This is a genomic window from Pseudoalteromonas sp. CO109Y (assembly GCF_004208935.1).
In the GTDB taxonomy this organism is placed as follows: Bacteria; Pseudomonadota; Gammaproteobacteria; order Enterobacterales; family Alteromonadaceae; genus Pseudoalteromonas; species Pseudoalteromonas shioyasakiensis.
This window is the reverse complement of sequence record NZ_SGPD01000024.1, coordinates 1-115,343: the sequence shown is the minus strand read 5'-3', so window position 1 is coordinate 115,343 and position 115,343 is coordinate 1. Positions and strand designations below refer to the sequence as shown.

Annotated in this window: 108 protein-coding genes and 2 pseudogenes (1 of these 110 running past the window's edge); 46 read left to right on the top strand and 64 right to left on the bottom strand. The window is 40.7% G+C overall.

The genetic code is table 11. The annotated features are described in order from the left end of the window. The 4 genes from rsmE to ruvX form a co-directional block, all read left to right on the top strand. On the top strand, positions 1-727 hold the 3' portion of the coding sequence (gene rsmE / locus EXT43_RS09225; RefSeq protein WP_130166815.1) for a 16S rRNA (uracil(1498)-N(3))-methyltransferase. The gene continues 8 nt to the left of window position 1, outside the view; 727 of the gene's 735 nt are visible here — the last part of the coding sequence; the start codon falls outside the window, past its left edge; the stop codon is at positions 725-727. A 68-nt stretch (positions 728-795) separates the two neighbouring features. After that, on the top strand, positions 796-1,749 hold the full coding sequence (gene gshB / locus EXT43_RS09220) for a glutathione synthase (RefSeq protein ID WP_062566130.1): 954 nt from the start codon (positions 796-798) through the stop codon (positions 1,747-1,749). A gap of 24 nt (positions 1,750-1,773) precedes the next feature. After that, positions 1,774-2,331, top strand: coding sequence for a YqgE/AlgH family protein (locus tag EXT43_RS09215; protein WP_054562737.1), 558 nt, complete (start codon positions 1,774-1,776; stop codon positions 2,329-2,331). 20 nt (positions 2,332-2,351) lie between these two features. Next, positions 2,352-2,801: a Holliday junction resolvase RuvX gene (gene ruvX / locus EXT43_RS09210; RefSeq protein ID WP_054562738.1), complete on the top strand. Its 450-nt coding sequence runs from the start codon at positions 2,352-2,354 to the stop codon at positions 2,799-2,801. Here ruvX and EXT43_RS09205 read toward each other — a convergent pair. Genes EXT43_RS09205 through EXT43_RS09195 form a run of 3 tightly spaced genes read right to left on the bottom strand, consistent with a single transcriptional unit; the run spans position 2,798 to position 5,859 of the window. Then, positions 2,798-3,670, bottom strand: a complete 873-nt coding sequence (locus EXT43_RS09205; protein ID WP_240701483.1) for a hypothetical protein — start codon at positions 3,668-3,670, stop codon at positions 2,798-2,800. The two genes, ruvX and EXT43_RS09205, sit on opposite strands and share 4 nt — an antisense overlap. Next, on the bottom strand, positions 3,671-4,804 hold the full coding sequence (locus EXT43_RS09200; RefSeq protein WP_054562739.1) for a PilT/PilU family type 4a pilus ATPase: 1,134 nt from the start codon (positions 4,802-4,804) through the stop codon (positions 3,671-3,673). A 14-nt stretch (positions 4,805-4,818) separates the two neighbouring features. Next, positions 4,819-5,859, bottom strand: a complete 1,041-nt coding sequence (locus tag EXT43_RS09195; RefSeq protein ID WP_054562740.1) for a type IV pilus twitching motility protein PilT — start codon at positions 5,857-5,859, stop codon at positions 4,819-4,821. Positions 5,860-5,861: 2 nt separating this feature from the next. Between EXT43_RS09195 and EXT43_RS09190 the strand changes: the two genes are divergently transcribed. The 9 genes from EXT43_RS09190 to EXT43_RS09150 all read left to right on the top strand — a co-directional run bounded on the left by EXT43_RS09190 (position 5,862) and on the right by EXT43_RS09150 (position 14,127). Then, positions 5,862-6,575 carry a YggS family pyridoxal phosphate-dependent enzyme gene (locus EXT43_RS09190; RefSeq protein ID WP_130166814.1) on the top strand — a complete coding sequence of 238 codons (714 nt, stop codon included), beginning with the start codon at positions 5,862-5,864 and terminating at the stop codon, positions 6,573-6,575. Between the two features lie 17 nt (positions 6,576-6,592). After that, a complete protein-coding gene (gene proC, locus EXT43_RS09185; RefSeq protein WP_062566131.1) occupies positions 6,593-7,414 on the top strand; it encodes a pyrroline-5-carboxylate reductase in 822 nt (273 codons plus the stop codon). Between the two features lie 23 nt (positions 7,415-7,437). Next, complete coding sequence (locus EXT43_RS09180) at positions 7,438-7,971, top strand: YggT family protein (RefSeq protein ID WP_058586592.1); 534 nt, start codon at positions 7,438-7,440, stop codon at positions 7,969-7,971. 58 nt (positions 7,972-8,029) lie between these two features. Then, complete coding sequence (locus tag EXT43_RS09175) at positions 8,030-8,470, top strand: DUF4426 domain-containing protein (protein WP_062566132.1); 441 nt, start codon at positions 8,030-8,032, stop codon at positions 8,468-8,470. Positions 8,471-8,477: 7 nt separating this feature from the next. Further along, complete coding sequence (locus tag EXT43_RS09170; RefSeq protein WP_055021188.1) at positions 8,478-9,077, top strand: XTP/dITP diphosphatase; 600 nt, start codon at positions 8,478-8,480, stop codon at positions 9,075-9,077. Further along, positions 9,074-10,207, top strand: coding sequence for a radical SAM family heme chaperone HemW (gene hemW / locus EXT43_RS09165; RefSeq protein ID WP_130166813.1), 1,134 nt, complete (start codon positions 9,074-9,076; stop codon positions 10,205-10,207). Before EXT43_RS09170 ends, hemW begins: the two co-directional genes overlap by 4 nt. 40 nt (positions 10,208-10,247) lie before the next feature. Further along, positions 10,248-12,083: a DUF885 family protein gene (locus EXT43_RS09160; protein WP_062566135.1), complete on the top strand. Its 1,836-nt coding sequence runs from the start codon at positions 10,248-10,250 to the stop codon at positions 12,081-12,083. A gap of 99 nt (positions 12,084-12,182) precedes the next feature. Beyond that, positions 12,183-12,866 (top strand): hypothetical protein, encoded by a 684-nt coding sequence (locus tag EXT43_RS09155; RefSeq protein ID WP_130166812.1) that lies wholly within the window; start codon positions 12,183-12,185, stop codon positions 12,864-12,866. 4 nt (positions 12,867-12,870) lie between these two features. Further along, the gene (locus EXT43_RS09150) at positions 12,871-14,127 is read left to right on the top strand and encodes an oligosaccharide flippase family protein (RefSeq protein WP_130166811.1); all 1,257 of its coding nucleotides are present in this window, start codon (positions 12,871-12,873) and stop codon (positions 14,125-14,127) included. Here the strand turns inward: EXT43_RS09150 and EXT43_RS09145 are convergent. After that, positions 14,116-14,832, bottom strand: a complete 717-nt coding sequence (locus tag EXT43_RS09145; RefSeq protein WP_054562750.1) for an SIMPL domain-containing protein — start codon at positions 14,830-14,832, stop codon at positions 14,116-14,118. The genes EXT43_RS09150 and EXT43_RS09145 overlap by 12 nt on opposite strands. 169 nt (positions 14,833-15,001) lie before the next feature. Between EXT43_RS09145 and EXT43_RS09140 the strand changes: the two genes are divergently transcribed. Continuing rightward, a complete protein-coding gene (locus tag EXT43_RS09140) occupies positions 15,002-17,671 on the top strand; it encodes a bifunctional acetate--CoA ligase family protein/GNAT family N-acetyltransferase (RefSeq protein WP_130166810.1) in 2,670 nt (889 codons plus the stop codon). Between the two features lie 9 nt (positions 17,672-17,680). Then, positions 17,681-18,634, top strand: a complete 954-nt coding sequence (locus EXT43_RS09135; protein WP_062566139.1) for an ion transporter — start codon at positions 17,681-17,683, stop codon at positions 18,632-18,634. Between the two features lie 22 nt (positions 18,635-18,656). On the opposite strand, the gene EXT43_RS09130 is transcribed toward EXT43_RS09135, so the two are convergent. From EXT43_RS09130 to EXT43_RS09120, 3 genes are read right to left on the bottom strand one after another with little or no spacing between them, the layout of a single operon-like run. Continuing rightward, entirely contained in the window at positions 18,657-23,162 is a 4,506-nt protein-coding gene (locus EXT43_RS09130) for an EAL domain-containing protein (protein WP_063527267.1), read from the bottom strand. Positions 23,163-23,177: 15 nt separating this feature from the next. Further along, complete coding sequence (locus EXT43_RS09125) at positions 23,178-23,603, bottom strand: GNAT family N-acetyltransferase (RefSeq protein ID WP_054562753.1); 426 nt, start codon at positions 23,601-23,603, stop codon at positions 23,178-23,180. Between the two features lie 2 nt (positions 23,604-23,605). Continuing rightward, a complete protein-coding gene (locus EXT43_RS09120) occupies positions 23,606-23,806 on the bottom strand; it encodes a DUF3283 family protein (RefSeq protein WP_036966037.1) in 201 nt (66 codons plus the stop codon). A 153-nt stretch (positions 23,807-23,959) separates the two neighbouring features. Here EXT43_RS09120 and EXT43_RS09115 point away from each other — a divergent pair, with 153 nt between their 5' ends. Then, a complete protein-coding gene (locus EXT43_RS09115) occupies positions 23,960-24,661 on the top strand; it encodes a transporter substrate-binding domain-containing protein (protein WP_240701482.1) in 702 nt (233 codons plus the stop codon). On the opposite strand, the gene EXT43_RS09110 is transcribed toward EXT43_RS09115, so the two are convergent. The 4 genes from EXT43_RS09110 to zntR all read right to left on the bottom strand — a co-directional run bounded on the left by EXT43_RS09110 (position 24,658) and on the right by zntR (position 27,966). Beyond that, a complete protein-coding gene (locus EXT43_RS09110; RefSeq protein WP_130166809.1) occupies positions 24,658-24,903 on the bottom strand; it encodes a DUF1289 domain-containing protein in 246 nt (81 codons plus the stop codon). The two genes, EXT43_RS09115 and EXT43_RS09110, sit on opposite strands and share 4 nt — an antisense overlap. 99 nt (positions 24,904-25,002) lie before the next feature. Next, on the bottom strand, positions 25,003-26,133 hold the full coding sequence (locus tag EXT43_RS09105) for a 1-acyl-sn-glycerol-3-phosphate acyltransferase (protein WP_054562756.1): 1,131 nt from the start codon (positions 26,131-26,133) through the stop codon (positions 25,003-25,005). 155 nt (positions 26,134-26,288) lie between these two features. Next, positions 26,289-27,569, bottom strand: a complete 1,281-nt coding sequence (locus tag EXT43_RS09100) for an SO_0444 family Cu/Zn efflux transporter (RefSeq protein WP_062566141.1) — start codon at positions 27,567-27,569, stop codon at positions 26,289-26,291. Continuing rightward, on the bottom strand, positions 27,553-27,966 hold the full coding sequence (gene zntR, locus EXT43_RS09095) for a Zn(2+)-responsive transcriptional regulator (protein WP_082401639.1): 414 nt from the start codon (positions 27,964-27,966) through the stop codon (positions 27,553-27,555). Before zntR ends, EXT43_RS09100 begins: the two co-directional genes overlap by 17 nt. Before the next feature lie 94 nt (positions 27,967-28,060). Between zntR and EXT43_RS09090 the strand changes: the two genes are divergently transcribed. Both EXT43_RS09090 and EXT43_RS09085 read left to right on the top strand, forming a co-directional pair. Beyond that, positions 28,061-29,005 (top strand): D-2-hydroxyacid dehydrogenase, encoded by a 945-nt coding sequence (locus EXT43_RS09090; RefSeq protein ID WP_062566142.1) that lies wholly within the window; start codon positions 28,061-28,063, stop codon positions 29,003-29,005. Positions 29,006-29,168: 163 nt separating this feature from the next. Then, a complete protein-coding gene (locus EXT43_RS09085) occupies positions 29,169-29,549 on the top strand; it encodes a DUF3192 domain-containing protein (RefSeq protein WP_054562759.1) in 381 nt (126 codons plus the stop codon). Positions 29,550-29,586: 37 nt separating this feature from the next. Here the strand turns inward: EXT43_RS09085 and EXT43_RS09080 are convergent, their stop codons facing one another. The 3 genes and pseudogenes from EXT43_RS09080 to EXT43_RS09070 form a co-directional block, all read right to left on the bottom strand. Beyond that, positions 29,587-30,510 carry a diguanylate cyclase gene (locus EXT43_RS09080; RefSeq protein ID WP_062566143.1) on the bottom strand — a complete coding sequence of 308 codons (924 nt, stop codon included), beginning with the start codon at positions 30,508-30,510 and terminating at the stop codon, positions 29,587-29,589. Further along, positions 30,479-33,907 (bottom strand): response regulator, encoded by a 3,429-nt coding sequence (locus EXT43_RS09075; protein WP_062566144.1) that lies wholly within the window; start codon positions 33,905-33,907, stop codon positions 30,479-30,481. Before EXT43_RS09075 ends, EXT43_RS09080 begins: the two co-directional genes overlap by 32 nt. Positions 33,908-33,969: 62 nt before the next feature. Next, positions 33,970-34,227, bottom strand: a pseudogene (locus EXT43_RS09070) (PhoH family protein); the annotation flags it as partial. 85 nt (positions 34,228-34,312) lie between these two features. On the opposite strand from EXT43_RS09070, the gene EXT43_RS09065 reads away from it, so the two are divergent. The 7 genes from EXT43_RS09065 (at position 34,313) to EXT43_RS09035 (ending at position 42,356) form a co-directional block, all read left to right on the top strand. Further along, complete coding sequence (locus EXT43_RS09065) at positions 34,313-35,803, top strand: site-specific integrase (RefSeq protein ID WP_016708217.1); 1,491 nt, start codon at positions 34,313-34,315, stop codon at positions 35,801-35,803. After that, entirely contained in the window at positions 35,787-38,558 is a 2,772-nt protein-coding gene (locus EXT43_RS09060; RefSeq protein WP_074988938.1) for a hypothetical protein, read from the top strand. Before EXT43_RS09065 ends, EXT43_RS09060 begins: the two co-directional genes overlap by 17 nt. After that, complete coding sequence (locus EXT43_RS09055; protein ID WP_130049666.1) at positions 38,555-40,639, top strand: hypothetical protein; 2,085 nt, start codon at positions 38,555-38,557, stop codon at positions 40,637-40,639. Before EXT43_RS09060 ends, EXT43_RS09055 begins: the two co-directional genes overlap by 4 nt. Next, positions 40,636-41,100: a hypothetical protein gene (locus EXT43_RS09050; RefSeq protein WP_016708220.1), complete on the top strand. Its 465-nt coding sequence runs from the start codon at positions 40,636-40,638 to the stop codon at positions 41,098-41,100. The genes EXT43_RS09055 and EXT43_RS09050 overlap by 4 nt, the downstream gene beginning before the upstream one ends. A gap of 222 nt (positions 41,101-41,322) precedes the next feature. Continuing rightward, positions 41,323-41,700 carry a MerR family transcriptional regulator gene (locus EXT43_RS09045; RefSeq protein WP_016708221.1) on the top strand — a complete coding sequence of 126 codons (378 nt, stop codon included), beginning with the start codon at positions 41,323-41,325 and terminating at the stop codon, positions 41,698-41,700. Between the two features lie 60 nt (positions 41,701-41,760). Continuing rightward, positions 41,761-42,150, top strand: coding sequence for an organomercurial transporter MerC (gene merC, locus EXT43_RS09040; protein ID WP_016708222.1), 390 nt, complete (start codon positions 41,761-41,763; stop codon positions 42,148-42,150). After that, the gene (locus tag EXT43_RS09035) at positions 42,138-42,356 is read left to right on the top strand and encodes a GDCCVxC domain-containing (seleno)protein (RefSeq protein ID WP_062566147.1); all 219 of its coding nucleotides are present in this window, start codon (positions 42,138-42,140) and stop codon (positions 42,354-42,356) included. The genes merC and EXT43_RS09035 overlap by 13 nt, the downstream gene beginning before the upstream one ends. Position 42,357: 1 nt before the next feature. On the opposite strand, the pseudogene EXT43_RS09030 reads toward EXT43_RS09035, so the two are convergent. The 7 genes and pseudogenes from EXT43_RS09030 to cadR form a co-directional block, all read right to left on the bottom strand. Further along, a pseudogene (locus EXT43_RS09030) lies at positions 42,358-42,919 on the bottom strand (manganese efflux pump MntP family protein). 51 nt (positions 42,920-42,970) lie between these two features. Next, on the bottom strand, positions 42,971-43,702 hold the full coding sequence (gene qatD / locus EXT43_RS09025) for a Qat anti-phage system TatD family nuclease QatD (RefSeq protein ID WP_062566148.1): 732 nt from the start codon (positions 43,700-43,702) through the stop codon (positions 42,971-42,973). Further along, the gene (qatC, locus tag EXT43_RS09020) at positions 43,699-45,033 is read right to left on the bottom strand and encodes a Qat anti-phage system QueC-like protein QatC (RefSeq protein ID WP_063702034.1); all 1,335 of its coding nucleotides are present in this window, start codon (positions 45,031-45,033) and stop codon (positions 43,699-43,701) included. Before qatC ends, qatD begins: the two co-directional genes overlap by 4 nt. After that, complete coding sequence (locus tag EXT43_RS09015) at positions 45,026-45,913, bottom strand: hypothetical protein (protein ID WP_016708226.1); 888 nt, start codon at positions 45,911-45,913, stop codon at positions 45,026-45,028. Before EXT43_RS09015 ends, qatC begins: the two co-directional genes overlap by 8 nt. Before the next feature lies 1 nt (position 45,914). Continuing rightward, the gene (locus EXT43_RS09010; protein WP_130166808.1) at positions 45,915-47,675 is read right to left on the bottom strand and encodes a P-loop NTPase fold protein; all 1,761 of its coding nucleotides are present in this window, start codon (positions 47,673-47,675) and stop codon (positions 45,915-45,917) included. 11 nt (positions 47,676-47,686) lie between these two features. Then, positions 47,687-48,262, bottom strand: coding sequence for a recombinase family protein (locus tag EXT43_RS09005; RefSeq protein WP_062566150.1), 576 nt, complete (start codon positions 48,260-48,262; stop codon positions 47,687-47,689). 131 nt (positions 48,263-48,393) lie between these two features. After that, positions 48,394-48,783 carry a Cd(II)/Pb(II)-responsive transcriptional regulator gene (gene cadR, locus EXT43_RS09000; RefSeq protein WP_016708229.1) on the bottom strand — a complete coding sequence of 130 codons (390 nt, stop codon included), beginning with the start codon at positions 48,781-48,783 and terminating at the stop codon, positions 48,394-48,396. An 82-nt stretch (positions 48,784-48,865) separates the two neighbouring features. Here cadR and EXT43_RS08995 point away from each other — a divergent pair, with 82 nt between their 5' ends. The 7 genes from EXT43_RS08995 (at position 48,866) to EXT43_RS08965 (ending at position 57,040) form a co-directional block, all read left to right on the top strand. Beyond that, the gene (locus EXT43_RS08995) at positions 48,866-49,519 is read left to right on the top strand and encodes a cation transporter (RefSeq protein WP_016708230.1); all 654 of its coding nucleotides are present in this window, start codon (positions 48,866-48,868) and stop codon (positions 49,517-49,519) included. 12 nt (positions 49,520-49,531) lie between these two features. Beyond that, positions 49,532-50,260 (top strand): transglutaminase family protein, encoded by a 729-nt coding sequence (locus EXT43_RS08990; RefSeq protein WP_016708231.1) that lies wholly within the window; start codon positions 49,532-49,534, stop codon positions 50,258-50,260. After that, positions 50,253-51,152, top strand: coding sequence for a cation diffusion facilitator family transporter (locus EXT43_RS08985; RefSeq protein WP_016708232.1), 900 nt, complete (start codon positions 50,253-50,255; stop codon positions 51,150-51,152). Before EXT43_RS08990 ends, EXT43_RS08985 begins: the two co-directional genes overlap by 8 nt. Positions 51,153-51,197: 45 nt before the next feature. Further along, the gene (locus EXT43_RS08980; RefSeq protein WP_016708233.1) at positions 51,198-51,560 is read left to right on the top strand and encodes a hypothetical protein; all 363 of its coding nucleotides are present in this window, start codon (positions 51,198-51,200) and stop codon (positions 51,558-51,560) included. 69 nt (positions 51,561-51,629) lie between these two features. Next, complete coding sequence (locus EXT43_RS08975) at positions 51,630-52,958, top strand: TolC family protein (protein WP_240701481.1); 1,329 nt, start codon at positions 51,630-51,632, stop codon at positions 52,956-52,958. Between the two features lie 2 nt (positions 52,959-52,960). Next, the gene (locus EXT43_RS08970) at positions 52,961-53,875 is read left to right on the top strand and encodes an efflux RND transporter periplasmic adaptor subunit (RefSeq protein ID WP_016708235.1); all 915 of its coding nucleotides are present in this window, start codon (positions 52,961-52,963) and stop codon (positions 53,873-53,875) included. A gap of 54 nt (positions 53,876-53,929) precedes the next feature. After that, positions 53,930-57,040 (top strand): CusA/CzcA family heavy metal efflux RND transporter, encoded by a 3,111-nt coding sequence (locus EXT43_RS08965; protein WP_016708236.1) that lies wholly within the window; start codon positions 53,930-53,932, stop codon positions 57,038-57,040. A 91-nt stretch (positions 57,041-57,131) separates the two neighbouring features. On the opposite strand, the gene EXT43_RS08960 is transcribed toward EXT43_RS08965, so the two are convergent. Continuing rightward, positions 57,132-57,272 (bottom strand): cupredoxin domain-containing protein, encoded by a 141-nt coding sequence (locus tag EXT43_RS08960; protein ID WP_229677580.1) that lies wholly within the window; start codon positions 57,270-57,272, stop codon positions 57,132-57,134. 874 nt (positions 57,273-58,146) lie between these two features. On the opposite strand from EXT43_RS08960, the gene EXT43_RS08955 reads away from it, so the two are divergent. Both EXT43_RS08955 and EXT43_RS08950 read left to right on the top strand, forming a co-directional pair. Beyond that, complete coding sequence (locus tag EXT43_RS08955; RefSeq protein WP_008109672.1) at positions 58,147-58,668, top strand: DUF305 domain-containing protein; 522 nt, start codon at positions 58,147-58,149, stop codon at positions 58,666-58,668. Position 58,669: 1 nt separating this feature from the next. Then, the gene (locus EXT43_RS08950; RefSeq protein ID WP_016708238.1) at positions 58,670-59,401 is read left to right on the top strand and encodes a glutaredoxin; all 732 of its coding nucleotides are present in this window, start codon (positions 58,670-58,672) and stop codon (positions 59,399-59,401) included. Between the two features lie 216 nt (positions 59,402-59,617). On the opposite strand, the gene EXT43_RS08945 is transcribed toward EXT43_RS08950, so the two are convergent. The 27 genes from EXT43_RS08945 to EXT43_RS08810 all read right to left on the bottom strand — a co-directional run bounded on the left by EXT43_RS08945 (position 59,618) and on the right by EXT43_RS08810 (position 85,975). Further along, positions 59,618-59,968 (bottom strand): hypothetical protein, encoded by a 351-nt coding sequence (locus EXT43_RS08945; RefSeq protein ID WP_062566151.1) that lies wholly within the window; start codon positions 59,966-59,968, stop codon positions 59,618-59,620. 50 nt (positions 59,969-60,018) lie between these two features. Next, positions 60,019-60,390, bottom strand: a complete 372-nt coding sequence (locus EXT43_RS08940) for a hypothetical protein (RefSeq protein WP_019677951.1) — start codon at positions 60,388-60,390, stop codon at positions 60,019-60,021. Positions 60,391-60,400: 10 nt separating this feature from the next. Beyond that, the gene (locus tag EXT43_RS08935; protein WP_062566152.1) at positions 60,401-60,823 is read right to left on the bottom strand and encodes a hypothetical protein; all 423 of its coding nucleotides are present in this window, start codon (positions 60,821-60,823) and stop codon (positions 60,401-60,403) included. Beyond that, entirely contained in the window at positions 60,807-61,472 is a 666-nt protein-coding gene (locus EXT43_RS08930) for an isoprenylcysteine carboxylmethyltransferase family protein (RefSeq protein WP_016708241.1), read from the bottom strand. Before EXT43_RS08930 ends, EXT43_RS08935 begins: the two co-directional genes overlap by 17 nt. Further along, entirely contained in the window at positions 61,465-61,800 is a 336-nt protein-coding gene (locus tag EXT43_RS08925; protein WP_016708242.1) for a DUF2933 domain-containing protein, read from the bottom strand. The genes EXT43_RS08930 and EXT43_RS08925 overlap by 8 nt, the downstream gene beginning before the upstream one ends. Before the next feature lie 9 nt (positions 61,801-61,809). After that, positions 61,810-62,163, bottom strand: a complete 354-nt coding sequence (locus EXT43_RS08920) for a cupredoxin domain-containing protein (protein ID WP_045979597.1) — start codon at positions 62,161-62,163, stop codon at positions 61,810-61,812. An 11-nt stretch (positions 62,164-62,174) separates the two neighbouring features. Next, on the bottom strand, positions 62,175-64,418 hold the full coding sequence (locus tag EXT43_RS08915) for a heavy metal translocating P-type ATPase (RefSeq protein ID WP_045979598.1): 2,244 nt from the start codon (positions 64,416-64,418) through the stop codon (positions 62,175-62,177). 101 nt (positions 64,419-64,519) lie between these two features. Beyond that, the gene (locus EXT43_RS08910) at positions 64,520-64,933 is read right to left on the bottom strand and encodes a MerR family transcriptional regulator (RefSeq protein WP_045979599.1); all 414 of its coding nucleotides are present in this window, start codon (positions 64,931-64,933) and stop codon (positions 64,520-64,522) included. 297 nt (positions 64,934-65,230) lie between these two features. After that, complete coding sequence (locus EXT43_RS08905) at positions 65,231-65,653, bottom strand: hypothetical protein (protein ID WP_045979600.1); 423 nt, start codon at positions 65,651-65,653, stop codon at positions 65,231-65,233. Positions 65,654-66,262: 609 nt separating this feature from the next. Beyond that, the gene (locus EXT43_RS08895; protein WP_045979601.1) at positions 66,263-67,123 is read right to left on the bottom strand and encodes a copper resistance protein B; all 861 of its coding nucleotides are present in this window, start codon (positions 67,121-67,123) and stop codon (positions 66,263-66,265) included. After that, positions 67,120-68,943 (bottom strand): copper resistance system multicopper oxidase, encoded by a 1,824-nt coding sequence (locus EXT43_RS08890; protein ID WP_045979602.1) that lies wholly within the window; start codon positions 68,941-68,943, stop codon positions 67,120-67,122. The genes EXT43_RS08895 and EXT43_RS08890 overlap by 4 nt, the downstream gene beginning before the upstream one ends. A 27-nt stretch (positions 68,944-68,970) precedes the next feature. Then, on the bottom strand, positions 68,971-69,441 hold the full coding sequence (locus EXT43_RS08885; protein ID WP_008467847.1) for a nuclear transport factor 2 family protein: 471 nt from the start codon (positions 69,439-69,441) through the stop codon (positions 68,971-68,973). Between the two features lie 15 nt (positions 69,442-69,456). Continuing rightward, complete coding sequence (locus tag EXT43_RS08880) at positions 69,457-70,344, bottom strand: CopD family protein (RefSeq protein WP_045979603.1); 888 nt, start codon at positions 70,342-70,344, stop codon at positions 69,457-69,459. 18 nt (positions 70,345-70,362) lie between these two features. Beyond that, the gene (locus tag EXT43_RS08875; protein ID WP_016708251.1) at positions 70,363-70,710 is read right to left on the bottom strand and encodes a copper resistance CopC family protein; all 348 of its coding nucleotides are present in this window, start codon (positions 70,708-70,710) and stop codon (positions 70,363-70,365) included. Between the two features lie 24 nt (positions 70,711-70,734). Then, positions 70,735-72,567 carry a 2Fe-2S iron-sulfur cluster-binding protein gene (locus EXT43_RS08870; protein ID WP_045979604.1) on the bottom strand — a complete coding sequence of 611 codons (1,833 nt, stop codon included), beginning with the start codon at positions 72,565-72,567 and terminating at the stop codon, positions 70,735-70,737. Further along, the gene (locus tag EXT43_RS08865) at positions 72,567-73,178 is read right to left on the bottom strand and encodes a PepSY domain-containing protein (RefSeq protein ID WP_226899251.1); all 612 of its coding nucleotides are present in this window, start codon (positions 73,176-73,178) and stop codon (positions 72,567-72,569) included. The genes EXT43_RS08870 and EXT43_RS08865 overlap by 1 nt, the downstream gene beginning before the upstream one ends. 88 nt (positions 73,179-73,266) lie before the next feature. After that, positions 73,267-76,431, bottom strand: coding sequence for an efflux RND transporter permease subunit (locus EXT43_RS08860; RefSeq protein ID WP_130166807.1), 3,165 nt, complete (start codon positions 76,429-76,431; stop codon positions 73,267-73,269). Positions 76,432-76,445: 14 nt separating this feature from the next. Then, on the bottom strand, positions 76,446-78,203 hold the full coding sequence (locus tag EXT43_RS08855; protein WP_055022008.1) for an efflux RND transporter periplasmic adaptor subunit: 1,758 nt from the start codon (positions 78,201-78,203) through the stop codon (positions 76,446-76,448). Beyond that, positions 78,203-79,630, bottom strand: a complete 1,428-nt coding sequence (locus EXT43_RS08850) for a TolC family protein (protein ID WP_062566153.1) — start codon at positions 79,628-79,630, stop codon at positions 78,203-78,205. Before EXT43_RS08850 ends, EXT43_RS08855 begins: the two co-directional genes overlap by 1 nt. Next, entirely contained in the window at positions 79,630-80,127 is a 498-nt protein-coding gene (locus tag EXT43_RS08845) for a DUF411 domain-containing protein (protein WP_016708256.1), read from the bottom strand. Before EXT43_RS08845 ends, EXT43_RS08850 begins: the two co-directional genes overlap by 1 nt. 107 nt (positions 80,128-80,234) lie before the next feature. Then, positions 80,235-80,594, bottom strand: a complete 360-nt coding sequence (locus EXT43_RS08840) for a hypothetical protein (protein ID WP_062566154.1) — start codon at positions 80,592-80,594, stop codon at positions 80,235-80,237. A 156-nt stretch (positions 80,595-80,750) separates the two neighbouring features. Next, positions 80,751-81,098: a hypothetical protein gene (locus EXT43_RS08835; protein ID WP_045979609.1), complete on the bottom strand. Its 348-nt coding sequence runs from the start codon at positions 81,096-81,098 to the stop codon at positions 80,751-80,753. 13 nt (positions 81,099-81,111) lie between these two features. Further along, the gene (locus EXT43_RS08830) at positions 81,112-81,429 is read right to left on the bottom strand and encodes a hypothetical protein (protein ID WP_045979610.1); all 318 of its coding nucleotides are present in this window, start codon (positions 81,427-81,429) and stop codon (positions 81,112-81,114) included. Next, on the bottom strand, positions 81,426-82,463 hold the full coding sequence (locus tag EXT43_RS08825) for a hypothetical protein (RefSeq protein WP_016708260.1): 1,038 nt from the start codon (positions 82,461-82,463) through the stop codon (positions 81,426-81,428). Before EXT43_RS08825 ends, EXT43_RS08830 begins: the two co-directional genes overlap by 4 nt. A gap of 208 nt (positions 82,464-82,671) precedes the next feature. Further along, the gene (locus tag EXT43_RS08820) at positions 82,672-83,034 is read right to left on the bottom strand and encodes a hypothetical protein (RefSeq protein WP_016708261.1); all 363 of its coding nucleotides are present in this window, start codon (positions 83,032-83,034) and stop codon (positions 82,672-82,674) included. Positions 83,035-83,228: 194 nt separating this feature from the next. Then, positions 83,229-84,611 carry a PhoH family protein gene (locus EXT43_RS08815; protein ID WP_130166806.1) on the bottom strand — a complete coding sequence of 461 codons (1,383 nt, stop codon included), beginning with the start codon at positions 84,609-84,611 and terminating at the stop codon, positions 83,229-83,231. Beyond that, on the bottom strand, positions 84,611-85,975 hold the full coding sequence (locus EXT43_RS08810) for a PIN domain-containing protein (RefSeq protein WP_130166805.1): 1,365 nt from the start codon (positions 85,973-85,975) through the stop codon (positions 84,611-84,613). Before EXT43_RS08810 ends, EXT43_RS08815 begins: the two co-directional genes overlap by 1 nt. Positions 85,976-86,274: 299 nt before the next feature. Here EXT43_RS08810 and rapA point away from each other — a divergent pair, with 299 nt between their 5' ends. After that, complete coding sequence (gene rapA / locus EXT43_RS08805) at positions 86,275-89,169, top strand: RNA polymerase-associated protein RapA (protein ID WP_062566159.1); 2,895 nt, start codon at positions 86,275-86,277, stop codon at positions 89,167-89,169. A gap of 56 nt (positions 89,170-89,225) precedes the next feature. On the opposite strand, the gene EXT43_RS08800 is transcribed toward rapA, so the two are convergent. Then, the gene (locus tag EXT43_RS08800) at positions 89,226-89,456 is read right to left on the bottom strand and encodes a hypothetical protein (RefSeq protein ID WP_130166804.1); all 231 of its coding nucleotides are present in this window, start codon (positions 89,454-89,456) and stop codon (positions 89,226-89,228) included. Between the two features lie 133 nt (positions 89,457-89,589). Between EXT43_RS08800 and rluA the strand changes: the two genes are divergently transcribed. Together rluA and EXT43_RS08790 are read left to right on the top strand one after the other, a co-directional pair. Next, positions 89,590-90,243, top strand: coding sequence for a bifunctional tRNA pseudouridine(32) synthase/23S rRNA pseudouridine(746) synthase RluA (rluA, locus tag EXT43_RS08795; RefSeq protein WP_082401641.1), 654 nt, complete (start codon positions 89,590-89,592; stop codon positions 90,241-90,243). Between the two features lie 80 nt (positions 90,244-90,323). Continuing rightward, positions 90,324-91,259 carry a DUF3530 family protein gene (locus tag EXT43_RS08790; protein WP_130166803.1) on the top strand — a complete coding sequence of 312 codons (936 nt, stop codon included), beginning with the start codon at positions 90,324-90,326 and terminating at the stop codon, positions 91,257-91,259. On the opposite strand, the gene djlA is transcribed toward EXT43_RS08790, so the two are convergent. The 3 genes from djlA to EXT43_RS08775 are packed head-to-tail and all read right to left on the bottom strand — an operon-like array spanning position 91,242 to position 93,792. Next, complete coding sequence (gene djlA / locus EXT43_RS08785) at positions 91,242-92,114, bottom strand: co-chaperone DjlA (RefSeq protein WP_054562767.1); 873 nt, start codon at positions 92,112-92,114, stop codon at positions 91,242-91,244. The genes EXT43_RS08790 and djlA overlap by 18 nt on opposite strands. A 23-nt stretch (positions 92,115-92,137) precedes the next feature. Continuing rightward, complete coding sequence (gene murU / locus EXT43_RS08780; RefSeq protein WP_063528268.1) at positions 92,138-92,794, bottom strand: N-acetylmuramate alpha-1-phosphate uridylyltransferase MurU; 657 nt, start codon at positions 92,792-92,794, stop codon at positions 92,138-92,140. Next, positions 92,791-93,792 carry a phosphotransferase gene (locus EXT43_RS08775; RefSeq protein ID WP_054562769.1) on the bottom strand — a complete coding sequence of 334 codons (1,002 nt, stop codon included), beginning with the start codon at positions 93,790-93,792 and terminating at the stop codon, positions 92,791-92,793. Before EXT43_RS08775 ends, murU begins: the two co-directional genes overlap by 4 nt. A 103-nt stretch (positions 93,793-93,895) precedes the next feature. On the opposite strand from EXT43_RS08775, the gene lptD reads away from it, so the two are divergent. From lptD to EXT43_RS08740, 7 genes are all read left to right on the top strand, one after another. Beyond that, positions 93,896-96,142, top strand: a complete 2,247-nt coding sequence (gene lptD / locus EXT43_RS08770; protein WP_054562770.1) for an LPS assembly protein LptD — start codon at positions 93,896-93,898, stop codon at positions 96,140-96,142. A gap of 36 nt (positions 96,143-96,178) precedes the next feature. Continuing rightward, positions 96,179-97,471 (top strand): peptidylprolyl isomerase SurA, encoded by a 1,293-nt coding sequence (surA, locus tag EXT43_RS08765; protein WP_055021167.1) that lies wholly within the window; start codon positions 96,179-96,181, stop codon positions 97,469-97,471. Positions 97,472-97,476: 5 nt separating this feature from the next. Beyond that, the gene (pdxA, locus tag EXT43_RS08760; protein ID WP_054562772.1) at positions 97,477-98,469 is read left to right on the top strand and encodes a 4-hydroxythreonine-4-phosphate dehydrogenase PdxA; all 993 of its coding nucleotides are present in this window, start codon (positions 97,477-97,479) and stop codon (positions 98,467-98,469) included. After that, positions 98,466-99,272: a 16S rRNA (adenine(1518)-N(6)/adenine(1519)-N(6))-dimethyltransferase RsmA gene (gene rsmA / locus EXT43_RS08755; RefSeq protein WP_054550997.1), complete on the top strand. Its 807-nt coding sequence runs from the start codon at positions 98,466-98,468 to the stop codon at positions 99,270-99,272. The genes pdxA and rsmA overlap by 4 nt, the downstream gene beginning before the upstream one ends. Further along, positions 99,256-99,645 carry a Co2+/Mg2+ efflux protein ApaG gene (apaG, locus tag EXT43_RS08750; protein WP_054550996.1) on the top strand — a complete coding sequence of 130 codons (390 nt, stop codon included), beginning with the start codon at positions 99,256-99,258 and terminating at the stop codon, positions 99,643-99,645. Before rsmA ends, apaG begins: the two co-directional genes overlap by 17 nt. 6 nt (positions 99,646-99,651) lie before the next feature. Continuing rightward, entirely contained in the window at positions 99,652-100,467 is an 816-nt protein-coding gene (locus EXT43_RS08745; RefSeq protein ID WP_062566164.1) for a symmetrical bis(5'-nucleosyl)-tetraphosphatase, read from the top strand. Positions 100,468-100,608: 141 nt separating this feature from the next. Continuing rightward, positions 100,609-102,624 (top strand): methyl-accepting chemotaxis protein, encoded by a 2,016-nt coding sequence (locus EXT43_RS08740; protein ID WP_063528039.1) that lies wholly within the window; start codon positions 100,609-100,611, stop codon positions 102,622-102,624. A gap of 367 nt (positions 102,625-102,991) precedes the next feature. Here EXT43_RS08740 and EXT43_RS08735 read toward each other — a convergent pair whose 3' ends face one another. From EXT43_RS08735 to rplU, 5 genes are all read right to left on the bottom strand, one after another. Next, complete coding sequence (locus tag EXT43_RS08735) at positions 102,992-103,369, bottom strand: DUF3718 domain-containing protein (protein WP_062566166.1); 378 nt, start codon at positions 103,367-103,369, stop codon at positions 102,992-102,994. A gap of 79 nt (positions 103,370-103,448) precedes the next feature. After that, positions 103,449-103,940: a type 3 dihydrofolate reductase gene (folA, locus tag EXT43_RS08730; protein WP_054562813.1), complete on the bottom strand. Its 492-nt coding sequence runs from the start codon at positions 103,938-103,940 to the stop codon at positions 103,449-103,451. Positions 103,941-104,007: 67 nt separating this feature from the next. Then, positions 104,008-105,162: an Obg family GTPase CgtA gene (cgtA, locus tag EXT43_RS08725; protein ID WP_054551016.1), complete on the bottom strand. Its 1,155-nt coding sequence runs from the start codon at positions 105,160-105,162 to the stop codon at positions 104,008-104,010. Between the two features lie 162 nt (positions 105,163-105,324). Continuing rightward, positions 105,325-105,582, bottom strand: coding sequence for a 50S ribosomal protein L27 (gene rpmA, locus EXT43_RS08720; protein ID WP_054551015.1), 258 nt, complete (start codon positions 105,580-105,582; stop codon positions 105,325-105,327). A gap of 16 nt (positions 105,583-105,598) precedes the next feature. Further along, complete coding sequence (gene rplU / locus EXT43_RS08715) at positions 105,599-105,910, bottom strand: 50S ribosomal protein L21 (protein WP_036965957.1); 312 nt, start codon at positions 105,908-105,910, stop codon at positions 105,599-105,601. Positions 105,911-106,320: 410 nt separating this feature from the next. Here rplU and ispB point away from each other — a divergent pair, with 410 nt between their 5' ends. Next, positions 106,321-107,292: an octaprenyl diphosphate synthase gene (ispB, locus tag EXT43_RS08710; RefSeq protein WP_054562777.1), complete on the top strand. Its 972-nt coding sequence runs from the start codon at positions 106,321-106,323 to the stop codon at positions 107,290-107,292. A 90-nt stretch (positions 107,293-107,382) separates the two neighbouring features. Here the strand turns inward: ispB and mdh are convergent, their stop codons facing one another. Next, positions 107,383-108,318 (bottom strand): malate dehydrogenase, encoded by a 936-nt coding sequence (gene mdh, locus EXT43_RS08705; protein WP_054562778.1) that lies wholly within the window; start codon positions 108,316-108,318, stop codon positions 107,383-107,385. Between the two features lie 225 nt (positions 108,319-108,543). On the opposite strand from mdh, the gene argR reads away from it, so the two are divergent. Next, positions 108,544-109,011 carry a transcriptional regulator ArgR gene (gene argR, locus EXT43_RS08695; RefSeq protein ID WP_054551012.1) on the top strand — a complete coding sequence of 156 codons (468 nt, stop codon included), beginning with the start codon at positions 108,544-108,546 and terminating at the stop codon, positions 109,009-109,011. Here argR and EXT43_RS08690 read toward each other — a convergent pair. From EXT43_RS08690 to EXT43_RS08670, 5 genes are all read right to left on the bottom strand, one after another. Next, positions 109,008-109,907 (bottom strand): Dyp-type peroxidase, encoded by a 900-nt coding sequence (locus EXT43_RS08690; protein ID WP_054562779.1) that lies wholly within the window; start codon positions 109,905-109,907, stop codon positions 109,008-109,010. The genes argR and EXT43_RS08690 overlap by 4 nt on opposite strands. Positions 109,908-109,968: 61 nt before the next feature. Further along, a complete protein-coding gene (locus tag EXT43_RS08685) occupies positions 109,969-111,012 on the bottom strand; it encodes an ABC transporter ATP-binding protein (protein WP_062566168.1) in 1,044 nt (347 codons plus the stop codon). Then, positions 111,009-112,643: an iron ABC transporter permease gene (locus tag EXT43_RS08680; RefSeq protein WP_062566169.1), complete on the bottom strand. Its 1,635-nt coding sequence runs from the start codon at positions 112,641-112,643 to the stop codon at positions 111,009-111,011. Before EXT43_RS08680 ends, EXT43_RS08685 begins: the two co-directional genes overlap by 4 nt. A gap of 77 nt (positions 112,644-112,720) precedes the next feature. Further along, positions 112,721-113,725: a Fe(3+) ABC transporter substrate-binding protein gene (locus tag EXT43_RS08675; RefSeq protein WP_062566170.1), complete on the bottom strand. Its 1,005-nt coding sequence runs from the start codon at positions 113,723-113,725 to the stop codon at positions 112,721-112,723. A gap of 785 nt (positions 113,726-114,510) precedes the next feature. Then, positions 114,511-115,170, bottom strand: coding sequence for a tRNA-uridine aminocarboxypropyltransferase (locus tag EXT43_RS08670; RefSeq protein ID WP_062566192.1), 660 nt, complete (start codon positions 115,168-115,170; stop codon positions 114,511-114,513). Positions 115,171-115,343: the final 173 nt, after the last annotated feature.

Sequence of the window (115,343 nt, the reverse complement as noted above, 5' to 3'; positions counted from 1 at the left end):
TCCACATATTTACCAACCTTCAGCGATTTCTTTAAACACCCCAGTAGCACTTGATGATGATGCAGCAGGTCATGTTGGCCGTGTATTGCGTATGCAAGTCGGTGATAAGGTTTCGATTTTTAATGGTGAAGGAGGTGAATACCTCAGTGAAATTATTGAAGTCAGCAAAAAAAATGTCGTCGTTGAGCCTCAGGAATTTGTTGATCATGATGTTGAATCGCCTTTAAAAATTCACTTGGGCCAAGGCATTTCTCGTGGCGATAAAATGGATTTCACTATTCAAAAATCTGTTGAACTGGGTATCACAGAAATCACCCCAATTTTTAGCCAACGTTGTGGCGTAAAACTAAGTGGCGATCGCCTTGCTAAAAAACATCAACAATGGCAAAAAATTGCAATTGCCGCTGCAGAGCAATCAGGCCGTAATTTTGTGCCTGTTGTACACCCTCCTATCGATATAAAAGAGTGGCTAGAACAAGCAAGTGAGGCGATTAAACTTACTTTGCACCCGCGTGCTGAGCACAGTATTAAAACTATTCAAGTACCAAACGAAGGAGTGCGCTTTTTAGTCGGCCCAGAAGGTGGATTTACCGATGCAGAAATTGACATTGCTAAACAGCAAAACTTTGTTGATATTCGCTTAGGCCCACGTGTTCTAAGAACAGAAACAGCCGCTCTGACGGTATTGAGCGCTTTACAATTACAGTTTGGCGATTTAGCGAATTGAAAACCGTAAAAATACCCATATATCAAAGTAACAAAACATAGTATGGCATACGATTCTAAGGCAAAAATATGGCAATTAAGCTAGGCATAATCTCTGATCCAATTAGTGGCTTTAATATTAAAAAAGACACTGGCTTTGCAATGATGATGGAAGCGCAAAAGCGCGGTTACGAAATTTACTACATGGAAATGGATGACCTTTCTCTGCGTCAAGGTCAAGGCTTTGCAACAGCCGCCAAAGCCCGTGTGTTTGATGATGTAAATCACTGGTATGAATTAGAAGAAAAAGCCACCATTGCTTTAGCAGATTTAGACGTTATTTTAATGCGTAAAGATCCGCCTTTTGATACTGAGTACATCTACGCTACCTATATTTTAGAGCGTGCTGAGCAAGCTGGCACGCTTATAATCAATAAGCCGCAAAGCTTACGCGATGCTAACGAAAAGCTATTCACAGCTTGGTTTAGCGAACATACGCCAGATACTTTAGTAACACGTAGCCAAGCTGACATTCGTGCATTTTTAGCTGAGCATAAAGATATTATTTTAAAACCGCTAGATGGTATGGGTGGTGCATCTATCTTTAGAGTTAAAGAAGATGATGCCAATATTGGTGTGATCTGCGAAACGCTAACCGAACATGGTAGTCGTTTTGCAATGGCACAAAACTATATTCCTGAAATCAAGCAAGGCGATAAACGCGTACTTGTGGTTGATGGTGAAGTAATGCCGTATTGCCTAGCTCGTATCCCACAAAATGGCGAAACGCGCGGTAACTTGGCAGCAGGTGGTAGAGGTGAAGCACGCCCGATTAGCGATTCAGACCGTAAAATTGCAGAGGCTGTAGCACCTACACTGAAAGAAAAAGGCCTTATTTTTGTTGGTCTAGATATCATTGGCGACCGTTTAACTGAAATCAATGTCACTGCGCCAACGTGTGTAAAAGAGATTGAAGCCGCTTATGACATTTCAATCACTGGTCACTTATTTGATGCCATTGAAAGAAAACTGAGCCATACTTAAATTAAACAACAAAAGGGGCGACCTATGCAGTCATTAGAGAATCACTTCTTAATCGCAATGCCGAGCATGCAAGACCCTTTTTTTAAGCGTGCTGTCACTTACATTTGTGAGCACAATCAAGATGGTGCGATGGGCTTGGTAATTAACCAGCCTATCAATATCACCGTGGGCGAGCTACTCGATAAAATCGAAATTGATAACGACAAAAGCAAGCAAGCTGCAGGTTTAGCTGTGTACGCAGGCGGACCTGTAAAAACCGATCGCGGATTTGTTTTGCACTCACCAAAACCAGGTTATGCAGCGAGTCAAAAACTTAGTAGTGATATTATGATCACCACTTCAAAAGATGTGTTAGCAAGCCTAACCACGAGTGAAGCACCTGAACAATTTATTATCACACTGGGTTATGCTGGTTGGGATCAAGGACAGCTAGAGCAAGAACTGCTAGAGAATTCATGGTTAATTATCAAAGCAGATCCTGAGATCATCTTTAACACACCCGTTGAAAAACGCTGGGAAAAAGCCGTTTCTATGCTGGGTTTTGATATCGGGCAATTAAGCTCTGAAGCTGGCCACGCTTAACATTTATAAATTTTAAGACTATGACAAAACGAACTTTTAAGCCACTCGGTGAACGCACCGTAATGGGTTTTGACTTTGGCACCAAAAGTATTGGTATTGCCATTGGTCAAGAACTCACTGGAACAGCATCAAGCTTACAAGCTGTAAAAGCGAGAGATGGGATCCCTGATTGGCAACTTATTAAAAAACAGGTGGATGAGTGGCAACCAGATTTAATGGTGGTTGGTTTACCGCTTAATATGGACGGCACCAATCAAGAAGTTACCTTTAAAGCTAAGAAGTTCGCTAACCGCTTACATAACCACTTTGCTATACCGGTTGAAACGCAGGACGAACGACTAACAACAGCAGATGCCAAAGCCCGTTTATTTGAACAAGGTGGCTACCGAAACCTTGGTAAAGGTAATGTTGATAATATGTCAGCGGTGATCATCTTAGAAAGCTTTTTTGAGCAGTTTTATGGCGACTAAGGCGCTTTATTAATCACCGTATAGTTGTTTAAATCTGGAATAAAGCCTGCCTCTCGGTAGGCTTTTTCAATTGCGCCTGTTTTACGAAGCTGCGCAAGCCCTTTTTGAATTGCAACAAAGGCCGCTTTTCCATCGGGGTGACTCTTCGAAATAATAAAATGACGGCTATCATTAAGCTGGAGCACTAGGTTTGGCACAGCTACCAGTTCAATGTTTTCTAATGTGTATCGATTATTGAGGCTAGGCATTAAGGGCATCATCATAAAATCAACCCACTGCATCGATACAGTGCGGACTTGCCCAAGCCACTCATCTTCTCTGAGCAACTCTTTTAAGGGCAGAGCAGATAACGTTTGCCAATCGGTTTGCCAGCGTGGCGTTGACACTGCGGTTAATTGTTTAAAGTCAGCAAGCTGTTTTACTTGCTGCACTTTCTTATTGTTCGGTGAAGTAAATATGCCCGCGTAATACTCACCATTTCGAATCACAGGGTCAGAGATATATACCGAATCAATAAGCTGCTTTGCATCAACAGACCAAACACTATCGAAGCTTAATAGTAGCTGGCCATCTTCTAACAGCTTGGTATTGCGATAATTAACATTGCCTTTGTGATAACGAAATGGCTTGGTAAAACCGCCTAAACTCAGTGCTTGTTGAGCTATGATCATATCGACCACATCACGGCGAATGTAAGCACCACTGAAGTCTTTAACTTCAAGAGGTTTGCGACCATTCAAAAAGCGACTGTAATCGTCATAAACATCATCGCGAATAAAAATAACCACACTTTTATTATCATTGCCATATACCTGAAAGGTACTCAGCAATAAAAATAACCAACCGATTAAATTTACTCGCAAACACATTTATTCGTCACTCTTTCCATCAAGACCATCGATAGTCACGCCTTGTAAGAAGCCCGCACCACTTTGTTCATTGTTTTGCAGCTTAATCATTAGGCGTAAGTCATTTGGCGAGTCAGCATGGTGTAACGCATCAGCGTAGTTAATACGGCGCTGTTTATAAAGCTCAAATAAGGCTTGATCAAAGGTTTGCATGCCCATTTCTTTCGATTTAGCCATGGTTTCTTTGATAGAGCCAATATCACCACGCTTGATGAGCTCTGCCACCATGGGGGAATTAAGCAAAATCTCGATAGCAGCAACACGCCCTTCCCCATCGGAAGTTGGCACCAACTGCTGCGCAACAATGGCGCGAAGGTTAAGTGCTAAGTCGTACTTTAACTTATCGTGCTTTTCTTTTGGTACTAAGTGCATGATACGGTCAATGGCTTGGTTGGCATTATTCGCATGCAGTGTCGCCACACACAAGTGACCCGTTTCGGCAAAGCTGAGTGCGTATTCCATGGTTTCTTGTGAACGGATCTCACCAATTAAGATCACATCAGGTGCTTGACGTAACGAGCTTTTTAGAGCTGATTCAAAGCTTTCAGTATCCAAACCAACTTCACGTTGGGTAATGATGCTTTTACGATGCTCGTGAACAAATTCGATAGGATCTTCAATGGTAAGAATATGACCACGCTGATTGCGGTTACGATAACCTAACAGCGCAGCAAGCGAGGTTGATTTACCTGTGCCTGTACCACCTACAAACAGCACTAAACCACGTTTTGCCATAATCACGTCTGTTAATGTTGATGGCAAACCTAGTTCGTTGACATCTGGGATTTGCGTCACGATACGGCGAATAACCATACCCGCTCTATCACGCTGCCAAAAAGCAGAAACACGGAAACGGCCTTCATCAGTCGCAATTGCAAAGTTACATTCTTTACTGTCATGAAATTCTTTGCGCTGTTTGTCGTTCATTGCTGACTCGACCAAAGCGAGTGAATCCTCATCAGAGAGTTTTTCATCGCTTAAAGGTATTAATTCACCGTTTACTTTTGCACTGACAGGCAGCTGGCTCGAAACAAACAAGTCTGAGCCTTTTTTGTCGATCATAACTTGTAAAAAATGATTTAAAGGTAAAGACATTTTAAATAGCTCCGTTAACCACCAAATTGGGTTTTATCTTGCGCTTTAGCTCGCGCATCATTGGTTGTAATAATGCCGTAGTTAACTAAGTTTGCTAAACATTGATCCATGGTCTGCATACCATGCGATGCACCGGTTTGAATTGATGAATACATTTGTGCAATTTTATCTTCACGGATCAGATTTCGGATTGCAGGAATACCTATCATGATCTCGTGAGCTGCAACTCGGCCACCGCCCACTTTTTTAAGTAAAGTTTGCGAGATTACGGCACGTAATGATTCTGACAACATTGAACGTACCATGTCTTTTTCTTCACCTGGGAATACGTCAATGATACGGTCGATAGTTTTTGGTGCAGAGGTAGTATGCAAGGTACCAAAAACCAAGTGACCTGTTTCTGCCGCAGTCATCGCTAAGCGAATTGTTTCAAGGTCACGCAGCTCACCCACTAAGATTACATCCGGATCTTCACGTAGTGCACTTCTAAGCGCATTAGAGAAGCTATGCGTATCACGATGTACTTCACGCTGGTTAATAAGGCTCAGCTTATTCTCGTGTACGAATTCGATTGGATCTTCGATAGTTAAAATATGGTGATGCTTATTTTGGTTAATATAATCAACCATCGCCGCTAATGTGGTTGATTTACCAGAACCCGTTGGCCCGGTGACTAGCACCAAACCACGTGGATTATCGGAAATAGTTTTAAAAATATCAGGCGCACCTAAATCATCCAGCGTTAAAACATCACTTGGGATAGTACGAAACACCGCCGCAGGGCCACGGTTTGAATTAAATGCGTTAACACGAAAACGCGCAAGGTTTGGTACTTCGAAAGAAAAATCCACTTCGAGATTTTGTTCGTAGTCCTTACGCTGATTATCGTTCATAATATCGTATACCAGACTATTTACATCTTTTTGTTCTAATGCTGGAATATTAATACGACGCACATCACCATCAACACGTATCATAGGTGATACGCCTGATGACAAGTGTAAATCCGAGGCTTTGTGTTGCACACTAAAGGCCAATAATTCGGTAATATCCATTTATGACTCCACAACCAACTGATAATTATATGGTTACAATAGCAGAACGACTTACATCCGCCTACGCAAGAATTGCTCAAGCTGCAAAAAATAATCACCGCGATGAGCAATCAATCAACCTATTGGCTGTTTCAAAAACAAAACCTGCCGACGATATTATTGCTGCCTATAAGCATGGTCAACGCCAGTTTGGCGAATCATACGTTCAAGAAGCGGTAACAAAAGTCACAGCATTGGCTGATTATAAAGACATTGTTTGGCACTTTATCGGCCCTATTCAATCAAATAAAAGTGCCCAAGTAGCCACGCATTTTGATTGGGTGCAAAGCGTTGACCGCACTAAAATTGCAAAACGTCTTAACGAGCAACGACCAGCCGACAAAGCCCCGCTCAATGTATTAATTCAAATTAATATTAGTTTAGAAGAGGCTAAGTCAGGCTGCCACCCAGACGAGCTAATGGCATTGGCCGAATTCGTCAATCAATGTCCTAATTTATGCCTGCGCGGTGTGATGGCGATTCCTGCCAAAACCGACGATGCCCAGCTACAATTACAATATTTTGAGCAATTAAGCGCTTGCTTTGATAAACTAAAGGCCCAATATCCCCAAGTAGACACCTTGTCGATGGGTATGAGTAACGATGTTGAAGCGGCGATTGCAGCAGGTTCAACCATGGTACGCATTGGCACGGATATATTTGGCCAACGAAATTAAAAGGTGATAACAGACATATGTCAGACAAAAAAATCGCATTTATAGGCACGGGTAACATGAGCTACGCCATCATTGGCGGCATGGTAAAGAACGGTTTTGCAGCAAAAAACATCATTGCAACCAATCGCAACCAAGAAAAATTAGCTAAGGTTGCTGCTGATTTCGGGGTGCAAACTACCGCGGATAACAACGCGGCACTTCGCGATGCAGATGTGATTGTCTTATCTGTTAAACCACAAATGATGGGCGATCTTTGCCAATCATTCCAAGATTCAGGCGTTGATTTTAGCGACAAGCTATTTATTTCAGTGGCCGCTGGCCTTACCGTTAGCCGTTTACGTGAAATGCTAGGTCAAGATGTGAAAATGGTACGTTGTATGCCAAATACACCATCATTACTAGGCCGTGGTGTTTCAGGTCTTTATGGCGCTGGCGAAACCGCTGAAGAGCACGAGTTTGTACAACAAGTTTTTGAGTGTACAGGCATTGTAGTTTGGGTTGAGCAAGAGTCACAAATCAACGACATCATTGCTGTTACAGGCTCATCACCTGCTTACTTCTTCCTATTTATGGAAGCTATTGAAGAAAAAGCGAAAGCACTTGGCTTTAGCGATGAAGATGCGCGCCGTTTAGTGCAACAAACCGCACTGGGTGCTGCCGAAATGGCTCTTTCGCAACCAGACATCAGTATTTCTCAGCTACGTGCAAACGTAACCTCTAAAGGGGGTACGACTCACGAAGCTGTTGAGCATCTTAAATCACAAGGTTTAGTCGGCACAGTTGCAGATGCAATGGATGCCTGTATTGCTCGCGCTGAAGCGATGGAAAAAGAACTTTAAGCTTACTTTTTGAAGGTAAAACTATGCAAGCCATGCACTTTTTAGTTGGGATTATTTTTGATCTCTTTTTAATGGTGGTCCTTTTACGCTTTTGGTTACAAGCGGCAAAAGCTGACTTTTACAACCCTATGAGCCAGTTTGTGGTAAAAGCCACTTCGTTCGCAGTGAACCCACTTCGTAAAATCATCCCAGGAGTGGGTGGCTTTGATATTGCCTCGTTAGTGCTTGCTTATTTAGTTGCTGTAGCAAAACTCAGTGTTATTTTTCTGATGTTTTATAACGCTTGGGCGCCTGGTCCGGTATTTATTCAAGCGTTAATTACGGTAGTTAAAGAAGGCCTAAACTTACTATTTTGGGTATTAATTATTCGTGCTTTACTAAGTTGGGTAAGCCAAGGCTACAACCCTATTGAGGCTGTATTCCACCAGCTAACTGAGCCGATGTTGCGCCCTATTCGTAAGATTATCCCACCACTAGGTGGTCTAGACCTATCAATCTTAGTGTTGATTATTGGTCTACAGTTTTTACAGTTTTTAGTAATGGATTTAATTGGCTAAGCGTTTAACGTTAAGCAGTAAGGGGCCGAAAGGCCTCTTTTGTTAAGTGAGATATACCATGAAGCAATTTATTTATTTTTCTTTGATTGTATTGAGTTTATTTACAACCTTTGCCAAAGCTGATGAACAAGCAGGCGCCCAGTACAAGATTCTTGGCCCTTGGGAAGTTCATTACATTGCATTTCCATCGACTTTTATTCAGCCAAACATTGCTAAAAACTATGATTTAGAGCGTAGCCCTAGCAAAGGGATTATTAATATTTCGGTATTAAAAAACAGCGATAAAACAGCGCAGACTGCAACTTTAACTGGCACTGCACGTAACCTACTTGGTAATAAAAAACAGCTTACATTTAAAGAAGTTGTGGAAGGCGATGCGATTTATTACCTCGCGCAAATCGATTACAGCAACGAAGAAATTTACCGTTTTGATATCGAAATTAATCAAAATGGCAAAGTACAAACGCTGAAGTTTCAGCAAAAATTTTACGTAGATTAATAGACCTATGAACAACACCTTGGTTTTAGCCACGGGTAACCCTGGCAAAGTAAAAGAGCTGGCTAGTATGCTCAGCCCACTTAATATTAACGTAGTTCCACAAAGCGATTTTCAAGTGCCAGACGTGCCAGAAACAGGCACCACATTTGTTGAAAACGCCATTATTAAAGCGCGCCATGCAGCAAAGATCACAGGCTTGCCTGCGATTGCTGATGACTCAGGTCTTGAAGTAGACGGCCTAAATGGAGCACCTGGTGTGTACTCTGCACGTTTTGCCGGAGCGGGTGCCAGCGATCAAGATAATATCGACAAGCTACTAAAAGAGCTTGCTGATAACCCAGTTCGCAGTGCGCGTTTTTGGTGTGTGTTAGTATTAATGCGCCACGCCGACGACCCTACACCACTTATTTGTAGTGCCAGTTGGGAAGGTGAAATCACCTATAGCCAAGATGGTCAGGGTGGTTTTGGTTATGATCCTGTTTTTTACGTACCGTCTGAGCAATGCACTAGCGCTCAGTTAACTAAGGAGCAAAAAAATGCCCTTAGCCATCGCGGCCAAGCTTTAAAACAATTACTTGCGCAATTGCAGCAAAAAGGCGGCCTGTGAGTTTACCGCCTTTAAGTTTATATGTGCACGTGCCTTGGTGCGTGCAAAAGTGCCCATACTGTGACTTTAATAGCCATGGCCAAAAAGGCACGATCCCCGAAAAAGAATACGTTCAGCATCTAATTGATGATCTCAAGGCCGATTTGCACTTAGTGCAAGGGCGTAAAATCCATAGCATCTTTATTGGCGGCGGCACCCCAAGCTTATTAACTGGTGACGCTTATACTCGCCTACTTGGTGAAGTCGACAGATTAATTGGCCTAACTGATGACTGTGAAATTACCCTAGAGGCAAACCCAGGTACCGTCGAAACAGGTCGCTTTAAAGAATATGTTGCCGCTGGCATCAATCGTATTTCGATTGGTGTGCAAAGCATGCAAAATGACAAGCTAAAAGCCCTTGGCCGTATTCATGGTGCTGATGAAGCAAGTTATGCGGCTAAACAGGCGCATCAAGCGGGGCTAAACAGCTTTAACCTTGATTTAATGCATGGCTTACCTGGGCAATCTGTTGCAGACGCCTTGGGTGACCTTGAAAAAATTATCGCCCTTAATCCACCTCATATCTCGTGGTATCAGCTAACAATTGAGCCAAATACTCAGTTTGCTTCTAAGCCACCGACCTTACCTCATGACGACACCCTTTGGGATATTCAAGAACAAGGTCAAGCGTTACTAGCCGCAGCAGGTTATGAGCAATACGAGATCTCAGGCTACGCGAAGCCCGGTTACCAATGCCGTCATAACTTGAATTATTGGCGATTTGGCGATTATCTCGGTATCGGCTGCGGTGCCCATGGTAAAATTACTGATGAAAATAAAGTCATCACCCGTACGGTGAAAGTAAAACACCCTCGAGGTTATATGGATCTTGCCAAACCGTATTTATACGAACAATGGCAAGTAGCAGAAGACGACTTAGCTTTTGAATTCTTTATGAATCGTTTTCGTTTAGTTGAACCCTGCCCCAAAGCTGATTTACCTTTGCTTACAAGTTTGTCACTGCAAAGTCAGGAACAAGCCTTGACTGATGCAATTGCAAAAGGCTTACTAATTGATGATAAAGATAACTGGCTGGTAAGCCAAAAAGGCCATCGCTTTTTAAATGACCTGCTAGAATTATTCGTTTAAGAATTATAATTAAATTTCTAACAACTACAAAGGAACGATAATGCGTAAACTGACCTTCATCGCTGCGGCGGTAAGTGTTGCATTACTTGGCGGCTGCCAACAAATGCAAGAGCAACCGAAGCCTGCACCAAGTGTACAAAGCCAACCTGTACAAAGTGAAATCGATAAAGCTAATGCCTTCTTCGAAGATACTTTTAACCGTGATGTAATGAAAAGCCCTATCTATCAAACATACATGGGCATCAAAAAAGATTACGACAAATGGGACGATGGCAGCGAAGAGCGCGTTTTAGAAGACTTTGAACAAACTAAAGCTGACCTAGTTGCGCTTAACGCAATTAACCGTGACCTATTAGATGACGCAACAAAAGTAAGCTACGACCTTAAAAAGCAAGATTTAGAAAACGAAATTGCTGATTTCAAATGGCGTCATTACAACTACCCTGTGAACCAAATGTTTGGTGTTCACTCGATGATCCCTGCGTTTTTAATCAACCAACATCAAATTGCCGATGTATCTGATGCTAAAGCGTATATCTCACGTTTAAATGGTGTTACAACGGTTATTGATCAGCTAATCAAAGACCTTGAAGTACGTGCAGATAAAGGCATTATCGCGCCTAAGTTTGTTTTCCCACACGTAATTGATTCAAGCAATAATATCTTACGCGGCGCACCATTCCATGACGGTGAAGACTCAACGTTACTAGCTGACTTTAAACGTAAAGTTAATGCGTTAGAGATTGCTGATAGCGAAAAATCAGCACTTATCAGCGATGCTGAAAAAGCCCTAAAAGCAGCAGTAAAACCTTCTTACACTAAGCTAATTAACTTCTTAGCTCAGTTAGAAAAACGCGCTGATGACCGTGATGGTGCTTGGAAATTCCCTGACGGTGAAGCGTTCTACAATAATGCTTTAGCACGTACCACAACAACTGATTTAACAGCAAAAGAAATCCACACAATCGGTTTAGCTGAAGTCGCGCGTATTCACGACGAAATGCGTGAGATTAAGGACAAAGTAGGCTTTAAAGGTGACCTTAAAGCATTCATGCAATTCATGAAAACTGATAAGCAGTTCTACTACCCTAACACAGCTGAAGGTAAACAACGTTACCTTGATGAGGCAACAGCGCTTATCGATAACATGAAATCTCGTCTAGACGAGCTATTCATTGTTAAGCCAAAAGCTGACCTTAAAGTTAAAGCTGTTGAAGCATTCCGTGAAAAAGCAGCTGGTAAAGCGTTCTACCAACAACCTGCACCAGATGGTTCACGCCCAGGTATTTACTACGCAAACCTTTACGATATGGAAGCAATGCCAACATACCAAATGGAAGCACTTGCATACCACGAAGGTATTCCGGGTCACCACATGCAAATTGCTATCGCGCAAGAGCTTGAAGGCGTACCTAAGTTCCGTAAGTTTGGCGGCTATACAGCATATGTTGAAGGTTGGGGTTTATACTCTGAGCTAGTACCAAAAGAAATGGGCTTATACGAAGACCCATATTCAGATTTTGGCCGTCTTGCGATGGAATTATGGCGTGCATGTCGCCTTGTAGTAGATACAGGTATCCATGCTATGAAGTGGACACGTCAAGAAGGTATCGACTACTACGTAAATAACACACCAAATGCGACGTCTGATGGCGTTAAAATGGTTGAGCGTCACATTGTAATGCCTTCACAAGCAACGGCATACAAAGTGGGCATGCTGAAAATTTTAGAGCTTCGTGAAGCGGCTAAAGAAAAACTAGGCGATAAATTCGATATTCGTGAATTCCACGATGTAGTACTTAAAAATGGTGCAGTACCGTTAAATGTACTAGAGAAGTTTGTTGACCAATGGGTTGCTAAGAAACAAGCAGCTTAACCAATAAAGACTTGAAAAAGGCCGCTCAGCGGCCTTTTTTATTTATTTAAACAACTAGTTGAGCTATAAATGTATAAATAATAAAAAACGAGTATTTTCATGCAAAGCGCGATTGAGCAATTGAACAGCCGACTTCAACATCATCAGTTAAAAGAACTCATTGCCGATTACCAAAGTTTATCGGGAGTTTTGCAAGCGGCACAATTACAACATATCTATCAATTAGCGTGCAGTAGTGAAGTTAAATACTTGTTTTTACAAAATGTGGCAGCGCATTTACTCGAAGCAAGCCCGCTGCCAAGTGAAGCTGTAGCCTTAATTGATGATATCGATAAACTGAGCTTTTTCACGCCTGGTCTTAAATTTCAAAATGCTTTTTGTGTAACAGACAATCAGGGCAATACCTTACTACATCATTTATTTACGCAGTGTCAGGCTGATAACCTACCCTTTAATTACTTGCGTTCGTTAATGTTATTTGAAAGCAATGAAAGCTTAGGCATAGCATTAAAAACATTAAATAAGCAGCAGCTCACTCCTATTGGTTGCTTTATAGCGCTAAACAGCACGACTCAAATGCTAGCCAAACATGAGTTCTCTGCATTATTAGCCATGATGGAAGTCGACCAAAGCCACAGCCCTAGGGCAGTCAGCGCCTTGGTAAATACCCTTAAGCAATTTTATGGTGCCAATCAATCAACGAGTAGCGACAGTAAAGTGCTGCTTTGCGCGGCCTATTTGCAAGTGCCAACGGCGCAGTTATTAAACGCGCTCAATCAATAACTTCATGAATAAGGATGTTGTTAAAGCGTTTTTATCGCTCAGTAGTTTTACCGCCCTTAACCATGGTAGCCGTATTGTGCTTACCTTGTGCCTTGCAAGGTTATTAAGTACTGATGAGTTTGGTACTTTCGCGGCGTTACTCGCACTGTGTGAAATTCTGTTATTACCCGCGAGTATGGGTTTTGCATCATCTTTAATGCGTATTAGCTACCCGCTCTACAAAGCTCAGCAACATGATTTACTACGCGGCTTAAAACATGTTTATTTAGCGGCATCGTGTTTATTCGGGGTGATTTTTGTCGCTGCTGTGGTAATTAGCTTTCAAGCTATTTCACCGCACCAAAGCGCTCAAGAGCATGTGGTCTATTTACTATTACTGGTGCCGATTGGCGCCATTATGCAAAGCCAATCGGCCTTTTTAGTGGCTTTGAATAAACCTAAAGTTGGCCTAATAACACAGCAGTGTATCTTTGAATTGCTAACAGCTGGGTTTTGCTTTTTCGTGTACTTGATACGTGGCGACTTATCTTTAGTCGAGATTTGTATCTTGTTGTTTTGTAGCATCTTGTGCGTAGTCATTTATCAATATTGGTTAATCAAAAAAATGATCGTCGCAAGCACTGCCCGCTACCAAACCAAGCAATGGTGTAAAGACTCCTTGATCATGCTCGCCAGTGGCGCAGGCACCGTGTTGGTAGCAAAACTCGATGTATTACTGGTGCATCACTGGTTTGGTGCACAAGGCGTGAGTATCTTCTTTCCTGCGGTAGTGATCGCTGGCTTACTGACTATTTTAGGCAATGCCGCCAACCAATATTTAAAACCCATTTTAATGGCAGATGAAACGACCGAGCAGCAACTTAGCGAATTAATGAAAGTGGTATGGCGTTTTAACTTTGCCGCTATTTTGCTACTTGCCCTGCTCGCAAAGCCACTACTCACTCTCTATGGCGAAAGCCAATTGCAGGAAGGGTTTTGGATTTTAATGCTGCTGTTACTCGGGCAACTGTTATTACCAGCAAGAATTTTAGCCAGTAGTATGATCAAATTAAAAGGCAACCCGCTTATTAACTTGTACGTATTACTTGGCGCAACCAGTGTCACGGTTTTAATGGCAATACTGTTAAAAGATCAGTTTGGCTTATTGGGGGTGGCTGTGGCATTTAGTGGTGGCTTTATGCTTGGAGCGCTTTGCCGCATGGTGATTGTATGTACACGCATGCGGCTGCCTTTATCTGTGGTATTGGGTTTAGTCAGATAGATAATATTCAACACTGGTAACAACACGCACTTTTTTCAGCTGAGGTGTGTTTGAATCTCTATCAGAAATTGAAAACTGCCCCTGACGCGCAGTTTTAATTTTACCTAATTTAGACTGTGAATCTTTGGCAAATTTCATTGCCACTTCACGGGCTTTTTCGGTTGCTTCTTGAATCATATTTGGCTTAATTTCATTTAAACCATTAAATAAATATTGAATACGCGTTTCGTAATTGTCTTGTACTATCGCAATGCCTTGCTTGGCTAATTGGCTTACAGCGCCTAAGGCATGTTGCACTTTTTCGATGTCATTTGAATAAACAATGACATTATTACGGGCGATATAACGAAACTGCTGATTCTCGCCGCCATATTCGCGGGCTTGTTTATCAATAATTGACTGACTACCAAGGCTGATTTCTTCATCACTAAAGCCATGTAGCTTTAAAAAGGCAACGACTGCATCGCTTTTTTCTTCAACTCGACCAACTAGTTTTTCAAGGTTGTTATCGGCATCAGAAAACTGTAACGGCCATATAACAGTGTCTGCTGGCACTTCCATTTCAGCTAACCCTTTAACGTGAACAGTGCGCTCCATGCCTTTCACATCAAGGGCTGCACTTTTCAAAATAAAACCTAATCCGAGCAAACCAACCGCCAATGCACACGCTGCAATAACGATATTAAATGGTTGCGCTTTATTCATGCTTTTCTCCTTGATGTAGGTCACTGTTTTTGACTCGAAAAGTAGTTATAAACAGGTTATCTTATGAGTATAACTTTTAATACTTTAGAAGCGTGTCGGTTCTAGTTTGGGTGTATTAAACTTAACAGACCCTGAAGTTTTAACAAACAGCGCAAGCGAAGGAAACAGCATGAGCGTTAAACGTATTAGCCAATTTTTTAACCCTAAATCAGTCGCGGTCATTGGCGCCTCAAATTCTCCTAATCGAGCGGGGTTTGTGGTTATGCGCAACCTTTTACAAGGGGGCTTTAAAGGCCCAATCATGCCTGTTAGTTTAAATCACAGCGCTGTACACGGCGTACTAGCCTATCCGAGCATTGCTGCACTTCCAAAAGTACCTGACCTTGCGGTTATTTGTACTAATAAAAACACCTTAATCAACATCATTAACGAGCTTGGAGAGCTTGGCTGTAAACATGCAGTGGTGATTGCAGCCGGCTTAAACGCCGACCAAAAGCACGCATTAAAAAAAGCTGCTGCTGAGGCAAATGTCTCTTTACTTGGGCCTAATTGTTTGGGCTTGCTTATTCCTCACATTGGCTTAAATGCTAGTTTTTCGCACACAGTTGCAAGCCCTGGAAAGCTCGCCTTTGTATCGCAATCAGCGGCGGTTTGCTCAACCATTCTTGATTGGGCGAAAAACAAAGAGATTGGTTTTTCATATTTTGTGTCTGTGGGTGATTGCCTTGATATCGACTTTGATGAGTTACTCGACTTTTTAGGTCGGGATGCAAAAACCAAGGCTATTTTATTGTATATCGATAATATAGAAGATATTCGCAGCTTTATTTCTGCAGCACGAGCCGCTGCGTTTAGTAAACCCGTAATAGCCATTAAAACCGGTAAAACCAGCGCCGGAGCCCTTGCCGCAGAAATACACACTGGTGGCAAACAAAGCTCTGATGCGGTCTATGATGCGCTATTCCAGCGAGCGGGTATGCTAAGGGTAAATGACTTACGAGAGCTTTTTGCTGCGACACAAACACTGGCAATGCACCCCAAACTACTTAAAGTCGAACAGCTGACTATTTTAACCAATGGCGGCGGCCCAGGTGTAATGGCGGTTGATACGCTTTTGCAAAGCTCAGGGAAACTGGCAGAGCTTAGCGACGAGACCAGAGCAGCACTGAATAAAGTGATCCCACAATCAGAAATGACCTCGAATCCGGTGGATATTTTTGGTGATTCAGCACCGAGGCGATATCAACAAGCCTTAGAAATCTTGCTGCAAGCCAAAGAAGTTAAAAACCTGCTGATCATTCATACCCCTTCTGCGCTTGCACCGAGTGAAGACTACGCTGAGATTATTGTCGAAACCTTAGAAAAAATCCCGAAGATGGCTCGCCCTTATGTTATGACGAACTTTATGGGTGAAGATGCCGCGTATGCTGCGCGAAAGGTCTGCGCTAATAATGCCATTCCGACCTACCGTACACCTGAAGGTGCGGTTGGTGCGTTTATGCACTTGGTAAGTTATCGCCGTAACCAAAAGCATTTAACGCAAACGCCAGAATCAAACACCGATGATGCAAAGATAAATAAAGACGCAGCACGCACTGTTGTGAATGAGTTTTTAGCCGAAGAGCAAAGCTATTTATCAACCCATGAAGCAAGCCAAATTCTCACTCATTATGGTATTGATTGTATTCAAACTGAGGTTGCTTACACACCAACAGAAGCCAAAGAACAAGCCATTGAACTAGGCTTTCCGGTAGCGTTAAAACTAATTAGCCCAAGTATTCCTTCTAAATCAGAAGTCGGTGGTGTGGTCCTTAATTTAAATGATGCACAAGAAGTTGAGCAAACAGCCTTTGCCATGCTGCTACGAATCAAAAACACCTACCCTGACGCCCATATTGAAGGCTTTTCATTGCAAAAGATGGCGCCACGAGCGGGTGCTAATGAGCTACGAATCGCTATTAAAACAGAGCCTAACTTTGGCCCGGTTATCTTACTTGGTGAAGCAGGCACCGGACTTGAATTCGCTCAAGCTGCAGTGGCATTACCACCACTGAACATGAACTTGGCAAAATACCTGATTGCTGCAGCGCACGATAAAGGCGTACTTAAAGACCGCGTACTACCAGAAAAAGTCGATAAATACCGTTTATGCGCCCTACTCACCCGAATTTCGCAGCTTGTTATCGACCAACCTGACATTACCAGTGTTGAGCTAAATCCTATTTTAGCCAGCAACGGGCAGTTTTTAGTCCTTGATGCGACTATCGGCCTTAGCCGTTATAAAGCAAAAGCGAACCGTAAACGCTTGTGCATTCGCCCCTACCCGATTGAATTGGTTAAAGAAGTAACCCTTAAAAACAATACCCAAGCACAGCTAAGGCCAATTAAACCGGAAGATGAGCAAGCTCACTTAGAGTTTGATCAATCATTGAGTAAAGAAGACAGATATAAACGCTTCTTCGGTGAATTACCGCAATTTAACCATGATCAGCTCGCGAAAATGACGCAAATTGATTATGACCGAGAAATGGCGTTTATTGTCAGCCAAGAGCAAAATGGTTCAGCCTGTACATTAGGGGTGTCTCGTGTATTGATGGATCCAGACAAACTCGATGCTGAGTTTGCAATTGTGGTGCGCTCTGATTGCCAAGGTTTAGGGCTTGGCACAATATTAATGAATGCGGCAATAGAGCATTGTAAAAACCAAGGCGTAAAACAAATTGCTGGTATTACCTTGCCAGAAAACACTGGCATGATTGAACTGGCACGAAAACTCGGGTTTAAGATCACCCGCGACTTTGAAGAAGGCAGCATTAATATGGTGCTAAAACTTAACTAAAACTGGATCATTATTTTGCATCGTTTAAGAAATTACACTGCACGAGTTTTTGAAGGTAACGGTAAATATCGACGTATAGGACGCGCTCTCGACGTGTTTTTAATGTCGTTGATCATGATTAATGTGGTGGCGATTGTGTTGGAGTCAGTCGGCCCTTTAGCAAAGCAATATCATCACGAATTTTTAATGATTGAGCTGATTTCTGTCGGTATCTTTACCTTAGAATATGTGCTCAGGCTTTGGTGCTGTGTTGATAAAAGCGTGCATAAAGAAAGCCCGTTAACAAATTCAAAAATTCGCATTAAGTATTTCTTTTCGCCCATGGCGCTGATTGATCTGATCGCGATTTTACCTACCATTCTGATGGTCTTTGTGAGTGTTGATTTACGCTTCTTACGAGTGCTTAGGTTAATGCGTATCTTTAAGCTGACACGCTATTCAAGGGCGATGCAGCTGCTATTAAACTCGTTCAAAGAAGAAAGCAGTTCACTACTTGCGGCATTTTTTATTATGGCCGTAGTGCTGATCATTGCTTCATGCGGTATTTACTTAATTGAACACGATGTACAGCCAGATAAATTTGGTTCTATCCCTGCTGCAATGTGGTGGGCAATGGTGACATTAACAACCGTTGGTTATGGCGATGTCGTGCCTGTGACTCCCCTTGGCCGCTTATTTGGTGGTGCTATAACACTGGTAAGTATGGGCATGGTGGCTATTCCAACTGGTTTGTTAGCCTCAAGCTTTTCTGAGCAGCTACGTAAACGCAGACAAGTGTTTACCGATGCAGTGCATGAAGCCGTTGAAGATGGGCACTTATCGCCTGTTGAAGAAGAGCACTTAGAAAACTTACGGTATAAACTGGGTTTAAGTCAGCAAGAGGCGAATAAAGCGATTCATAACGAACTTAAAAACCGCAATCGCAATCTGTATTGCCGCCACTGTGGTAAACGCCAAGATTAACGAAAAGGGTAAAGCTTTAGCTTTACCCTGAAAACTCATCATCCCATTGGGTATCTAAAAGCGCTTTCACTTCATCACCCGCTACAGGTTTGCTAAACAGGTAACCTTGGAAATACTCACAACCTAAAGAGCGTAAGAACTGCAATTGAGTGCGGTTTTCAACTCCTTCTGCTACACACTCTTTACCCAAACTTTTTGCTAAGGTAAGCGTTGAGTTGATAATCGCTTCATCACCTTTATCGACCCCAATGTCATTAACAAAGCTTTTGTCTATTTTCAGCACATCAACCGGAAAACGTTTCAAGTAGGTCAGTGAGGCATAACCCGTTCCAAAGTCATCCATATAAATACGACAGCCTAGCGCTTTGAGTTTTTCCATACTTTGCTGCGCTTTATCTGAATCATGCATCATCACTGATTCGGTGATCTCAAACACTAATGCGCTCGCAGGAACCTTAATTGCGCTTATTGATTGATGTATTTTCTCAACCAGATTTTCGCTTTCAAAATCAAGAGCTGAGAGATTAATCGAAATATATAAATCAGAATGCGTGGTACGCCATTGGCGCAGCTCAATCAATGCTCTTGATAGAGTCTGTAGCATAATTTTGGTAATTAGCCCGGAGCTTTCTGCAGCATTTGCAAAGTCTTCTGGTTTATATTCATCATTACTCGGCCAACGTAACAACACTTCAAGCCCCGCCACTTGGCGAGTCTCAGCGCTCACAATTGGCTGATAAAAATTACAAAACTCATGTTCTTGGTAAGCTTTACTTAACTGTGATTCAAGGTGCAAAGTACGCTGCACTTGTAAATTCATTTCTTGCTTATAGAACTGATAACAGCCTTCAACATGACTTTTCGCGTGGTACAGTGCCACATTGGAGGCTTTCAATAAGGCTTTGGTGTCCTTTGCATCATCTGGATAAACAGCAACACCTACGCTAAGGTTCACTTTTACAGCTTGCTGGCTCAATTCAATATGAGTATCGACACAATCCATCACTTTTGCACATAACAGCAGTAACTCATCAAGCTGTTTAAAATCTTCGGCAAGGATCACAAACTCGTCACCATCGAAACGTGCCACGCTATCTTGTGGACGCAACACCTGTTTTAAACGCTTAGCAACACGCTTAATTAATTCATCAGACTCTTCACGCCCAAGCGAATCATTAAAGTGCTTAAAGCGCTTAATATTAACGTTTAATAACGCCACTTTTGTTTGATGGTAATCCGCTTGCTCAATAGCGTGAACGACTCGGTCGTTGAACAAGGTTTTATTTGGCAGCCCCGTCAAAGCATCGTAGTTGGCCAGTAGATGCAGCTCGTTTTCAGCCAGCTTTTGCGCGCTAATATCAGTAACTATAATCACATAGCTATCAAGTTGGCGATTATTGCCTGCAACCGCACTTATTTTTATTAATACTTGGCGCTTTTCACCGCCAGCAACTTCAACAACATCTTCGGCTGAAAAGTGCTCACCCGATTCAAGCTTTTGCATAATGCGTAAGTAATGGATACGGGTAGATATAGGCATACCAAGTGTGAGCGAACGGCTAGAGCGAGGCTCTGCAGGAAAACCAAAGGCATCTTGGAATGACTTATTGGTAGCGCGAATACGCAGATTTTTATCTAAGATAAACACCCAGTCGCGAGTTTGTTCAAATGCTGCACCAAACAAGCGGGCATTTTCTTCAAATACCAGTTCACGGGTCATATTTGTGTAGGTGCCCGCTACTTTTTCAGGGGCGCTGTCTTGCCACTCAACCACTTTGCCAAAGTCTTTATACCAGCGCCAATTACCATCAGCATGACGTAGTCTGTAAGTGCAATTGAAATAGCCTTTTTGTGTAGATAAAAACTCTAACCACTCTAACCTGAAAGTTTGTTTATCATGAGGGTGAATCTTTGCTAAATAATCATCTAAATTAACGCTGTCAGTTTCATAACCTAACTCATTTTTAAGACGCGGCTGATAAATAATCGGGCTTTGCGATGACCAATCCCATACTCCAGAATGGCTGCCTTCAAGAGCAAGCTTCAATCGTGCTTCACTCTCTTTACTTTCTTTATGGGCGGCTAGCAATATTTGTTGCATACGGTTACGTCTAAACACCCATGCAGCAACAAACAGTGCAACCAAAATCACATACAAAACAATAAAGTGAGGTGCACGCCAAGGTGGGTATTTCACTTCGATATTTAAAATTGCCGGCGGCGTTAACTCTCCGGTTAATGGATCTTTTGCCCATACCTTAAGGTGGTATTTTCCTGCACTAAGTTTTGGGAAGAGCACTCGGTTGTTATTGCGGGTATAGGTTTTTTGACCATCACCAAGCTGGTATTCATAAATGATACGTTCTTGATAGTTAAATGCCATCGCCGAAAAGGCAACTTCAAGGCCTATATCATCATGCTCAAGGACAACACTATCGATAGGCTGTTTTAACTCAGCAGGTAAATCGCGCGACATCAAATCAAGGTTAGTAATATTTACGTGATCAATTAAAGCTTGCTGATAGTGGTTATCCATAGGGTAAAAATAAGTAAAGCCTTTTAGCGTACCATAGACAATTTGCCCTGACTCAAGCTTAGTAAATGCACCACTATTAAACTCGGTCGAGAATAACCCTTCTGAGCCAGTAAATTGCTGAAAATGTAAATTATCTGGGTTTAGTCGCCAAAGTCCTTTGTGGCTACTCATCCAGATCATGCCCGCTTCATCAAGCACCATGTCGTATAACAAAGTACCTAACTTATTTTTCTCAAGGTCGATGGTATAAATATGCTCATAAGTGCTGGCATCTAAGCCGATTAAGCCAAAGTTTGAAAGCGATAACCACAACACATTGTTGTTATCTATGATGTAAGACATCACATTCACAGCAACATTTTCATGCTGTTCTGGTACTTTATATATCGTCGAGAGATCGTATGTATCAGGGTCAACTTGATACAGAATACCCGCATTATAAAATAACGGCGCTTTTGGGTTTGACGACAACGCAGGTAAAAATCCGTAGGCTAAAAACGGCTCAAACTCATCAAACTTGCCGCCTAGTCGGGTCACTTTTTGGCTATCGATATTATAAACAAACATGCCGTAATCAGGGTGAACATAGTAAAGGTCCCCCGATGGCATCAACAATATGCCATGCACCCAATCGTTAATTAAAACCTGATTCTCGGGATTTGCGGCTTTGACTTGGGTGGCCTGCCCGGTTTTCGGATCAAAGCTTAAAATACCGCGATTAGTATGCAGCCATAACTTATCTTTGTAGGGCATGATTTGGTAAATACTGAACTCAGTGGTTATAAGGTCAACCTGATAATCTTTTAAAAACACTTCACTTTCGTAGGTTTCTAAATCAACCGCTGTTAAACCATTATGGGTGGCAAGCCAGAGACGATTTTGAAACTCAGTGATACTCCAAATTGAGTGGTGAGATAGCCCATCGCCTGTTAATGAGTTGGCTGTTACATTGATAAAATTGTAATTGTCGTATGACTGATAGAATGCACCATCATTTTTGGTTGCCAGCCACATTCCACCAGAGCGGTCTTTCACAATATCAATAATGCTGGTGTCAGCTAGTGTGTAACCACTTTCCTTTAGGCGCATATTCTTAGCTAACTCACCCGTTTCAGGGTTATATTCAAATAACCCTTTATCAGTGCCAAGCGTAATAGAGTTAGCCTCAGGAATAATCTTCCAAATATTTAATTCACTAATGAGTGTTTTATTTTTAAAGGAGATGTCTGGGGTATCAAACATTGCTTTTAAATTGCTAATATCAACCTGATAAAGGCCTCTAACAGCCCCCACTAGCAATGTTTGTTCATTGATAATAGCGAACGATTTCACATAATTTTGATAAATATGACTTGGCTCATTTTGCAAATGCTCAAGTTTACGGACTTTTCCTGATGCCAGCTCATAGACATAAGCACCATTACTGGTGCCCATAAAAATATAACCTTGGTACGCGAAAAGCTCTCGAATAACACTGCTTTTAACTCGCTCAGGAATTTCAAAAATAGAGGTGATTTTTTTCGTTTCTAAGTCTAGTTTGGCAAAATCCCAGCCTCGCCCTAGCCAAAGTGTTTTGTCATCAACAGCTACCATGCTAAACACCGACTCAATAAAAATTTGCTCTTCAGTGGTTGGTTTAGCAATAAACTGCTGATAAGTATCGGAAGTGGGATCATAGCGGAATAAACCCGCTTGTAGTGAAGCTATCCAGATATAGCCTTGTGGATCTTGGTAAATACGGTCAATGATGGCATCTTCAAGCTCACCATTAGGACCTTTGATATGAACCACCTGATAACCATCGTAGCGATTGAGGCCACCTTCAGTCGATAACCACAAGTAGCCACTGTTATCGATAAGCATAGTGTTTACATAACTTTGCGATAAGCCTTCACTGGTTGATAAACGTTTTACCTGCGAGATAGCGGGATGGCTAAACAAGCCACAGGTCAAAATAAAAAATAACGCTATACTGGAGAAGAACTTAGTCATTGACGTTCCAAATTGCTAACTTGGCACTGTGTCACGCGTAAAGTGCATCGCAACTACGTTTCGATGCGCATATACCTCAAACAACGATTGCAAAGAATTGGGTAATGTTAATGCATAGTTAAACCCATTTTGTAGATAAAAATCAATCAGATTTTGGTACACGAAGGTAAAAACTGTCCCTTTTTGTGCAGCGGTGACAGCCGCAAGTAATTGTGAGGCAATTTTTTGACCCCGCCATACTTCATCAACATAAAGGGTCGATAAAAATAACAGCCCTGCTTGGTTTTGAACTCGGCAAGCGGCAATTATTTCTGTTTCTTTGTAAGCAACCCATACTTGGTCAGCTTTGCTCGCTCTGCCGCGAGCCTTGTGTTTATCATAAAATTTGTTTACTAACGGCGTTTTAATTGGCTCAAGTAAACAAAATCTAAACGCAGCCATGGTTAGCTCATTAGCGAAAGGTAATGCTCAAATTGCTGCTTAAGAAAAGCTTGCTCAGACATAGGGCGATTATTTATTGCAGTGTAAACACCTTCGCGGGTGTTCTTACCACGCTTTATTTGATAAGCCCAAAAAGACGCTTCGTAATCCAATTGAATTTGATATTTTTGCTCTCGTGGCAATTTACATAGATTGAAACTCATACTTTCTCAGCAATAAATTTTTGATTTCACAAGTATAACAAAATTAACAGGCTTTAATCCCTTTTATTAGCTTAAAAAGCCTACGGATAAGCTTGATTTTGGAAACACATATCAGTAAATTAACGAGCAATTTATGTACGCAAGGAACGCACGTTGTCGAAGTATCTGAGTCACAGATTTGCCTTATTTTTGCTGTTTTTTTGCTTCTCAAGTAGTGCCAGCACTAATTTACTGATCTTTAATCGCCCCGCCGATACACCACAAGCTCGCTATGTTATTGATTTAATGAAAATGGCATACAAAGAAATTGGCTATGAGCTCCATATTATCGACTTTAATCATCAAAATGCCTTGGTTGCCGCGAATCAAGGAGTACTCGATGGGCAACTAGGCCGCATTGCCAATGTTAAAGATGATTACCCTAATTTATTGAAAGTAGACTATGCGCTTTTTGATTTTAATCTAGTGCTACTGAAAAACTGCCGACAATGCCAATATGAAGATCTTAAATCGTTAGCAATTCAGTCAAGCTACCCGGCTGCACAGAGTTATATCGATAACCACCCATTTGATGGTGATGTGATCAAGGTCAGAAATGTCACCGCGCAGCTTAATTTACTCACGCAAAAACGTGTTGAAGGGACAATATTACTAGACTTTTTACTGTCGACTAAGCATCCGGGGTTTGACCAATCGGCCTTTCATAAACAGATTCTAATGCCAATGCAGAGCTTTCACTTTGTGCATAAACGGCATAAAGCGATAATTCCGCAACTGACTAAAGTACTTAAAAAGCTTGATGAAAACGGCACAGTGCAATTTTTAAAATCGAAATACAACCTCAGTAAATTTTAAAAATCAAAACCGCCTTGCTCTGGATTTTTTTGTTGCTGCTCTGCCTGCTGTTTTTTCTGAAGGAAACGTTTATAGCGCTGTTGGCATAAGCTAATGACTTTACGTTTTTCTGCATTGGTAAACTTATTCCAATAAAAACGCTCATCACGACTACGGTAGCAACCTTTACAATAGCCTCGGTTATTAACTTGGCATATTCCTTTGCAAGGGCTTGGAATTTCAAATATTTCAATCTGTTGCATCACAAATGCCGGTTAATAAAGAATATTAAAAGTATAGCCTGAAAATTAACCATAAAAAAAGCCACTTTAAAAAGTGGCTTCTTAAACTATCTGTTTCGCTTACTCAGATTCGCTTGTGGCAAGTTCTGCTTTACGATGAAAAGGTTTAGCATACATAGCTAATACCAAAGGTTTTAGCTCCTCTGGCACTTTTGCTAGTCGCTCGTTAAATGCAGCAGCATCTTTTTCGTCAATCACAGCTTGCGTACAACCACCCGCTATGTAGTTACCAGGGTGTAAGAAAAACGAATCAACAATTTGCTGATCAATGGTTTTTGCCAGCTCTTCAGGTGATTCGCAGCCCGATTCAATTGGTTCGCCAAACGCTAAATGTACATGCCCTTTAGCTGTACTAAAACCTTCAACAATACTAGCAATATCTTCACCTTGCTGTTTCACATACTGACCATGTTGCTGTTTATGATAAAGCTCTTTCGCTTTAGCAATCGCGCATGGCTCGTATTGATAAGAGATAGACACTGGCACAATTTTTAATTCGCGTACGTACTCAGCAAATTCTTTTTTCTGCTTACGACCTTGTAACTGCAACATTTTAAGTAAGGCAGGATCTGTTTGATCAAAACCGTCTTTTGCTCGGCCTTCTTTTTGCGCTATCCAAATTGAGTGGCCTTCAGCAAGTGAGTCATAGATATAAGCTGACAGCTGCGACAGCGCTTTTAACATCTCTTTCGGAGCTTTCGCTGAGCGCTTTACAATAAAGCTTTTGTTTAAACGCATTAACTCAGTGATATACGGAATTTGCAGTAAGTTATCACCAATTGCGATGCGAACTGTCGGCATGTTGTGCTTGAACAAGCCCCAGTTAACGAGTGCAGGATCAAGCACGATATCGCGGTGATTAGAGATAAATAAGTAAGCTTGTTTTGGGTCTAGTTTATCGATGCCCGAAAACGTTACTTCTGAAGTCGTACGGGTGATTAGTTTATTTAAATAATCAGCCACTTCATGCTGAACTTGCTCAACCGATGCGGTGTTGCCCCACTTTTTACGCAGCTGACTGCGCACTAATGGGCGAGTAATAAATGGGAAGTTCGATAAAAAGCGCGGTAGGTTATACTTAGCGATTACATCTACAAAGGCATTATCAGCAATCAAACGCGCTACTGAATCAGCTACTTCATCATCATTGTAAGGTCTTATGTCGGCGTATTTATCCACACTTTCACTCATTAAAAACTACTTAAGTTAAAAAACGGCACGCAGAGCGTGCCGTTAAAAATAATTGGCGGATTATAACTCAGGCAATTTTAAATGCGAACCGAGACGCGATAGTTAACCAAATTAAATGCCAATTAATGTAGAAAATATATATCTATAACAAATAATTAAGCAATGCTCTTACCAGTTTGCGACGCCTTTTTTAATACCATTTTTAGCAGTAATCTAAGCATTAAAATTGCCAACACAATACCTGCCCCAAGGCTTAACCAATGTGGTAGAACTTCATGCTCTTCGCCCATCATCGGCGCCACCACAAAACCGTATTGCGCCACTAAATAATCGGTTAAAAAGCCAAATGCTAATGCAGTGCCAATCACCCCTATTAAGTAAGCAAATACCGCACGCTTGCCAAGCTCTTTACCAACCACACCAAGCGTTGCAATATTAGTTGCCGGCCCAGCTAACATAAACACTAGCACCGCCCCCGGAGACACACCACTGAGTAATAAGCCTGCCGCTATAGGTGTCGATGCTGTGGCACAGATATACATAGGAATACTGATTAAAATAACCACCAGCATCGCAAGAATGCCATTACCCCATTGGCTTAAATAAGATTCTGGTACATAAGTTTGAACTAGAGCCGCAAAAAATAAACCAATCATTAGCCAAATCATAGTGTCTTCAAGCAGCTTGTTACAACTAAAGCTCACCGCGCGTTTCAGTTTGCTAAAACGACTTTCAACGGCTTTAGTTGACTGCTCAGTGCTACAACAGCTTTTCTGCGAAGGTGCTGCTTTTTCAGTTGCGCAACTGTGTTGCGGCTCCTGTGTTGGTTGCGATTCTTTGCTACTACAACAACTTGTTGTTTTAGCAGGCTCAAGTTCTTGAGGTGATTGCTTACTACAACAACTTTGTGCGGGCTTAGTAGATGCCTCTTTGCTACAACAACTCGCTGTAGTCACAGGCTCAGGCTGTTTACTGCTACAACAAGATGTTGATTCTGAGTCTTTTTCATCTGATGCTGTATTTTGATGCTGATGAAGTTCACTGTCTTTCCCCACTAATACACCGGCCACAATGGCACTACACACGGCGGCAATAGGACGTATTACCGCCATAAATGGACCTAGTAACACATACGAAACCGAAACCGAATCGACCCCAGTTTCAGGGGTTGAAACTAAAAATGCTGTGGTAGCACTTTTTGACGCCCCTGCCCTTCTTAAACCAATGGCCGCAGGGATCACACCACATGAGCACAAGGGCATTGGGGCACCAATAAAGGCTGCTTTAACTGTGGTCCATAACCCTTCTTTGCCTAAATGCCGGTTAAGAAAGTTAGCAGGCAAATACACATTGAGAAGACCAGCTATGAATAAGCCCAACATTAACCAAGGCGCTGAAAGTAAAAACAGATGCCAAAAATTATTGAGTAAGTCCATCGATATCCTCCAGCGTCGTTAGTATTGAACAGTTTTCAGCAGGCTCTTCTCCGCCACAACATTTATCTGCTAATAATGATAGTGAGTCATAAAAGCGAGTAAGCTCTGCAATTCGCTGTGCAACGAGATCACGTTTTTGTATCGTCATCTCTTTAACTTCATGGCAAGAATGCTGATCTTTATGAAACTTAATTTGCAGTAGTTCTTTGATCTCAGCCAGACTAAAGCCAACATTCTTTGCTCTGAGAATAAACGCCATTTGTTTATAGTCATTCTCAGAATAAAAACGATATCCCACGTCTGAACGCGAACTAGGCGTTAACAAACCATGCTTTTCGTAGTACCGTAGCGTATCTGTTGAGACACCCAACTGACGGGCAAACTCACCTATTTTCATCACCGTCTCCATTGTGAAGCGTTTATTTATTATGCTCACTATAAACCTTGGAGTACACCCCAAGGTCAAGCAATAAATTAAAAAAGGAAAGCACATGAATATTACTGTCCTTGATGCAGCGACATTAGCCAACACTTCGTTAGATGCCTTAGCGCAATTAGGTAAGTTAACCTGTTACGATTTAACCGCTCAAGAACAGGTTGTTGAGCGCTGCCAAGATGCCGATATCGTTATCAGTAATAAAGTGGTGATTGATCAGCACGCCATGAGCAAATTAACTAATTTAAAATTAATATGTGTTGCAGCGACAGGGACTAACAACATTGATTTAGGTGCAGCCAAAGAGCATAACATCGCAGTGACCAATGTCGCGGGCTATTCAACACCGAGTGTGGTGCAGCATACCTTTACTCTCATCACTAATTTACTGGGCAATACTCACAGATACATTAATGATTGCCAGCAAGGCTTATGGCAGCAAAGCCCGATGTTTTGCCGTTTAGATTACAGCTTTAATGAAATTGCCGGTAAAACACTGGCTATTGTTGGCTATGGTTCACTGGGTAAAGCCGTTGCCGATGTAGCACGCGCCTTTGGTGCCAATGTCATCATTAGTGAACGAAAAGGCCAAACGCCTCGTGAAGGTCGTGTTAGTTTCAATGATGCCCTAACCACGGCCGATATCATTAGTGTTCACTGCCCGCTAACTGATGAAACACGCAACCAAATCGCTGCGGCAGAATTAAGCATGATGAAACCGTCAGCTATTATTATTAATACAGCTCGTGGTGGGATCATCAACGAAGCCGATTTAGCTGACGCTTTAGCTAATAATATTATTGCCGGAGCCGGTGTTGATGTACTCAGTAAAGAACCTGCAGAGCAAGAAAACCCGCTGGCACTATACAAAGGTGCAAACTTATTACTGACCCCACATATCGCATGGGCCAGCCAAGAATCTATTGTGCGCTTAGTTAACGAAATTGCATTAAATATCCAGGCATTTAATCAAGGCGAAACACGTAACAGATTGGTCTAAATCGCAACTTATTAGTCAATAGAGCTAAGTAGTTAGTAATTTATTACTTAGCCCATTGACTAAAAACAACATAAACAATTGATTTAGTTACAATTTATAAGTTTGGCAAGCAGTTTGCTATTATGTGAATAACTATAAAACAATTTCTTCGGGATAAAATAACATGAAAAAAGCACTTCTAATTGCCGCGCTAACTGCTCCATTTTTAACTGGTTGTGTCATTGCTGTTTCTGACGGTGAAGCCGACACACATTGGGCAGGTAATTCTTCTAGCTGGCAGAAACAGCATAAAAATAATCGTGAAGTGATTTCTAACCTAGCATTAGATACGAGCTACCAAACTGTATTAAATAAACTAAATACACCTAACTTTACCGAGTTATTAAAGCAAGGTGATGATGTTTACCAAGTATTATTCTATGCAACGCATAGTATTCACTCTGATGGCAAGATGACTAAAGACGAGTGTACGCCACTCGTATTTAAAAATGATAAGTTAATTGGCGTGGGTGATACGATTTATAAATCACTTAGCAATGGTTAATTAGCATATTTAAGTTCTGTAAGTAGGCAGTTATTGCCTACTTATGTTCGCTCACCGCGATCATTCTCGATACTATCTGATCTCGTCCGGCATCTTTAGCCTGATAAAGACCTAAATCAGCTTCTTCTAGTAAGGTTTGTTCTGCATAAACCTGACCATTTTCTGTGGTCGCAATACCAATACTAATTGTGACATGGTCGGCATTTAGCGACGCTTTGTGTGGGATGTTTAAATCATTCACCGCATTGCGCAGTTTATTTGCAAACGACATAGCTTCTTTAGCTGAAGTATTGGGTAACACCGCAGCAAACTCTTCACCACCATAACGAGCAACAAAGTCACTGCCTCGTTCACACGCCCCAACTAAGGCATGAGCAATTTGTTTTAAGCAATCATCACCTGCTCGGTGACCATAGCAATCGTTGTAACGCTTGAAGTGATCAACATCCATCAATAACACAGATAACGGGGTTTGATCTCGACGGCAACGACGCCACTCTCGCGCTAAATTTTCATCCAAATAACGTCGGTTTGGGATCTCTGTTAAGCCATCAATTGAGGCGAGCATTTCGAGTAAGTCATTTTTTTGTTTGATCAGCAGCTGATTGCGCACTCGAGCACGCACAATAGCAGCACTAAATGGTTTAGTGATGTAGTCCATCGCGCCTAATTCAAGGCCCTTCGCTTCATCATCATGACTTGTATTGGCTGAAATGAATATTACAGGCAACATACTGGTGGTTGCGCTTTCTTTTAGCTTAGTAAGCACTTCGTAGCCGTCAATGCCGGGCATTACAATATCCAAGATCAACAAATCAACAGTTTGCGTTTTTAAAAACGTTAGTGCTTTTTCGCCACTCTCAACACAAAAAACATCATAGTCTTGCTGCAATGTTTTCTCTAATACCAAGCGGTTTAACGGATCGTCATCAACAATCAGTACCTTGGCTCTTTTCAACATCAGTAGATCCTTGTTCGATGATAAATGCGATGACCTGTTTTATTTGCCACTGCAATTCATCATTTAATTGTTCGGGCAGTTCGCCATCTGCTTTAAGCCTAGCTTCACATAGCTGAGCGCACGCTGACAATCGCTTAAAACCAAGATTTCCGGCTGACCCTTTAACATTATGAACCACACGGACCAACTCATCGGTAGTTTTTAATGTAGAGATTTGTAATAACTGCTCTGCTGCCATAGTCGCAAACTTCGACAACATAGTTAATACTAACTTAGTATTGTTTGCAAACTGAGACAGTATAAAAGCTTGATCAAAAAAGACTTCTTTTTTGTTATCAAGTTCACTCATTGCTAAAAACAATTTACTGGCAACGATCGGTTTAGTTAAATGCTTATTCATACCCGCCGCGATTGAATGCTCAATATCTTCGCTTTCACTGTGCGCAGTGAGTGCGTAAATCGGCATTTGCTCTTTGGTGAATGACTGACGAATAATACGCGTTGCCTGACAACCATCCATTTCTGGCATCTGAATATCCATAAAAATGAGATCGGGCCTTAAGCTATTTGCCAACTCAATGCCTTTTTCACCACTATGTGCACACACAACGGTGACATCAATTTGCTCTAAAATGCTTTTAATAATGCTTAAATTAAGCGGGTTATCATCCACAGCCAGCACTAACATGCCTGATAAATCAGTACTAGAAGGCAATGAAACCAGTTCTTTTTTCACAGGCTCTGCGGCTTTATCAAGCTGTAAGCAAAAGCAAAATTCACTGCCTTTACCTTTTTCGCTTTCCAGCTTAATTTCGCCTCCCATTAGCGCAACTTCGTACTTAACAATCGCTAAGCCTAAGCCAACCCCCTGATGAGAGCGCGTTAATGATTCATCACCTTGAGTAAATGCATCAAATAAGCGGCTTTGATCTGCCTTGCTAATACCAATACCGGTGTCTTTAACAGTAAAGCAAATGAGTTGCTGCTCAGCTGACTCTTCCACCAGCATTAAGTTTAATGTCACTGTGCCTTGCTCGGTGAATTTGGCAGCGTTTGTCAGTAAATTAGCCAGTACTTGCTGCAAGCAAATTTGATCACCCACTAAGTTATCGCTAATGCTTTTATCGCATTCGACTTTAAATTCGATATCTTTATTTGCGCATAAAGGGGCTGTTATTCCCTGACAGTAGTCGATTAAATCAGGCACACTAAAAGGGGCTTTATTAAGTTGTACTTGCGAGCTTTCAGCGCGGGCAAAGTCAAGCATACGATTCAATAAAGTAAGCAAGCTATTGGCTGCTGATTTTGCTTGTTCGGCATGATTACGCTGCGGCTGTGTTAAACCTTGCAATGCAATCACGTCAATTAAGCCTAGTACAGCATTGAGTGGTGTGCGTATTTCATGACTAAGGTTTGCAATAAAGCGGCTCTTAGCTAATGTAGCCCGCTCTGCGTCATCTTTTGCTTTTACTAAATCCGTCACATCCTGTACATGAACAACATAGTAATCAGGTGTTTGCTCAGCATTCCAAACTAATGACACACTAATTTGTAGCCAGCGCTGCTGCTCTTGTTGCTCAAGACTAAAGTGATAAACTTTTTTCTTCTCATGCAACAGCTCTGTCAGGGTATTTTTTAACGTCTGATAAGACGTCTCGGCAAATAAGTCTATTAATTTAAGATCATTGGCATTTTCAATTACAAAGATTTTGCGTGCTGCTTTATTTGCTTGCAGCACCTGATCGTCAAGAGATACCAACAGCACCCCATTTGCAGCATATTCCATGGCACTGCGTAATTTTGCTTCGGAGCTTTGTAATGCATTGAGCGCATTATGCTGCTCGGTAATATCACGACCAATCGCCATGGTGCCGAGAAATTGCTGATGCTCGTTATAAAATGGCACGATGCTAAATAGATAACTGTTATCTTCTGTGGTCAATCTTTTTTGATAAGCTTGGCGGTCTTTGAGTACTTGCTTTTCAAGCTCGTTTAACTCGCCATTATCATCGCTAATATCACATAATTGCTGCCCAACTAACTTCTCTTGTGGCAAGCCGATATAGCGCTCATACGCCTTATTACAGCCTAAAAATGAACCATCAATATTCTTAAAATAAATGAGATCAGGTACGTTATTGAGCATGGTATTTAATAGCGCTAAGTGACGCTCTTTCGCATCAATACTACGGCGTAATTGTTTTGATTTTACCTGTACTTGCGAATCAAGCGCTTTATTTGCCTCTTGTAACGACTGAACGAGCTCTTCATTACGGCTAAACACCTTTTTCACACGGCTGAACCAAGGCTGCCAATCAACAGGAATACGATAATGAACTAACGCTTGTTTGCCTTCATCATGCTGCTCAAGATAATTCATTAAGTGCGTCATTGGTTTTACAAAAATACGCTGACTTAACCAAAAAACAGCGCTGAACATCATCACTAAAAACACACTCAAAAATGCGAATTCTAAAAAAATGTCGTAGCCTACAGGTTCACTCAGGGCTTGCTTTGATTCATAGAAACGAGTGTAAATAGGTAAGTTGGTTGCTTCTTGCACTAAATGACTGTGGTTATTCTTGCTCATATCTACCGCGATATTTGGCCAATGCTCGCTAGCACTAATGGCAGTATTAAGTGCTGTTTTTGAGCTGGCAATAACTTGGTTATCTTGATTGATAAAAATATACTCACCATAGTTAGGCGCTATTTTTTTTAACCAGTTAGAAATTGCTTTAAGGTCATAAATCAACACGATGTAATCACGACTATTGGCAGCTCGTTGCTTGCCAATAGCAAAGTAAGCATGACCATTAATCGTCAATACAGAACTCGAAGCAAGCTTGTTGCTATTTATTGATAAAGGTCGAAATTTGTTATCTAACACACTGGTCAGAAATTCACTTTTTGCTGTGCTACGGCGCTTAATATAAACAAAGCCTTGCTCGTTAACATAAGCAACCGCCTCTAAAGATTGAATTAGCGACAGCGTGGTATTAAAAGAGGGTCCGAGGGCAATAACTCGTCGCCATTGATTAATTGCATAAGCGGTTGAGGCAAACTTTCCTTGCCCGACTATCTCCCCAACTCCATCGCCAACACTTTGGTAATAATAGTGATCAAACTGGTTCACATTGCGTGCCCAACTAGGATCAAAATCATATGACAGTGGCTGCTCATAAAGCTTGAACATGGTGTCTATAAGGCCATCTGCGGCACGCATAGCATGGCTAAGCTGAGCTGAAATATTATTAAAACCGTTTTGCCTGCTCTCTATCGCCCGCTCAAGTTTTAAATTATATAAGTGTAAACACAAAAAAAACGCCACCAGCAGCGGCACAATAAGTGCCACTGCTAAAGAGCGATAGTAATGCTTTAACGGTAAAAAATTCACTGGCTTATAAGTACCTTACCTCGATAACAGCTAGGTTAACGAGGCATAGGAATACTGGCAAGTTATAAATTTTCTTCAGCAAAGCTGGCTAAGCGGCTACGTACCACACCGTTTAAATTAACGGTAGCACTGCCCTGAAAATCTTTAAAACGTTCAACAATATAGGTTAAGCCTGAGGTAACTGGCGTGAGGTAGTTACTATCAATTTGCGCTAGATTACCTGAGCAAATGAGTTTAGTGCCTTCACCGCAGCGAGTAATAATGGTTTTCAGCTGTGAAGCGGTTAAGTTTTGACTTTCATCCAAAATCACCCCCGAATTGATATAATACTATCATACCCTTAATAAACTTGAACAAAAAAGCTTTTACACACATACTCTAGCTAAGAATCAAAGGTGAACGAAAATGATACTTCGAAATACAACAAAAACTAAAATAATTAAAACATCAGTCAACTTTGGAAAAGGAATGTCTTTTCATCTCGATAAATCAGGGCAACCTATTAAGACTGAAAAAGGCATCAGAACTCACTCATATAGGCACGATAAAATAGAACCTAATTTTCCAGTGCTATATCACCCGACTCGCTTCACCGAATGCCAAGAAATGAACTTATTTTTAATGCACCGCTTTGAAGGTCATTTCAGTCTCAAAAAGAATCAAATAGACAATGAGGCTTTTAGTGACGCTTATCATGCCAGCCAACCGGGAAAGCCATTAGATGTTAAGTCTGTTTGCAGTATAGCTAAGCACTTAAAAGCTTTCTTAGATTGGTTGGATAAAGATGATGCATCCTATTTTGAAGTAATAGCTGCACCACTTTCAAAACAATCTGTAGATGATGATATTTCTAGGTTACCTGTGTGGAGATATCACAAACATTTATGTGAAAGAGTCGAAACCAAAGATAAGTCTAAACGCATAAGCTTTAACAGCGCTCAAGAACGAATTAGAGCTGTTAAAGCATTCTATATATGGAGCCATAAGCGCGGGGCTATAGATAGCCTCCCCTTCTCACTTGAATACAAACAGGTACGTATTAAATCGAAAGCTAAATCAAGTGTAAGTTCATTGTTTCAATTACCTACTAGCAACACACGTTCTGGAGGCTTATGGAAGTGGGTTAGTAATTTGAGCATTCCAAATACATTGAAACAAAAGGAAGACTCACCCGAAAAAGATCTACAACCATATTCTCCAAAAGAACTTAAACAGTTGCTGGAGACGGATACGGCTCAAAAAGAGACTTATAAGCTTTATTTGCAATGTGCTTTGCTAGGTGGACTTCGTTCTTTTGAGATTTCAGCCATCGACCAGAAAGACCTTTTTGATCCTGATGAAAAAGAAAACGAGAAACGTATTCCAAAATTGAACATTGTACGAAAAGGACATAAGCCAGTGAGATTAACAATAGCGCGAGTTCTAATGAAGCTTTTGTACAATCACACTTTGACAATTCAAAATATGAAGCGACGTACCAAACATGAGACTAATCATGGTATGGACAATAGTGAACATCCGCTTCCTTTGTTTATGAATAGTTCAGGATCGCGGATAAGCGAAGATACACCGGGGAATACTATTTCCATAGTTAGAAAAGAACAAAGGAAGCAGGGATTAGAAATACTATTACGCACATTCCATGACTTACGCGCTACCTTTGCTACTTATGTCGCTAAATACCTAATTGACAAAGGTGAATCGGAGAGTTCCATCAGACAGACACTAATGACCTTGATGAGTCACGAAAGTTTTAAAACAACCAAACGTTACATCGACTTTGCCAAAAGTGTAGCAGTGGATGCATACGGAGCAATGTCAGAGTGGGTGAAAGATATCTACGGTGATGTTGACGAATTACTGATGCGTGAGGCTGAAGATGCAGCAGCAAGTTAAAACGCGGAAGTCCAATCGTATTCCTGCTAGATTTAAACCTCATTCAATTGTTCTAGCCAAACAGTTAGACGTTTTATTTAACAGGGCATATGACAAAGAAAACAATATTAGCGCAGATGACGACACTGCTATTTCAATGAGTCGCTTGCGGAATGCTTGTGTCAGTTTACAACATACTCTTCCTCTAGCCCTTAATAAGGTTAGTACAGATACTGCGACATCAATTCAAACTTCGGGATTAAATGCTCTATCAGACTTTGAAATTTGGCAAGAACTGGAATACTTTTGCATTAATGAAATAAATGATGTCAAGCTACCTAGTTATGCTACTCGTATAGAAGAAGCCTTAGAAAACTTAGCTAAGTTTCATTTTTATGATAACGCTATCAACGCTCCTTTTAGGCTAGTAAATGGGGCTACTTCAATCGACATAACTAAATTATTCGAACTTGAATTCCATCAAGTAAAAGAGATTCGTAAATTACTAAATAAATATCTGGACTATCTCGTCCTTCCAGAATTAAGCCTCAAAGATTCTTCTATTAGGGACAATATCCTCAAAACTGCGACAGCTATTATAAATCTTTGTCTACATGATACTTTTAAGAATACTGAACGCGTCAAACTGCCATTATTGGCAACATTACAGGATAGGGAATTCGTTTCATCATTTATATGCAATCACAACTTCCGTACTTTTTTAAAATTTATACTACCCGATGTGTGGGGTAAAGCTAGAGTCAATCAATTTAAAACTGAAGCCGAAGTAATAGGGTATGCACAAAGCATATCATCCAAATTTGGCAATGAAGTTGATGCTTTTTTGAAAAATCAGATAGCAAGCGCTTCGGAAGCTAATACAACAAGAGTTAGATCCTCAACTTTATCATTTCCAAGGTGGTTGAATAGTGCTGGTAGCGTAGCATCACCAATAATTAAGCTGCTTAGTGAGCGTGGAATTCAAGGGTTTGCAGAAAATGGCCTTCAGGGATTTAAATACCTTTATAAGCATTACCAAGAAGAAACTCAAAATAACCAGCAGTTTTTACTGCTACTAAACGCTGCATTGGACCTTTACCACTTTGTTACGGGTGAAAAAATCGCAAAGGAAAGTTTATTACCCTACTCATTGGGCTATTACCTTAAAGAAAGTGACACTACCGAATGGCAGAAGCATGAGTGGGTATATGACAATGCCTATAAATTTTATCAAAACCTAGTCGAATACCATAAAGTTTTTACAAAGCGAATTGATGGCGAGAGCATAGGTATCGTCACTCTCAAAGGTTACATAGGTAGTATGGCTAGAGCATTGAAAGAAAATGCATCATCATTAACAGATGAACAAATGAAGCTTATTGCCAGTCATGGGGTTCATGCTTTTGTTGAAAATAACTGTGAGATACTAAAGGCTATAAGAGAGGCAATTCAACTAAAATCAAAACAAGGCGATTTGTCGGTTTTTGTTGGTAATCAATATCAGAGCGCTATCGACAAATTACTATCGTTTTATGGTCTAGATACTATTAAAAGCTTTCCGGTCAACACCGAATTAACTGCACAACATCAAGAGCAACTATCTCAGAATCAAGATAAACTCTACTCATATAGAGAAGTAGTAGAATTAGCATATTACATAGAAAAAGGGCTTTCTGAGACCTTACTCACAATTAAAGACAAAGTTACACTTTATGCAGCAAAAGTCATATTGAAAACTGGTTGGAATTCAACTCCTACGCTAGAGCTTGATACTGACGACTTATTTTTCTTTAACACGCCATTACATTCAAGTAAAACTCCTGCTCTTCGTTTATTTAAACGCCGAGCTAATTATCAAACTCAATGGCATAAATTTGAAATTAAAGCCGAAGATCTAGAAAAAGAAGGCGTCTTATACGGCGACGTTGTCGAACCAGTAATATTTGATATTAAGGCTGCGACTAGACTTACGTCTATTTACCGCCCTTCTATTGAGAACCTATCAAAAAGAATTTTTGTTTTTCCCAAAGTAAATAGTATTGGAGAAGTAAAGATTCAATTATTAACAGCATCACGTTTCAAGACCTCTATAGATAGGATATTGACTGAGCTTGGGTGTGATATCGTATTTAATTCGCAAAAGATCAGAAAATCAGGGCTTAACTACATTTACCGAAAAGTTGCCAAAGAATTTAAGTGGTATCAAAAAGCTGGCAAGCACTCTTATGAAACGTTCTTGCGTCATTATTTAATGCAAGATAACAAAGATGTTGCAATGACAATCAACAGAGCGACAAAAACAATGGCAGACTATTTTGTTCGCGATGTTACCGACAAAGTAATCATTTTGCAGACTCCACCAGAAGACGGTAAAAAAGTCCCGAATGGCACATGCATTAACTCAAAAGATAAATCCGCAGTAGTGGCATTCGAATCTCAAAACAGGAAATTATTAGACCAGCGAGATACAAACGAGCATGCATGTGCCGACTTTAACGCATGCTTGTGGTGTCCGTTCTATCGCTGTGTTGCTGACGCATTGCATGTTTGGAAACTTTTGTCATACCGGGATTTTGTTGTTGCTGATATGGAAAACTCAGCCGCAACATTTGACTCTGTAACAGAGCAACTGGAAAACATAGAGCAGTTGAAAAATAGAGTTAACGAAATATTAACTGATATTGCCAAGCTTAATGCTCAAGCTGTGATTGATGGAAAAGAATTATTGAGAACAGAGGGTATTCATCCTCATTGGAAAAACACAGGTTTGCTATGACCAAAGAGATAACTAAAACAAAACTACTTGATATCGCTGTTGTAAAAACACATACAGGTCAAATCACTATAAAACCTTTGGTTCAGGTGTTAGAAGATTTTAAAGTTGATGATACTAGCGCTTTTAATTCGATTGCTTTGTGGGAAAACAGAGCATTGAATATTGCTAAACATGGCACTATTCACTTTGGCGATGACACTTGGATAAGCTATGAAGAAACGCAAAGAAATGTGAATTTTAAAGGTGTTGATGAATTAGCATATCAAATTCGAATTTATTCACTAATTAAACTCACACATGGTGATGTTGTAGGCGGTAAACCTCTAAAAATCTCTACACTTCAAAATGATGTAACGTATCTAAATTTAATTGCAGCCTTCTTAAGACAAAGAGGTTATCACTCATTTCATGAGTTGGAGTTCAAATCTGACTTAGTTATTAGGAATCTCATAAAAGACTATTTATATGAAGTCGGGAAAATAGCTATTTACAGACAATCACACTCATTTACTAAACTATTTGACGTGCAACGAAGCTTTCGTCTTTTTGGCCCTAAGGTGTGTAGTGTTTTTATTGATGTGCTTAACCAACTAAACGAGTTACACCATCCGAGACCAGTCACTTATTCGCACCCTGTCATTCCTACTAAAGTAATGAAAAAAATTCTGAAGTTTGCAGAAAAAATAGTTGAAAACTCTAAGGATAAGATAGAACGATGGCTAGAATTAAATGCACGCTTAATAGATAGTTTACATGAAGGCTCCATTGAACCACCGCCCAAAATGAATACAGGTGAGCTAATAGCAAAACATGTAAGAAACTTACCCAATGAAGAGGAATTCATTCAATTATCCGAAGAATTAGAAGATTTAAAATTAGCCACATACATTAATATCTTGGCCTATACAGGTATGAGATATAACGAAGTACTTACATGCAAGGTTGGCTGTGCCAATTACAAAGATGATATTTATTACATTACGGCAATTATGACCAAAACCGACAACAGTAAGGTTGAGATGGAATGGTTTTCAAACGCTGAAGTACATGAGTGTGTTGGTATTTACGAAAAATATGTGATCGGTATGCAAGAAAGGGCAAAAGCTGTACTTTCTTCATGCAGAGCCAATATAACAAGTAGTCAAGCACACAATTTGAAAGAAGGGTTAGAAAGAAACCGTCTTTTCGGGGTTTCACATAGTAGCTGTAGTGTTAGTTTTAGCGATGCTGGGCGATTCACAAAATTTGAGGTTAAAAACAGTGAAAACATTGAGCTTTTTGACTTAACTCTAGACGATGATGATATAGCAGAGCTTGAACGCCTTGAATCTAACTACAAAGAAGTTAGAGGAGAGAATAGAGGTGTCCCATACGAAGAAGGCGATACGTTTAGATTAACCGCTCACATGTTTCGACATACGTTGGCCTACTTTGTCATTGCCAATAAATTAGGTGAGCTTGATGATATTAGATATCAATTTAAACATTTAACTAGCCTAATGACGTTTGTTTATACTCGAAGAGCATTTTTGGCCTCAACAACTTTAATTAAAACTACTGAAGAGTTTAATGAGATTTTAATTGACCGTGTTGCAGAAGAGTTAATAGATGAAGCCGAGTCACAATCACTTAAAGGTGGTGCTGGTGAGCAAATTAATAAAACATCTAAAGATCTGATAATAGGTATTACTGATAGTCAAAGTAAAGATTCGACTGTGATTAAGCAGATCCATTTCAGTTCAATTGAAGAACTGAAAAAATTTCTCGTCAAAAATATTAAAAACATACGTGGCTTACCTACGGGGTACTGCACTGCGGGAGAAGCTTGCAAGATAAAAGGAGCAGGAATCCCTAGTGGCTGTGTGTATTGTGGTAGTAAAATCATTACCAAACGCCACAAGGTCAATTGGCAAATAATAAAAAAAGAAGCAACGCAGAAACTAGAGGCATATGCGGCATTAACCAAAGAAGAGCAAGAAGATTACGAGCTATTTGCTATTCACTGGAAAAATAATATAGCAGCAGCTGACTATGTATTAGATGAAGGCAAAGCGCATACAAACCAAGGAGAACAAGCATGAGTAGCGCATACGATGATATAAAACGTGCTTTTGAAGAGATGAAATCTGATGGCAGCAAGATAACCAAAAATGCAGTAGCAACGAGAGCTAAAAGAAATATTGCAAATCTATCTAAAGAAGAAGAAAAATGGGTAAAGTTACGAGAAAATATTGAAAAAGCTCAATTAACTTGGGAAGAAAAAAATAAAGATAATTTAATAAAACAACTCAGAACAAAGGTAGCCGAACTAAAAAGCAAGCTTGCTAAAGAAAAGCAAAAAAACGAGATTGACCCTAAGGAAATCGATAAGGATTTTGAAAAGCTACTGGTGCGATTACAAGAAATGTACGCTGAAATAGATAAGCTCAAACTGATTAATGCTGATTTAAAAAATCAACTTCAGCACTCAGGGCAACATACAGAAATAAGAGTGGATACGTCTACTGGTGAAATTATTGAATTAGTTTCAACGAAACAATAGATTAGATGTAGTAGCTCATATCTCATCTTACAGTTTTGTTGATTAGGTTTAGACTTCACCTGACAGGCAGCAAGAGCGAACAAGAGACGGTCAGAGTGATCTGGATATGTGAACTTAATTCTACAAAGCGGACGCTTAGCGACCCCGTTCATGCAATAAAATTGAGTTTAGGCAATCCGCATTAATTGTATAATGATGTCTCTGCTTCTAAAGAGTATGTTTATGAGAACCATTGGAAAACTGGCAAAAGATTTAGATATCAATGTTGAAACGATCCGCTTTTATGAGCGCCAAGGTTTAATAGAGCAGCCTCCAAAACCCGAATCAGGTTATCGAAAGTATGACGAGACACACGCTAATCAACTCAAATTTATTCTGAAAGCTAAAGCATTAGGGTTTACGCTGAAAGAAATTGAATCACTGATGTCACTAAGTAGCAGTTGCGCTGATATAGAATCGATGGGATTGCAAAAACTTAATCTCATCCGTAATAAAATTGCTGATTTACAGCGGTTAGAGAAAGTAATTCAAGATATGACAGATTCTTGCAAGGCCAATCAAGACCCTCAATCCTGCCCGGTAATAAATTCACTTAAATAGCTATTGACCCCGTACTTATGTACGGAGTTTATACTACCTTAAAAATTGAGGTAGATAGTTATGATCAATAAAATTCTAGATAAAGTAGGTTCTGGTGGCGTTTGGCTAGCCGCCCTTAGTTGCACAGCATGTTTTCCTGCGCTCGGCTCATTGGCATCTGCGCTTGGGTTAGGTTTTCTTTCACATTTTGAAGGGATAGCGGTGAACACCTTATTGCCATTATTTGCTTCACTAGCGTTGTTAGTTAATTTCTATAATTGGTATCAACATCGAGAGTCATTAAGAGGCATTTTAAGTGTCATTGGCCCAATTGCAGTATTGCTGACCCTTTATCCTTTATGGCAATACGACTGGAGCACTTACTTATTTTACTTTGGGATCATTTGGATGGTCGTAATGTCTATTTTAGATATTGTTAAGCCCATTAAGGAACCAGTATGCAAGGTATAGAATTAAAATCTAAGATAACTTGCCCTGAATGTGGATTTAGCAAAGTTGAAACCATGCCTACAAACGCTTGCCAATGGTATTACGAATGCGAAAGCTGTAAAGCACTACTTAAACCGTTCAAAGGTGATTGTTGCGTTTACTGCTCTTATGGAACAGTTAAGTGTCCTCCTATTCAAGAAGGCAATGCATGTTGCTCAGGTAAGTAGCCTAGTATTCGGTGGTTCTGTGCCAACCAAGTAATATCTTAAATGCGATTGCGATTAACACTAAACCACCAAATAGTTCAGCTTTAGACTCCAGCCATACGCCACTTCTTTCGCCGATATTCACACCAATCTAGCTAAAGGCAAACGTCGTGACGCCTATTATCAAGCAAGCTACGGCTATGTCTACCTCAAGCAATGTGATTGCATAACCTGCCGCCATTGCATCAATACTGGCGGCAATAGCAAGAACAAATAGCACACGATGAGTAACATTAGCAATATCTTCTTCAATTCCTTCAGATTGGGACTCATAAATCATTTTTGCCACCGATAAATAATAGCAAAATAAAAGCTATCCAAGGTGCATAATCTTCAATCCAAGATGATCATCCTTTACCGCTGTAATAGCCTAAAAGAGGTATAAAGCCTTGGAAAAATCCAAAATAAGCAACGGCTTTAATAAAGAGTTTTTCAGCATTTGCTACTTTTTTAGAACCTAAGCCTATGGATACTGCAAACACGTCCATACTGAGTGCTATAGCTAATACAAATACTTCAAACAAATCGATTAAACCTGAATAAAATTGTTATAAGATTACGTGACGTATAATTAGTTACTTGACTGATGTTAAACACCTAAGGTTTGCTGACAGTTGCTCAATTATCGAAGCCTTATTTTTACACCAAATTTCAGCCAGATATTCAGTAACAGTGCCAACACTTGAAGGAAACAGAATATTCCCCGCCACTTTGGCGAAAGGGCCATCAGTTTCGAGTAAAATCCTATCTTGAGGTATCCACGATATTACTTTTTTAGCTCTGGCTGAAGTAAGCATGGCTGGCCCAATAGAAAAGAAACAGCCTAGCTCGACGGCTTCTAGAACTTGCTTCTTAGTACCTAAAAACCAATGAAGAATAGAAGTACCAGCATCGGGGTATAACTTAAGTTGTTCAAGTACTTCACCTGTCGCATTAAGACTATGGATAGTTAATATTTTGTTATCAAAGCCTTCACATTTTTTCAAAATATGCGTAAAAACCTCTAATTGATCATCAAAGTAATCAGCATAACCTTTTGAGCCATCCAGCCCAATTTCTCCAATATATCTAGTTCTATCAACTAGCTTATCGAATAGAGGTAGTTCATTTTTCCTTAAATGAGCAAGTTGAGGGTGCAGACCCAAAGCCGTTTTACAGTGTTTTATGTCACTTGTTAACTGGACAGTACCTTCAAAAGCTGACGGCACCGTAGTTACTGATAGCACGTAATAATTACTGCTTTTTATGTCGTTCAATACCTCTTGATAATCTGGATATAAATCAACATGGCAATGAAGATCCATCATGATGATTTATCCGCTTGGAGAAATAATTCAACCTCTGCCAATCCTCGCTTAATAGTTGATTCTAATTTTTCTCGTATATCTTTTTCTTGTGGTATTGGTCCTGACTTTCGAAGCCAAGAACGATAGTTATCTGATTGTTTCAATCTAATAATGGCAGTTTGAACCGCTTGGAGATCATCGCGAGTATCTTTTTCTTTAATAAGACCTCTCAACCGCTTTGTCTTGTATGGCGCATCTTGTGTAAAACCAGCATGAAAAACTGACGCTCTTCGAATAAGGCAAGGTACACAATGCCCACACTGTTTATGCTCTCTGTGCCAATGACTACAAGAAACACTCAGAGGAACTGCTTTTCTAATTGCGTCTTGATCAACACATTCCGCTAACATTTCACCTTTAGTTTTGAATTGATAGGGGTTTACAAATTTGACATGAAACCCAGTGTCTCTAAGCAAAGATTCAAGCCTGCTTAGAAAATTAGGATGAGTAGTTCTAGTACTATGGCTACCAATCCGTCTTCTGGTAAGCGGTGGATTTATAGAAATATAGCCATTCTCAGGGACGACAATAGTTTCAATACTGCTATCGCAATTAGCATTTCTTAAGGCTGATATACCAAGTACCGCCATAGCTAGGAAGTTGAAGCTTCTTCCCCTCATGCTAATGTCAGTTTTACCTTCTAACTGCTTGATAATATGAGGAGACATTGAATAGGACAATTCGCCGAATGGCGGGGACAATAATTGCTTAATATCTTCCTGTTTTGCGCCATCACCACGATAAGCGTGACTAACCAAAAGCGGTTTTAAGGCTGACTCTCCGTTTAAAATGTCAATTGCACCAACTGCGCTATCAAGACCTCCTGAAAAAAGGCAGACTGAGTTGAGTCCAATTAATGATTTTGCTTTTGCTTTCGCTTGCTCACTTGTTTTAGGAGTCGGCATCGGCATAGTTGTTTTTTCAAAAGTAAACTGCCATTGATCGCCCGTTAGAAAGTTGAGCAAAGAACTTAGTTCAGGCTCAACAGTATTCCACATATCCTCATCGGTAACAGGAACATGCAAGTGCATTTTTCTAGCCCATGCATTTTCTGCATTATCCCTCAATTCAAATGTATCAGCGGCGGTAACGGCGGTTGCAATTGTTATCAGATCTATTGCATCAGCATCTACATGCAATCCTAAATCACGAACTGTTTGTAGTAGTTGTTTTGACACTAAGCTGTGCTTAGTGATGTCATTTTGATGCGTGTGAAACATTTGGACAGGATGACAGTCTTCAGAAAAATCAGGCAAGTTAGCTGGGTCATGGTTAAAATAAAAATTAGTCATCAAAACTCTCCCATTCATCCACTGTCATTGCAATTGCATCAGCTTGAATTTTAGTAATATTTTCCTTGCTAATAGTACTAGGGTTGCCATTAGTTACTTTGTCTAACTGCTCTTGTGTGATCACTTTTATTAATTCCCTTAATTCTACTTCCATTTGATGATGCTTACTTGCAGGCTCAACATGAAACCAAGCTCTGCCCATGCCTTCAACCACATCCTGAAAAATAAGATCTGTTAAATAACAGCCTATGGCTTCTTGAATAACTTCGTCAGTAAAACTGTTTGGGTCAAATTCTTCTGTATCGGGTAATGCTTCCTCTAGTGCGTAATCCAACGCAACTCTTACAGCATCCGAATCGGCATTATCAGGTGCCAAATGACTAGCAATTTTGTCAATTGCTTGGTCAGTCGATAACCCAGTTAGATCACCTAATGATAAGCTTTGATTATTAACCGTTACGGTGTCGCCACGCATGACACCAAGCAATCCAGAACCAGCCGTTATACCGCTTGCTAGTCTCCGGCTTGTGCTTTTACCTCCGCCAGAGCCTTTTCTAGAGTAACTTTTTAATGAACGCCTTAGATCTGAGGTTGAGCCACCTGTTTGTGCATATTTACCAAATGCTCTTCTGGCGCTGGCAAACCTATTTGGAGGTGGCGTTGCTGTTGGCGAACCACCGATTTCTTGTTGAACCTTGTCATTGTCAATATCGTTGGTATGGTCATTCTGATCATCAGATTGATTGTTATCAGAACCAGTTTGATCATCCCCATCAGTACCTGATGCAGGCTCTATTGTGACGGGATCTCCTTGCTCTGCCCAAGATGGAATTAGCGGACTCTTGTTATTCGGTCCTGTAGACGATGCGGACGTACCCATATTACTTAATTCCCTCTAGTTCTTTTAAGATTGGATTGAGCCACCTTTGACGAGGCAAGCTTTTTAAGAATGTAAGAAGACTTAAGCAACATTTATCATCCTGCTTGGCAAGTAACACGGCTCCATAGATGCCTGTTGGTTTTTCGGTCCAATCACCAATCAACTTAAAGTTTTCAATCAAACCATCCATGACTGACATGTACTCTTCCTTCGGAGTTGTGGTAATCGCAGTAGAGTTAACGCCACTGACCCTTACCTTTTGCTTCATTAATTCTTCTACAAGTTTTTGAGCAGCTCCCGACATTACCGCATTAACAGCACCCATTGGAATGCTTTCTCGGCTAAGGTATGCCGCTGGGGTCAAATCCATCTCAGTAAACATTGGAGGTAATTTTGACCATTTATCAATAAAAGCTAGGTCGAGTTTCCACTCTTCAGGTAACTTTATTTCATCAAATTTAACTTCTGAATTTTCGAGATCCGCTAAAACTTTTGGATATCCGTTTTCCTTATCAATTAATTCATAAAGCTTGTTAGTAGCCTGAGTGCCTAAGCACCTCTCAAAAATTACCAGCTTAGTGATAGTTTTCTCGTCAAGCTGCATTCCTCGACGGTGAGCCGTTTTCTTTCTCATCTTAACTTGATTGAGTAATCGCTTAACTATGCGAGGGTTACCGTTAATGTTTGTGGATTCAGCTAATAGTGGAGCTAACTGTTCAGCAACTACAAATTTGCTTCTGAGTCCTGAATGCTTTTCGATATCGTGATCCTGAAGAAGCTCATCAACGGTAATTTGTGGTTGTTTCCAAGAAAGCCTTAATGATTCTTCAAGGGCACATCTTATCGCTTCTAACTGAGCATCTGTCACTCCGTGGTCTTGAGCGGTGAGCATCATTAAATATGCCCTTATCTCAAGAACACCGGGCCTTGGTACATGCACAGGAATTTGAATAAGCTTGTCTAAATAATCAGTTTGATGTCGTTGAGATGCACCTTTGTGATATTCAGGTACTGCCAAACGGATCATGTCTTCATCGGCGGCAATGACAAATGCGGTATTTGGTAAAAATAGAAATAATCTGATCGCCTCAAGTGTTGAAATGGCATTAAATGGAGAGCAGCGATCTAAATTATCGACATAGACAATAAGTGGCTTATCAAACTCCTTTAACAGATCAGAATATGCTTTTCGGAATTCTTTAATTTCTTTAGGAGGTGAGAATGATTTCTTATCTTTGATCAAACCTTTGTTTTTCTTCGCAACATCCTTAGCGCCATCGACAGCACCTTTTACATCATCAACATCAAGTTCACCATCGTCACCACCACTGAATAGTCCCATGATCTTCTGTATACCACCCATAGTCGGTATACCAGCTAATGCTGCACCACCATCCATTAGCAGTCCCATCAGTCTGATCTTATCTATTCGTCCAGCAAACTCTATTGCTTTTGCACTTAGATTTTTATCGTCTGCTGCTTTTTTTACTAAAGTAGATGCAATTGTTTCTAATAGCGCTGCTTTAGCGTCATCGTATCCTTGGAAAGTCCATGCATCGAAATGCACTTGTATATATTCTTGTTCATCAGTTTCCAAAGATGCTTTGGTAAGTTCAAGAATCGTGGATTTTCCAGCGCCCCAATCACCAAAGACACCTATACTAATAGGCATTAATTCCTTTTCAGTGATAAGATCTTTAATCGACTCAGCCGTTTCATTAAAGTTTAAGAAGTCAATTTTTGACTCTTTATCAGACCACATAACATCTCCTTTTATTTATTATTTTTTTGTTCCATTCTTTCAATAGTTCGATGAACCGTCGGGCGGCTAACAGAATATTTCTTCGCTAATGCAGAGATCGATTCACCATTTAATTTATCTTTATATAATTCTTTCGCTTGTTTGTCTGATAAAGCAGGCAACCTACCCATATGTTTGCCTTTAGCCTTCGCTTCTTCGCGACCTTCTGCGGTTCTGGCTTTTATAAGATCCCGCTCAAGTTGAGCGAATACTCCACATAGGTTGATCATGGCGGTGGCAAACGGATTATCATTTTTAGTATTGAGAGAGCCGTCGATAATATTTAAACAAGCCCCCTTTTTGTGGATACTTTCAATAGCCTCAAGAATAGACTTTAATGATCGGCCTAGCCGATCAAGGCGAGTAACAATTACCTCATCACCCTCCCTGATAAAATCGATGAGTTCCTTTAGCTTTTCTTCATTTCTAATGGAAGCACCTGACTGTTTTCCTTGAAATATTTTTTCACAGCCATGAGCGTCCAACTTGGACAGTTGAATATTTAAATCTTGCTCTTTAGTTGAGACTCTTGCAAAACCAACTTTCATATGTACGAAACCTGTAACTTTCGTACATCTTAACAATCAAGTGAACGAAAGTACATTAAATAAATTTCGTACATGAACGTAATAAAATATAGTTATTCGTACACAACACGGATAGAAAATGAATGACAATTCTAACTATCAAGTGACTTAATTATTCCACACGCTTCAATGGTGTTTTCAGTTGTACACAAACTTGCCATTTGTTGAAGCTCAGCTTTTAGTGCTTTGAGTTCTCTCATTCGATTGTTAACTAAGGCCAATTGTTGAGCAATGAGCTTATTAACACTTGCACAGCTTTCTTCTGGCTTATTTTTCAGTTCCATAAGGCGTTTAACATCTGTTAGAGGGATATCCAAACTTCGGCAATGCTTTATAAACTCTAATTCTTTTAAAGCCCGTTCACCGTATAACCTGTAATTCCCTTCAGTACGTTCAGGAGTTGAAAGCAACCCTTCTTTCTCGTAATACCGAATTGTTTGTATCGAACACCCTGTCGTTTTTGAAAGTTCACCTATCTTCATAAAACTTTAGTCCTAAATCTTGACTCTATAGTCACTATAGACTTTATAGTTAAGTTATCAAGCAAATAACTAAGGCCGTGCAATGAGTGGTTGTGGTTGCGAAGTCGAACTAAAAGATGCGAAACAAAAACATGTGCTGTATTGGTTGCTAGGTATTAATGCGGTTATGTTCTGCGTTGAGATTACTGTGGGCCTATATGCAAACTCAACGGCTTTGATAGCAGATTCAATGGATATGCTGGCTGACGCAATTGTCTATGGTATTGCTCTATATGCCGTGAGCCGATCTTTAAAGCATAAAGCCAATGCAGCCCTTATCAGCGGTTACTTTCAGCTGACACTCGGAATACTGGTAATCTTTGACATAGTAAGAAGACTCGGAGAAGGTGAGCCTCACTCTTGGTTCATGATCGGCTTTGGTTTTGTAGCATTAATAGCAAACGTCATTTGTTTAGTTTTAATCAGAATGCAAAGCAATGGTGAAGTCCATATGCGTGCAAGCTGGATATTTTCAGCCAACGATGTGATCGCAAACTTGGGGGTCATTGCTGCTGGTGTTTTAGTGATGCTACTTGATTCTCGCTGGCCTGACATTGTGATTGGTAGTGTGATTGCAACCCTAATTTTAAGAGGGGCTTACCTGATTATTACTGATGCGAAGAAAGAGCTGAGCAACGCAGAGTTAACAAGCGAAAACAATAGCTGTAGTGGAAGTAAATCAAAATCATGTTCTTAAAGGAGATGGATAATGAGTGCTAATTATTTAGAGAAAACACAAATATTAGACTTAGATGATCACAGCATCCAATCTCTAATAGCAGATCGGAATTGGAATACAATGGATGAATACAACACAATAGGAGCTGCTTACACCTTTGTTAAAGATGAGATTCAGTTTGGTTACAACCGCAGCGATGATATATCTGCGAGTGAAGTTTTAGCGGATGGCTATGGACAGTGCAATACCAAGGGAAACTTGTTAATGGCTCTATTCCGAGCGCTTGGTATTCAGTGCCGATTTCATGGTTTCACGATTGACCAACAGCTTCAGAAAGGCGCTATTCCTTCTTATGTATTTTGGCTTGCCCCAAAATCCATTATCCATAGCTGGGTAGAAGTGCTCTATGAAGGTAAGTGGATCAATTTAGAAGGCTTCATTCTCGACGAAGCTTACCTAAGTTCAATTCAATCCAAATTCAGTCAAGCTAAAGATAATTTTTGTGGTTATGGAATAGCTACTACCTGCATAAGTAACCCAGAGACGAACTGGGTTGGTAAAGATACTTATATTCAAAAAGAAGGCATACACGACGACTTTGGCTTTTATGACTCACCCGATGAATTCTATGCTGAGCAGGGAACCAATCTAACGGGTATTAAACGTTGGGCGTACCAAAACTTTATCCGTCATATCATTAATTGGAATGTACAAAGGCTTAGAAGAAAAAATGTAACCGCCGAGGCTCAACATGCATAACCACTCTCACGGTCATGATCACCCTCACAATGATGAGGACGCTTCGAGACGCATTGGCTGGGCTTTTTTTCTAAACCTCACGTTTACCATCATCGAATTTATCGGAGGTTGGTTAACCAATAGTACGGCAATCATGGCAGATGCTATCCATGATTTAGGAGATAGCATCTCCATAGGCACCGCATGGGGATTAAATAAGCTCAGTAACAAGCCTGCCTCTAGCCAGTTTTCATATGGTTACAAGCGCTTTTCATTGCTTGGCGCATTGATTAACGGTTTGGTATTAACTGTTGGTTCTGTTTTTATACTAATTGAGGCCATACCAAGATTAGCTAACCCCGAAATGCCTCAAGTCGAAGGAATGCTTTTATTAGCTATTTTTGGCATGGTGGTAAACGGTTACGCTGCCTATAAGCTAAGTCATGGAAAGACCTTAAATGAACGAGTTTTAAACTGGCACTTGCTTGAAGACGTTTTAGGTTGGATAGCTATATTTATTGTATCAATCGTATTGATGTTTGTTGAATGGCCCATACTCGATCCTATTTTATCAATTGGGTTTACCCTTTTTATTTTATTTAATGTTGTAAGAACACTGAAAACGACACTTATGCTCTTCTTGCAAGCGACACCAGATATTGATCTTATTGAAAATATTAAATCGAAAATAGTTTCTAAAGCCATTGTGGGTGAAGTACATCACTTACACATCTGGTCACTTGATGGTGAACACAACGTTTTAACCGCCCATATTGTTTTAAACACTGAAATATCTAACGAAGAGCTGAAATCGTACAAGCTAGAGTTGCGACAGGAGCTTAAAGAGTTTGATTTTGCTCATACAACAATTGAAATAGAGTTCATAGACGAGCAATGTCGTGACGCAAGCTAAACGATAGTGTTAACATTGGCATAACTAAGAGATAGTTGAAACGAAATGAATATTAAACAATTCCCTGCATACATCATGATAGTGCTGATATTACTTCAGTCATTTTCTGCTGTGGCAAAAGTTGCTGATGTTCATATTGTTGATTCCGAGCATATAAAAACCGAGCATGTTCATGCTTTAGATGACCACATTTCTTCTGAAAAATTAATACAATCATCAGCAGATAATGACCAACACAACCCCGCTGATTGTCATCATTGCGGACACTGCAATGGCTCGCATGTACAGTTTGCTACGCATGTTTACATCAGTAGAGACATTGATTTCAAATCAAGTCAGGTATTTGATTATTTAAAAGTAGTCATTGAAGCTCCCCCTTCCAGATTACTTCGACCTCCCAAAAGTTAGTCCTTTTATTTAATTGGCGCGTTAGGCGGTGAAGCCAACGCTCGTTTCATAAAATAAACAGGACAAAATATGAATATGTCTTATTTTAAGGCCCCCGTACTTGCTTGGAAGAAAGTAAAACGGTTGCTTCTGTTGTCGTTTTTAGTGACAACTAATAATGTATTTGCAAATGACTTAACTGTTGATTCAGTTTCATTGTCAGAGGCAATACAACGAACACTTGCAAACAACCCACAGCTAACAGCTTTTAAATACAAACAAAAGCGTTTAGACGGCGAGTTAGCTACCGCAGGGTTAAAACCTGAATATAACGTCAGCGCTGAATTGGAAAACTTTGCAGGTACAGGTGATGTATCTGGATTCAGCGACGCTGAACTTACCTTATCAATATCTTCCGTGGTGGAATTGGGAGATAAGGTAAATAGCAGAAAGCTTTATGTTAATGCCCAACAGCAAGCAATAGCTGTTGAAAAAAGAATACAAACACTCGATATTTTGGGTGAAGTAGCAGCTCGCTATATCGATGTTTTGACGTTACAGCAAATCATGCTCATCAATGAAAATGCAGAAAAGCTAGCACGAGAAACCTATCAAACTGTCTCCAAAAAAGTTCGTGTTGGTTCGGCACCGTCATCAGAGCAAAAACGAGCTGATGCAGCTTTAGCAACAGCTCGACTAAAGACGCTAACCATTTCCAAGCAGTTAGAGGCCAGTGTTCGTAAGTTAGCTATTATGTGGGGAGAACAATCACCGCAATTCTCTCGTGTATCAGGCGATTTATTTGCACTTCCCAAAACAATATCACTCGAATACATCATGGCTCAACTTTCTCAAAGTCCTCATATATTAGCTTATGCAGAGCAATCGAGAATTCAGCAAGCTCAATTACAATCAATCAACGCACAAAGCCACGCTAATATAACGTGGAGCGCAGGTGTGAAAAGACTTGAAGGTAGCAATGAGACTGCGTTGGTTGCAGGAATTAGCGTCCCTCTGTTTACGAGTGATAGAAATAGAGGCAGCTATCAATCTCAAAAAGCAAAACTCGATGAAGTTGAGCAGCAACGGAAAGCCAGTGAGCGAGCAATTTACAGCCAATTAGCGACATTTTATGCGGCTCAGGAAGAGGCTCGCCTTACGGTTGAAACCTTACAAACCAGTATTATTCCGCCTCAAGAAAGTGCTTTGTCATTAGTGCAAAAAGCCTATTCGGACGGGCGCTTTAGTTATTTAGAGCTAGTTTCAGTTCAAAAAGAGCTTATTGAGATGCAATATGCGCTTATTTTTGCCGCAAGTGAGGTTCACAAACAAAGCGCCTCCATTGAGTCCTTATCAGGCATTCCATTAATTTCTTCCGGCAATACAGAAAGCCAACTTTCAAGCTTTATTGAGAATTAATCATGAAAAAGAAAAATATATTAAATTCACCAATCAGCCTTTTCAAATTAATGCTTGTTGCTGTAATTGGTTTCACCTCCATCACGACCTCAGCCAGTGAAGAACACAAAGATGAAATAGTCTCTATGTCTGTTGAGATGGCTAAACAAAACAGCATTGAAACAGTAGCAGCAACTAGCGGTGTTATTCATAACGAAGAAGTTGTATATGGAAAAATCGTTGCCGATCCTGCCTCACTTGCGCACGTTAACGCTAGATTCGATGGTGTTATTAAGGAAGTAAAAGTCAATCTCGGCGAAGAGGTCAAAAAAGGTGAAACGTTGGTAGTGATTGAATCCAATGAGAGCTTAAATCAATATTCGATAAAAGCACCAATGTCTGGGCGTATAGTCGCTAGGCAAGCCAATATTGGCGAGCTTACAAATGGTGAAAACTTGCTGACAATAGCCAATTTTGACGTGGTTTGGGCACAACTATCAGTGTTTCCTACTCAGCTAAGTAAGGTTAACGCTAACCAGCAGGTGCTAATTCATAGCACTGAATTTAATCAAAGTGCGCAAATTAGCTATTTAACACCATCACTAAACGACAAGCCATACTCATTGGCATTTGTAAAATTGGATAACAAAACCAACAAGTGGCCGCTTGGCACTGTAATTAAAGGTGCGGTTACGACCAGTCAACACTCTGCTCCAGTTGTTGTGCCAAAAGGAGCCATTCAAGAGTTTGAAGGCAAAGATGTTGTTTTTATTAAAGAAGGCAATGAATACCACCCTAGCGCCGTAAAAACTGGCGCTTCAGACGCTATCAATATTGCTATCATCGACGGTTTGAACGTCGGCGAAAGTGTGGTTGTAAAGAACAGTTATCTGCTAGTTGCTGATCTAAAAAAATCGGAGGCTGGACATGAACACTAATCTCCGACCTTTTTGTCCTCTACATATTGGCTTCAGTATTATCGAGGTGAAAATATGATCGCTTGGATACTAGAATTATCTATCCGTAGACGTGGTACTATGTTGCTTATGGCCTTGTTTATCATCGCTTTAGGAATATGGAACTATCAGAAGCTACCTATTGACGCTGTGCCAGATATAACCAATGTACAGGTACAAATAAACACGCAGGCTCAAGGTTATTCACCTTTGGAAACAGAGCAACGGATTACGTTTATCGTCGAAACGGGCTTGGCAGGTTTACCTAAGCTGGATTATACCCGTTCACTTTCTCGATATGGCCTGTCGCAAGTGACTGTTGTGTTTGAAGAAGGCACAGATTTGTATTTTGCCAGAAACCTAATCAATGAGCGACTTAGCGCAATTAAGGAGCAACTACCGTTTGGCATTGAACCAGAAATGGGACCAATTGCTACGGGCCTCGGTGAAATATACATGTACAGTATAACTGCCGACGAAAGTGCAAAGCAGAATAATGGCTTACCCTATGATGCGATGGCGTTAAGGGAGATCCATGACTGGGTAGTGAAACCACAACTTGCATTGGTTAAAGGGATTACGGAAATCAATGCAATTGGTGGCTATAAAAAGCAATACCATATCAATCCCGATCCGTTAAGGATGTTGCACTTCGGTATTACCAGTGAAGCACTATCAAATGCAATAATGCGAAATAATGCAAATCAAGGGGCTGGATTCATCGAAAGAAGCGGACAGCAAATTCTTGTTCGTTCACAAGCTCAGTTGCAATCTATTCAAGACATCCAAAACGTCATTATAAAAAGCGACGACGGCACACTTGTAAAAGTTAAAGATGTCGCCGAAGTTGCGATAGGAAAAGAGCTAAGGACAGGAGCTGCATCACTGGAAGGCAAGGAAAGTGTGATTGGCACCGCAATGATGCTGGTAGGAGAAAATTCACGCTCGGTGGCATTGGCTGTTGGTGACAAGCTTAGTGAAATCCAAAACAGTTTACCTCAAGGCGTGTCCATAGTTCCCTTATATGACAGGACAACTCTGGTTGATAAAGCAATTAGCACCGTACAGAAAAATCTTATTGAAGGTGCATTACTGGTTATCTTCGTATTGTTCCTATTACTGGGTAACATACGCGCCGCTTTGATTACCGCCGCAGTAATTCCTTTGGCAATGTTGGCAACAATCACGGGCATGGTTCAAAGCAAAGTCTCTGCGAATTTAATGAGTCTGGGAGCCTTAGATTTTGGATTGATTGTCGATGGCGCGGTAATAATCGTTGAGAACTGCATTAGGCGGTTAGCAGAAAGCCAAAAACGAAATAGTTCTGTCATTTCCCTGAAAGAACGCCTAGACATTGTTTATTCTGCTACCAATGAGGTTATACGACCTAGTGTTTTTGGCGTATTGATCATAACGATTGTCTATTTACCTTTGTTTACCTTATCGGGTGTCGAGGGCAAAATGTTTCATCCGATGGCCGCAACGGTGATAATCGCTCTATTGTCTGCAATGGTATTTACCTTCACGCTAGTCCCCGCTGCGGTTGCTTTATTCTTGAAAGGCAAAATCAGCGAAAAAGAAAGTCCAGTAATTGTCGGCGCTAAGTCAGTTTATAGTCCTGTTTTGAAGTGGGCTTTAAAACTACGTTGGCTAGTTGTTTGCGGCGCTGCTTTACTTGTGACTTTTAGCATATTACTTGGTAGTAAATTAGGATCTGAATTTGTTCCTCAACTTAATGAAGGTGACATTGCACTGCACGCGATGCGTATTCCGGGCACGGGTATTGACCAAGCTGTAGAAATGCAGAAGGTACTTGAACAACAAATTATGAAATATGATGAAGTTGTTACGGTGTTTTCAAAAACGGGCACAGCAGAAGTTGCGACAGACGCGATGCCGCCAAATGTGACTGATACTTTTCTGATATTAAAGCCGAGAGAGCAATGGCCCGACCCTAATTTAACGAAAGAGGATTTTGTTGAAAGGCTGGAAAAAGATCTCAGCTCTATTCCCGGCAATAATTATGAGTTTACTCAACCAATTCAGATGCGATTTAACGAATTAATTAGCGGAGTAAGAGCTGATTTAGGGATTAAGCTCTACGGTGATGATCTATCCCAACTTGTCATTTCTGCACAAGAAGTTTTGGCTACACTCAATACAATTTCAGGTGTTGCTGATGCGCGGCTCGAACAAGTTGATGACGTGCCTATCTTTACCGTTAACCCCAAGCCTGAAGCATTAGCGCTATACGGGTTGGATGCAAGCGACTTACAGTCTTGGTTAAAAACAGTCGTGTCAGGTGAAGGCGCAGGGTTAATATTCGAAGGTGATCGTCGATTTGAAATTGTAGTTAGATATCCTGAGCTGTTGAGAGCCAACCTTGATCAGCTAGGTAATTTGCCAATCGCGACAGAAAGTGGTGAGTTTGTACCTGTAAGCGAAGTTGCAGAGTTAAATTATACGACAGTTCCAAGTCAAATAAGCCGAGAAAATGGTAAGCGACGAATTGTAATTACAGCAAATGTTAGAAACCGAGATCTAGGCTCATTCGTACAAGAGGCACAGCAAAAAATTCAACAAAATGTTGAATTGCCTGCTGGTTATTGGCTTGAGTACGGCGGAACATTTGAGCAACTTGAGAGTGCAACGCAAAGATTATCCATCGTAGTACCTGCCACATTGTTTGTAATTTTGACACTGCTTGTCATAGCATTTAGTTCAATAAAAGATGCCCTGATCATATTTAGTGGTGTGCCTTTAGCACTTACAGGCGGCGTATTGGCTTTGTGGTTAAGAGACATGCCTCTTTCAATTTCTGCTGCTGTTGGATTTATCGCTCTTTCAGGGATAGCTGTATTAAATGGACTGGTGATGCTGTCATTCATTAAACAGCGATTACTTGAAACAGGAGAGCTAATAAACTCAATTATCGAAGGTGCAACTATCAGGCTTCGCCCTGTATTAATGACCGCTTTGGTTGCTAGCTTAGGTTTCATTCCTATGGCATTAAACGTCGGAACTGGGGCTGAAGTTCAGAGGCCATTAGCAACGGTGGTAATTGGAGGGATTATTTCCTCTACTTTACTTACTTTAGTTGTTTTGCCTGTTCTATATAGAATTGTTTACAGTAAATACAAATCTTAACTTTAATTTAGAGGCTTCTCGTAATGTTTTCGAGAAGCCTTTTGTTAAGTTACTTTTGCTCGTTCAGGTGTGTAAAAAGACCTATTTAAAACTAAATTACTTTTAAGACGCCGCGATACATTTGTATCTGACAATGAAACTCATGCTCTCCCTGTGACAAGTTTAATAAGGTAATTTGAGTAATTTCATTTAACTTAAGCTGTTCGCTTATATCCAATGAAGGAATAAGCATTATTTCAGCGCAGGGGGATTGCTCTTTATGACCGTTATGAACGCACGTCATTATTGCTAATTGCGCAGATTATGAATGAAACTGGTAAACGGATTATCATTTTTTGTACTGACAGAACCATTAATAATCTTTGAACAATCGCCCCGTTTGTGAGTACTTTCAATGTCCTCAAGAATAGACTTTAATGATCGGCCTAGCCGATCAAGGCGAGTAACTATTACCTCATCACCCTACCTGATGAAATCGATTAGCTTCTTTAACTTTTTTCATTTCTAACCGAAGTACCAGACACATTGCCTTATAATATTTTTTTACAACCATAATAGCCCAACTGAACAGTTGAGCATTCAAATCTTGTTCTCTAGTAGATACTCTTGCAAAACCACTTTCATGTGTAGGAAACTTTTAGCTTTCGGACATGAACGAGATAAAAGATCAATATTCGTTCATTTAAAAAGTGAAATAAATGACAACTCTAACTATCAAGATTAATTCTTCCACATGCTTTAACTGTGTCTTCACTTGTACACGAGCTTACATTTGTTGAAGCTCAGCTTGTAGTACTTTGAGTTCCCACATTAGATTGTTAACTAAAGCCAATTCCGCCTGTGTCTATCACAAGTTCAAAACTCAAACTCTAAATATAAGCTGATTTGATCTCCTTCAAAGAAGATTTTTTGCCCATAAACTCTTACACCGAAATGTGTAGATTAGTACTGATTCACAATAATTGCGCTGAAATTGAGTCAATCGTATTACAAATACTCTTATTGATACTGGCTCATTACTTGCAATTTTTCGAGAACATGACCACATGTAGAGAATAATAGGCTAACAGTGGGAAATATTTACACTATCAATGTAAGGATTACTTATGAAATACTCAAGATTTGCTGCAATGATCATCACCTCAACCATTGCTATGTTTGTCATGATGTATCTCAACACTTACGCAGTATCACATATATGGTTTAGTGAAACGCGTATCTATATGGCGTTGTATATGGGAGCAGGTATGGCAATGATCATGCTGGCCTTTATGCTTGGCATGTACAGTAACAAGAAGCTCAACATGGCTATTTTTCTATTGGCGACAATACTGTTCGCCATATGTCTTTATCTTGTTCGCTCTCAAAGCACAATTTCTGACACTGCCTACATGAAAGCGATGATTCCTCATCACTCCATTGCTATTCTTACTAGTGAGCATTCAACTTTGGAGGATGTACGCGTGCGTGAATTGGCAAATGGTATTATTAAAGCCCAACGAAAAGAAATAAAAGAAATGGAATGGCTGATTAAGGATATTTCTGAAAATGGAAAGGTCAGCTCACAAGCTCAGGCTGAGCAACGACCGCTCCCAAAGTTTGAAGGCACACTGAACAAAGGAGACTAAGATGACTAAGACAGCTACCCTGTACAGAATGGTCACTGACGAACATATCTGCCCCTATGGTTTAAGGTCGAAAGATTTGCTGGAGAGGCAAGGGTATGATGTAGAAGATCATAAGCTCACGTCAAGACAACAAGCTGATGACTTCAAAGATAAGCATGATGTCAAAACTACGCCACAAACCTTTATTGAAGGAAAGCGTGTCGGAGGATACGATGACTTAAGAGAGTATTTTGGTAAAGATGAAGCAGGTCAAACTGGCACAACCTACACGCCAGTTGTAGCCATTTTCTCGATAGCTGCACTTCTTGCTGTCGCATCTCAACATTTTGCTTCCGGCTCATTTATCTCCATCAGAACACTGATGCTATTTATAGCTTTTTCAATGACGCTCTTAGCGGTGCAAAAACTGAAAGACCTATACAGTTTCACAAATTCGTTTATTACTTATGATTTACTAGCGATGAGATGGATAAGATATGGTTATATTTATCCCTTCATTGAAGCATATGCAGGTATTGGTATGGTTGCCCAACTACAGCCTCTCGCAGTGGCACCATTTTCATTGTTTATCGGCACAGTTGGAGCAATTTCAGTTTTCAAAGCCGTTTACATTGACAAACGCCAGTTAAAGTGTGCCTGTGTAGGCGGCGATAGTAGTGTGCCACTTGGATTTGTATCGCTATCTGAAAACTTATTTATGATCGCGGGAGCATTGATTATGCTGCTGATGTAAAGGTATAGCTCTATTCGGCGGCTCCTTAACTGTTAAGATTAGACCTAGGATGCCAGCCCACACCTTTCTAATCCATATGTAACATTTTTTCTGTCGTACTGGCATCAAGATAACCAGAACTGAGCAAACAATCTCAAAGGTTGTACAAAATAACACTAAAGCTTTTTCATTAAGTTTTATTGTTATGCTCTTGTGGTGGCTTTCGCCACCACTTTATTAGTTTTCAAGTTCCACCATATCTTTCGCTGCAATGTCACCAGACACTAGCTTTACAGTTGCGAAATGATCATTCACAATTTTAGTAATTTGTACCGTTCCTACCTTTTCGATAGTGTAGGGATCGTCACCTTCACTCAATACTATTCTTTCATGGAATCTAATAACACTGTATTTTTGCCCAACCTCTGCGCCATGCTTAGCACCAATACAGATTAGAGTTCGATTATCAGAACTTTCTACTACCTGACCTCTCATCATGTATTTATGATAAAAAGTGGTATTAGAACAACCCACTAAATATAAACCGAATGTAAGCAATAAAAGAGCTTTTATATAGGGTGTTTTCATCACTGTTACCTCATTTGACTAACTAATTATCTATACACTTTTTTATGAATTCATTTGTTTTTCCGGCCAGCCCCCGAAGGTGCTTGATGACAACTCCAAGGCTTATGAACAGAGTTATCTTTGATGTTCTGATCAACAAATTTATAGTAACTTTCTTTAGTATGTGTCCACCAATCATCATGAACATCTGCGCCATACTTACGGATTACCTCCTCAATCCCATCAAGGCTTACGTTTGCGGCATCATAGGCAAGGTGTATTTCACCTTCTTTGATGTTGTAACTAACTTCATCTATACCAAAAAGCTGATCTATTTCTTTTACTAACTCGTCACAGCTTTCTTCTGTGACATTGCTAAGCTTTAGATTTCGAACAACTAAATTTTGCTCTCTAACGCCAACTCTATGATCTAAATCGCTCATAATTTTTCTCCTAATGTTTGTGTGAATGCTGTTGATTGCTATCTTTCATTTCTTCCATTTTCCGGTTCATCTGCGGCATCATGTTCTCCATCATTTCTAAATGATGTTCAGTCATCTTGATTTGTTGATGCATTGGCATTTCTTCCATATTTTTGTGCATGGATTGCATCATCTTCATCATTGAACGGTGATGTTCAACCATCATCTGCTGTTGCTTGTCAGGATCTTTTTCAGTTTTAATGGCATGGACTTCCTTTTTCATTTCCATCATTTTTTTATGCATTTCTCCCATGTTCTCATGTGGTATTGTCATGCCTTGATGCATATCAGCTTTGTTCGCACCTTCATGTTTATGCTCATTGTTTTGGGCAAATGAGCTAGTGGTTATCAGTAGTGAACTAATAAATAAAATTGATTTAGTTAACGTTTTCATGATTTTTACCTTCTACACTTTTATTAAAACTTGGGATCCAACTTGGTGTCGATTCCATATACCTGTGGTACTCCGAACCAAATTCAGCAATCGCCTGTGCTTCTTCGCGTTTCGCTAGCTTGACGTAAACAACGACTAAGATCGGAAACATCGCAAGTGTTGGGATTGTCGGCCACTGCAATAAAAAGCCGAACATGATTAGAATGAAAGCTACATACTGTGGGTGGCGACATCTTGCATACCATCCAGTTGTAGCCAATTGATGATGTTTTTGCGCGTGATGCAATACATTCCATGCTGAAGACAACATAAAGAAACCTGCAACAATAAACACCATACTCACTATATGAAATGGGTCCCAATGGGCATCACCTTGAAATCCAAAGAAAGTATGTAATAAATGCCCATTTTCATGCGCAAAGAAATTTACTTCTGGATAGGTCTCCGTCAGCCACCCCGACAGAAAATAGATAGTTAAAGGAAAGCCATACATTTCAGTAAATAGGGCAACAATAAAGGCAGAGAACGCGCTTAGACTTCTCCAATCAGTTGATGTTTTTGGTTTGACAAAACTAAAGGCAAAAAAGATAAAAATTGCTGAGTTCAGTATCACCATTGACCATAAGCCATAATCATATGTTTCATTCATCACTGCTCTCCTTTTTATGTGATTCCTTACGTGCCTTTTCTAAGCCTTGTATGTAGCCATCGCGATAGGCTGCATTTTTATCCGTGAGTTCTTGAAAGCTCTCTTCCTTTTTTTCATCAGGCGCATGTGAATGATCGTGACCATGTTTACCATGACTGCCATGCATAAATACGTGCATCAAGGGGCATAGCAATAAAATCAAGTAGGGAAGAAATTGCAGCGTATGTTGACCATGCTCAAGCACTAAGAAGTAGGTCACTGCGGCAATAAGTGCCAGTGCAGCCCAGCCTGTAGGTGTTGACCAAAAATTAGGGTGTTGATTTTTCATATTGCCCTCCTAAACGACTTTTAAGACACCGCGATACATTTGCATCTGACAGTGAAACTCATGCTCTCCCGGTGACAAGTTTAATAAGGTAATTTGAGTAATTTCATTTAACTTAAGCTGTTCGCTTATATCCAATGAAGGAATAAGCATTGTTTCAGCGCAGGGGGATTGATCTTTGCGTATAAACTTCAAGGTAACAGGTTGGCTAGCAGACACCTGAATTGAGGATGGGGAATACACGCCATCCCTCACTTCAATGAGTACTTCATTACCTTGAACGATTGTTTTATTGGGTTTATATAGCCAAAACCACCAAACAATCAGCGCGATTAACATTAAGCCTAATAAGTTAATTAACATCATCGCTCTTCTCCTTAATGCTCTTTTGCTTTAAAAAAGCGAAGTCGATTTGCATTTGACACCACAGTCAATGACGAAAACGCCATTGCAGCACCTGCAATTACAGGGCTAAGCAGAATGCCAAAGAAGGGATATAGAACCCCCGCAGCAAAAGGAATCCCAGCTACGTTATAGACAAACGCGCCAAACAAGTTTTGTTTGATATTTCGTAAAGTAGCTTTGCTTACCGCTATGGCATCGGCAAGGCCATGAAGTGAACCACGCATTAGGGTAATGTCAGCACTTTCGATAGCTACATCAGTCCCTGTGCCTATGGCGAAGCCAACATCGGCTAACGCTAGCGCAGGAGCATCGTTGATGCCATCTCCTGTCATACCAACAATTTCGCCACTGCCTTGTAGCTCTTTCACCTTGTTGGCTTTATCTTCTGGCAGCACCTCAGCAAGAAATTCGCTAATACCTGCTTTTTTGGCAACAGCGGCAGCGGTTTCCTTGTTATCACCTGTTAACATGATGACGCGTATACCATTAGCCTGAAGCCGTTTGATAGCAGAGATTGAGTCTGACTTAATGGGATCTGCGACAGCAATGATTGCGGCAAGTTCACCATCTACAGCAAAGTACATAGGTGTTTTGGCTTCTTTGGCTAAAGACTGGGCTTTTCCAACAAAGCCTGTGAGGTCTATGCCTTTTAACTTCATTAGTTTATCGTTACCAAAAAGCAGGACTTTATTGTTACAGTTTGCTTCTACACCAAAACCCGTAATAGCATTAAACGATTCAATTTTTAGTAACTCAATATCCTTATCTAAAGCACTTTCAACAATCGCTTGCGCTAAAGGGTGCTCTGAGCCGCTTTCTAAACTTGCTGCAAGCTGTAGTACGTCTTTTTCGTCAGTAGCTTTTGCTAAAACAATATCGGTTACCTTAGGTGCCCCTTCAGTAATAGTGCCCGTTTTATCTAAAATCATGGCAGTGATTTTAGAGGCGGTTTGCAGTGCCTCACCGTTGCGAATAAGTACTCCGGCTTCTGCTGCTTTTCCTACTCCCACCATGACAGACATAGGCGTTGCCAAGCCTAAAGCACACGGGCAGGCAATAATAAGCACAGTAGTTGCTGATACGATAGCAAAAGCAATTGCTGGCTCAGGGCCAAAGTTAAGCCATGCTAACGCACTTAACACCGAGATGATCATGACTACAGGAACGAAATAGGCGGAAATAACATCGGCCAAGCGGCCAATCGGCGGTTTTGAATTTTGCGCTCGTTTCACCATATTGATGATCTGTGCAAGCGCCGTGTCTTTACCAACGCGTGTCGCTCTAAATAAAATCATGCCTGATTTGTTCAAAGTACCAGCGACAACCTCATCTTCTTCGGCTTTTTCAACAGGCATAGGTTCGCCTGTCAGCATGGACTCATCAATAGAGGTGTGTCCTTCCAATACAACGCCATCTACGGGAATTTTTTCACCCGGCTTTACTTTCACAACATCATGAAGCAAAACCTGTTCGATACCTATCTGAACCTCTTTATTATCACGAACTACAGTTGCCGTTTTGGCCTGCAAGCCGATAAGACGTTTAATGGCCTCAGAGGTTTTACCTCTGGCTTTTATTTCTAATGCTAGACCTAAATCAATTAAGCCAATGATCATGGCGGTAGCTTCAAAATAGACATGTCGTGCCATCAATGGAACGGCGTCAGGTGCAAACACAACAACCATTGAGTACACCCAAGCTGTACCTGTTCCCAAAGCTATTAGTGTGTCCATATTAGCGGAGTGGTTTTTAAAGCTTTTCCAAGCGCCAACATAAAAATGCTTACCTGAAAAATACATAACACCAAAAGTTAAAATACCGACAACCAGCCAAGACATGCGTTCAAGGTTTGTTTCAACTGTCATTTCTCCAACTACAATGCTGTAGATCATCAAAGGAACGCCGAGTGAAAGGGCAATAAACGTATCGCGCATTAGCTTTTTGTAATATGCCCAATCCGCCGCCTCTTTCTCGTCAAGCGCATCTGTTGCTGAGCTATCATCAATTGGCTTCGCGTTATACCCCACTGACTCAACAGCTTTGATCAATTCTTCTGTCTTAGCTGTCCCAGAAACTGTTACAGTCCTATCAGCAAAATTCATTTCTGCACTGACGACTCCATGAGTTGCCTTTAACGCCCCTTCAATTTTGCCTACACAGCTAGCACACCCAGCGCCTTCAATGATGAGCTGTTGGCTTTGTGATGTTTTTTCCAACGTATTCTCCTTACTTTTACACGAAGAGGATTGAGTTTTTGCCTGACAGCAACAGCCTGATTCGGTTTCTATATTTGTATTAGTAGTTACCATTTTTCCTCCTATGCCTTTTTAATTTGTTCAAAGTTTTCGATGAGATGACAAACCATGTTTGCAGTCGGCGCTTTGTCTTCCATTTCTTCCCATTGAGAAAGCGCTGAAGACATTTTCCCTCGAAGTGCCAACATTGCTTGAAACTGTTTTTCTGTTTCTTCAAGCCGCTCTTTGATGAGGCTTCTGACTAATGGGCACGCACTTGTACCATCTTCAGATTCATTAAGAATTTGCTTGATATCAGCAACGGAAAAACCAAGATTTCTGGCACTTAAAATGAACTTAAGTCTCGATACTTCTTTATTCGAGTATGACTTGTAGCCGTTCACTGACTTAGCAGGTTTTAACAGTCCCAATCGCGTGTAATAGCGCACCGTATCAGCAGTCGTTCCAAGGCTTTTTGACAGTTCTGCTACTTTCATATTTACTCCTTAGTTTTTCACCTAAGTTTGTACTCTCACCTACAGCTTAGACCTGTGTCTAAGACACAGGTCAAGTACTAATTCTAGTGAATAAGCTAAAAAATAATTTTTTGGTAAAAGAGAAATCTCGGCCAAAATCGACAGCATTAAGTACTGTAAATGGCAATAGTTTGAGAATTTTCATAGTGCCTTCAAAATATCGTACTAATCGTTCAAAACAATTGATTATTTAAATCAATGAATAAGTCATTCTATTTTTGATGGGAGTGGCGAAAAAAAGACGCACTGATCCCGTGATTAGCCAATAATTGGTGGACGATAAAGTAAGAGATGGATACCAGATTTTGGTAGAGGTGTACGCTGTAGAAATAGCTCAGAGTAAATATTGCAAATACCTTCCTCTTGCGCTTGCACAAGATAGGGATTTAAATGAAAGCTTGAACAAAATCCCCCCTCACAACAAACACAATCACTAGCTTTACATTTTTCACAGACTTCATCACCATGACGGTGTTTAGAGTCTTGCGAGTTTACAGTGTGATAGTGACTATTGTCATTCATTGATTGATGGTGAATATTTTTGCTTCGTTGCATAATATGCGTGTCGGAAGATCCATTTTGATGTTCTTCACAATTCATTGGCTTAGCTGTAGCAAAACTATGCTGCGTAAGCAACACAGTTATTATCACTATTTTAAACCACCTGAAAAGTCCAAACATTATCATTCCTTCTTTAGCTCCTACAATATTAGCCACTTTATAAAAATAATTTTATGATCTTGATCAACCTTTGAACTAAAACCTAAACTTTTTACTTTTTTAAACAGCTTAAACTTAACAAGTATAAAAGGGGTGTCTGATTTATACTCATGAGATTGAAGCCAAGCATGAGCACCATAAAAAAAATAAAAACCCTACGCTCATAACTAGGTATTGAGTAAGGGATCATTTTTCCAATTGTTCAGCTTTAAGCGCAGTACTTTGCAACAATCGGTTCTATCCCGAGCACACCCAATTCCCGTTCATCAAAAGTGATAAAATAGTCTATTGTACGTCTTTCAATGGCGATGTTTTTTGGCTTGACTCTTTAACCTTTACCATTCGCCAACTTTACTTCTTAGCTGATATTCCACCTTGATAGGTATACACCAGACTGGCACAGACTGAAAACAAGAAGTAGCTTACTATTACTGCTCTTAGTTCTTTCCAAAAAAACTATTAGCTAGGCCTTTCCTAACATAACTAAAATGGTTTAAATCCCAAAAAACAAAAGCTACCATCAATATAGTTGCGGTAGCTCTCATCAAGTCAATATAGTATTTCTTCACATCAGAGCCAGAACTTGATACCTGCAACAAAAGCAGTATCACGAGTACTTTGCCCATTTAACTTCGCAAATTCGGCTGTATTACCAAATTTATTTGTCCACTCAACGCCAACATAGGGAGCAAACTGGCGGGTAAACTCATAACGAACCCGAAAACCAATAGCACTGCTAGATAAGCCACTACCAAGGTTATTTTGGACGTCATCCTTACCGTAAAGCGTCAACTCTGCTCGTGGTTGAACAATTAACTTTTGAGTAAGTAATAGCTCATACTCAGCTTCGATCGAAAATGCACTATTACCTTGCTCTCCTAAATACGCAGTCATATCAATTTCAAACCAGTAAGGGGCTAGACCTTGTAAACCAAAAGCTAGCCATTTGCGGTTTTCACCTTCGTTATTGTAATCAAGTCGAATACCGACTTGTGTATCCCAATAAGCAGATATTGCGTGGCCCCATAGAAAATCTGTTTGGTTCTCCTCTAAATTACCTTCGCTAAAATCTCCCTCAGTTTTGATGACTAATCTATCAAAAGTAGTGCCATACCATGCCTGAAAGTCAAAAACACCTGCGTTTGTTTGCTCATTATATTCAAGACGATCCCCTAGTAGCGCGTAAAATGAATGCTCATCTGCCAAAGTCAGTCGTTTGTCGCTATTGAGTGCATAAGGACCTTCAGTCAATGTTGTACCTGCGGCATAAGCATGAGGGTCTCTAGCATCTTTAGGTGCATCTCCACCTTGTGCTTGCATTTTAGAATCACCCATCTCAGTCATCTCATCTTTTGCAGATACAGATACACTTATAAGGGGCAAACCTATTAATAATAGTTTTAACGTATTGGTTAGTATTAATTTTCTCATGATACAACTACCTCTCTAAACATACCTGCATCCATGTGGAATAATAAATGGCAATGCCATGCCCAGCGACCTACGTCATGAGGTGTTGTTAAAAAACTAATTCTTTGCGCTGGTTGTACAGGGATAGTATGGCGACGAACCTGTACATCACCTTTTTCATTCTCCAAATCGCTCCACATACCATGCAGGTGCATTGGATGTGTCATCATTGTATCGTTTTGTAAAATAACTCTTAAACGTTGATTATGCTTCATGTGAACTGGCGTGCTTTTTCCAAATTCCAAGCCATCAAATGACCAGCTATAACGCTCCATGTTTCCAGTTAAATGTAATTCAATTTCAGCCTCAGGCTCTTGCTGGCTTGTAATTCCCTCAAGAGAATGTAAATCTGCAAGTGTTAAAACACGGCGTCCATTTTTACGTAAACCTATACCGGGATCATCAAGGTTTGTTCTAGGCATATCAACACGCATATCAACAGAAGCTCCATACTCTGTTTTTGCATGACGCACTTTAGTGCTAGCAACAGCTAATGGGTTTTTAGTCATTCCATGTTTACTATGATCCATTGCCATCGCTCCATGACCCATTGCACTATGATCCATTTTATTAGAATTCATGCCCGACATACCTGCCGTATCAGCCATTGTAGAATGCACACTATCATGGGTCATATTGCCCATCATATCTGTCATCGTTAACCACTCAACGGGGTCTAAAGAAGGTACTGGTGCATCAACGTTAGGTGCCATTGATAAAGTACCTTTAGCATAACCTGAGCGATCCATGCTTTGTGCAAAAATCGTATATGCGTCATTTTTTGGCTCGACAAGTACATCATAAGTTTCACCGGGACCAAATCTAAATTCATCTACTGTCACAGGTTCAACATTTTGTCCATCAGCTTGTACAACTGTTAACTTCAGCTCAGGTATTCTTACATCAAAAAACGTATTGCTAGAACCGTTAATAAATCTAAGCCTAACCTTTTCGCCAGCTTTAAACATTCCACGCCAATTTGTCAAAGGCGCACAACCATTCATTAAAAAAGTCATTGCAGATGCTGATAAGTCTGCAAGATCTGTAGGGTTCATTCTCATTTTATTCCACATTTCCCGGCGTTGTAGCGCATTTGAAACGCTGCTATTTGAAATGTCATCAAAAAACTCTGGAACAGTAGGTTGATTAAAGTTAAATACATCGCTCTGTACTTTTAACTTGCGAAACAAATCCATTGGGTCATCATCAGTCCAATCAGACAATTGGATGACATGCTCATTGTCAGCACTAATAATATCCTTTTCTCTTGGCTCAATAATTAATGCGCCGTACATACCTGTCATTTCTTGAAAACCACTGTGTGAGTGATACCAATATGTGCCGCTTTGTTGCAGCTTAAATTTATAAACAAAGGTTTCACCCGGCATTATACCTTTAAAGCTAATACCCGGTACGCCATCCATTTGATACGGAAGAATGATCCCATGCCAATGAATTGAACTCGGCACTGATAATTTATTCGTTACCCTGATAGTAACGTCATCACCTTCTCTGAGGCGCAAGGTAGGAGCTGGTATTGAGCCATTGATTGTTGTAGCCATTCTTACAACACCTGTGAAGTTTACTGGTGACTCATCTATCACCAGATCTATGACTTCCCCACTTAGTTCGGGCGCAGTACCTGTTGAAGTTCCAGCAAGCAAAGATGAAGCTGCATGAAGAACACTTGGAAAAGCAGCTAATACACCGCCAGCAGCTAATCCTTGTACAAAGCGTCTACGTGGCGTAGAAACTTGATGTAATGGATTGTTATTTCTCATTTTACTCTCCGTTGTTTGAACAATAAATTAATGTGACCAATGAATGTGCTTAATCTTCCATTCACCATTTTGTTTTTCCAGCACCATCGTTTCCATGCCTTGATAATCGCGTTCAACACCTTTATGAGTACCTGTAGTTTGACTGCGCGACGCAGAGATAGCGGTATTTCCAAGTATCGTCACTTGATGTTCAAGTGTGTCGCTCTTCATCGCTGCTAAATACTTCATATCCGACAACATATGATGATGAGCATATTCATCAGCGCTCCTTTCAACGCGGCCTCCCTCGAAAATGGTGACATCATCCGCTAACTGCGCTCTAGCCTGTTTTTGATTGCCAGTTTCAAGTGCTTGATGAAATGCCAAAACAACTTTTGCGGCTGGGGTATCTATACCTTTAAACAAACCTTTGTCTTTGTTCTTATCACCATGAGCGTTTGCTGCGAAACTAAACGTCATTAATAAAACGAGTAATATATTTATTGTTTTCATTTTCATTCTCTCTTTTAGGTTTTAATTTGCAGGGCCAACAACACTAGTAAGCCCAGCCGTTACAGATAAAATGGCAAAAGCTACTACCATTTCTATCGAGATAGATTTAGATAAAGCCTCTCTGCCTTGACTATTTTTAAGTTGTGGAACGAGTATTAGTTTATGTTTAGCAGCAAGTGCCAAAATAGACACTACAAGGGCCAATTTAAACAACAGTGTTTGTCCGTAACTTGAGCTTATTAGTGCATCAAGACTTCCGACCAATTGAATCACGAGCCAGAGGCCTGCTACCAACAATAGGCTCAATGTAAAACTTGCTTGTTTGCCAAAGCTTTCCATCAGCAAATGAAGTTCTGCATAACTTAGCTGATGGCAAGCCTGTTTTAGTGGCAATAACGCCCCAAACCACCATGCCATAACGAGCACATGCAAAATAAGCAAGCCTTTTTCAATTGTGCCTAACTCAGAAATATGACCCAGTAACGTGAATGAGTATGCAAGGATTAATAAACTCAACATTAAAGCGCTTTGTTTTAAGTACGAGTTCACAGCGAGTTTGAACCTTAAAGCTAAAGCGATTATTGCGGTAACTAGCCCAAGCGCTCGAAGCAAAGCTCCAGTGCCGACAGAGGAGTCCCACATAATAGCCAATATATCAGCGTCTATCGCCCCCTGAATTCCCTCTTCTGCCATTGCACCAGTACTGGCAAAGAACCAAGTAATATTAGCGATCAAAGCCATAACTATATAAGTTCTTGTCCACGTTAAATTCGCTATTACAGCATTACTATGAGATTCATTATGCTCAAAAATTTGTCTGAAAAATGTATAGCCGGCAATACAGGCAAAGCCGACGTAAAATACAATTTTTGACAGTACAATGACTGTATTCCAGATATACATTTCCATATCAATCACACAGCCTTACTAATGAACCATAAAGCCGAAGCTATCTTTCATTTTATGTCCATCTTTACCTAAATAGGTCACATCAACGATATAGTTTGTTGGAGCTAATTTAGGTAGTTCCCATGAAAACTCTCTGGAAGCTTCTTTTGATGGTTTAAAGTCAAATTTAATATTTTCACCTTTTTTATTTTTCAACGTAACTTTAACTACACGTACCTCTTTGCTAAATCCCAATGTCAATTTTTCTGGAGTATTCATTAGCATTGCATTATCAGCAGGCACGCTTTTTTCAAGATGCACATGTGCAAATACTGCACTACTAAAAACAACACTGATTATGGTTAAAAGTTTAATTAATGTTTTCATATATACCTCTATTTATTTAATGGATTAACGACTAAATTTATCTTTGAAAATTTGATTACTTGGAATCCCAGCATCTGTAATTATTTTTTCCACTTCACTCATCATTGCTTCTGGACCGCACAAGTAAAACTCAGCCAAATGCAGTTCTGCTTTTTGGTTCATATACGGCAGAAGTACTTTTTGAACATAGCCTGAGTGCCCTTGCCATTCTTCTGAAGGATTAGAAAGAGTAGGAATATAAGAGAAGTTTTTATGCTTCTCACTCAGTGACTTCAATTCATTATGGTATAGCAAGTCATCTTCAGTTCGCGCACCATAGATAAGAGTCAAACCACTTTTATCTTTATGCTTTTTCAACTGTTCAAAAATAATAGACCTCAGTGGTGCAAGTCCTGAACCCGCACCTATAAACACGCGACTAACTTTTTTATTTGAAGTGGCATAAAAATCAGAAAAAGGGCCTCTTGCAGTTATCGTTTCACCTACTTGGAGTGAACCTAAATAACTTGAACCTATTCCTGCTTTAAAACCATTCTTTGCGGTCTGCCAACGGATATTAAACATTAACTCATCAGACTCCTCGTCAAAGTTAACTAATGAGTAGTGGCGAGTTACACCGTTATGAGAAAATTTTCCATGATAGTAGCTATCCCAGTATTTTTCATAGCACTCTGGCATATCATCTGGACGTAAGCTATTCATCCCTGCTGGCACATCAAATTGCATATATGCACCAGCTTTAAATGCCAACTGTTTGCCTGATTTCAGCTTAAATTTCACTTCCTTGATAAAAGGAGTAATGAAATTAGTCGCAACCACAACTAGCTCATGATTTTCAATATTGCGATCAGTATTAACTTCAATCGAACTAATTTCAGAGAACCTATGCTGACATCCAAGCCGATAACCTTCCTTAAGTTGCTCCTGAGATAAATGTTCCTGTTCAGATAGTGTGATAGGTAATTTAGTTGAACTTAAGAACACGCATTTGCCACAAGTACCGCCACCACCGCAACCTGAAGGAAGGTATACATGTGAACTAGCTAGCCCTTCTAATACAGTTGAGCGACCAACTGCTGAGATGTCAGTAATAGTATTTTCATTGGAAAACGTCACTGCCACTTTTTGCCTGTTAGTGCCCCAACCTAGCTTCAGTAAACCACTTCTATACTGTTGTATCAGCCAAGTAACACCAGTAATTGAAAGGAATAGCGTTGCAAAAGCAAATGCAATGATCAACCAATGGTTAAATCCTCCAGAATTGCCATAGTCCATAAAGTGAAGCTTCATCATCAGATCTTTCAATCTGAAATCATCATTGGCATGGCGAAGTACTTGACCTGTAATACTATCTAAATAAATAGTTGTATTGTTCTCATCCTCAACGGCAACTTGCCACATAGGATTTTGCTGCCTTACGTGATCAGAAAACGGAGGTTGAGATAACACTGGAGTAGTTAACTTACCCTGTCCTGAGTAGGAGTTTTTTGCCAAAGTTAGTACTTGTTCTTCAGACAAATTAAATGGCTTTCCTGTTACAGCATCAAATAGCTTTGAGTGGCGCTCTTGATAGCTATGCTGCCCCTTATCGAACACAAAATGATAGTAAGGCTGATGTAAAACCCATATAAGGTTTACTTCCTGCGGAGCATTACTAGTAATGTCTTTAATAGGGAATAGGTCAAAGCCTGTAATGCTACCTTCATGATGAGAATGAACTCTAAGTTCATTACCACTGGCTTTACTGTGATCCATCAAATTGAAGTAAAGGCCCGTTCCCAACCAAATAAGCAGTTGTAAACCAACAAATAAAGAAAGCCACTTGTGTATCGTTGTATTTAACTTAAATAGTCGCATCAAATGACTCTCTTTTTATTTGGGGAAAGCACTCGGTAATAAGTCAATACTGCGCCAGTAATTGCTCCCATTAGACCTAGAGTTGCGACCAAGAACAAAAACCAGTTTGATACGTTTTCTCCATCATAGTAATCCATAATGTGGAACCGCCACATCCAATCAAACAATCGCCAGTAATCATGACGCTTGGCAACAAGTGATCCTGTTTGTTGACTTATATAAAATGTCGGTGTGGAGAATTGCTCAAACGTCACTCTCCAAACAGGTAAATGCCTTGGGGACAACTCAGCAGGCAAGTTTGTCGCTGACTTAATCAACCTTATGCTGTCGATTTGATGATTCAGCGCATAATGGTATTGTGCGATTTCTTTAGCCTTGGTTTCATCTACAAGGGCCTGAACAGCTCCAGTTTTAGCATCTATTGCTACTTTTCCATTTTCTCCATTAATAAAAGAATACAAAGGACGGCCCATACTTTGAGTAAGTGTAACTTGGCTAGCTTTAGGATAATCCGCAGCTAGCTTTACAATGGAGTAATCCATACTTGCTAAATCTATTTTGGCTTCCTCACTCTTAGCCAAGGTTTCGCCGTGTATATAGTGAATATCCATAGTCACCATATACACGCCTGTAATAGACCAGAAGAGGAATTGTATTCCGACAAATGCCATTAGCCATTTGTGATATTTTCTAGCCGTGCTAAGCATTATTCTCAGGCTCCACGTTAGAAAGCTCTTTGTTAAAGGCATTTACTTCAGGCTTTTTAATGATTGAGTAAATTGCAGGGAGTACAATAAGCGTGAGCAGCACAGCACTTGTCATTCCGCCTACCATAGGAGCAGCAATGCGGCTCATGACCTCAGAACCTGTACCAGTACCATATAAAATAGGCATTAAACCTATAATGATTGTAGCTACCGTCATCATTACTGGACGAACTCGTAAGCCAGCACCGTGCAATAATGCATCTTGATATGCATCATCTGAGATGAGTTCTGCTCGCTCCACCGCTTTTTCCTTAAGCTCAGCAAGTGCTTGATTAAGATAAACCAGCATTATCACGCCAATCTCAACCGCAACACCAGCTAGAGCGATAAAGCCCACACCAACAGCTACTGAGAAATTAAACCCTTCTAGATACATCAACCATAACCCACCGATCATTGCCATCGGCAAGGTAACGATAATGATAGCCACTTCACTAAACGCTCTGAAATTCAGGTAAAGCAGAATAACAATAATGGCGAGTGTTAAAGGCAATACATAGGTGAGCTTTTCTTTCGCTCTTTCAATATATTCGTATTGTCCAGCCCAAGTAATTGAATAGCCTGCTGGTAATGTCAGGTTATTTGCTAAGTGTTCTTTAGCATTTTCAACATAAGTACCTACATCAACGCTATCAATATCAATGAAAGTCCAACCATTGATTCTGGCATTCTCACTTTTAATACCCGGTGGGCCATTCTCTACTCGAATATCAGCAACATCACCTAGTGCAATGCGTTGACCACTTGGTGTTACAACAGGTAATCGTGCTAGCTGCTCAGGAGAATCTCGATAATCTTGCGGATAGCGCAGATTAACAGGGTAACGCTCTTGACCTTCTATCGTTTGTGTCACATTCATACCGCCAATCGCAGTAGAAACTACTTGTTGGACATCTTCGATATTTAACCCAAAGCGACTTGATTTATCTCGTGAAATATCAACCTTGATATATCGTCCACCTGCAACTCGTTCAGAGTAAACTGACGCTGTGCCTGTCACTTCTGGCAAGAGTTGTTCTATTTGTTGGCCGATATCCTGAATTACATCAAGTTCTGGTCCGGCGACTTTAATACCGACAGGCGTTTTTATACCTGTAGCTAACATGTCAATGCGGGTCTTGATTGGCATGACCCAAGCATTGGTTAAGCCCGGAAATTTAACCAACTTATCAAACTCAGCTTTTAACGACTCAGTTGTCACGCCTTCTCGCCACTCCTCCCGTGGCTTCAATTGAATAAAGGTTTCAATCATGGTTAGAGGCGCAGGGTCAGTTGCGGTTTCAGCTCGTCCTACTTTACCGAATACATTTTCAACTTCTGGCACAGTGCGAATAAGCTTGTCCGTTTGCTGCAATAACTCTCTTGCTTTACCGATTGAAATGCCGGGATATGTAGTAGGCATATACATAAGGTCGCCTTCATCCAATGGCGGAATGAATTCACTACCAATTTTATCGACAGGCCAAAAACCAACGATAGTCACTAATACTGCTGCGACTATTGTCAATTTTGGAAACTTCATGACTTGCTTTAAAACAGGCATGTAGATAGCAATCAATAATCGATTTAATGGGTTTTTCTTTTCAGAGACGACTTTGCCTCGAATAAAGTAGCCCATCAAAACAGGCACCAATGTTATTGCCAAGCCTGCTGATGCAGCCATTGCATAGGTTTTTGTATAGGCGAGCGGTGAAAACATTCTTCCTTCTTGCGCTTCTAAGATAAACACAGGTAAGAATGAGACAGTTATGATCAGCAAGCTAAAAAATAATGCAGGGCCTACCTCACTCGCAGCCTTAGCTACAATTTGCCAACGGTTTTCATCTGTTAGTGGTGTTTTCTCCATATGTTTATGCATATTTTCAATCATCACTATTGCACCATCAGTCATCGCACCAATAGCAATAGCGATACCGCCTAAAGACATAATATTGGCATTGATGCCTTGCATATACATGATGATGAATGACACCAATATACCTAATGGTAGAGTAACAACTGCCACAATTGATGAGCGAAGATGAAATAGGAAAGCAACACAGACAATAGCCACGACCGCAAGCTCCTCTAGCAACTTGCTCCAAAGGTTATCAACAGCACGATCTATTAACTTCGATCTGTCATAGACAGGGACAACCTCCACCCCCTCTGGTAAAGAAGATTTGAGCGACTCAAGCTTTTCTTTTACCCCATTTATGGTTTGTTGAGCGTTTTCACCAAAGCGCATAACGACAACACCACCAACAACTTCGCCTTCGCCATTAAGTTCTGCGATACCACGGCGCATTTGAGGACCAAGGTTAACGTTGGCAACATCACCAATACGCAACGGCGTGCCTTGTTCGTTAATACCAAGTGGAATTTTCTCTATATCACTAACTGATTGAATATACCCCGTTGCGGTAACCATATATTCAGCTTCAGCCATTTCCACAACGGATGCGCCAGTTTCTTTGTTCCCTTTTTGTAAGGCTATTTGTATTAAACTTAGAGGAATATCGTAAGCTCTCAATTTGTCAGGATCTACTTGCACTTGATACTGCTTAACCATACCACCAACGGCGGCAACTTCGGACACGCCCGGAACAGTTTGTAGTTCATACTTTAAGAACCAGTCTTGAATGCTTCTTAATTGGCTTAGATCATGGTTTCCAGACTTATCTGTTAAAGCGTAAATGTATACCCAACCCACACCTGTTGCATCAGGTCCTAATTGAGGTTTTGCCGAATCAGGCAGGCTTGATGCTACTTGGCTTAAGTATTCAAGTACTCGGCTTCTAGCCCAATACAAATCAGTATCATCATCAAAAATAATGTAGACGTAGGAATCACCAAAGAATGAGTAACCACGAACAGTTTGCGCCCCCGGCACTGATAGCATCGCTGTAGTAAGTGGAAATGTCACTTGATCCTGCACAACTTGTGGTGCCTGTCCCGGATAACTCGTCTTAATTATCACCTGCACATCAGAAAGATCTGGGAGTGCATCTACTGGCGTTTTTTGTAATGAATACAAACCACCAAACGCGATAATTAAGGTAATCAACAAAACAAAGAAACGATTGCCGATAGACCATCTAATAATTGATTCAATCATTATTTTTCTCCCACTTAATGATTAGAATGATCAACAGCAGCTTTATTTTCCTTGCCGTGTTGTTCATCTGATTCAAGAGAGATTTCAGTGATAACTAAGTCATCCCTAACCTCAAAAGTGAAAGTGACATTATCACCAACATTGAAATCAACTATTTCTATATTGTCCGCGACGATAAAATCCATCGTCGCAGCAGGTCTATCCCACTTCTCTATTGGGCCTCGGCTAATATTTAGAATCCGTGTATCAATATCAATCGCATTAATTAAACCTGATACTGTTGCTGATGATACTTCTTCACTCATATCAGCAGGCTCACTCATGATATGAATTCCAGTAACTTCATATCCACCCTCTTCGGTTTTGCTCACTTCAAAGTGCAAAGATTGACCAGACTTCAGTGAATCAATATCTACCTTTTCACCTACATCGAAGTCCATTGTCATTTCAGGCCAATCCCAAGCCTCAGCAGGACCATGAGTAATATTAACCATACGATGTCCCGCCATGACGCTGTTGATTTCGCCTTCCATCCAAACAGAGCTAGGCACTTCGTCATGAGTCATTCGTTTAAAATCAGAGTTTTTACTTGATTCAGAATCAATCAAGAATTGAGCAGATGTCACCACAACATCATCTTCATTAAGACCCTCTAAGATTTCGATACTATCGATATCAACCCGGCCAATTGTCACTTCGATAGACTTAAATTGCCCATCCCCCAAGGCAAGTACAACTCTGTCTTGTTTACCTGTGCGAATGACGGCTTCTTTAGGTACGAGTATCGTGCTATCAGCTTGATTAGCGTGAATAGAGACTTGTGCAAACATGTTTGGTTTTAATTGATAGTCTGGGTTGTCAAACTTCAGTCTCACTCTGAGTGTGCGTGTTTTACTATTCAATGTTGGATAAACATAATCAACGACACCAGCCCAGTCCTCTCCGGGTAAATAATCCAGTGTCATTGATACAGGCAGTCCTTCTTTAATTAAGGCTGCGTCACGTTCAAACACTTCTGCTTCAACCCAAACTTGATCTAGTTGACCAATGCTTAATAAAGTGTTTCCCGGCTTGACATAAAAGCCTTCTCTAATCTTCAAACCGTCAACAACACCTGCTTGTGGTGAATAAAAGGTGATGGTTTGCTGAACTTTTCTAGTCTTTTCTAGCTTTTGAATGAAATCTGCTGAAAGCTGTAACGCTTTAAGGCGATCTTTCGCCGCCGAAATTAAGGAACTATTGTCGCGCTTTAAAGCTATTAAAAGTTCTTCTTGCGCGTTAACTAACTGAGGAGAATACAGTGTATAAAGAGGCTGCCCTTTCTCTACAGGGTTACCTGCCGCTTTGACATAGAGTTTTTCAATCCAACCATCAACACGTGGGTGGATATGAATTAGCTTATCTTCATCATATTGAACGTAACCAACCGTTGATATTTCAGTATGCATATTTTTCAGCTCAACAGGTGCAGTGCGAACCCCTAGGTTATTCACTACATGAGGCGCAATTTTTACTGCTCCGGGACCAAAATCATCACCAGATGATTCTTCCTCATACACAGGAATTAAATCCATCCCCATAGGCGACTTACCGGGCTTGTCCCGGCGGTAATTAGAATCCATCGGTGCAACCCAATACAGAGGCTTTTTCTCTGCTGATGTTGTTTCATCTGTATTACTGTTTGACCCTGCACCTTGATATAAGCTCAATACTCCTGCGCCTAGCGCAGCACCAATGATGATGGCAATAATTGTTTTAGTATTCGTTGACATTATTTTTCTCCAAATTGCTGATTGGATAAGTGCTGATTAGTTTTGTGTGAAGTTTGCATCGACTTATGTTCAGCATTTGAGTTAGATTGAGAACGTGCAAAGAAATAGTTGATACGAGCAACTGTTTTAAGTGCGTCAACATCAATTCTTAAGGCTGATATTCTGGCATTTAATTCTGCGATTCTTGCTCGAACAACTTCGGCAAAATCGCCATCATCATTTGTGTAAGCTGTCAATGACGCTTCTGCTTGGTCATGAGTTTGTTTAAGGAGTTGTTCTTGATAGATAGATTGCCTATCAGATAAACGCTTAAGCTGTCTAAGCTCCTTTTCCACCATACTGATCATTTGCTTTGTCAGTAATAGTTTCTCGGTTTTAATAGTCTCTGAATCTGCAATAGAAGCTGCAACTTGCTTATCTTGTCTGTTCTCGGTGAACAAGGGTAAATCAAACGTTACTCCAACAGAAAATAAATCAGCTCGGCTATCACCAGAGGGCATATTGTCCCGATAGGCATAACTAGCATTAACACCCCATTGCGGTTCATATTGCTGTTTAGCTAACTCAACTGCTTTTTCTGAAGCTTTGCGTTTTATATCAATTGCAAGTATGGCTGGGTGATTCGAAAGCTCCTGAGCCAATAGATTTCTTGAGTAATTAGATGCTTTTAGGACTGTTGAATTGTTCAAATGAATTGTAGGCAACTTTTTAGAAACCCTAAACTCTAATGGTTGCGTATCAAAGTTGAATGATTCATTCAAGCCAGCAGCATCGTAGATATGAAGCCACTCATTAAGGCGAGCGATTGTTGTTTCTAGTTTCTGCTTTTGCGAAGTTAATCGGTCATCTAACTGCACGATTTCCAATTGAGCACGAATAACATCTTGTTGTCTGGTTTTACCAACAACATTTGAGTAGCTAGCTTTAGTAACTTCCGCCATCTGCTCAAAGAGCGCCCAATCCGCTTCAATCAATTTAATGGTTTGTTGGGCTAAGTAAGCATCTAACCATAACTGTGATACTTGGCTTATCAGTTTAGCCTTACGATCCTCTCGTAGCAGTGGAAATTTCGTTGACTCAATTTTTAATTGCTCTTGTTTAATCTTTAAACTATCACCTCTAGGAAACATTTGAGAAACACCAACCTTTAGTTGAGTCATTCCTTCCTGATCTAAGTCCCAAGTATCTGTTGGTAAATTCATTATCCCTAGTGATACTTTGGGGTCAGGCAAAGTACCTGAAGCGATACTTCTATTTTCAACCGCGCTTTGTTTTAACCGACTCCCATGAAGCCAAGGATCATTTTGCTGAGCCAAGGTGATAGCTTGTTCAAGTGACACTACTTTCTCAGCTTGAGCTGAGAATACAGACAAGCCGAGAATTAGCGAAGTTGAAAGTAGAGTAAGGCTTGAAACATTTAATCTCATTAGAATTGCTCCTCATAAGCCTTAACTTCTGCATATACTTTACTCGTTCCATCTTTAAATAAAATTAATACGTTATATGACATAAAGCGGTCGCCGACTTCCATACCCGGAGAGCCAACAGGCATTGCTGGGACAGATAATCCAATCGCATTGGGGTGCTCTTCTGACAAGAACTGCTGAATAAACTTAGCCGGTACATGACCTTCAAAGGCAAACCCATTTCTACTCACTGCCGTGTGGCATGAACGGTAATTAGGTTTGATACCATACTTAGTTTTGATGTTGCCGATGTTTCGGAAATCTTTGGAATGCGCAACGATCCCTTTGTCTTCAATATGAGTTATCCATTTTTTACAACACCCACAAGTTGGGGTTTTATAAACGATTAACTCCAAAGGTGTTACGTCGTTATTGTGTGCATGCTTATGTTCATTAGCGTTTGCAAACGCAGGTGAAAGCAGCATTACAACTGCTATTTTTAAATACTTATTGATCATTTTTGCCCCCAGACGTCGCTGGAAAATAGCTATAGCGCTACGACGCTATATTGACTAACAGAAAAATTAATTACATGTGTGCGAAATTTGGACGCACTAATCCTGTATTAGGCAAAAATTGGTGGACGATAAAGGGAAGTGGAAATTGAATGAGGTTGTTTAGATTGCATAGCAGCTACAGATTCACTCAATATTTGAATATCTGTCGAGTCAACACTGGAATTTAGGACTGTCGTAGATGAGCAAGCATTTGCAGGACAAATACATTCAACGTCACAACAATCTTCTGATTGACCATTACTGCTTTTATTCATATCACCATGATCCATGTTCATGTTCATGTTCATGTGTGATTCATGAGAACCTGATGGCATTTCGCAAGGCATAGCAGAATACGCAAATGCTTGCCCTACAAAGGCAAACAGCATAAGCGTTATCACTAAGACTTTTGAAAATGCTTTAGACATAAAATTCTCATAAAAATATACATGTCTATGCTAATACAAATTTTCGAATAAGTAAATTGATGTCATGTAAACATTTATGAATATTTGACTAACGTCAACTTTTTCAAAGAGGTAAGTGACAAATAATAATCTCATCAGACTTCTTATCTTCGTTATTCAATGGCTTTTATTTTGAGACTTAAGTTGCTCTCTCATTTCTAAAACTCGATCTACCGAATAAGCTCCCGCCCTCATAACAACCAGTTCAACAAACGAAATATCAATTAACTTATGGTCAGCATCAATCACATAACAACTCTCACTATGTGTGTATATTTCTAACTTATCCTCATCAGCAGATTTGCTAACAATCTTTGAAGTTACCATTTGCTCAAATGGCCGAAATCTGAATGTTTCATCGTCAATAACAACCCCTGACAAAAACTCCCCAAGAAATGATTTTTCAAAGTCTTTATAGTCATAGACCGAGAGTATGTAAGCATCCTTTAAATATGTTTTGTCCATTTGTTACTCCCTACTAATAGCCAGCAGGGAGCATTTCTCGCAACTCTAATAGCTCATTTGGAGAGTACATACACTCATGCATTAAATTGAACTCAAATACATCTACATCAAACTTTTGGGGTTCTGCATCTAAGATATAAAAGTCAGCACCAAAAGTTCTATATTCAAGACCGTTTACTTCCATGACTTTCGTGGAAAACAAAGCCTCACCTTTTTTACCGTTCTTACTATCCTCAGCAAAAGTAGCGTAAAGCACCTGTTCAACCTTATCTTCTAAGTCAGATTTAATTGAGATAAGTGTTGCGTTAGTTAGTTTTACTCTTGGTCTCATGCTTTTGCTTCCTTCTTATCTTCTAGGCAAAACGGGCGGAAAAAACTAAGGTACTTAACTCCATTAACTTTTAGTAAATTGTTGTCAGCATCAAAATGTGACAGAACGCTAGACTGATACAACGAAATATATTTTTCATAATCGATGGTGTTAAAAAAATTGGTATCGACACGTCGTGCATGGAAAACAAGAGCTTGCTGATCGATACGAACAATGAACTTTTGATCACCATCTAGATTTTTAACCTGTAGACATAAATCAGGTTTGTGCCAATCAGATACAAAGGAAGGAATCAGTGGGAAGCCATATACCAAATAGCGCATACCTTCGATTTTGAAGGTTGTTGGATTGAACTGAGCCTTATTTACTTTGCCGCTACGGAATAATTCAAGTGTCAACACCAGCCAGTGCTCATGCTTAGAAAATGTATTTCCTTCAGAAATACAGCCTTCGAACTCACTATCATGGTTTACATGATTGATGTACATGTATTTTTTAATGTCATTCAAGGAAAGCTTTTCAACCGGAAACTTTGAAGCTATGAGCCTGAAATAACAACCATGAACTTTTAAATCTGCATATTGAACTATCAACGGATCATCAAAAGCATCGAAATATGGTCGCCACTCCAGCCTAAAGTCAGCACCAGTGTTTACAATAAACTTGGCATCTTCTGGCAACCCTAATACTTGGTATATCACTGAAACTAACTCTAATGTTTCGATATCTACCAGCATCAGGCTTTCAATACGGTTTGCCATTGACTCAATTTCTTTATGAAGCGATTCAATAATTTCTTGATCATCGTATTCATTGATCATTAAGTATTTCAGGGAATCGTGCTTTAGAATTGAATCCAGTTTTTTCTGTTCAAATGCTTCAGTGAGGCTATTATGGGTATCAGAAAAATGAGGGCAGTTATAAACACCTCTAGCCCACAGGCCTTGGGCGTAAAGATCAGGAAACTCTAATAACTCAGCAAACTCTTTTGCTTGTTTATTGAGTTTATTCTTTAATTGATAAAGTGAGATCATTTAGTTCTCCAAACAACTTTCTAATAAACAATGGCCTACCAACACATTGCTTTATTTATTGTTCAAATAACCAAATTTTTACGGATGCTCCGCTTCACTGTTCACGTTTTTCAAGGCGAAAAACATGTGTAGGCGTAGGCTGTCCGTTCAGCCTTCTTATTATAATATCGCCAAAAAACAAAATGACAACTTACGTATTTGTACAACTTTAGGTAGATATTTTGAGTTTGAACTCTGAAAAGCTAAGCCCAAACAAGGATACGACCATCTCTTCATTTATATTGGAGCCGGGAAATTTTTTTTCAAAATTTCCAATAATGCTATCTAGGTGGCTAGCTAATATTTTTACTAAAAATATTTCCGAGTTTGGTGAGAGTGCAGACAGTGCTATCAATGGGTTGTCAAAGGATTCAGCTTTTATTTTTACTAGTAAATCGCTGTAACTGTCACAGCCATATAGACAAATAGCTGCCCCTTCTTGGGCTTGTCCAAGGGGAATAGTTAATAATTTAGATAATCGTTTTGCCTGCCTTTTTATATTTACTAGCAGGTCTTCTTTTTTAAAAGACATCAATACACCAAAAAACGGCAACGCTAGGCCACGCACCTATGTCACTCAGTTTTTATGTGAATATTTAATCTTTTAGTTCAGAGTAAATCCATTTCGTCCTGTTTTCGTGGGAACGGGCTTCTCTGAAAAGCCACTGCAAAAAGCAGTGGCCATTGTCGCAATATTATAAGGAAATGTGAATGGTAGTTTGATGCCTACATATTCTTTTCAGTGAATTCAGCCAAGCTACTACGCTCTACTTCATCAAAAATCAGCACTGATCCTTTTTCATAATGACGAAACACATTAACAGCCGCACTTGCACCAGAAGAAGCAGGTGTTACAAACTTATCGTCAATCTGGGCTAGGTTGCCCAATACGATTGTCCGACAATTTTTGCCACCGCGACTAAGCATTCCTTTAATTTGAGCACGGGTCATATTTTGTGCTTCATCAATTATTAAAACAGCATCGTCTATTGAACGGCCACGAAAATAAGCCATACTGGTAAATTCTATATTAGCTCTTTCGATCACATGTTCAACTGTAGCGTGAATATTTCCTTCATGATTATCATCCGAGTGCATCGAAATTAATGCGTCAGTAATACCTGCCAGAAGAGGCATTGATTTTTCAGTTAAATCCCCCGGTAAGAATCCCGGATCGTCGTCCATAAAGTCTCTGGAGCGCACCACAACGATTTTTTTGTACTTTTTCAACTCCAATACTTGATGCAGCGCCGAAGCAACTGCCAAAAAAGTTTTTCCGGAGCCAGCAGGACCAAGGATGATATTTAAATCATAGTAAGGGTCTGTTAATTGGCTTAAAGCTACCGCCTGACGCTGGTTTTTAGGCAATATGCCCCATATCTTTTCTTGCTTACGCGGCAATAATTTTGTGTATACCTCAGTATCTGTTACTTCTGAAATCCGACCAATGTGTCCGGCTTCATCGTACCAATACATGTTTGGCTGAACTTCATCGTTGAACAAGCTTATTGGGAATGTATAAACCTCTCCTGAGACTTTGAAATCTTTATCTGATTCAATTCGATCAAAAAGATCGCCTTCAAAAGCCTGTACTCCTGTGTATAAAAGATCAATATCTGATATTTGATTATCTACGGCAACGTCCTCAGCCCTAACCCCAACTGTTCGAGCTTTCAATCGCATATTAATATCACGGCTAACAATTGTTACGTCTTTATTGAGTTCTTTTTGAAGATATAAAGCATAATTAATTATTCTGTTATCAGCATCACTTCCTATCCCGTGCTTTAACTCCTTAGCCAGATCCAATTGAGTGTCAATTCCAATGAAAAGCTTTCCTCTCTGGGCTGTTTCGGTAGATGGTAAAGGAATACCTATTTCCATTTCCTCGGCTGTATGTCCATTTATAATGTCTTCAAGCATTCTAATGCACATACGGGCATCGGCACTTACCGATTTATTAGTTCTTTCTTTCAGGTTATCAAGCTCTTCAAGGACAGTTAGACAGATGTAAATATCATCTTTGTAGCTAAAAATAGATTTTGGATCATGTACTAATGCAGATGTGTCTAGTACACGAGGATTTCGATTATCAATAGAGCTTTTCATTACGCAGCCTCCCAAAAGATTGAATCGTTGCTAGGCTTTGTGTTGTACTTTTCTTGTAAATTACAAATTTTGAGTAAAGGTTTATTGTTGAGAGACTGCTCAGAGTAGCTAAGGTAATCAATTTTTTTGGAAATTCTTTTTACTTTTTCTACAGGCCAATAAAAACAAGGGGGTAAAAACTTTAAAATACCCCCAATTCGGGGTTGTAAAATAACAACCGCGTTTTGAATACTACGGCCACGCATAAAGTTTACTGATTTAAACTGTACGTTAGCTTTTTCCATAATGTAATTACGGCTCGAAATCGGATTCTCATCCCCTTTATGCAGCACTTCTAAGGTATCAGTAATGGCAGCTAACCACGGCGCCATTTTCTCTTCTTCAGTGCCAGGTAAAAAGCCAATTGATTCAGCAATTTCTGGGGTATTACGAGTAACAATCACTTTATCGTAAATGCCTTTTTCAATAATCATTTCAAGGGCACTGGCAAGAGCAAGTAAGGTTTTACCACAGCCAGCGGGACCAGTTAAAATCACCAATTCAATACTTGGGTCAAGTAGCGCATCAAGTGCCATCCCTTGATAAACATTTTTTGGCTTAACGCCCCAAGCGGTATGGCTCATCAAGCGCTCAACACTAATATCCTTTAAAGTAATTTGTTTATCATCGTAGCTTGTTACTCGGGCTGCAAAGTGGTCGCTTTCATCTAAAATATATTCATTACAGAATACATCGCTAATCGTGCTTTTTGCCACATGATGATAGGTATCTCGGCCTTGCTGCTCTGTTTCGCACTCTCCAACCTGTTGCCAAAAATCACCTTCAATTTTTTTATAACCACTAGTAAGCAACGCTATGTCGTCAATTAATTGGTCTGTTCTGTAATCTTCAACAAATTTAAGCCCTGCCCCTTTCGCTTTTAGACGCATATTGATGTCTTTAGTGACAAGCACCACTTTGCTATCGCTGTGTTGCTTCTGTAAATGAACAGCACAATTGATGATGCGGTGGTCGTTTTCGTTGCCCGGTAACCCCGAAATACTGTCTGCAAATAAATGGTCATTAACGATAATTAAGCGGCCACGAGATTCTGTTTTAGCCTTTTTGTTACTAGGGAGCGCGACACCCTGCAACATTTGCTCTGGCGAAGCGTCCTTTAACACTTCATCTAAACCACGAATAGCAACACGGGCGTCACGGCTAACGTCATGTTTCCTATCTTTAATGTGGTCGAGCTCTTCTAATACTGTCATGGGGATAACAACATCATGTTCTTGGAAAGATAAATAAGCGAGGGGTTCGTGGAGTAACACATTGGTATCGAGCACATACATTTTACTATCAAGGTTCGAAGCTTTTTCCATAGCACTTTCCTTACGTTTTATGATTTTTATGCTATACCCAATAAACTAAACAAGCGGCGGATGAAGCTATGGTTTATTCGTCAGGTATATACTCAGTTTAGTCTATTTACGACAAAAGTCCTTTTTATGACAAACAAATATACAATTATTTAACTGGTTAAAATACATACAATTTTTACCATTAATAATGGCTTAAAAAGGTTGACTAAATTTAATTGTGTGCGGCTAGTTTACTGCCTTGAAGTAGCATGGCGTTACAGGTAACATAGCCGCCTTTTTTCTTCATAGACGAGACATACATGAATTTTTCCTTAGGTCAGCGTTGGATCAGTGATACTGAGTCAGATTTAGGATTAGGCACCGTTGTTGCCCTTGAAGGCCGTCAGGTCAGCATTTTATTTCCAGCCAGTGGAGAAAACAGAGTTTATTCTTTAACAGAAGCACCTGTTACTCGTGTCGCATTTAATCCAGGTGATATTATTCGCAGCGTTGAAGAGTGGGAATTAGAAGTCGAGTCTGTTGAAGAGCAAGGCGAGTTACTATGCTATCACGGCATTCGCGTTGATAATGGTGAAAAAGCGCAGTTAAAAGAAACCTTTTTAGATCACTTTATCAAATTCAATAAACCACAAGACCGTTTATTTGCAGGCCAAGTGGACCGCTTTGACCGCTATACGCTGCGCTACCAAACTTGGCAGCACCAGTTTGAGCGCCAACAATCTCCTTTAAAAGGTTTAATTGGTCAGCGTGCAAACCTTATTCCGCATCAGCTTTATATTGCACAAGAAGTGGGTAAACGTTTTGCACCACGCGTATTACTTTCTGATGAAGTGGGTTTAGGTAAAACCATTGAAGCAGGTATGATTTTACATCAACAAATCATCAGTGGCCGTGCTAGCCGCGTATTGATTGTTGTGCCTGAAAACTTACAGCATCAGTGGTTAGTAGAAATGCTACGCCGCTTTAACTTACGTTTTTCAATCTTTGATGAAGAACGTTGTGATGAAGCATTCGCAGACTCTCCAAACGTATTCGAAACAGAACAGTTAGTACTTACTAGCCTTGAGTTCTTAAGCAAGAAAAAACGCTGGTTTGAGCAAGCAACCCTAGCTGATTGGGATTTATTGGTTGTTGATGAAGCGCACCATTTAAGTATCAATAATGGTAAGCCAAGCACTGAATACCAACGCATGGCAGAGTTAAGCCAAGACATTCCGGGCCTTATCTTATTAACTGCAACGCCAGATCAACTTGGTCACCGCAGTCACTTTGCCCGCTTGCAATTACTCGACCCAGATCGTTTCTACGACTACGATGCGTTTGTTGAAGAAGAAAGTAACTACAAAGAGGTTGCTGAAGCTGCTAATCAATTACTGGGTGAACAAGGCCTTGATGATGCATCTCGTGCCACATTAAAAGAGCTATTAAAAGAAACCGACATTACTGACCTTTTAGCGAAAGCGGAGCAAGGTGATGAAACGGCGCGCAACGAAATTTTATCAATGCTGCTGGACCGCCATGGTACGGGTCGTATTTTATTTAGAAATAGCCGCAGCGGTATTGATGGTTACCCAAGCCGTAAGCTTCATGCATACCCTATGGCAATGCCTAAACAATATAAAACGGCGATGTCGGTACTGGGTAACATGGGCGGCATTCAAAATGCTGAACTAACGGCACTTCGCGCTCTATTCCCTGAAAAGATCTTCCAAGAGTTTGAAGGTGAAAATGCTAGCTGGGGCGCATTTGACCCACGTGTTGATTGGTTAATCGAAACCTTAAAAACCCTTAAACACGAAAAAGTATTGCTTATCTGTGCTAAAGCCGAAACCGCACTTAGCCTAGAACAGATTTTACGTGAGCGTGAAGCAATTAAAGCTTCTGTTTTCCACGAAGGCATGTCGATTGTTGAACGTGACCGTGCTGCGGCTTACTTTGCCGATGAATACGACAGCGCGCAGATTCTACTTTGTTCTGAAATTGGTTCTGAAGGTCGTAACTTCCAATTCTCGCATCACTTAGTATTGTTTGATTTACCACTAAACCCAGACTTACTTGAGCAACGTATTGGTCGTCTTGACCGTATTGGTCAAACTCAAGACGTAAACATTCACGTGCCGTATTTTGAAAACACCGCACAAGAGGTGTTACTTCGTTGGTACAACGAAGGCTTAGATGCGTTTGAAACAACCTCGACAACAGGGCAAATGCTGTATAAAGAGTATGGCGAAGAATTGCTTGAGTTTATTGGTGCACACAATTGCGACGAAGAAGAGCTAGACCCACTACTAGAACAAGTGGCAGGTCAAAATGCCAAGCTTCGTAAGCAAATGGAAAGTGGTCGTGACCGCTTACTAGAGCTGCATTCAAGTGGCCAGGGCCGAGCAGAAAGCCTTGTAGCTGATATCGAAGAGTTAGACGATCAATTCACGCTACCAAGTTATATGATCAATGTGTTCGACACCTTTGGTGTAAGCCAAGAAGATAAAGGTGAAAATACCATTATCTTAAAACCAACTGAGCACATGCTAAATCCATCTTTCCCATGCTTAAAAGATGATGGCATCACAGTAACGTTTGATCGCAGCACCTCGCTTTCGCAAGAAGACGCGCATTTCATCAGTTGGGATCACCCAATGGTGCAAGGCAGCTTAGACATGATTTGTGATGATGACTTTGGTACTGCCTCTGTGGCGTTACTGAAAAACAAAAAGCTACCTGCTGGTACCTTCTTTGTTGAGCTTATTTTCATTGCGGAGGCGATGGCGCCTAAAGCACTTCAAGTTGGCCGCTTCTTGCCACCAACGCCTATTCGTATCTTATTAGATAAGGGCAGTAACAATCTGGCTGAAAATGTTGCTTTTGATGCTTTCAATCAACAGTTATCAGCGGTTGGTCGCCAAACGGCAAGTAAATTAGCCAGCGCGCTACAAAGTGCCATTCACCCAATGATCACCAGCGCACAAGACATGGCACAAACCAAGCTAGAAGCACTGCGTGCTGAATCACTAGAGAAAATGCAAACTGCCCTTGGTGAAGAACAAGCTCGTTTAACGGCACTTAAGCAGATCAACCCGAATATTCGTGATGAAGAGCTTAGCTTCTTTGATAAACAGCGTAGCGAACTCACGACTTACATCGAAAAAGCCCAAGTTAAACTGGATGCAATTCGTTTAATTGTCGTTTCACACTAACGTTGAAGCGCTAAACTCAAAACCACAAACGCGATGTGCTTTCACATCGCGTTTTTTTATGCAAAAAACACCACAAGGGTAATAATTACGGCCACTGCCGCTAGCTTGCAAAATAAATTAGCTAAGCTATTGTTTCTTTTTATTAAATCGTCTTTGTAAGCTTGCTTCAAATATACAGCTTGTAGGTCTGAAAAACCTTTACAGTGCGGGCACTCTGGCTCTAGGTCATTTACTTCTAGGCCACAACGTGTACAAGGTTTACTGCGAATTAAACCAAGGCGAAACATTCACTTGTCCTTTTATTTAAACTCCATAGCTGAATTTACTGTATCTTAGCTGCTACTCGAAAACCAGCACTGGCATTGTGTATGCGCTTATACTCCTTTAAAATAGCGTCCTTGCATATCATCGAGGCTAGCTGTGTTACTCAATTATAATCCCCCAATGACACCTTATTTAAGTATTGTTTATCAAGACGATGACTTGCTTATTGTGAATAAACCAAGTGGTTTACTTACTGTGCCGGGAAAAGACCCAAAACACGCCGATTGCCTTATTGCTCGCATTAACCGCGTTTTTCCAACGGCAAAAATTGTTCATCGCCTTGATATGGCTACCTCTGGCATTATTTGTTTAGCTATGCACAAAGAAGCGCATCGTAATTTAAGCATTCAGTTTCAAGATAGAAAAACTGCAAAACGCTACATTGCTCGCGTATTTGGTAAGCTTGAGCAAGAAACAGGATCGGTAGATTTGCCACTTATTTGTGATTGGCCGAACCGACCAAAGCAAATGGTTGATCACGATAATGGCAAACCGTCATTAACCCACTTTAAAGTGCTTGAGTATGAACAGAATGCAACTCGTGTTGAGCTGACCCCTATTACTGGGCGTTCTCACCAACTACGTGTGCATATGCTGTCATTGGGTCACCCTATTTTAGGCGATAAGCTGTATGCTCACCCCGAGGCATTCGCCATGGCTCCTCGCTTACAACTGCATGCCGAAATGCTAACCTTAGCTCACCCAGCCAGCGGTGAAACATTGATTTTTGAAGCCGCTCCTGAGTTTTAAGACAATTCGCTAAATATTTAATAAATTCTGCCGATAGTTAATCAATAACTGATTTAATTAAAGACTCAGGTAATATCGGCATGAATTTAAAACCCACACATCGCTTACTTTACGCAGCCTGTTTTGCGTTGATGGGCAATGTGAACGCTGCCGATTTTATTAAACCCACCCCTTGGTCAAGTTTGGTCACTAACGATATACAACGCTTTTTACCTAGCGATGAAGTACGCACTCTGCTTGCTGGTGAAGATGAGTTCATTAGCTTATATCGCCAATCGATGGCAGCGAGCCAACGCGGCATTGTGCTAATCATTCCTGATTGGCAACACTTACCCACTAATAATGCTGGTATTAACTTTTTGCGTAAGCAGTTAAACGAAATAGGCTATGCAACCCTTGCCATGACCATGCCTGACATTGATTGGCACCCTGTCGATATGGCAACGCCCGAGTCACCTGAAAGCTCTGAAGCTGAGTCAACAACACAAAATAATGAACAAGGCGATGAGCAAGCAGCTTCTGCTCCACCAGCCGAAACGCAACAAGCGCCGCATTTTGTTACAGGTGAACCTAATATCAGTGAAGCCGTGCTTGATGATTACAAATTAAAACTAATTGCCAGATTCAATGCCTTGTATAACAGTGCAATGGATGAAGGCGGCAATATTATTGTGGTGGCACAAGGTGCCAGTGCGGGGCTATTGATAGAGCATTATGCTAGCTTTCCAAATAACGAACTAAACGCTTTTATTAGCCTAGGTAGTTATTTACCTAACAGTGTTCGTAACCAGCATCTCAATGCGACGCTTTCGACTATCAGCCCACCCTTACTGGATATTTTTTACAGCGAGGGTAACCCAGACACCCTGCAAAGTGTAAAAGACAGAAAACGTTGGGTAAGAAAACACGCTAAATATGACTACCGACAAAGAGAGTTATTTGGTGTGCCTTCTGAGCCTGAGCAGCACCAGCGACTGCTCAAAGAAGTAGACGGCTTTTTACGCCGCCTTTTTTAAATACTCATAAGCCGCTTGAATATCTTGGCTTTTCTTTACCGCAACTTCCATCATATGTTTTGGTAAACCTTGCGATACCAGCTTATCGGGGTGATGCTGAGCCATAAGCTTTCGATAAGCAACTTTAATATCTCTCGCAGAAGCATCATTGTTTAAGCCTAAAAGAGCCAACGCTTGGGCGCGATTCATACCATTATTCGGTGGCACACTGTGCCCTCTTTGTTCACTATGACTGCTGCGATTTTGCTGGCTTTGTTGACGCTGTTGTTCATAAAAACGCTGTTGTTGCTGACGAAATGCAAATTCGGCTTGGTAGCGTTTTAATAAAAATGCGAACTGAGTACGTGAAATACCTAACTGCTTGCTCACCTCTTGCAGTAGCTGCTTTTCTTGCTCTGCAAGGTGGCCATCTGAAAAGGCCATTTGAATTTGTATTTCGAGGAACAGTTGCAATAAATCATGGCGTCGAGCAAAGCGCTCTTTAAAGTCATGAACGGTTTCTTTTAATGAAAAGTCGCTTTCTTTACCACTACGAAAGGCATCTTGTGCTTCTCTTCGCTCATCACCCGATAAGCCCATTTCGTCCATAAACAAACTTGCAGCACGAATATGCGTTTCACTAACGCGACCATTCGATTTGGCGATATGCCCCATCACCGCAAAACAGCTAGAAAAGAAAAGTGCTTGGCGCTCGTTAATATCATCGCCTTTAAACAAACCAGAAAAACCACCTGCTTTATCAAAGTCTTGTTTTAAGCTGCGATCGAACATATGGCCTAGGTATAGGCCCAGTAAGGCTCCTATAAATTTGCCAAACATAAAGCCAAAACAAAAACCGAGTACTTTTCCCCACATAATTTGGCAAACCTCTGTTGTTATTACAAAGCGAAACGTTGATTGATTTCGTCGAGTCTGGCAGGTGTGCCAATGTCATCCCATTGCCCCAAATAAAGCTCAGTCGAAACTTGATGTTCACTGAGCTTTTCTCGCAAAATGGGCCCAAGTGGACGAATACCTGCGCTGAGACCTTTAAAGAAATCAGCATGATAGCGACTTATACCGGAAAAAGTATACTTTTGACTATCTGGGCTTAAGTGACTCAGTGCAAAATCACCATCAGGATTATGCGCAGGGTTTTCTACAAGGACAATATGCGCCTCCCCTACTTGCAGATGAAGCTGCATCAACGAAGTCACATCATAATCAGTAAACACATCACCATTGATGACAATAAATTGCTCGCCCAATAACGGCAATGCTTGAATGATGCCCCCGGCGGTTTCAAGCCCCCCAGCCTGCTCTTGGCTGTAAGTGATCGATACACCAAACTGCGAACCATCAGCAAAATACTCTGTTATTTTGTCGCCCTGCCAAGCAAGGTTAATGACAATATCGGTAATGCCTGCTTGACGTAAGTTATTAATATGATGCTCTAATAATGGCTTGCCGTTAATCTTTAGCATCGGCTTTGGTTGCGTTTCGGTTAGCGGCATCATTCGTTTACCACGGCCCGCCGCTAGGATCATTGCTTTCATTTGGACTCTTTCGTTAATCGCTGCTTAGTCTGTGGAATAATAGTCTGCTCTATCCACTGGCCAAGGGCTGTTAACTCTGGGTATTCTTTACTGACATTACTAATGTATGTAAGGGTTGGCAGCACATTATTCAAATAACCAGACTTACCGTCACGTAATTTTAAGCGGCAAAATATACCTGCAGCTTTTAAATGACGCTGCACGCCGGTTAAGTCAAACCAGCGCTTAAACATCGCAAATGAGGTGTCTTGCAATAACTGTTGCTCGCTGAATTCGTCATAAGCGTAATGTAAAAGGTAATCTAGCTCTTGCTCTGGTAACTTGAAATAGCAATCCCTTAATAACGACACAAGGTCATAACACACTGGCCCTTGTACCGCATCTTGATAATCGATAATTGCCCATTGCTGCCCCGTGCGCATAATATTGCGGCTATGGAAGTCTCGGTGCACTGTAACAATTGGTTGTTCAAGGGCATTGTTAACTAATAACTCACAAGCCTGTTGCCACATTTGCTGCTCATCAGCAGAAAGTTGCTCACCAATAAAGTTATCGACTAACCAATCTCTAAAAATGCTCAGTTCAAATTGTAAAAACTCGCCATCAAATACTTTCATGTATTGGGCTGGCGGGATTTGCGCCCATTGTGCACTTAACTTTATTAGATGTTTGTAGTGTAAAGTGCGGTCTTCGTCGCCCAGTAAATCAGCCAAATGAGTATTGCCTAAATCACTCAGCAAGAAGAAGCCTTGCTTTTCATCTGCTTGAAGAATTTTTGGTAATTTAAAGCCATGCTGAGAAAACACTTTATTGAGTTCTATATAAGGCGTGTTATCTAATTTATCTGGATCTGAGTCCATGACAATATAGCTCTGATCACTTGTATTTACGCGGAAATAACGGCGAAAACTCGCATCCCCTGTGATGGCGGCTAATTGATATTCATCCTCTTTAAAATGAGGATTCAAAAACTGCTGTAAACTTTTATAACGATTCATTTAGTAAGATATCTATTTTTCACTAAGTCAATTACTGTATTTGCCATTGTTTTCCTTTATTATGTCTAGCTTATATCCAACCAAAGAGCATTAAGGTCATTAAATGAGCAAAACCTGGGGCATAATGATGCTAAGCGTACTTAGCGCACCATCGTTCGCCGAAACTGAACTGACACACAATTTTTGTGGCACTTCAATGCAAACCAGAGCTTGGCAACCGCTCCCTGGCCTTGAACTTAATATGATCGATATCAAATCCGATGATATTGAACTATTGGGTACCCAAAGCGCAGAATTTACCGGTAATGTAGATATTAACACCCTAACGATGAATTTGTCCGCACAAAGTGCACTGATTGACAAACAACGTGGGTTACTTAATGCAACCGGCCCTATCGTTTATCGCGATAAAGTAAGCCAAATTAATAGTTCTGGGCTCAATGCGGATTTAAATAATTCTGAATTAAGCTTGCTTGGTGCTGATTATAAGCTCACCGACCAACTTGGTCATGGTGGCGCAGAAAAACTAACAGTCAACGAGTCTGGCCTAAACCTGATGAACGCAAGCTTTACTACTTGCCCAGGCGAAACACCGGTGTGGGCGATTGAAGCTGACGAAATTGACTTATCAAGTGAAGATGGCTGGGGCGAAACTCACAATACCGTATTACGGGTATTTGATACGCCGGTTCTGTATGTTCCTTATTTTACGTTTCCGTTAGATGACCGCCGTAAATCAGGTTTATTAACACCTAACTTCTCAAGTTCAGGCCGCTACGGTATTGAAACCATCACTCCGTATTACTGGAATATTGCTCCAAATTACGACGCCACCATTACGCCTCGCTATATGTCTAAGCGCGGTTTACAAATGATTGGTGAGTTTCGTTATTTAACTGAGCAAAACAACGGTCTCATTGCCGTTGAGTACCTAGATAAAGATGATGAAGAGCCAAATGTTGACTCTCGTTACCTATTCCATTGGCAGCAGCAAAGCTACTTTGGTGAGAACTGGCGCGGTAATATCGATATTACTAACGTTAGTGATGATAACTACTTAACCGATTTAAATTCTGGCTACGCGACTCGCACAGACACTCAGTTATACCGCACAGGTTCACTCACCCACTTAGGTGACACTTGGCGTACTAATATTAAGCTACAGAGTTTTGAAGTACTTGGTGATCACCGCGAATCGTATGCGGCACTGCCACAAATTAGTTTTTCGCAAACTGATGCGTATGATTTTTATGGTGTTGATTTAACCCTTGATGGTGAGCTTAGTTATTTCACGAATGATGACGCAGTTATTGATGAAGCAAGCCGTGTTCACATAGAACCTAAAGCAAGCTTTGGTTATCAAGAATACGCATGGTCATTTTTATCTGAGTTCAGCGTGTTGCATACTGAATATAACCAGCATGGTGATTTAGCAGGGACAGACTACGACGAAAAAGTCACCCGCACCCTGCCAAAAGTGCGTTTATACAGCCAATTAAATTTTGAGCGTGATACTGCGTTTTTCTTCAAAGATGGTATTCAAACTCTTGAGCCACAAATTCAGTACTTGTATACGCCAAATAAAGACCAATCAAATATTGGCCTTTACGATACGGCAAAATTACAAGATGACTTTTTTGGTTTATTTAGAGACCGTCGTTTCTCAAGTATCGACCGTATTGCCACTGCGAACCAATTTACGTTAGGTGCGACTACTCGCTTATTTAGCAATGAAAACGAAGAAGTATTTAATTTCAGCGCAGGCCAAATCTTCTATTTAAGTGATGATGCAAAGCCTACATCACAAGGTATTAATGTTGATACTAACTACAATGCCTTGTTCGCAGCGCAAACCATGTTACATTGGCACCGTCGCTGGTATTTATCAGGTGGTATTCAATACGACACTGATGGTAAAGAAATTATTCAATCAAATATCACCTTAGATTATAAAGGTGACGATAAACAGCTCGTGCAATTGAACCATCGCTATGCAAATGATGTCTCAGGCAATACAATCGAGCAAGTTGGTCTATTTACCAGCATTCCGCTATCGCAAGATTGGCAGTTTGTTGGCAGCTATCACCGCGATTTAGAAAGTGGTCGTAGCATTGAGGTTTTCAGCGGTCTTCAGTATGAATCGTGCTGTTGGGCGTTTCAAATCACAGGCCGTCGTCAAATCGAAACAGATTTGAACCAGGCGATTGGTCAAGAGCAAGCAACCTTTGATACCAGTATTGGCTTCAATATCGTATTAAAAGGGCTTGGAAGTAAAAGCCGTTATGATGCACAAAAATTATTACAACAAGGTATTTTTGGCTATCGTAGACCGTATTTTCTTAATAACTAGTACCGCAGTACTATTAGCAAGAGTATTAGAAAAAGTATGAATTTAAAAAAATTATTTGCATCTGCATTATTAACAGTTGGCCTTTGCCAAAGCGTTTTCGCAAAACCTGTCGAAATTGACAAAGTCGTTGGTGTAGTTAACCAAGGTGTTATTTTACAAAGTGAAGTAGACACCATTATCAATCGCGTAAAAACTCAAGCTCAAGAGCAAGGTCAGCAATTACCTTCTGATGATACGCTTCGCATTCAAGCAATCGAGCGTTTAGTAAACCAAACTCTGATGATGCAACTTGCTGAGCGAATGGGCTTAGAAATCTCTGACTCTCAGTTAGACCAAACACTTGAAAATATGGCTCGTGAGCAAGGCGGTACAATCGCTGATTTACGTCGCACTATCGAGGCATCAGGCGAGAGCTACCCAGCTTACCGTGAAGAAATTCGTAAAGAAATCACCACGCAACAAGTAATGCGTGCGAACGTTGACCGCCGTATTTACATTAGCCCACAAGAAATCGATAACCTTCTTAAAATCATGGAAACTCAAGGCAAGAATGCCGAAGAGTATGATATTGGTCATATCTTGATTGATATCCCAAGTGATGCAACAGCTGATGAAATCACCAGTGCTAAAACGCGTGCAGATAAAGTTATCGAGTTTTTAAAAGAAGGCAAAGAGTTCAAGCGTATCGCTATTTCATCTTCTAGCGGTTCAAAAGCCCTTGAAGGTGGTCAGCTAGGTTGGATGAGTATCAACGAAATGCCATCACTTTTTGCTGAAGCGGTAAAAGGCCATAAAAAAGACGATATCGTTGGCCCGCTTCGTTCAGGTGCTGGTTTCCACATCATTAAAGTGCAAGATGTTCGTGGTCGCCAAGTTGTTGAAACAACAGAGGTTCGTTCACGTCACATCTTAATTAAGCCTTCTATCATCTTAAGCGAAGAAAAAGCGCGTGACATGCTAAAAGGTTTTGCTAAAGAGCTACGTGAAGGTAAAGCTGACTTTGGTGAACTTGCTAAAGAATACTCTGAAGACCCGGGTTCTGCATTAAAAGGGGGTGAGTACGATTGGACTGATCCAAGTACTTATGTACCAGAGTTTAAAAATACCCTGCTTTCTCTGGATAAAAATGAAATCAGTGAGCCATTCAGAACACAGTTTGGTTGGCACATTGTACAGCTACTTGATAAGCGTGTAGCTGATAAAACAGAGCAAGCTAAGCGTAACCGCGCTCACCAACTACTGTTTAATCGTAAATTTAAAGAAGAAAGTTTCAACTGGCAGCAAGAAATGCGTGAACAAGCGCACGTTGATATTTTCCCAACAGAATAAAAATTATGACCATTAGAATTGCAATTACCCCAGGTGAGCCAGCCGGTATTGGCCCTGATTTACTTATCAAGTTAGCCCAGCACCAGTGGGATGCCCAACTGGTGGTGATTGCTGATGGCGCGCTGTTAAAACAGCGCGCTAAGTTGCTTGGTTTAGATATCAATTTAATTGACTTCGATGACAGCCAAGCACCAAGCATTGCCCCTGCAGGCAGTGTTTACTTACACCAAGTAGATTTAGGCTCTGATGTTGAAGTGGGCGTACTTAATGACGCCAATGGTCAATATGTGCTGGATACACTGCGCATTGCCAGTGAAAAAAATATGGATGGTACCTTTGCCGCTGTTGTTACAGGCCCTGTGCATAAAGGGATTATCAACAAAGCTGGTATCTCATTCAGCGGTCACACTGAGTATTTTGCGCAGCAATCGAATACTGCCGATGTAGTGATGTTGTTAGCTACAGAAGGCTTACGTGTGGCGCTTGTTACAACGCATATACCGCTTGCTTATGTATCGCGCGCAATCACCGTTGAACGTTTAAGTAAAGTTGCCACTATTTTAAACCATGACTTACAAACTAAGTTTGGTATTGAAAAACCGCGTATCCTCGTATGTGGTCTAAACCCACATGCTGGCGAAGATGGTCATTTAGGCACTGAAGAAATTGATACCATAGCGCCAACGTTAGAGCTGTTAAATAATCAAGGCATGAACTTAATTGGACCATTGCCTGCTGATACCTTGTTCCAAGATAAATACCTTTCGCAAGCAGATGCCGTGCTTGCAATGTATCACGATCAGGGATTACCTGTGCTAAAATACAAAGGTTTCGGCAATTCGGTCAACATCACCCTTGGCCTGCCATTTATTCGCACCTCAGTAGATCACGGTACGGCTCTCGATTTAGCCGGCACAGGCACTGCTGATGTAGGTAGTTTTGAATTAGCGATCCGCGAAGCAATTAAGCTCGCCCATGAAAAAGCACAGAATCAATGACAGATAAAGTACATTTAGGACACCGCGCTCGTAAGCGTTTTGGTCAAAACTTTTTAAACGATGACATGATCATCGACAAAATCGTCACGGCTATCGATCCTAAACCTGAAGACAATTTAGTAGAAATCGGCCCGGGTCTTGGTGCAATCACTGAACCAGTCGCTGATTTAAGTGGTCACCTAACGGTTGTTGAGCTAGATAAAGACTTAGCAGAACGTTTAACGAGCCACCCATTCTTAGGGCCAAAGTTAACAGTGCATCAAGGCGATGCAATGAAATTCGATTTTAGCTCTTTGATCAAGTCTGACGAAAAGTTAAAGATTTTTGGTAACTTACCATACAACGTTTCGACTCCGCTGCTATTCCATTTATTTGAGTTCGCAGATAACGTAGAGCACATGCACTTTATGCTGCAAAAAGAAGTGGTCAAACGTATGGTCGCAGGCCCGGGCAGTAAAGCATTTGGTCGCTTAAGCGTGATGACACAATATTACTGTCACGCAATGCCAGTGATTGATGTGCCGCCAGAGTGCTTTAAACCAGCACCTAAAGTAGATTCAGCGGTTATTCGCTTGATCCCTAAAAAGCCTGAGCAACGTTCAGCTAAAAGCACTAAGCTATTAAACACGGTATGTTTAGAAGCCTTTAATCAACGCCGTAAGACTCTGCGTAATAGTTTATCTAACTTACTTACAGCTGAAGAACTAACAAGCATAGGCATTGATATCACTCTGCGTGCTGAAAGCCTGTCTTTACAACAATTTATTGATATAGCTAATTGGATTTATGACAACAAGCAGTAATTTAGGTTCTCCAATTAAGGTGTCGGTTGAGACCTTCTATGTAGAAGGTCAATCAGAGCCTGAACAAGATAAATACGTTTTTGCTTACTCAATCACCATTAAAAACCACAGTTTATGCAGTGCTAAGCTATTGAGTCGTTACTGGTTAATTACCGATGCCAACGGCAAAGAAGTGGAAGTGCAAGGTGAAGGAGTTGTGGGTGAAACACCGACCATTGCCCCAGGTGAAAGCTACAAATACACCAGCGGTGCAGTGCTTGATACCCCTGTTGGGACGATGCAAGGTCATTACACCATGCGTAACGAATTTGGCACTGAGTTTGAAGCGCCAATCGAGGTGTTTCGTTTAGCCCGCCCAAACATTTTGCACTAGGTAATAATGGCTGACTACGCAATTGGTGACTTACAAGGTTGTTACAGTGAATTTGATGCGTTACTAAAACGTGTCAACTTCAACCCAAGCCAAGATCACCTTTACTTAGTTGGCGATATTGTTGCTCGAGGCCCTGATTCACTCGCTTGCCTCGAGCGCCTTCATACTATGCAAGGCAGTGTAACTATTACTCTTGGTAATCATGATTTACACCTAATTGCTTGTCATTATCTAAATAAACCAGCAAATCCAAAAGATAAGCTTGCAGATGTTTTTGACAGCCCAAAGCGCCCTGAATATATTCACTTTTTGCAACAACAGCCATTAGCTATTTGGCTTGAACGCTATGACATGCTGATAAGCCATGCTGGCTTAAACCCAAATTGGTCAATAAAAAAAGCATTAAAACGCGCTCGCTTTGCCGAAAGTTGCTACCAAGGTAATGATGCCCATCATTACTTTGCCAATATGTATGACCCCCACCCATTAGAATGGCAATCAACGCTACCTAACGAGGCTAAATTTCGTTATATCGTTAATTACTTCACACGCATGCGCTTCGTTAATTTGCTTGGTGAACTCGATTTCAGCAATAAAACCAGCATTAGTGAAGATAGCTCAATAATCCCTTGGTTTGAGCATCCGAGTATAAGTAAGCTCAAGCAACAGATCACATTTGGTCATTGGGCTGCTTTAGAAGGTAAAGTTAAAGCCGAAAATATTCATGCCCTCGACACTGGCTGTGTATGGGGAGGCGCGATGACCCTCATGGAACTCAGTCAAAAAGACTGTTTTGTCGAAAAATCCCACTCTTTTATCTAAATAAACTGAAAAATAGCTGAACATCTGTTAGATTTATAACAATTAAAGTTAATTTAATTTAAAGCTAATTAAATTTAAATACTTAACTAATTGGCAACCTTGCCGATAAGTGATGATTAGTACTATTTTCTGGAATTACATATGAACTTGACCGTTAGACAGCGTATTTGGGGTGGCTTTATTGTTATTACGTTACTCCTGCTATTTATTGGTGGTAACTCGTTGATCAGAATTACCAACATTGATCAATCGACACAGCGAGTTAATCAGCTGTCATTACCGGCTCTCGATAAAAGTTATGAATTGCAGGTTGAATTCATCCTGATGAGTAAATCAGCGCAAGCTAGCTTTTACACCACATCACAAGATGAATTAGCAACTATTCGCAAGAACTTTACCGAGCAGAAAAAACGTTACGATAGCTCTTATCAAGACCTACAACAAATAGTGAGTAACGACCCTAAATTAAAACAAAGCAGTCAAGAAGTTGAGCAAACTTATAAGCGCTTTGCCAAGTCTGTCGATAACCTTTTTAAAGATAAACAAACTCAACTTGAACTTAACAATACGCTGCGCACCCAGCTTGAAGATATTGAGATCAGCGCAGAAGATGCTAACTCTGTTGTGCTTGATATAATTGATATTGATGGCCTTGAAGAAAACAATTCACGTGCCTACCAAGCTGCTAACAACATGGAAAACAACTTCCAGTCGGTAGTGACTAACAGTACCGATATGCTAACGGTTAAAACTCTTAACACGTTAGATATCGTTAAAAACGAACAAGTTTATTATCTAGAAGAAGTAGAGCGAAGCCTTGGCCTAATCCGCCCTGCTATCATTGAAAGTAATGCTGATTTATATAACGACCTAAACAGTTATGTTGAAAACCTTGTAAATAACGTACGTGGCAACAACAGCCTATCAGCAAATAAAAAGCGTTTAATTGATGCAATTGCACAAACTCAAGCTGAGCTAGCCAATGCAGAAAAATCAACCACTGAGGCCCTAAAACAACTTAAAGAGCTTGTTGACCAAGCAACGGTACTTGCCTTTGACTTACAGCAAGATGTAAGTGGTAACGTATCTACGGCAACCATCTGGACTTGGATTGCCATGGTTATCGCCACTTTAATTGCAATTGCTGTTGCAGCAATTACTGTTAGCCGTATTACTAAACCACTTTCTGAAGTAAACCGTATCCTTGATATTGTTGCTAGCGGTGATATGACTCAACGCCTAGACGACTCAGCTAAAGACGAATTCGGTGAGTTATCACGTAGTTGTAATACGCTAATCGAAAGTTTACGTACACTTATTCAAGGCATTATCTCTCGCTCAACCCAGCTTGCTGCGGCCTCTGAAGAAACTTCAGCAATCACTGAAGAATCAAGCCAAGCTATTCGTAACCAACAAGCACAAGTTGAACAAGCTGCTACAGCAACCACGGAAATGAGCAGTACATCACAAGCGGTAAGCAGCAGTGCTCAACAGGCACTTAGCGAAATCAAGAACGCTGATAAAGAAGCTGACCGTGTTAAAGGTATTTCTTCGCAAAACAAAGCGACTATCGAACAACTTGCCCGTGAAGTTGATGATGCTTCACAAGTTATCAATAAGCTACACAAAGATAGCGCATCAATTGGTGGCATCTTAGATGTTATTCGTGGCATTGCAGAGCAAACAAACCTACTTGCACTTAATGCAGCCATTGAAGCAGCCCGTGCCGGTGAACAAGGCCGAGGCTTCGCCGTAGTTGCTGACGAAGTGCGCTCTCTAGCGAGCAAGACTCAAGAATCGACCCAAGAGATCCAAGCGATGATTGAATCGCTTCAGGTTGGCGCTGAGGCTGCTGTATCAGCAATGTCGAAAGGTAAACAACAAGCTGAGTCATGTGTTGAGCAATCAGACCTTGCAAATACCGCCCTTGATTCAATCACTGCAGCAGTTGCGCAAGCTCATAACGTAAGTGAAGAGATTTCAACAGCCGCTCATGAGCAACAGCAAGTTTCACAAGAAATTAGCGAACGCTTAGAGTCGATAGTAGCAATTGCTGAACAAACAGCTGAAGGCGCAAACCAAACCAATATTTCAAGTTCAGAAGTTGCTAAATTAGCGGAAGAACTACGTTTATCGGTGGATGCGTTTAAAGTTTAAGAAGCTGTAAACGAGTTACGAGTTACGAGTTACGAGTTACGAGTTACGAGCTACGAGCTACGAGCTACGAGCTACGAGCTACGAGCTACGAGCTACGAGCTACGAGCTACGAGCTAACAAATATATAAGCCGTGTTTGTAAAAGCAAACACGGTTTTTTTCTATCTATTTATATCAATTTGCTTAATTAAATGATCTTTTGAGGTGATTACTCTTAATATTTTCCTGCCTCCCGCACCCATGCAGGCGCATTATTTAATACAAAATAATAACGAATTATTGCGAGTAGGTATGAAGTTAACGAAGCGTTTTTCAGGCATAAAAAAACCGCAACGAGTGCGGTTTCTTAAATTCTATTTGCGTTTCAATTAAAGGCCAGCGCGATCTTTAATAACAGCGATTAGTGGTGAACCACCGTGGCCGTTTGATTCTGCCCATGCGATGTCTGCACCGTCTTCTAAAGAGCTTTTAGATAAGTTCTTAACGATGTATTCACCAGCATCCGCAGCGCCACTTTCAATTGCATGACGAAGCATATTGTTGCCGTTACATTTTACAGCATCAAAGATGTTACGAATTTTCACACGTGAGCTTTTAAGCTTACTACGTAAACGGTTTTTATCATCAGCTGCGATGTACTCACAGATTGAAACCGCTAATTGATCATCAGCTTTTGCTGGTGCTGTATACGCAACTGACGCTGAAACAACAGCCGCTGCAAGTAACATATTTGGTAACTTCATCATATTTTGCCCTTATGTAATACTTTCTTCTTACCAAGATTGTGTAATATTGTACCAACTAATTAATTTTACCGCAATAATGTTACGAGTTTTTGTACAGGGTTACAAAAGTATACGAGTAAGGGTTTTTGTTATCAGGCTGATGCTTTTCTTGCTCGGCAACTGTCCAATTAGCAACACTTTCGTAATCTGGGAACTGCGTATCACCGGCCACTTCAAGGTCGATGAATGTTAAGTATAGACGATCTGCTTGAGATAGAAATTGTTCGTATATATTTCCGCCACCTATAATCATTACTTCTTCAACATCAGCAACCAATTCCAGTGCAGCCTCTGGTGAAGTAACCACCTCAATACCTTCAGCTGTGTAATCAGCATTACGCGTGATAATAATATTTTGACGACCCGGTAAAGGCCGACCTATTGATTCAAATGTTTTACGGCCCATGATCACAGGCTTTGCCATGGTTACTTTTTTAAAGTGTTGCAGATCGGCGGGTAAATGCCATGGCATTTGGTTGTCTTGGCCAATTACTCTGTTATTTGCCATAGCAGCAATCATTGAAATTTTCACACTAAACCTTAATACTTTTTTCTTATTAATAAAAAAGGAGCGCATGGCTCCTTTTCAGTTTTAAATTTTATCGTTGGTAGATAACTTCTACATCGTAGTCATCATCATCCCAGTCGTCATCCCAATCATCATCGTCTTGAGATGTTGCTTTCTGATGATAAGTATCCCACTTAAATTCAACTTCTTCTTTCTCTTCTTCAGCGAATTTCTCTTTCGGCATACTATCAAGTAGCGCCATAATGTCGTGACATAGTGCTTGGGTATTTTGCTTATTTGCAGCAGAGATACGGTAAACATTAACCTCTTCACCTAGCTCTTCGGCAATTTCATTACACAGCGCTTCAGCTTCATCTTCTGGTAATAGGTCAATTTTGTTAAATACTAACCAGCGCGGCTTTTCAGCAAGCTTAGGACTATATTGGTGTAGCTCATTAATAATCGCAAAGGCATTATCAACTGGATTTGTGCCATCAACAGGCATAACATCAATGATATGCAGTAATACACGACAACGCTCTAAGTGCTTTAAGAAGCGAATACCAAGGCCTGCGCCATCCGAAGCCCCTTCGATTAGACCTGGGATATCAGCAATTACAAATGACTTATTCGCATCTGGGCGTACTACACCAAGATTAGGAATAAGCGTCGTAAACGGGTAATCTGCCACTTTTGGTTTAGCTGCAGAAACACTGCGGATAAACGTTGATTTACCAGCATTTGGTAAACCAAGTAAGCCAACATCAGCAAGTAGCATTAGCTCTAAGCGTAAGCTGCGAACTTCACCAGGTGTACCTAGTGTTTTTTGACGTGGCGCACGGTTTGTACTTGATTTAAAACGTGCGTTCCCCAAGCCATGGAAACCACCTTTTGCAACAACAACCTTTTGACCATGCTTAGTCAGATCACCTAATGACTCTTCAGTATCAACATCAATGATACGTGTACCAACAGGTACTTTAAGCGTTAAATCTGCGCCTTTTTTACCAGTCATGTTACGGCTTTGACCATTTGTGCCGCGCTCTGCTTTATGAAAACGCTCAAATTGGTAATCAATTAACGTATTTAAGTTTTCATCGGCTTGTAGATAAACGCTGCCGCCATCGCCGCCGTCGCCGCCATCAGGACCGCCATCTGGTACATATTTTTCACGTCGGAAAGATACGACACCGCTGCCGCCATCACCCGCGTCACAACGAATTTCTACTTCATCTACAAACTTCATGATTACTCACTTTAAGATTGGCTTGTTAATAACTCTATTATATACCTAAGTGCCCTATTCAGCACCCAATGCCAAGGCGCTTAGGTATATATTTATACGCACTATTATGTGCCTTAAAACAAAAAACCCCGCAAAGGCGGGGTTTTTCAAATATCGAGATGATTACTCAGCTACGATATTTACGTATTTACGGTTTAAAGGACCTTTCTGTTCGAATTGAACTTTACCATCTGCTTTTGCGAAGATAGTGTGGTCTTTACCGATACCTACGTTTGCGCCAGCGTGGAAACGAGTACCACGTTGACGAACAATGATGCTACCCGCTAGAACTGATTCGCCACCAAAACGCTTAACACCTAGGCGTTTGCTTTCTGAATCGCGACCGTTACGAGTACTACCAGCTGCTTTTTTATGTGCCATTTCTCAGTACCTCTAATTAAGCGCTAATGCCAGTGATTTTAACTTCAGTGAACCATTGACGATGGCCCATTTGCTTACGAGAATGCTTACGACGTCTAAATTTAACAATCTTAACTTTCTCACCGCGACCGTGTGAAACAACCTCAGCTGTTACTTTACCACCGTTTACGAACGGTACACCGATCTCGATTTTCTCACCATCAGCAACTAAAAGTACTGAATCAAATTCAACTGCTGCACCAGTTTCAACGTCTAATTTCTCAAGACGAATTGTTTGACCTTCAGTCACACGGTGCTGTTTACCACCACTTTGGAAAACCGCGTACATAATTAACTCCGTCTGTGCGCCCTCAAATCGACGCAACTAAAATATTCTTCAATAGGGCGCGAAGTTTACGCTAATGTGCAAAAACTAGCAAGCCTCTTTTTCGATAAAATGAATAAAAAATAGCTGCATTGAGAGCAATTCAATATTTTCCCCTATTCTATCCTAAAAACACCACATGCCAAGCGGTTTTTACGATCTCATGACAATTAAATTACGCTAATAATACGCACCTTGAAAATTCAAAAAGCTGATCACTTATTAATCAAGGTTATAAATTTATCTTGGCAAAATTGATCTCAAATAAAAAACTTTACAGTGTTTTTTTACTGAATCATCACAAAATATCGAGCAAGCGCTTTTTTTGTTGTACAATCAGCCCCGTATACCCATAAATATTGGCTCGGAGATCAATGGATATAAAAGCTATCCAGACGTTAATCGAAAATGAAATGGATGACGTCAATCAACTTATACATGCCCAAATGCGCTCAGATGTCGCATTGGTTAACCAACTCGGTTTATACATAGTAAACAGTGGCGGTAAACGCGTTCGTCCTATGTTGGCCATTTTAGCGGCAAAAGCACTTGGTTATGAGGGCAAAGACCATATTACGCTTGCCACTATCATCGAATTTATTCATACCGCAACTTTATTGCATGACGACGTTGTCGACGAGTCACATTTGCGCCGTGGTACGCCTACAGCCAACGCAGAGTTTGGTAATGCAGCGAGCGTTTTGGTGGGTGACTTTATCTATACACGTTCATTTCAGCTTATGGTTGGCCTAGGTAAAATGCCAATCATGCAAATTTTAGCTGATGCAACCAATGTTATCGCTGAAGGTGAAGTATTACAGCTAATGAATTGTAATGACCCTGACACGACAGAACAAAGCTATATGCAGGTTATTTACAGCAAAACGGCAAAATTGTTCGAAGCTGCAACCGGCCTTGCTGCAATTATTACCGAGCAAGACGAACAAACCCTTGAAGCATTAAACTTATACGGTATGCATCTTGGCACTGCATTCCAATTAGTGGATGATGTTCTTGATTACAACGCTGATGCCGAGCAACTTGGTAAAAACATTGGCGATGATTTAGCTGAAGGTAAACCTACCCTACCGCTTATCTACGCAATGCAAAAAGGCACACCAGAGCAAGTTAAGCTAGTACGCGAAGCAATTGAGCTTGGTAATGGTATGGACCACTTAGAGAGCATTCTAGCGGCATTAGCTGACACTAAGGCTCTTGAGTTTGCAATGCAAAAAGCTGAGCAAGAAGCTGACAAAGCAATTGCTTGTATTGCGTTCTTACCAGATACACCGTACAAACAAGCACTAGAGAGTTTGGCCCGTATCGCCGTTGCCCGCGATCACTAAACGCTATTTATTCGAGCCATTAAAAAAGCCTGCATTTGCAGGCTTTTTTGTTTTTCGGCGATTTAAAAAATCGCCTATCATCTGTCGGAATTAACCGTTGATGAAATCAACACCTTCCTGGATGTCTTTGTTAAGTGTAGCTAGCATGTCGTTTTTAGCTTGCTCTTCGAATGCACTTAACTCACCGTAAGAAAGGATTTCTTCAACGCCGTTTTTACCTAGACGAACTGGGTGTGCGAAGTATGCTGCGTCACCGTTTTCAACTGCAACGTATGCGTAATCAACTACTTCTTCACCTTGTAAGCCTTTAACTAAAGACATACAGAAGCGTGCTGCTGCAGCACCCATAGAAAGAGTCGCTGAACCGCCACCCGCTTTAGCGTTAACAACTTCAGTACCTGCGTTTTGGATACGTGGAGTTAATGCCGCAACTTCTTCGTCAGTGAAAGTAACACCTTCAACTTGAGATAGAAGAGGAAGGATTGTAGTACCTGAGTGACCGCCGATCACTGGAACTTTAACGTCAGTTGCGCTTAAACCTTTAAGTTCAGCAACAAATGCTTCTGAACGGATCACGTCAAGCGTTGTGATACCGAATACACGGTTAGCATCGTAAGTACCCGCTTTTTTGAATACTTCAGCAACGATTGGCACTGTGCCGTTTACTGGGTTAGTGATGATACCTACTAACGCTTTAGGACAGTTTTTAACGATGCCTTCAGCTAATGTTTTGATGATACCTGCGTTTACGTTGAAAAGGTCCGCACGGTCCATGCCTGGCTTACGTGGCATACCCGCTGGGATAAGAACGATATCACAACCAGCTAATGCTGCGTCTAGGCTGTCAGCACCAAAGCCTTCAACTTTAACGTCTGTTGGGATGTGAGAAAGATCAACCGCTACACCAGGAACAACAGGGGCAACATCGTATAACGATAATTCAGAACCTGCAGGTAAACTTGTTTTTAATAATAAAGACAATGCTTGGCCGATACCGCCAGCTGCGCCTAAAACAGCAACTTTCATTGGAATTCTCCGTAATTTGAGGTAGGAAATATTTGTGGCCCTAAAGATAATGAAATTAGCGACTAAAAACAAATTTATCCTGCTTATTTCGCGTATAATTTCGACCATAGTTGTAAACTTGCCTGTAAAGACACAGCATTTTGGACGACTTTGTAAACTAATACTGCATAAATATGCAGAGTTGTGTAGAATTACCCTACATTTTATGAATAAAGAAACGGCAACATGCAACCACAAGACAAACAAGAAGCACTGATCAAAGCGTTTAAAGCGCTATTAAAAGAAGAAAACTTCGGCTCACAAGGTGAGATTGTCGAAGCATTAAAAGAGCAAGGCTTTGATAATATTAGTCAAAGTAAAGTCTCTCGCATGTTAAGCAAGTTCGGTGCAGTACGTACTCGTAATGCAAAACAAGAAATGGTCTATTGTTTACCGGCTGAAATGGGTGTGCCAACAGCGAAAAGCCCACTGCGTCAGCTTGTTATTGATATTATGCATAACGAAATGATGATTATTATTCGCACCAGTCCAGGCGCAGCACAATTAATTGCTCGTTTACTTGATTCACTCGGTAAGGCGGATGGTGTACTCGGTACCATTGCAGGCGACGACACTATTTTTATCGCCCCTGCGAAGATTTCTGAAATCGATGTGACGCTTGATCGCGTGCGCACTTTATTTGATACCGTTTAAAGTTGCTTTAAGAAGTTTACTGACGGGGCGAAAAACGCAGATCCCATATCGGCTTGAGTAAAATCGAGCCAATGATCATAGCAATCGCCCTGCCCCAAACGACTCTTTAATACCTGCTCAAACGCATCCCCTTGCGCAGCACACGAAACCATTAAAATTCCCTGCTTATGCACATCACCAAATGGCATGCTTTGGTTTAGCAATAGTGGCTGGCCATGCTCATCTTTTAATTCACTACGAACCGCATGACTGGTTTCTACAGCAGGCACAATCAAGGTGTTATCTAGACGCGTGCGCCCCATGATTTGCTCTTGTTCAGACAACGATAAATGCTGCCAGACACTCAAATCATGCACAAAGCGCTGAACATGAATATAACTGCCTTGGTCTTCAAAGTGACCCGGTTTATCGATAAGTGCTGTACTACGCTTTTGACGGCCATGAGGTGTATCGCCTGCATAAATAAAGCCGTTAAAATCACGTCCATCTAAAAACCGAAAATTACGGACCTGCTCCACCAGCTCAACATCCGGTGTTAATAATTTTAGAATTTGCAGAGCAAATAGATGATTTACATCTTCACGGTCTGAGCGAATTTGCACAAACAAGTCAAATGGCTGAGCACTAATCACATGCTCACTATGGGTCACATTCGGAAAGCTTTGCAATTGACTAGGGATAAACTCGGGCAAAATATGCGGCCAATACTGAGCACCAAGGGCAACCACACACGATAGCATGGCTTCTGAGAACTGATCAGCAAACTCATCTTGAATTACGCTAACGCGTTTTAGTTTTTTACGTAATGACTCATCATGGCCATCGTAAACATTAAAAAACAGGTGCAAACCATGTAAGTTTGCTTCAGCACAAATCCCAGATTGCGCTTGCGCCATAGTGAATCCTTAGCTTCTCGTTATTTGCACAAAGCCAAGGATTCAAGATTGTTATTTATTACTAATCATGAAAAAAATTGACTGTGTGCGGCATTATTTTTATTTTTACAGGCTGCTCAACAGCTAACACGCGGTCTTGCTCTGCAGCAACTTCACACTCTTGCCCTGCAATATTGATTCGATATACATAACGCGTACCGATAAAGCGCCTGTGCAAGATAGTTAAACTGTTTGCGTCACTGTGCGCAGCTTCACACAACTGAATATGATGTGGTCTTATATACACTTGACCTTGCTGACAATCTGCATTGTTCGGTGTCAATGAGTGAATCACACCAAACGCCGTCTCATATTCAGTTGGCGTTAATACTTTTGCCGTTAAGTATATGCCCGTACCAAGAAACTCTGCAACCACCTTTGAGTTAGGTTGGCTAAATAACTGCTCAGGAGAGCCTTGTTGGGCGATTTTTCCACCATGCATAACCGCAAGCGTGTCGGCAAACGCGAAAGCTTCTTCCTTCGAGTGGGTAACAAATACCGCAGAAACCTGCTGAGCTTTAATAATGCGACGTATATCGGCAATAAGCTCAAAACGCACTTGTGTATCAATATTCGAGAATGGCTCATCAAGTAATAATAAACTTGGTTTGTAAGCAAGTGCACGGGCTATTGCCACTCGTTGCTGCTGTCCACCAGAAAGCTGATGCGGATATCGCTTTGCACAACCATCGAGTTTAACAAGGCTAAGCATTTCATCTACACGCTCGCGCTTTTGCGCTTTACTCATATTGCTTAGCCCAAACGCAATGTTGTCGCTTACCGTTAAATGAGGAAACAACGCATAGTCTTGGAACATCATGCCAATATTACGTTTTTCCGGTGCAACAAACAGTCCACTATCGTTGACCACTTTTGAATCAATACTCATATAGCCTTGCTCAGGCTGTAAAATTCCGGCAATTGCCTTTAAAGTGGTGGTTTTGCCGCAGCCACTTGCGCCAAGCAAACAGACGATTTCATCTTGTTCTACATTGAGGTTTAGTTCACTCAACACCTGAGTCGCATTGTACTGATAAGCTAAGTCTTTAATTATCAAATGACTCATGAGTGATTTTGCTCCATCGAACGATTAACGAAATACAAAGGGATTAACCCAACTAACACGATAAACAAGGCTGAAATTGACGCAAGCTCCAATTGCTCATCACTAACATATTGAAAAACATGAGTTGCCAGGGTTTCAAAATTAAAAGGTCTGAGTAATAAAGCCGCAGGTAACTCTTTCATGCACTCAATAAACACTAACAAGCCAGCTGTTAGAATGCCGCGCTTTAACAGTGGTAAATGTACTCGCCACAAGGTTTGTAAGGGCCCTTTGCCCATTGATTGGCTAGCCATATCTAATGAAGGGCTAATACGTAAAAAACTGCTTTCAAGCGCGCCATGCGCAATCGCATAAAAACGTACAACATAAGCAAAAATCATCGCAAATAAAGTGCCGCTCAGAAGTAACCCTGGTGATAAACCAAAAGGCTCAAGCCAATTGTTTAATGCATCATCTAACTGAGTTAATGGGAGCAATACGGCAATAGCTAACACAGTACCAGGTAAGGCGTAGCCAGTACTTGCTAAACGTCCTGGGATCAAAGGGTAAGCTTGTTTCGCAATGCGTTGATAAAACAATACCAATAAGCTCAATAGGATAGTTGCAATACTCACCACAATAGCCACTTTGAAGCTTTGCCAAGCGTAATTAAAGAATGCCCCATTCCATGCTTCATCTGCATAAACAATGGCGTATTTAACTAACACCCCAACCGGCAGGATAAAAGCCAGTATTAGCACAACGGTACAAGCCAAGCTTGCAGCCCACGCCGCACCGCCTTTTAAGCGATACAAGGTTGCGCTGTTTACGCTTGACTGACGTTCATACACGGCTTGATTACGACGACTAAAGCGTTCAACCATGATGGTTAAAAACAAAATCAGTAACATAATGCCTGAGATTTTCGCCGCAGCAGTTAATGAGTAATAGCCAAGCCACGTATCGTATACAGCGGTAGTGAGCGTACTTACAGCAAAGTAATTGACGGTAGCAAAATCAGCCATAGCTTCCATACTGATTAATGTAACCCCTGCCACAATCGCCCCACGACCAAGAGGCAAACTAACGCGTAAAAAGCTTTGTAATGGTGATAGACCCATCAGCTGACTAGCTTGTACTAGTTTAAAAGACTGCTCTCTGAGTGCCGTTTTAAAAATAAGGAATAAGTAAGGATAGAGTACCAAGGCAATCATAATAATAGCCCCAGTTAATGTACGAATATCAAAAAACCAGTAATCGTCTGGTGATTGCCAACCAAACCAGTCTCTAAGGGTGATTTGTACTGGCCCTGCGTAATCAAGTAAGTCGGTATACACATAGGCGATGAGATAAGTTGGCATTGCTAATGGCAGCATTAATGCCCATTCAAATTGCTTACGCCCAGGAAACTCGCAATATGCGGTTAGCCAAGCTAGCGGCAATGCAATTACACAACTTAACAGCCCTACCCCTGCAATGAGTATGAGTGTATTACGGGTATAATCCCACAGCACAGTATCGAAAAGGTGCTGAAATACATCTGAATCTCCTTGCAGAGATTCAAATAATAAAAAGCCTAATGGCGTAACAAGCAACAGGCCAATAAGCCAGGCTATAAGCTGCCAACGCGACAGCGAAAACTTCACATGCATAAGTGGATTAATACCAGATAAAATAAAAGCTGTTAAAAAACAGCTTTTATAAAAATGTGTTACGAGAAATATCCTCGTTATAAATCAAACTTTACTTCGTCAATCAGCTTCAGTGCCACAGGGCGATATTTGCTGATCTCATCAAGAGGAAGGCTATCTTCTTTAAACTCCCCCCATGATGCAACCATCTCAGATAATGCAACCCCTTGCTTTACAGGGTATTCCATATTAACTGAAGCATACATATTTTGCGCCTTATTGTCGGTCATATACTCAACCAGTTTCAAGGCATTTTCAGGGTTTTTAGCATAACGGGTCATAACAACGCCCGATACATTGATATGAGAGCCACGGTTTGTTTGGTTAGGGAAGTTAATATAAACCGCTTCAGCCCATGATTTTTGCTGCTCATCTTGCATCATTTTGCCAAAATAATAGCTGTTGCCTAACGCCAGATCGCATAAACCTTCTTTTACGGCTTTGACTTGCGCTCTGTCATTACCTTGCGGCTTACGTGCTAAATTGGCTTTTACGCCCTCAAGCCATTGCTTAGTTTTTGCTTCGCCATGGTGAGCAACCATAGAAGCAACTAAACCTAAATTGTAAGGGTGTTTACCAGATCGAGTGCAGATCTTACCTTTGTATTTTGGGTCTGCTAAATCTTCGTAAGTTAATTCAGCAAGTGCACCAACACGCTCTTTTGCAGAGTAAACATTACGTACACGTTTAGTAAGTGCTATCCATTGACCGTCGCCATCGCGAAAAGTGCTTGGCACATTCGCATTAACCACATCACTATTAATTGATTGCGTTAAGCCTAAGTCCTCTAATTGAATCAGCGCACTAAAATTAGAGGTTAATACTAAATCAGCCTTACTGTGCTTACCTTCACGCTTTACACGTTCAATTAACCCTTTTTTGGCAAAAACCACGTTAGTTTTAATACCTGTTTGCTTAGTGAAATCATCCAAAATAGGCTGAATTAAGAATGGTTGACGAAACGAGTAAATATTTACTACATCTGCAGCAAATGTAGGCGCGCTTAATAATGCGCTAAGTAATACTAAGGCTGTTTTCTTCATTTTATAGCACCTAAATAGTAACAATTATCAAAATATTTTACCTAGAGTTAGGGCAAAGTGCACCCGTTTAAACTTATATTTCAATCAACCTAACTGCCATTTAGGAATTTACATGTAAGACATATCTCACCCACATGGCAGTTATTGAGTAAAAACCACCAGCAAACACTGCACAAAACAAGATAAACATTTGAAATATAACAACATACTTTAAATGACAATAAAATAACCAGCAGATTAAGTAAGATTTTGACCTACTCAGCTTTGCCCATTTCTCTATAATTACTTACATCAACTAAGCAAGAAGCTTAATGAGTAGATGGATAAGGAAGCATTACTCATAATACCGCGGAATAAGGTTCATTAGGAGAATAAGGAATCAAGGACAGGCTCAGGAAGAGTAACGCAATGGAGTGACAACCTACGGACAACATCAGGATGATGTGGAATGGCATGACAACAGGACGTTGTTATACAGGAAGTTCAAAAAGTGGAATAAAGGACAGGCCGTTAGGGCATCGCAACGGATTTGCAAATAAAGGGATAGTGTCAGGATGGCACGTAAGGGAGTGGTAAAGTATTTACCAGCAAGGATGTAAAGGACTGACAAGGAAACAAGGCGGGATTGCCTTATATTACACAGAACCAATAAGTAAAGTGTAATAGCATGGATTGGCAAAGTTTAGGGAGTTGATTAGATTCAATTGCAGGATGCAAAAAATTAAGAAGATTCCGCAAGCGCGACTAGAGATAGTACGCGCTTTTCTTTTGCCTACAATAAATTATTACTCCGGTCGTCCCTTATTACGCTTACCTAGCAGATAGGCATCTCTAAACTTAATAAAATGTTGCTCAAGCTTTTGTGTAGCATCTTTCTCACCCGCAAGGGCAAGTACCATAATAGCCACCTCAGCGGTGCCTAGCTGATGCTCATGCGGGGCAACACGTAATCGATAATCAGATAGCTTTTCAGGCGTAATTGAAAGCACAGGAAAATTATCTAGATAAGGGCTTTTACGGATCATTTTCTTTGCTTCGCGCCAAGTCCCATCTAAAAAGATAAACAATGGACGCTTACCTTCAACAGAAGTTACTTCGGTGATCACGCGCTCTTCATCATCAACATCGCTGGCAGGAAAAATAACCATAGGCTGATACTGAGGATCTGCCAACAAGCTTAATAAGGCGTCATCTGGATTTGTTCTATCCCACTTAAAGGCATGGTTATCTGGCACGATTTCAGCAATTAAACGACCAGTATTTGACGGCTTAAAACTCTCATTATGGTACATAAGTAAACAGACCGCGGCATCACACTGAGCTTGCTCAACGCCTTCACAAATACAATAGTGTTCCGCTAATAAACAACGCTCACAACGCGTTAGCTTTGCTCCTCGCGCTTTGAATTCACGACGAGACTCAGTCATTTGCTGAGCACGAAGCATTAACACTGAATTATTTGAGATAGTAGCCACTGTATTTACCAGATAATTAAACGGCGCGTATTGTAGCTAAAAATATGGGGAATAGATATTGATCTAAGTGGTTAGTGGTTAGTGGTTAGTGGTTAGTGGTTAGTGGTTAGTGGTTAGTGGTTAGTGGTTAGTGGTTAGTGGTT

Bases quoted from the DNA above. Each gene is read 5' to 3' on its own strand.
- EXT43_RS08955 (WP_008109672.1), top strand. From the start codon at position 58,147: ATGAAATACTCAAGATTTGCTGCAATGATCATCACCTCAACCATTGCT.
- EXT43_RS08860 (WP_130166807.1), bottom strand. From the start codon at position 76,431: ATGATTGAATCAATTATTAGATGGTCTATCGGCAATCGTTTCTTTGTT.
- EXT43_RS09130 (WP_063527267.1), bottom strand. From the start codon at position 23,162: ATGACTAAGTTCTTCTCCAGTATAGCGTTATTTTTTATTTTGACCTGT.
- pdxA (WP_054562772.1), top strand. From the start codon at position 97,477: ATGACCATTAGAATTGCAATTACCCCAGGTGAGCCAGCCGGTATTGGC.
- EXT43_RS08980 (WP_016708233.1), top strand. From the start codon at position 51,198: ATGAATATTAAACAATTCCCTGCATACATCATGATAGTGCTGATATTA.
- EXT43_RS08970 (WP_016708235.1), top strand. From the start codon at position 52,961: ATGAAAAAGAAAAATATATTAAATTCACCAATCAGCCTTTTCAAATTA.
- rplU (WP_036965957.1), bottom strand. From the start codon at position 105,910: ATGTACGCGGTTTTCCAAAGTGGTGGTAAACAGCACCGTGTGACTGAA.
- EXT43_RS08950 (WP_016708238.1), top strand. From the start codon at position 58,670: ATGACTAAGACAGCTACCCTGTACAGAATGGTCACTGACGAACATATC.
- EXT43_RS08825 (WP_016708260.1), bottom strand. From the start codon at position 82,463: ATGATCTCACTTTATCAATTAAAGAATAAACTCAATAAACAAGCAAAA.
- EXT43_RS09100 (WP_062566141.1), bottom strand. From the start codon at position 27,569: ATGGACTTACTCAATAATTTTTGGCATCTGTTTTTACTTTCAGCGCCT.
- EXT43_RS08965 (WP_016708236.1), top strand. From the start codon at position 53,930: ATGATCGCTTGGATACTAGAATTATCTATCCGTAGACGTGGTACTATG.
- surA (WP_055021167.1), top strand. From the start codon at position 96,179: ATGAATTTAAAAAAATTATTTGCATCTGCATTATTAACAGTTGGCCTT.
- EXT43_RS08990 (WP_016708231.1), top strand. From the start codon at position 49,532: ATGAGTGCTAATTATTTAGAGAAAACACAAATATTAGACTTAGATGAT.
- EXT43_RS08800 (WP_130166804.1), bottom strand. From the start codon at position 89,456: ATGTTTCGCCTTGGTTTAATTCGCAGTAAACCTTGTACACGTTGTGGC.
- EXT43_RS08840 (WP_062566154.1), bottom strand. From the start codon at position 80,594: ATGTCTAAAGCATTTTCAAAAGTCTTAGTGATAACGCTTATGCTGTTT.
- EXT43_RS08930 (WP_016708241.1), bottom strand. From the start codon at position 61,472: ATGAATGAAACATATGATTATGGCTTATGGTCAATGGTGATACTGAAC.
- EXT43_RS09180 (WP_058586592.1), top strand. From the start codon at position 7,438: ATGCAAGCCATGCACTTTTTAGTTGGGATTATTTTTGATCTCTTTTTA.
- EXT43_RS08735 (WP_062566166.1), bottom strand. From the start codon at position 103,369: ATGATGAAGTTACCAAATATGTTACTTGCAGCGGCTGTTGTTTCAGCG.
- lptD (WP_054562770.1), top strand. From the start codon at position 93,896: ATGAGCAAAACCTGGGGCATAATGATGCTAAGCGTACTTAGCGCACCA.
- EXT43_RS08880 (WP_045979603.1), bottom strand. From the start codon at position 70,344: ATGGAAATGTATATCTGGAATACAGTCATTGTACTGTCAAAAATTGTA.
- qatC (WP_063702034.1), bottom strand. From the start codon at position 45,033: ATGACTAATTTTTATTTTAACCATGACCCAGCTAACTTGCCTGATTTT.
- mdh (WP_054562778.1), bottom strand. From the start codon at position 108,318: ATGAAAGTTGCTGTTTTAGGCGCAGCTGGCGGTATCGGCCAAGCATTG.
- murU (WP_063528268.1), bottom strand. From the start codon at position 92,794: ATGAAAGCAATGATCCTAGCGGCGGGCCGTGGTAAACGAATGATGCCG.
- rsmA (WP_054550997.1), top strand. From the start codon at position 98,466: ATGACAGATAAAGTACATTTAGGACACCGCGCTCGTAAGCGTTTTGGT.
- EXT43_RS09035 (WP_062566147.1), top strand. From the start codon at position 42,138: ATGCAAGGTATAGAATTAAAATCTAAGATAACTTGCCCTGAATGTGGA.
- EXT43_RS09055 (WP_130049666.1), top strand. From the start codon at position 38,555: ATGACCAAAGAGATAACTAAAACAAAACTACTTGATATCGCTGTTGTA.
- EXT43_RS08670 (WP_062566192.1), bottom strand. From the start codon at position 115,170: ATGCTTCGTGCTCAGCAAATGACTGAGTCTCGTCGTGAATTCAAAGCG.
- EXT43_RS08775 (WP_054562769.1), bottom strand. From the start codon at position 93,792: ATGAATCGTTATAAAAGTTTACAGCAGTTTTTGAATCCTCATTTTAAA.
- EXT43_RS09010 (WP_130166808.1), bottom strand. From the start codon at position 47,675: ATGTGGTCTGATAAAGAGTCAAAAATTGACTTCTTAAACTTTAATGAA.
- EXT43_RS09080 (WP_062566143.1), bottom strand. From the start codon at position 30,510: ATGTTGAAAAGAGCCAAGGTACTGATTGTTGATGACGATCCGTTAAAC.
- EXT43_RS08690 (WP_054562779.1), bottom strand. From the start codon at position 109,907: ATGGCGCAAGCGCAATCTGGGATTTGTGCTGAAGCAAACTTACATGGT.
- EXT43_RS08675 (WP_062566170.1), bottom strand. From the start codon at position 113,725: ATGAAGAAAACAGCCTTAGTATTACTTAGCGCATTATTAAGCGCGCCT.
- EXT43_RS09205 (WP_240701483.1), bottom strand. From the start codon at position 3,670: ATGTGTTTGCGAGTAAATTTAATCGGTTGGTTATTTTTATTGCTGAGT.
- EXT43_RS08985 (WP_016708232.1), top strand. From the start codon at position 50,253: ATGCATAACCACTCTCACGGTCATGATCACCCTCACAATGATGAGGAC.
- EXT43_RS08845 (WP_016708256.1), bottom strand. From the start codon at position 80,127: ATGATCAATAAGTATTTAAAAATAGCAGTTGTAATGCTGCTTTCACCT.
- EXT43_RS08870 (WP_045979604.1), bottom strand. From the start codon at position 72,567: ATGCGACTATTTAAGTTAAATACAACGATACACAAGTGGCTTTCTTTA.
- proC (WP_062566131.1), top strand. From the start codon at position 6,593: ATGTCAGACAAAAAAATCGCATTTATAGGCACGGGTAACATGAGCTAC.
- EXT43_RS08960 (WP_229677580.1), bottom strand. From the start codon at position 57,272: ATGCTTATTCCTTCATTGGATATAAGCGAACAGCTTAAGTTAAATGAA.
- cadR (WP_016708229.1), bottom strand. From the start codon at position 48,783: ATGAAGATAGGTGAACTTTCAAAAACGACAGGGTGTTCGATACAAACA.
- EXT43_RS09215 (WP_054562737.1), top strand. From the start codon at position 1,774: ATGCAGTCATTAGAGAATCACTTCTTAATCGCAATGCCGAGCATGCAA.
- EXT43_RS08850 (WP_062566153.1), bottom strand. From the start codon at position 79,630: ATGAGATTAAATGTTTCAAGCCTTACTCTACTTTCAACTTCGCTAATT.
- EXT43_RS08830 (WP_045979610.1), bottom strand. From the start codon at position 81,429: ATGAGACCAAGAGTAAAACTAACTAACGCAACACTTATCTCAATTAAA.
- EXT43_RS08855 (WP_055022008.1), bottom strand. From the start codon at position 78,203: ATGTCAACGAATACTAAAACAATTATTGCCATCATCATTGGTGCTGCG.
- EXT43_RS08890 (WP_045979602.1), bottom strand. From the start codon at position 68,943: ATGAGAAATAACAATCCATTACATCAAGTTTCTACGCCACGTAGACGC.
- apaG (WP_054550996.1), top strand. From the start codon at position 99,256: ATGACAACAAGCAGTAATTTAGGTTCTCCAATTAAGGTGTCGGTTGAG.
- EXT43_RS09120 (WP_036966037.1), bottom strand. From the start codon at position 23,806: ATGAGTTTCAATCTATGTAAATTGCCACGAGAGCAAAAATATCAAATT.
- EXT43_RS08935 (WP_062566152.1), bottom strand. From the start codon at position 60,823: ATGAAAACGTTAACTAAATCAATTTTATTTATTAGTTCACTACTGATA.
- EXT43_RS08745 (WP_062566164.1), top strand. From the start codon at position 99,652: ATGGCTGACTACGCAATTGGTGACTTACAAGGTTGTTACAGTGAATTT.
- EXT43_RS08810 (WP_130166805.1), bottom strand. From the start codon at position 85,975: ATGGAAAAAGCTTCGAACCTTGATAGTAAAATGTATGTGCTCGATACC.
- EXT43_RS09065 (WP_016708217.1), top strand. From the start codon at position 34,313: ATGATACTTCGAAATACAACAAAAACTAAAATAATTAAAACATCAGTC.
- ruvX (WP_054562738.1), top strand. From the start codon at position 2,352: ATGACAAAACGAACTTTTAAGCCACTCGGTGAACGCACCGTAATGGGT.
- EXT43_RS08680 (WP_062566169.1), bottom strand. From the start codon at position 112,643: ATGCATGTGAAGTTTTCGCTGTCGCGTTGGCAGCTTATAGCCTGGCTT.
- EXT43_RS09050 (WP_016708220.1), top strand. From the start codon at position 40,636: ATGAGTAGCGCATACGATGATATAAAACGTGCTTTTGAAGAGATGAAA.
- EXT43_RS09195 (WP_054562740.1), bottom strand. From the start codon at position 5,859: ATGGATATTACCGAATTATTGGCCTTTAGTGTGCAACACAAAGCCTCG.
- EXT43_RS08865 (WP_226899251.1), bottom strand. From the start codon at position 73,178: ATGGATATTCACTATATACACGGCGAAACCTTGGCTAAGAGTGAGGAA.
- EXT43_RS08910 (WP_045979599.1), bottom strand. From the start codon at position 64,933: ATGAAAGTAGCAGAACTGTCAAAAAGCCTTGGAACGACTGCTGATACG.
- EXT43_RS09045 (WP_016708221.1), top strand. From the start codon at position 41,323: ATGAGAACCATTGGAAAACTGGCAAAAGATTTAGATATCAATGTTGAA.
- qatD (WP_062566148.1), bottom strand. From the start codon at position 43,702: ATGATGGATCTTCATTGCCATGTTGATTTATATCCAGATTATCAAGAG.
- EXT43_RS09125 (WP_054562753.1), bottom strand. From the start codon at position 23,603: ATGGCTGCGTTTAGATTTTGTTTACTTGAGCCAATTAAAACGCCGTTA.
- EXT43_RS08815 (WP_130166806.1), bottom strand. From the start codon at position 84,611: ATGAAAAGCTCTATTGATAATCGAAATCCTCGTGTACTAGACACATCT.
- EXT43_RS08975 (WP_240701481.1), top strand. From the start codon at position 51,630: ATGAATATGTCTTATTTTAAGGCCCCCGTACTTGCTTGGAAGAAAGTA.
- EXT43_RS09140 (WP_130166810.1), top strand. From the start codon at position 15,002: ATGAGCGTTAAACGTATTAGCCAATTTTTTAACCCTAAATCAGTCGCG.
- EXT43_RS08925 (WP_016708242.1), bottom strand. From the start codon at position 61,800: ATGAAAAATCAACACCCTAATTTTTGGTCAACACCTACAGGCTGGGCT.
- EXT43_RS09160 (WP_062566135.1), top strand. From the start codon at position 10,248: ATGCGTAAACTGACCTTCATCGCTGCGGCGGTAAGTGTTGCATTACTT.
- ispB (WP_054562777.1), top strand. From the start codon at position 106,321: ATGGATATAAAAGCTATCCAGACGTTAATCGAAAATGAAATGGATGAC.
- EXT43_RS08835 (WP_045979609.1), bottom strand. From the start codon at position 81,098: ATGGACAAAACATATTTAAAGGATGCTTACATACTCTCGGTCTATGAC.
- EXT43_RS09005 (WP_062566150.1), bottom strand. From the start codon at position 48,262: ATGAAAGTTGGTTTTGCAAGAGTCTCAACTAAAGAGCAAGATTTAAAT.
- EXT43_RS09170 (WP_055021188.1), top strand. From the start codon at position 8,478: ATGAACAACACCTTGGTTTTAGCCACGGGTAACCCTGGCAAAGTAAAA.
- EXT43_RS09015 (WP_016708226.1), bottom strand. From the start codon at position 45,913: ATGGGTACGTCCGCATCGTCTACAGGACCGAATAACAAGAGTCCGCTA.
- EXT43_RS09145 (WP_054562750.1), bottom strand. From the start codon at position 14,832: ATGAATAAAGCGCAACCATTTAATATCGTTATTGCAGCGTGTGCATTG.
- EXT43_RS08895 (WP_045979601.1), bottom strand. From the start codon at position 67,123: ATGAGAAAATTAATACTAACCAATACGTTAAAACTATTATTAATAGGT.
- EXT43_RS08940 (WP_019677951.1), bottom strand. From the start codon at position 60,390: ATGAGCGATTTAGATCATAGAGTTGGCGTTAGAGAGCAAAATTTAGTT.
- EXT43_RS08820 (WP_016708261.1), bottom strand. From the start codon at position 83,034: ATGTCTTTTAAAAAAGAAGACCTGCTAGTAAATATAAAAAGGCAGGCA.
- EXT43_RS08740 (WP_063528039.1), top strand. From the start codon at position 100,609: ATGAACTTGACCGTTAGACAGCGTATTTGGGGTGGCTTTATTGTTATT.
- argR (WP_054551012.1), top strand. From the start codon at position 108,544: ATGCAACCACAAGACAAACAAGAAGCACTGATCAAAGCGTTTAAAGCG.
- gshB (WP_062566130.1), top strand. From the start codon at position 796: ATGGCAATTAAGCTAGGCATAATCTCTGATCCAATTAGTGGCTTTAAT.
- EXT43_RS09155 (WP_130166812.1), top strand. From the start codon at position 12,183: ATGCAAAGCGCGATTGAGCAATTGAACAGCCGACTTCAACATCATCAG.
- EXT43_RS09085 (WP_054562759.1), top strand. From the start codon at position 29,169: ATGAAAAAAGCACTTCTAATTGCCGCGCTAACTGCTCCATTTTTAACT.
- EXT43_RS09150 (WP_130166811.1), top strand. From the start codon at position 12,871: ATGAATAAGGATGTTGTTAAAGCGTTTTTATCGCTCAGTAGTTTTACC.
- EXT43_RS08905 (WP_045979600.1), bottom strand. From the start codon at position 65,653: ATGTTTGGACTTTTCAGGTGGTTTAAAATAGTGATAATAACTGTGTTG.
- djlA (WP_054562767.1), bottom strand. From the start codon at position 92,114: ATGTGGGGAAAAGTACTCGGTTTTTGTTTTGGCTTTATGTTTGGCAAA.
- EXT43_RS09175 (WP_062566132.1), top strand. From the start codon at position 8,030: ATGAAGCAATTTATTTATTTTTCTTTGATTGTATTGAGTTTATTTACA.
- EXT43_RS09110 (WP_130166809.1), bottom strand. From the start codon at position 24,903: ATGCAACAGATTGAAATATTTGAAATTCCAAGCCCTTGCAAAGGAATA.
- EXT43_RS08875 (WP_016708251.1), bottom strand. From the start codon at position 70,710: ATGAAAACATTAATTAAACTTTTAACCATAATCAGTGTTGTTTTTAGT.
- zntR (WP_082401639.1), bottom strand. From the start codon at position 27,966: ATGAAAATAGGTGAGTTTGCCCGTCAGTTGGGTGTCTCAACAGATACG.
- EXT43_RS09190 (WP_130166814.1), top strand. From the start codon at position 5,862: ATGACTCCACAACCAACTGATAATTATATGGTTACAATAGCAGAACGA.
- EXT43_RS08885 (WP_008467847.1), bottom strand. From the start codon at position 69,441: ATGAAAATGAAAACAATAAATATATTACTCGTTTTATTAATGACGTTT.
- EXT43_RS09090 (WP_062566142.1), top strand. From the start codon at position 28,061: ATGAATATTACTGTCCTTGATGCAGCGACATTAGCCAACACTTCGTTA.
- EXT43_RS08790 (WP_130166803.1), top strand. From the start codon at position 90,324: ATGAATTTAAAACCCACACATCGCTTACTTTACGCAGCCTGTTTTGCG.
- EXT43_RS09060 (WP_074988938.1), top strand. From the start codon at position 35,787: ATGCAGCAGCAAGTTAAAACGCGGAAGTCCAATCGTATTCCTGCTAGA.
- EXT43_RS08685 (WP_062566168.1), bottom strand. From the start codon at position 111,012: ATGAGTCATTTGATAATTAAAGACTTAGCTTATCAGTACAATGCGACT.
- rpmA (WP_054551015.1), bottom strand. From the start codon at position 105,582: ATGGCACATAAAAAAGCAGCTGGTAGTACTCGTAACGGTCGCGATTCA.
- rapA (WP_062566159.1), top strand. From the start codon at position 86,275: ATGAATTTTTCCTTAGGTCAGCGTTGGATCAGTGATACTGAGTCAGAT.
- EXT43_RS09105 (WP_054562756.1), bottom strand. From the start codon at position 26,133: ATGAGTGAAAGTGTGGATAAATACGCCGACATAAGACCTTACAATGAT.
- EXT43_RS08995 (WP_016708230.1), top strand. From the start codon at position 48,866: ATGAGTGGTTGTGGTTGCGAAGTCGAACTAAAAGATGCGAAACAAAAA.
- cgtA (WP_054551016.1), bottom strand. From the start codon at position 105,162: ATGAAGTTTGTAGATGAAGTAGAAATTCGTTGTGACGCGGGTGATGGC.
- merC (WP_016708222.1), top strand. From the start codon at position 41,761: ATGATCAATAAAATTCTAGATAAAGTAGGTTCTGGTGGCGTTTGGCTA.
- EXT43_RS09200 (WP_054562739.1), bottom strand. From the start codon at position 4,804: ATGTCTTTACCTTTAAATCATTTTTTACAAGTTATGATCGACAAAAAA.
- EXT43_RS08920 (WP_045979597.1), bottom strand. From the start codon at position 62,163: ATGATGTTAATTAACTTATTAGGCTTAATGTTAATCGCGCTGATTGTT.
- EXT43_RS08945 (WP_062566151.1), bottom strand. From the start codon at position 59,968: ATGAAAACACCCTATATAAAAGCTCTTTTATTGCTTACATTCGGTTTA.